We start from the raw sequence: 113,191 nt of genomic DNA, 5'->3' as shown, positions 1-113,191 counted from the left end.
AGGCGCAGATGGTTGTTCGGACCGTAAACGTCGATGTGCTCCTGCCAGTTCTTGGCGAAAGCGGCCATGAGGGCTTCGAAATAGTCCTTGCCGCCAACTTCGCGCATGAACTTGGTCGAGAAGTTGCAATGCATGCCGGAGCCGTTCCAGTCGGTATCGCCGAGCGGCTTGCAATGGAATTCAACGTCGATGCCGTACTGTTCGCAAAGACGCAGCAGCAGGTAACGGGCGATCCAGATCTGGTCGGCGGCGCGCTTGGAGCCCTTGCCGAATACCTGGAATTCCCACTGGCCCTTGGCCACTTCGGCGTTGATGCCTTCATGGTTGATGCCGGCTTCGAGGCAGAGATCGAGGTGTTCTTCAACGATTTCGCGGGCAACCGAGCCGACGTTCTTGAAGCCGACGCCGGTGTAATACGGACCCTGCGGAGCGGGGTAGCCCTGTTCCGGGAAGCCGAGCGGGCGGCCGTCCTGGTAGAAGAAATATTCCTGTTCGAAACCGAACCATGCGTCTTCGTCTTCGAGGATCGTGGCGCGGCTGTTGGAAGCGTGAGGGGTAACGCCATCGGGCATCATGACTTCGCACATGACGAGCGCGCCGTTGGTGCGGGCCGGATCCGGGTAGATCGCAACGGGCTTCAGCACGCAATCCGACGAGTGGCCTTCGGCCTGCTGGGTGGAGGAGCCGTCAAAACCCCAAAGCGGCAGCTGCTCGAGTGTGGGGAATTCATCGAATTCCTTGATCTGTGTCTTGCCGCGCAGGTTTGCGACCGGCTTGTATCCGTCCAGCCAGATGTACTCGAGTTTGAACTTAGTCATTACGAACCTCTCATAGGTAACAATGCGAAGCCTTGAGGCTTGCCGTGGCTTTTGCCACCGGAAGCACATTCGCGTTCAAGGGCTGACCCCTTAGATGCATGCCGCGTGCCAGATTGGCGATATCGGCCGATTTTTTCGAAAAATCTTTCAGGGGCCTTGGCGCGCCGGGGCTGCAATATCGGCGACGCCCGCTTCTGTTGCACTGCGGCAGGCAAATTCACCCCTCATGTTTCATCATTGAATCCTGATAGATAGCCGGCATCCTCAGCTGAAATGCCCTGCTGCGATGCAATGATTTCGATTGCGCGCGACGGATTGGCATTTGCCCCAAAAACTGGCGCTTTCGGAATGGTTTTTCTTGCTGATTGACCGTTTAATGCCTATATTTTTCGCAACGTGATTTTTTTTTAATCAAACGGAGCGAATCCAGTCTTTGCGGGTTTGCTCCAGACCTAAATGTTTCGATGCAAACAAAGTGAGATGGTCGATATGGCAACTGGCTTTCATCGCGAGACGGCAACGATCTTTCAATTCCCGGTTGGCGGGCGTGCGGGCGTTTCCAAGTTCCGCAATAGCGGGCTGAGCGAGCTTGAGCGTGAGGCAAAGGAGCCGCACGTGGATTTCGGCTCCTGGTATCATGACGACGCGATCCGTGACGAAGAGCGGGACGGCAAGCCGCATTCGTGATCTGAGACGTTGCCGCGTCTTCTTCTCCCTGCAGGGGAGAAAATGGCGCGGATGGTCGGATAGAGGGCTAGCTTTCCGTATTTCTCGACCGTTACCCTCTCATTCCGCTGCCGCAGACTTACTCTCGGCGGGGAAGAAACAAGTGGAGGCGTCCCGCTGCACATGGGCACTTCTGCCCGGGAGTTAACTTCCCCACACATCCCTATGCAGCTTTCGCCACCCCGCCTACGTCAATTGACGTATACGGTTTCGCATCCGCGAGATCGATAGTCCCTCCCAGCAGCGGCCGCAGATGCCGCTGAGCCTCCACGAGAGGCCAACAAGGAGAGGGGTTCTTCCGATGATGTTCCGCAAGACGCTTAGTGCTGCGCTGCTTGGCGCTATCCTGTCCACCACCGCCTTCCATGGCGCTTTTGCCGCAGACGACACCATCAAGGTCGGCGTGCTGCATTCGCTGTCCGGCACCATGGCGATTTCAGAGACGACGCTGAAGGATGCCATGCTGATGCTCATCGACGAGCAGAACAAGAAGGGCGGCGTTCTCGGCAAGAAGCTCGAAGCCGTCGTGGTCGATCCGGCCTCCGACTGGCCGCTGTTTGCCGAAAAGGCCCGCCAGCTGATTTCGCAGGACAAGGTCGCCGCCGTGTTCGGCTGCTGGACCTCGTCGTCGCGTAAATCCGTTCTGCCTGTTTTCGAAGAGCTGAACTCGATCCTGTTCTACCCGGTTCAGTACGAGGGTGAAGAATCCTCGCGCAACATCTTCTACACCGGTGCCGCACCGAACCAGCAGGCCATTCCGGCTGTCGATTATCTCGCCAGCACCGAAGGTGTGGAGCGCTGGGTTCTGGCCGGCACGGACTATGTCTATCCGCAGACTACAAACAAGATCCTGAAGGCCTACCTGATGTCGAAGGGCGTCAAGGAAGAGGACATCATGATCAACTACACGCCGTTCGGCCATTCCGACTGGCAGACGATCGTGTCCGACATCAAGAAATTCGGCTCGGCCGGCAAGAAGACCGCCGTGGTTTCCACCATCAATGGTGACGCCAACGTGCCCTTCTACAAGGAACTGGCCAACCAGGGCGTCAAGGCCGAGGATATCCCGGTCGTCGCCTTCTCGGTGGGCGAAGAGGAACTCGCCGGTCTCGACACAGCCCCGCTCGTCGGCCACCTTGCCGCCTGGAATTACTTCCAGTCCGTCGATGCACCCATCAATGCCGAGTTCATCAAGACCTGGCATGCATTCACCAAGAACGACAAGCGCGTGACCAACGACCCGATGGAAGCCGCCTATATCGGCTTCAACGCCTGGGTAAAGGCCGTCGAATCCGCCGGCACCACCGATACGGACAAGGTGCTCGACTCGATTATCGGCGTCTCCGTGCCGAACCTTTCGGGCGGTTACTCGACCGTGATGCCGAACCACCACATCACCAAGCCGGTGCTGATCGGTGAAATCCAGGCTGACGGGCAGTTCGAAATCGTGCAGCAGACCCCGCAGGTCGTGGGGGATGAATGGTCGGATTACCTGCCGGACTCGAAGGATCTGATCTCGGATTGGCGCAAGCCGATGTCGTGCGGCAACTTCAATGTGGCCAGTGGAAAGTGCGGCGGCAAGGGTAGCTGATAGCGGGGTTGGTGCCGCCTCCTCTCTTGGGGGCGGTGCTTCAATAATTGAAAACTGAACAAGCATGCCCCCCTCTGCCCTGCCGGGCATCTCCCCCACAGGTGGGGAGATCGACTCGTGGCGAGGCCCCGCATTTCTCGTCGGTCGCGATGGAGCGACGTAGGTGCACCTTGCCGATCTCCCTCCTTGTGGGGAGATGCCCGGCAGGGCAGAGGGGGGTAAGCCGCATACTCATCGCCAGATAAAATACACGGCCGCCCTAAGGACCCCCGACATGACGATCCGATCTTTTCTCGGAGCCATCTTCCTCTGGTTCACCATGGGGATCGCAGCCCACGCCGTCGCGCAAAGCGACCCAAAGGCGCTGATCGACCAGCTCGGCACGGCTGATTTCAAGCAGGCCGAAACATTGATCGGGCAGATCGCCGCAACCGGCGATGCGCGTGTCGTTCCGGCGCTGGAGGCTTTTGCGGCGGGCGATCTCTACGTGCGCAAATCCGACAATCTCGTCTTCATGACCAAGCCCGCCGGTTCCGATTTCACGCTGATCGACCCGCTGACGGGTGAAAGCGCCGGCTCGGCGCCGAAGGCGACCGTTACCAAGATCAGGGTGAACAATAATCTACGCCGTGTCATCCGCGCCGCGATGGGCGGGCTGACGCTGCTCAGCCCGGAAAAATCCGTGCGGCTTTCGGCGGCTGACGCGGTCCTGAAAGCGCCGAGCGCTGAAAATCTCGAATTGCTGGAAGCGGCCATATCAAAGGAAACCGATAATGAGGTGCGGACCCGGATGGAGGAGGCGCGGGCTGTCTCGCTGCTCTCCTCCGACCGCCCCCTCGAGGTGAAGAAAGAAGCGATCGCCACCATCAAGAAGCTCGGTGGGCGCGATGCGATCAGCATTCTGATGGCGGCGACGCCCTCGGTCGATCCGAGCCTGAAGCCGGATGTGGACGAGGCGATTTCCAGCATCGAAAGCGCGCTTGCTTTCTGGGATTACGCACAGAATGTCTGGTACGGCCTGTCGCTCGGCTCTGTGCTGCTGCTCGCCGCCATCGGCCTTGCCATCACCTTTGGCGTGATGGGTATCATCAACATGGCGCATGGTGAAATGGTGATGATCGGCGCTTATTCCACCTTCATGGTGCAGGAGTTGATCCGCAGTCATTTCCCCGGCCTGTTCGACTGGTCATTGGCGATTGCCCTGCCGGCCGCTTTTCTGGTCACGGCCTGCGTCGGCCTCGTCATGGAGCGCGGCGTCATCCGCTATCTTTACGGGCGGCCGCTGGAAACCCTGCTCGCCACCTGGGGCATCTCGCTGATCCTGCAACAGGGCGTGCGCTCCATCTTCGGCCCCACCAACCGGGAAGTCGGCAGCCCGAGCTGGATGTCCGGCTCCTTCAGCGTCGGTTATCTCAATTTCACCTGGAACCGGGTGTGGATCGTCTGCTTCTCGCTGTCGGTGTTTTTTGCGCTGCTGGTGCTGCTTAAGCGCTCCGCCTTCGGGTTGCAGATGCGCGCCGTGACCCAGAACCGCCGCATGGCTTCTTCCATGGGCATTCGCACCCCCTGGGTGGATGCCTTCACCTTCGCGCTCGGTTCAGGCGTTGCCGGTCTTGCCGGCGTGGCGCTGTCGCAGATCGACAATGTCTCGCCCAATCTCGGCCAGAGCTACATCATCGACAGTTTCATGGTGGTGGTGTTCGGCGGTGTCGGCAATCTCTGGGGAACGCTGGTAGGTGCCCTGTCGCTCGGCGTGCTCAACAAGTTCCTCGAGCCGACGGTGGGGGCCGTGCTTGGCAAGATCCTCGTGCTCGTCCTCATCATCCTGTTCATCCAGAAGCGGCCGCGTGGTCTCTTCGCACTCAAGGGAAGGGCGATCGAAGCATGATTACCGGCTTCCTCCTGCGCGCGCTCGATCGCCGCATTTCCATCGCCATCGGCATTATTCTAGCCATTGCCGTGCTGGTGCCCGCCTCAAACCTGCTTTTGCCGGAGGGCAGCGCGTTCCGCATCCCGACCTATATCATGTCGATGCTGGGCAAATATTTGGCCTATGCGTTACTGGCGCTGGCGCTTGATCTGGTCTGGGGTTATTGCGGCATCCTCTCGCTTGGCCACGCCGCCTTCTTCGCGCTCGGCGGTTATGCCATGGGCATGTATCTGATGCGGCAGATCGGCACGCGCGGCGTTTATGGCCATCCTGTGCTGCCTGACTTCATGGTGTTCCTCAACTGGAAGGAATTGCCGTGGTTCTGGCAAGGCTTCGACATGTTCTGGTTTGCGGCGCTGATGGTGCTTGTGGTGCCAGGGCTGCTGGCCTTCGTGTTTGGCTGGTTCGCCTTCCGCTCGCGCGTCAACGGCGTTTATCTCTCGATCATCACCCAGGCCATGACCTATGCCCTGCTGCTTGCCTTCTTCCGCAACGACATGGGTTTCGGCGGCAATAACGGCCTCACCGATTTCAAGGATATTCTCGGTTTTTCGGTGCAGGCGGATGGCACGCGCGCCGTGCTGTTTGCCATCACGGCCGTGATGCTGGCGCTTTCGCTGCTCATCGCATCCGGCATCGTCAATTCCAAATTTGGCAAGGTGCTGGTCGGCGTGCGCGATGCCGAGAGCCGGGTGCGCTTCCTCGGTTTCCGGGTGGAAAACATCAAGCTTTTCACCTTCGTTGTCTCGGCGATGATGGCGGGTATTGCCGGTGCGCTGTTCGTGCCGCAGGTGGGCATCATCAACCCCGGCGAATTTTCTCCCGCCAACTCCATCGAGGTGGTGGTGTGGACGGCAGTCGGCGGGCGCGGCACGCTGATCGGGCCGATCATCGGCGCGCTGCTGGTCAATGGCGGCAAGAGCTATTTCACCGGCGCTTTCCCTGAATTCTGGTTGTTTGCGCTGGGTGGGCTGTTCATCGCGGTGACGCTGTTCTTCCCCAAGGGCATCGTCGGCACAATCCAGCATTATCTGGCCGGGCGGCGTGAGAAGCGTGTCGCGCGGGCGGCGGCGGCCAAGCAGCCGGGCAACGACAGTGCGGCAACGGCAGCGCAACAGGCGGCGGAGTAAGCCCATGAACACGGTTTCCGAAAACAGAACCAAAAGCCTGCTTTATCTCGATGGCGTTTCCGTCTCCTTCGATGGGTTCAGAGCGCTGAACTCCCTCTCCTTCGTGGTCGAGCCGGGCGAGCTTCGCGCCATCATCGGCCCGAATGGCGCGGGCAAGACGACAATGATGGACATCATCACCGGCAAGACCCGGCCGGATACCGGCACGGTGCTGTTCGAGGATAGTATCGATCTCACCAAAAAGGACGAGGCGGATATTGCCCAGCTGGGCATCGGCCGGAAATTCCAGAAGCCGACGGTGTTCGAAAGCCATACCGTCTGGGACAATCTGGAACTGGCACTGAACCGCAAGCGCGGTGTCTTCGCCACGCTGTTCTACCGGCTGACGCAGGAGGACAAGGCACGCATCGAGGAAATCCTCGCCACCGTGCGGCTTGGCCACCGTCGCGGCGATCTCGCGGCCAATCTTTCGCACGGTCAGAAACAATGGCTTGAGATCGGCATGCTTCTGGCGCAGGAGCCGAAGCTGCTGCTGGTGGATGAGCCGGTGGCGGGCATGACGGATGCGGAGACAGCTGAAACCGCCGTGCTTTTGAAGGAAATCGCCAAGACCCGTTCAGTGGTGGTGGTGGAGCACGACATGGGCTTCATCCGCGAACTGGGCGTGAAGGTGACGTGTCTCGCCGAAGGTTCGGTGCTGGCGGAAGGGTCGATTGATTTCGTGTCGAGCGATCCGAAGGTGATCGAGAATTATCTGGGGCGGTGATGGTGGTGTTTGCGGTTTTACCCCCTCTGCCCTGCCGGGCATCTCCCCCTCAAGGGGGGAGATCGGCAAGTCGCTAACACCCTGCCCAATAAGCGAGCGGGTGCGGCATCTGATCTCCCTCCTTGAGGGGGAGATGCCCGGCAGGGCAGAGGGGGGTAACGCCCCCCACCGAAGCATCAATGGAGTAACACCATGCTGAACGTCGAAAACATCAACCTTCACTACGGCGCGGCGCAAGCCCTGCGCGGCGTGTCGCTGAAAGCGGAGATGGGCAAGATCACCTGCGTCCTCGGCCGCAATGGCGTGGGCAAAAGCTCGCTATTGCGCGCCGTCACGGGTCAGCAGCCCACCAGTGCCGGCTCGATCAGCTTTGATGGTGCGCCGCTTGACGGGCTGGCGCCCTATCACCGGGCCAAGCGCGGTGTCGGCTATGTGCCGCAGGGCCGTGAAATCTTTCCGCTGCTTAGCGTTCAGGAGAACCTTGAAAGCGGTTATGCGCCGCTGCCGCGCAAGGAGCGTTTCATTCCCGACGATATTTTCAGCCTGTTTCCGGTGCTGCAATCGATGCTGGGCAGGCGCGGTGGCGATTTGTCCGGGGGACAGCAGCAGCAACTCGCCATCGGCCGGGCGCTGGTGACGCGGCCGAAAATCCTCGTTCTCGATGAGCCGACCGAGGGCATCCAGCCGTCGATCATCAAGGATATCGGCCGGGCGATCAAATATCTGCGCGATTCCACCGGCATGGCGATCCTGCTGGTCGAACAATATCTGGATTTCTGCCGTGAGCTTGCCGACTATGTCTACATCATGGACCGCGGTGAGATCGTGCATGAAGGGCTCGCCGAGACGCTGGATACGCCCGAAGCGCGGCGTCATCTGACAGTATAATCGGAGAGTAAAAGCGCTGCGCGCCGATCACGGCGTGCAAACGGCCGATTAATATTTTGAAAGCCTATGCGCCTCTGCATGGCTTTTATGCGCAATTTTAGCATTTCGTTGAATAAAAGCCTGTGATATTGGCAGCGCATATGCTGCATGCGAGACACAGGAAAAGTCTATTCGCACGCCGCGACAGTTGATCCCTTACATTCCATGCACCTCCGACGTATCGTCGGAGACATAGTGCCAATAAAGGCGTGTCAATGCATCAAGACTTTGCAACTGGCCGGGCTGCCCGGCTGTTCCGCTCCGCCCGCACCCTGGTTCTCGGCCTTGCGATGTGCGCGAGCGCCGGCGTCGCAGCGTCGGCATCGACTTGCGGCCAGCTTCCCGGACCTGGCATGGAGCCGGGCCGGCATGATTTTTCCATTCTCTCCAACGGTGAGAAACGCGACGGCGTCTATTTTGTTCCATCGGCCTATGATGGAAAAAAGCCGCTGCCGGTCGTCTTTGATTTCCATGGCTCCAACAGCAACCCGCATGGGCAGCTGAACCGCAGCGGCTGGGACAAGCTTGCCGAGCGCGACGGCCTGATGGTCGTGGCGCTGGCCGGTAGCCTCAATGGCGAATTGCCCGGCACCCATGCCTGGAACGTTCCCGGTGTCACCAAACGTCCGGGCGGGCTGGATGAAGTCGGCTTCATCCGCGATGCCATCACCATGGTGAAGGGCAAGTTCTGCGTGGATGAGGAGCGCTTTTACGGTTCCGGTTATTCCGGCGGCGGGCGCATGCTGTCGCAATTCATCTGCAGCGGCAACGCGGATTTTAACGCTGCCGGTTTCGTCGCTTCGCTCCGCGCCGGTTATCCGCTGGAGACCGAAGGCAAGTGGGGCCCCGATGCGGCAAGCTGCCAGCCGGCGCGGCCAATGTCGATCATCGCCTTTGCCGGGTTGAAGGACCCCGCCAATCCCTATCAGGGCGGCGGCAAGTCCTATTGGCAATATAGCGGCGAAACGGCGCTGAAGCGTTGGGCTGAGATGGACGGCTGCAAGGGCGGCGCAAAAACCAAGCCGGGTGAGAGTTTTACCGTTAATTCCTATGACGTCTGTAAGGCTGGCGCGCGTATTCAGTCCTATGTCATCGAGAACTGGGACCATGCCTGGCCGCGCGCCACCATGAAGGCGGAAGTGCTGGCCGCGAGCGCCGTCGTCACCCGCAAGCCGGGCGGCGAGCAGACGCCGAAGGCTGAACCTGCCGTGGAGCGCAAGACGCCCACAGGCGAAGTGACGCGCACAGTTGATGCGGCCGAAAGAATGTGGGATTTCTTCCGCAACACGGAAGGACAGATGGTGGTGGACGCCGTCGTCAAGAAGGATTGCGGCACCAAGGCCAATTCCGCTTCCGCAAGCGCTTCGGAGACCGCGTGCAGTCAGAACAGCAAGCCATCGGCGCTTCCGGTTGTGAAGACGCTCAACAACCTGTCCCGCAGCAGCGCGCCCGTGGCAGAGGACGCATTGTAACCAAGGCGGTTGAAGGGCGCAGCCGGCTGGACGAGTTGTTCCAGGAAGGCTGTGCCAAAATCCGCCTGCCGGACACGTTTTCGAACGAAGCCGAGGCCATTCTCATCAATTCCTCCGGCGGGCTCACCGGCGGAGACGAGATCGAATGGCATGCGGTCGCCGGTGCCGGCACCTCGCTTGTCGTGACCACGCAGGCCTGCGAAAAGGTCTACAAGGCATCATCAGGCACAGCCACGGTCACCGCCCGCATTTCCGCCGGGCCGGGCGCGAAACTGCACTGGTTGCCGCAGGAAACCATCCTCTTCGATCGGGCATCGCTCACCCGCCGGCTGGAAGCCGATCTCGACCAATCCTCCGAATTCATCGCTGTCGAAGCCGTGCTGCTTGGCCGAAAGGCCATGGGTGAGGCGATGACACACGGGCTTTTCCGTGACCGCTGGCGCATTCGCCACGGGGGCAGGCTGGTGCATGCGGAAGAATTGCTGCTTGAGGGCGAGGTGGCGGAGTTGACCGCGAAACCGGCGGTTCTGGCCGGGCAGGTCGCCTTTGCCACGCTGCTTTACATCGGGCCTCTCTCCGAGGCGCTTCTGCCTAAAATCCGGGCTATTGCCGGTGAAAGCGGCGGGGCCAGCGAATGGCAGGGCAAGCTTGTCGTGCGTGTGTCCGCGGCGGACGGTTTCTCGCTGAGAAAATTGCTTTTTCCGATCATTTCGCTCTTGCGAAACGGCGCGCCAGTGCCGAAAGTCTGGAATCTGTAAACCCTTCGGATCGTCGGCAACCGGCGTCCTTCGGGGTCTGTCAAATGTCGGATCTGATCTCCCGCAAACCTGCTTTGCGGAGCAGATGCCAAGCTGCGGGACGACGATGAATCTTAGCCCAAGAGAAAAAGACAAGCTGCTGATTTCCATGGCCGCCATGGTGGCGCGCCGCCGACTGGAGCGCGGCGTGAAGCTCAACTATCCCGAAGCGATTGCGCTGATTAGCGATTTCGTCGTCGAGGGCGCCCGGGACGGTCGCGCCGTTGCCGACCTGATGGAGGCCGGTGCGCATGTGATTTCACGCGATCAGGTGATGGAAGGCATTGCCGAAATGATCCATGATGTGCAGGTGGAAGCGACCTTCCCTGATGGCACCAAGCTGGTGACCGTTCACGAACCGATCCGCTGAGGGGGACGATATGGCGCTGGAGCTTCGGCCCAATTGCGAATGCTGCGACCGCGATCTTGCGCCCGATAGCCGGGATGCGATGATCTGCTCGTTCGAATGCACCTTTTGCGCCGATTGTGCGAGCGACGTGCTTCACGGTGCCTGCCCGAATTGCGGCGGCGAACTGGTCCGCAGGCCGGTCCGTCCGGCGGCAAAACTCGTTAACAACCCAGCGTCGACACGGCGCGTCCTGAAGGCCGAAGGCTGCGCAGCCGCGACTGCCGCCTGAGACAGAAATTAAGGGGAGCCCCATGAAACCAGGCGAAATCATTGCCGCAGAAGGCACCATCGAACTTAATGCCGGCCAGCCGACGGTGACGATCGAGGTGGCCAATTCGGGCGACCGGCCGGTGCAGGTGGGCAGCCACTATCATTTCTTCGAGACCAATGCCGGTCTCCTCTTCGATCGTGACAAGGTGCGCGGCATGCGTCTCGATATTCCCGCCGGCACGGCGGTGCGTTTCGAGCCCGGCCAGAAGCGGGAAGTGACGCTGGTGCCGCTATCCGGCAAGCGCGAGGTTTATGGGTTTCGTCAACAGGTCATGGGGAGGTTATGAAATGGCGACGGCGCATTATCATGGAAGCTGCCAGTGCGGCAGCGTCAGCTTCGAGGTCGATGCCGATCTCGATCATACCGTCATCTGCAATTGTTCGCGCTGCAAGCGTCTTGGCTCCACGCTCGCCTTTGCGCCGCGGGAGAAATTCACCCTGCTTTCCGGCGAGGACAAGCTGAGCGAATATCTCTTCAACAAGCACAAGATCCATCATTTTTTCTGCTCCACCTGCGGCATTGAAAGCTTTGCTTATGCCGATGGGCCTGACGGCACGCCGATGGTGGCGGTCAATGCCAATTGTCTTGATGGTGTCGATCCGCGGGCGCTGAAATCGCAGGCTTTCGATGGCGCGGCGGCCTGAGAGATGGCGATGAACCCGAAAAACTTCCGCTTGGCGGCCGCGGCGCTGCTGTTTCTGACAGCCGGCGCGGCAGGCCCGGCGTTTGCCGACGACGCGCCCGATTGCAAGGCGCCGCAGACGCAGGCGGATATGACCATCTGCGCCGGCAAGGACCATGAAAAGGCCGACAAGGCGCTAGACGCCGCGTATCAGAAGCTTCGCAAGCAGCTTGCCGAGCGCGACAAGACGGCCGATGCAAGCAGCAAGGGTGCGACCGATGCGCTGGTGACGGCCCAGCGCGCATGGGTGACTTTTCGTGACGCCAATTGCGCTCTCGCCGGTTTTCAGGCGCGTGGCGGCACGATGGAGCCGATGCTGATCGCCTCCTGCCTCGCCGATATGAGCAGCAAGCGCGCCGACGAATTGCGCCAGCTCTCGGAAGGTTTCTGAACGGCATGGGGCGGCGGATCATGATTGTTGGAAACGGGGAACTGCCGCCGGGTGTGGCTGGTTTCATCGATCTTTCCGACATCGTCATCCGTTTCAATGATTGCCGGTCGCTGGGTGCCGGTGGCAGGCGCACGGATGTGGTGGCCGTCTGCAATACCGGGCGGCCGGGCCACGAGATGACGCAAGGCCGTGACTGGCGCGAAAGCGACGGTGTGCGGCAGGCCTCCGCCCTATGGTCGGTGCGCGATCCCGCCAAGTTTTCAGAAATGGAGCCGGGCATCCGCGCGCGCTGGCCGGAGCTAACCGATTTCTGCGTCGATTATACCGCCGGTTTTGCGGCAATCGCCGCAGAAACCAGCAAAAGCCATATCGTCATTCCACGCGACGTGCATGAGCGCCTTGATAAGGCGCTCGCGGCTCATGCGCCAGCGCCCTATGTCTGCCCCAGCACCGGCCTTGTTGCCATTGCCCATGTTCTCGAGAGTGTGAGCGGTGATGGTGATGAGGTGGCGATTGCCGGTTTCAGCCACCAGGGCTGGAGCGGCCATCCCTTTGCTGCCGAACAACAACTGGTCGATACCCTCTCAAACGAGGGCCGGCTGGCACGAATTTCTCCCACATCGATTTTCTCCGCGTCCCAAGGAGCCTGAACCCATGCCTTACAAGATTTCCCGCGCCGCTTATGCCGGCATGTTCGGCCCGACCGTTGGCGACAAGGTGCGGCTTGCCGATACCGAACTCTTCATCGAGATCGAGAAGGACCACACGACCTATGGCGAGGAAGTGAAATTCGGCGGCGGCAAGGTCATTCGCGACGGCATGGGCCAGAGCCAGGCAACGCGGGCCGAAGGGGCTGTCGATACCGTCATCACCAATGCCGTCATCGTCGACCACAGCGGCATCTACAAGGCGGATGTGGGCCTGAAGAACGGCCGCATCCACGCCATCGGCAAGGCTGGCAACCCGGATACGCAGCCGGGTGTGACGATCATCGTCGGCCCCTCGACGGAGGCAATTGCCGGTGAAGGCAAGATACTAACCGCCGGCGGCATGGATGCGCATATCCATTACATCTGCCCGCAGCAGATCGAGGAAGCGCTGATGAGCGGTGTGACCTGCATGCTGGGCGGCGGTTCCGGCCCCGCGCACGGCACGCTTGCCACCACCTGCACCGGCGCGTGGCACATCGAGCGCATGATCGAAAGCTTCGACGCTTTCCCGATGAACCTCGCACTCGCGGGTAAAGGCAATGCCTCGCTGCCGGCACCGCTGGAAGAAATGATCCTTGCCGGCGCTTCCTCGCTGAAGCTGCATGAGGACTGGGGCACGACACCCGCCGCCATCGACAATTGCCTGACGGTGGCCGACGAATATGATGTGCAGGTGATGATCCACACCGACACGCTGAATGAAAGCGGTTTCGTCGAAGACACCGTCGCCGCCATCCGGGGCCGCACCATCCATGCCTTCCACACCGAAGGTGCGGGTGGCGGGCACGCGCCTGATATCATCAAGGTCTGCGGCAACCCGAACGTCATTCCGTCCTCCACCAACCCGACGCGGCCCTATACCGTCAATACACTTGCCGAACATCTGGACATGCTGATGGTGTGTCATCACCTGTCGCCGTCCATTCCTGAGGATATTGCCTTTGCCGAAAGCCGCATCCGCAAGGAAACCATTGCGGCGGAGGATATTCTCCACGATATCGGCGCGTTTTCGATCATCTCGTCGGACAGCCAGGCCATGGGCCGCGTGGGCGAAGTGGCGATCCGCACCTGGCAGACCGCCGACAAGATGAAGCGCCAGCGCGGCCGTCTGAAGGAGGAGACGGGCGAAAACGACAATTTCCGGGTGCGCCGTTACATCGCCAAATATACCATCAACCCGGCCATTGCCCAGGGTGTCAGCCATGAGATCGGCTCCGTCGAAGTCGGCAAGCGCGCCGATCTTGTCTTGTGGAACCCGGCCTTTTTCGGCGTGAAGCCGGAAATGGTACTGCTTGGCGGTTCGATTGCGGCAGCCCCGATGGGCGATCCGAATGCCTCCATTCCCACACCGCAGCCGATGCATTATCGGCCGATGTTTGCCGCCTATGGCAAGCTGCGCACCAATTCCTCGGTCACTTTCGTGTCGCAGGCGTCGCTGGATGGTGGCCTTGCCCAGCGCCTCGGCGTTGCCAAGAAGCTGCTGGCGGTGAAGAATGTGCGTGGCGGCATTTCCAAGGCGTCGATGATCCACAATTCGCTCACCCCGCATATCGAGGTCGATCCCGAGACCTATGAGGTGCGGGCGGATGGCGAGTTGCTGACCTGTGAACCGGCCACCGTGCTGCCAATGGCGCAGCGTTATTTCCTGTTTTAACGGACGTCGCGTTGAGAACTGTCCTCAGATGGATCGGCGGCGGCTTGCTGCTGGTGGTCCTCCTTCTCGTGCTCGGCACCGTGGTGCCGCGCCCTTTTTTCGCCGATGAGGCAAATGACGCGAAGGAGCGCGAAATCCTGCTGTTGTCGAACCCGATCCATACGGACATCGCCCTGCCTGTCGATGACGATCTGCGGCGGGTCTTTGCCGAATTGCAGGAGGGCGGCATTGCGGTCAATCATCCGGCGGCTGCCACTCTGGTGTTCGGCTGGGGCGGCCGGTCGTTTTACATCCAGACGCCCACCTGGGCCGATCTGAAACCGATGCCGGTATTGCGCTCGTTCACGCTCGACAGTTCCGTCATGCATGTGGATGTGACCGGGGATTTTCCCGCCGATCTGGCTGGGGTAAAGCGCCTTCGCATTTCCGAAGCGGGGTATCAGCGCCTTATCGCGGGCATCAGTGCAAGTTTTGTCAGGCAGGACGGCAGGGTTCAGCTGGTTCCCGGTGTCGCCTACGGTCTGACCGATGCGTTTTTCGAGGCGAATGGCTGGTTCAATGCGCTGGCCGGCTGCAACACCTGGTCAGCTGCCATGTTGCGGCAGGCTGGTATCCGAACGGGCTGGTGGACACCCTTGCCACCGCTGTTGCGCTGGTCGGTAGACCTGCACAATTGATCCCCAATTCCGTGCGGCCATTTCGCGTATTTGGCGGCTGAAATCCTTTTTTTATGCTGCACTGCAATGCATCTTGCGCTATGGAAACGATAAAAGAATTCCGCGCGGATCGATCCCAAGCGAGCCGCGTAAAATGCCAGAACAGGAGACAAGACATGCTCGGCAAAAAAGTGCCCGCCGTAACTTTCCGCACGCGCGTTCGTGACGAGGCCGTTGGCGGCCCGAACCCCTTCCGTTGGCAGGACATGACCTCCGACGACTATTTCAAGGGCAAAAAGGTCGTGCTGTTTTCGCTGCCCGGCGCGTTCACCCCGACCTGCTCGACCTACCAGCTGCCAGACTTCGAAAAGCTGGCGCCCGAATTCCGCGCGCTCGGCGTCGATGAAATCTATTGCCTGTCGGTCAACGACGCCTTCGTGATGAATGCCTGGGCAAAAGGTCAGAACCTCGAAAACGTCAAGGTCATTCCTGATGGTTCGGGCGAGTTCACCCGCAAGATGGGCATGCTGGTCGCCAAGGACAATCTCGGTTTCGGCATGCGCTCCTGGCGTTACGCCGCCGTCATCAATGACGGTCTGGTGGAGCAGTGGTTCGAGGAAGAAGGTTATTCCGACAATTGCGAATCCGACCCTTATGGCGTTTCTTCGCCGCAGAACATTCTGGAAAGCCTGAAAAGCCGCGCTGCGGCCTGATCTCGGTTTTCGTTTCTGGTGAAAGCCCGGCAGCAATGCCGGGTCACCTCTGGCCGCTGAGGCCGAAAACCTCTCCTCCGTCATGCTCGGGCCTGTCCCGAGCATCTGCAACGGGTTGATTTTACGATAGGTGGTTGGTTCCTCGGGACAAGCCCGAGGATGACGTCGCGTTGGAGGGAGCGTCCCTAATAATACGCATCCTTTCCGGTACTCTGCCGGATTTTTATATGCAGCGAGAATGCGCATCCGCCTTGAAATCCCTCCGCCTATCCGTCAAAAATCGTCTTCCCAAGACTGTTTCTGAAACGGATCATCCCATGCTGCGCGTCACCTCCTATCACCCCGCCGGAACCCCCGGCGATGAACCCTCCGGTTATGTCACGCTGGCACATGACCAGCGGCATCTGCGCCGTAAGCTGCTGCATTTGCAGAACGACGAGATGGTGATGCTGGACCTGAAGGAAGCCGTCCTGTTTGCCCATGGCGATCTGCTGGTGGTGGAGAACGGCGATCTGATCGAGGTCCGCGCGGCGGATGAAAAGCTGTTTGAAATCAGAGCCAAGGATCGGCTTCACCTGATCGAGCTTGCCTGGCATCTGGGCAACCGGCATCTTTCGGCACAGATCGAGGAGGAGCGTATTCTCATCCTGCGCGACCATGTCATTCGCGCCATGCTGGAAGGTCTCGGCGCCACCGTGCGGGATGTGGAAGAACCTTTCCAGCCGGCACGCGGCGCCTATCACGCCCATGGCGGCCATTCCCATGGCCATGATCACGGGCATGGCCACCACCATCATGACCACGGCTGAGGCGTGAGCGCGGAAAGCGGCGTTGCCGCGCTGCTGCGGCTGATGGCCTGGCTGTCGCCGGCCTTTCCGGTTGGCGGTTTTTCCTATTCCGGCGGCCTGGAAAAGGCGGTTGAGGACACGCGCGTGCGCGATGCCGCCGGCTTGGGTGGCTGGGTGGAAACGCTGCTGCGCCATGGCAGCCTGTGGAATGATGCGGTGTTTCTGGCGCATGCCTGGCGAAGCTCGCAGGATACCACGGCGCTCAGCGAAACGGCCAATCTCGGCCGCGCGCTGGCCGGTTCGGCGGAACGTTATCGTGAGACCGTGCTTCTCGGTGATGCCTTCATTGCCGCTGCCGGCGCATGGCCGCATGCAGTTCTGGAGCTATTGCCGAAGGAGGCTCCGTATCCCGTCGCCATAGGCGCTGTGGCGGCCGGACATGGAGTGCCATTGCGCGAGACGCTTGCCGCCTTTCTGCATGCCGGTGTTTCGCAGATCGTTTCGGCCGGCATCCGTCTTGGCGTCGCCGGGCAAAAGGATGGCGTCGCCATTCTCGCCGCAAGCGAGGCGGTGATCGCGGAGATTGCGGCGCGGGCGGCGTTATCAACACTCGATGATCTCGGCAGCGCCACCGTTATCGCCGATACGGCGGCGATGCGTCATGAAACCCAGGGCACGCGGCTTTTCCGCTCCTGAGGAGGCAGCATTACAATCGATGGAGCGAGCGGGTGCCACGCGTTTCTTCTCCCCGCCGGGGAGAAGTCCGCGGCAGTGGGATGAGGAGGCGAGGGTAGAGATATCAAGAGAGCTTGCCCCCTCATCCGACCCTTCGGGCCACCTTCTCGCCGGCGGGGAGAAGAAACTTGCGGCATGGTTCTTGCTTGCTCTTGAAGCGTCGGTCCAAGGCTTTACGGTAAAAGATACCAAAGCATAGTGAAGGGAACAGAGTGATGAAATCGGGTAATGGTCCGTTGCGTGTCGGCATTGGCGGGCCCGTAGGTTCCGGCAAGACGGCGTTGACGGAAAAGCTCTGCAAGGCAATGAGTGGCGATTATTCCGTCGCCGTCGTCACCAATGATATCTATACCAAGGAAGATGCCGAGGCGTTGGTGCGCATGCAGGCGTTGCCATCCGAGCGTATCGTCGGTGTGGAGACAGGCGGTTGCCCGCATACCGCCATCCGCGAGGATGCGACGATCAATCTGCAGGCGATTGCCGGGCTTAATGCGCGGTTTCCCGATCTCGACGTGGTCTTCATCGAATCAGGCGGCGATAATCTTGCCGCGACCTTTTCGCCTGATCTTGCCGATATCACAATCTATGTGATCTCCGTCTGCCAGGGCGAGGAAATTCCGCGCAAGGGCGGGCCGGGCATCACCCGCTCCGACCTGCTGGTCATCAACAAGAAGGATCTCGCGCCTTATGTCGGTGCCGATCTGACCGTGATGGACAGCGATGCGACGCGGATGCGCAACGCCATGCCGTTCGTTTTTACCGATATGAAACGGGGCGATGGCGTCGATCGTATCGTCGGTTTCCTGAAAGAGCAGGGTGGTCTCTGAGCCATGAATGCAGCGCTGCGTTTTGGCCCCTATGCCGTGTCCCGGTTCGTTGATGGTGTCTACAAGGCACCTGTCGGTCATCTCATCCACCGGCAGGGCGCGGTGGCGCTGGCTGTGGTTGTTGCCGGGCTCGAGGGCGAGACGGTGGATGTGGATGTCAATTGTTTTGCGCTGTCGGGGCCCGATGGTGTGTGGCTGATCGATGCCGGTTGCGGCACGGCCTGGGGCGCTGCCTATGGCCATGCCCGCGCGGCGATGATGGCCGCCGGAATTCAGCCTGATGATGTCAGCCGTGTCATCCTCACCCATATTCACGGTGACCACGCGCTGGGCCTCATCGATGGCGACCGGCCCTATTTTCCCAATGCGGAGATATGGGTGCCCGAGGCCGATCTTGCCTTCTTCACCAATGCCGATGCCCGCAAGACATTGCCGCCGGCCCGGCAGGGTGGTTTCGATCTTGCCGCGCGGCTGCTCGATATCTGCGGCGCCACGTTGCGGCCGATCCCCACGGGAACGGTTGCCGAGGATATCGAGGCGATCGCCATGCCCGGTCATACGCCCGGACATGTGGGTTATCTCATCGGCAGTGGCGATGCGCGGCTGTTATTGTGGGGTGATGTGCTGCATGTCAGTAAATTGCAGGCGGCCGATCCTGAAATCGCTTTCGTTTACGATATCGATTCCGAGCTTGCCTATGCCACCCGTCTTGCGGCGCTGGCTGAAGCCGCCGATCATGGCTGGCTGGTTTCCGGCGGTCATCTCGGTGGTTTTTTCCACATCGAACGGCGGGGAGACAGCTTCCGCTTCGTGCCGCAGCCGGGCTGATTTCCGTTTTCAGTCATGCAGAAGGGCGGCATGCCGGTTGGCATACCGCCCTTCATCCTCTCCCGGTGTTTTCAGATCTGCTTTAATGCCGCGACGTCATTAACCTGCACGATGCGGCCGCGCACCGTGACGCCTGACTTCTTCAGTGCCGAGAAGGCGCGCGACAGGGCTTCCGGGGCAAGGCCGAGCTTGCCGGCAAGCAGGCTCTTCTGGAAGGGCAGCCGCAGCGAAAAGGATGTCGCATCGCGCGGGCCCTGGTTGATGAGGTAATGGGCGACGCGTTGCGGTGCCGTCTGCAGCCGGTCGTTGGCGATGCAGTCCATGGTCGCCAGCAGGCTGTTGGAAAGGCAGCGCATGACGGCCTTGGCGATTGCCGGCTCCTGATCGATCAGGGTTCGGATTCTTGCCAGCTCGAAACGCGCCACTGTGCAGCTTTCAGCCGCCTGCGCGCTGTAACGATAGGTATCGCTACCGAAGATCAGGCATTCGTTGAAGGTGTCGCCCGGGCCGCTGACGCGCACATCCGCCTCACGCCCGTGCCGGTCCAGCCGATAAAGCCTGATATAACCCGATAGCACGCAATAAAAATGCTGCGCCGTTTCGCCTTCCTTGAAGAGGACGTGGCGGGCGTTGACATTAGTGATGGTCGCAGCCTCCATCATCTTCAGCGCGGCCGCGTCGTCGGCAACCCCGATCAGGGGTGCACGCAGCAGAATGTTCCTGTCCCTGTTGCTCAGCTTCACGGTCTTGTTCACGTCCATTCGGCTCCCGCTCAAACCTTTTGCCGGGCTGTCCGAAGCGATACGAAACCGGGGAAGTTCCTTCTCCCTCACGCCTATCTGCAAAGAACTCATCGCATTTTTCCTCGACCGGCAATTCCCGATGCGAGGGAGACTAGCAGTTCACCTGAAAAGCGAATTGATTTCGATCAAACAGGATTGCGGTCGTTATGTTGGGGGTGCGAGCGAGGGTGGCGAGACCGTGCATGCTCCGGAGCGCGAGGGGGGATGTGGAGCGCGCGAGGGCGGCATGGTTCTTCTCCCCGCCGGTGCGCCATAAGCAAGTCAAAATAAAAACGCCGGGCACGAGGCCCGGCGTTTCAATCTTCATATTTGCAACTTTCACTCCGCAGCAAGTGGTGGCAGCCGCAATATATTGCTGCCCTTGTCGCTGGCTTTGTCGCCGGTGCCCTTTTCCATGCTGGCCACCCGCGCCTCCAGCGAGGAGAGCGCCAGGCTGTTTTCGTGGGCGATCTCCGAGAGTTTCTCGTTGGAGAGGGCCTCCTCCTCCACTTCCTTCTTGCCAACGAAGCGGCCGAAGAGGTGGGCGAGCAGGCGTGACACGTCGTCCATGATCAGGAAGAAGGCCGGCACCACGATAAGGGAAAGCACCGTCGAGACGATGATGCCGCCGATGACAGCAATCGCCATCGGTGCACGGAACGAGCCGCCTTCGCCGACGCCGAGCGCCGAGGGCAGCATGCCTGCCGACATGGCGATGGAGGTCATGATGATCGGGCGGGCGCGCTTGCGGCCTGCCTCCACCATGGCATGCACCCGTTCCATGCCGTGACGGCGCATTTCGATGGCGAAGTCCACCAGCAGAATGGCGTTTTTCGTCACGATGCCCATCAGCATCAGAATGCCGATGAGGACGGGCATGGACAGCGCGTTCTGCGTGATGATGAGCGCGACTGCCACGCCACCGATCGCAAGCGGCAGCGAGAACAGGATGGTGAAGGGCTGGATGACATCCTTGAACAGCAGGATGAGCACCACCAGCACCAGCATCAGGCCAAGCAGCATGGCGTTGACGAAGCCCTGCTGCATTTCGCCCTGCACCTTGGCGTCACCGCTTTCGGCAAGGCGGACGCTTGCCGGAAGCTTGGTCTCTGCCACGATGCGCTTGAACTCGGCCGTCGAGGTATCGAGCGCCGTGCCGAAAGGCACGTCAGAGCCGATGGAGACGACGCGGTTGCGGTCGTTGCGCTTGATCGAGCTTGGACCTTCGGAATAGTCGATGTCGGCAACGCTGTAGAGCGGCACCAGCGACCCCGAGGCGGTCTTGATCTTCAGCGCGCGGATGGTGGCGAGATCGCGGCGGGTATCGAGCGATGCCTGCACGCGGATCGGGATCTGCCGGTCGTCCAGCGAGATTTTCGTCAGCTGCGCGTCAATATCGCCGATGGTGGCGACACGCACGGTTTGCGAAATCTGCTGCGGCGTGATGCCGAGGCGGGCGATTTCATCCTTGCGCGGGCGGATCTGTAGTTCGGGACGGGGCAGAGCACCTTCCGAGCTGACATTGGCAAGGATGGGCGAGGCGCGCAGGCGGCTTTCGAGAATGCCGACGGCGTCGCTCAGGTCCTTCTCGTTCTTCGAGAGGAAGTTGAAGGAGAGCTCGCGTTCCGCGCGGTCGTTCAGCTTGATGATGCGCACATCGGGGATGCCGCGCACCTGCGCGAATATATCCCGCTCCACATCCCATTGCGGACGCGTGCGGCCCTTTTCCTCCACCTTCGGCAGATACTGGCCGATGAGCGGAATAGAGCCGAGACCCTTATTGACCACCAGCTTGAGCAGTGAATGGTCGATATGCTGGAGGAGAACGTTGACGGTAGCGCGGCGCAGCTCCAGGTCACCCTTGGGCGAGGCACCGCCGAGGATGAAGACGCTTTCCACGCCGTTGATGTCACGCAGGGCATGATAGATCTGCGTCGTCGTCCGGTCTGTTTCGTCAAGCGTCGCATTGGGCGGCAGTTCCACCGACAGCGTGACGCGAGAGGCGTCATCCGGCGGCAGGAAGCTGCCGGGCACCTGGGCCAGAAGCATGACGGAGGCGACGAGGAAGGCAATCGCGCCGACCAGCGTTAGATACCGCGCCCACCATTTGCGGGTGGTGGCGCTGACCATGCGCGTATAGGCCTTCATCAACCGGCCGTCATTGTCGTGGTGGTCGTCCATCGCATCTTCGGCGCGCATCAGATAGGCCGCCATCAACGGCGTGATGAGACGGGCGACGGCGAGCGAGAAGAACACCGAGAAGGCGACGGTGAGGCCGAACTGGATGAAGTATTGTCCGGGAATGCCGGGCATGAACGAGACGGGCACGAAGACCGCGATGATGGTGAAGCTGGTGGCGATGACAGCGAGGCCGATTTCGTCGGCCGCTTCCAGTGCCGCGCGATAGGGCGTCTTGCCCATCTTGATGTGGCGGGCAATGTTCTCGATTTCCACGATGGCGTCATCCACGAGAATACCCGTGGCGAGCGTGAGCGCGAGGAAGCTGACGAGGTTGAGCGAGAAGCCCATGATATCCATGATCCAGAAAGTCGGGATCGCGGAGAGCGGCAGCGCCACGGCGGCAATCAGGGTTGCGCGCCAGTTGCGGAGGAAGAGCAGGACCACGATGACGGCGAGGATCGCGCCTTCGATCAGCGTATCGAGCGCTGCCTTGTAGTTGCCATAGGTGAAATAGACGGCGTCGTCGACCATCTGAATCGAGACATCAGGGTTGTTTTTGCGCACCTGATCCAGGCTTGCCGCCACGGTTTCGGCGACCGAGACCTCGCTCGCGCCCTTGGAGCGGAAGACCGCGAAGGTGACGGCGGGGTTGCCGTTGAAACGCGAGAAGGACTTCTGTTCCTGATAGGTGTCGGTGACCGTGCCGAGCTCGGAAAGCTTGACGAAACGGCCGTTGGAAAGCGCAATCGTGGTGTTGGCAAGCTGGCTCACATCGCGTGTGTCGCCGAGCGTGCGGATCGTCTGTTCGTTGCCGCCCACCTGGCCACGGCCGGAACCGAGATCGACGTTGGTGCCGCGCAGTTGGCTGTTCACCTCGGTGGCGGTGATGCCATAGGCGTCGAGCTTTTCGGGGCTGAGCGACACGCGCACTTCGCGGTCGGCGCCACCGTAACGGTCGACCTTGCCGATGCCGGACTGGCCCTGCAGCGAACGCTTGATCGTGTCATCCACGAACCAGGACAGTTCTTCCAGCGTCATGTTCGGCGAGGAGACGGCAAAGGTCTGGATCGCCTGTCCCTCGACGTCGATCTTGCTGACGACGGGCACTTCGATATCGGCGGGCAGATCGCTGCGGATCTTGTCGATGGCGTCCTTGGTGTCCTGAACCGCCTCTTCCGTCGGCTTTTCAATGCGGAAGACGACTGTCGTCGTCGATTGGCCATCGACCACGGTGGACTGGATTTCATCGACGCCGCTGATGGCGGCGACGGCATCCTCGATCTCCTTCGTCACCTGCATTTCCAGTTCGGACGGCGAAGCGCCGCTCTGGGTCACGGTGACGGCAACGACGGGAACGTCGATGTTTGGAAAACGGGTGATCGGCAGGGTATTGAACGCCTGCATACCGAGGATCATCAAAAGCGCGAAGCCGAGCAGCGGCGCAATCGGGTTACGGATTGACCATGCGGAAAAGTTCATTTCATTCCCTCAGTCAGTTGGACGCAGCCGTCTGGGCTTCCACCGGGTTTATCCGGTCACCATCACGCACGAATGCTCCAGCCTTCTCGACAACCTTGTCTCCAGCGGCAAGACCGCTGACAATCTCGATGAAACCACTGTCTTCTATGCCGGTCTCGATCTTCACCTGCTTGACGACGTCGCCTTCCACCTTGCGGGTGGTCGAGCCTTCACGCCCGGAGGTGACGGCCGAAAGCGGCAAAGCGAGCGCATTCGTCTCTTCGACGATGATCGCCGCGCTGGCATACATGCCGGAGCGCGCCGGGCTGTTTTCGGGCAGCACCACATGCACGGAACCGAGGCGCGTCGTCGGATCGACGGTGGGCGAGACGAGGCGCACCTTGCCCTCTATTTTCTCAGCTCCGCCTGCAACCGTCAAATAGGCTTTCTGGCCGATCTTCACCTTCTGGATATCGGTCTCGGACAGATCGGCGACGAGTTCGATCGCGCCATCCTTGATGACGGTGAAAAGCGGATTGCCGGCACCGCTGGCAATCGCGCCGACCTTCGCATTCTTGGCTGAAACGATGCCGGCAACCGGGGTTTTCACGCCCGTGCGCGTCAGCTTCAGATCGATATCGGCAATCTGCGCATCAACCACCTTGATGTCGGCTTCGCCGGCGGAAACGGCCTGGCGGGCGGCGTTGAGTTTGGCGGCGGCCACTTCGGCCTGCGCCTGGGTCTGTTCTACCTGCGAGACGGAGCCGGAGCCGCTCTGGCCGAGCTTTGCGGCGCGGTCGCGCTGGCGGTTCGCGTCATTGGCGCTCGCCTCCGCTTCCAGGACCTGTGCCTTGGCCTGCGCGACGGCCGCCTGCGCCTTGGCCTTGTTGGCCTCAAGCTGGCTTTTCTGAAGGATCAGACTGTCCGAGGAGAGGACGGCAAGGATCGCATTTGCTTCGACCCTGTCACCGATATCGACGTTCAGCGTATCGATCGACAGGCCGTCGACCAGCGGCTGGACATAGATTTCATCAACCGGACGGATGGTGCCCGTCGCGATGACGCGGTCGACGAGATCGCGTTTTGCGGCATGCGCAACGATGATGGAAGGCAGGTTCTGCTGTTTGACCGGTGCCTGCGCCTCTCCCTCGGCGGCTGCGGACAAGGGGAGCGCCGCTGCGGAAAGAAGAAAGAAAACAAAGCGGTTAAACGTGACTTTATGCTGCATGTGTCTTGGCTCGCGCAATATCCGCTCACATGTCCTGCAGGCTCGGGGCCGTGTCTCAAAAGGTCATGCGATGGCGAATGTGAAACAAGGGATCACAATACTTCCTTTTCGATCCTCCCGATTCAAACGCCCCTCAACGCGAATCTCAAGCACCTTTGCCTTGTGCTTTTTTTACAAGATCAAATCTGGCAGTCTTGTGGGCGGGACTGTAATTGTTGTTGTCGTACAAATCAATCCGCATAGCCGCTATGCTTGATATACATTTTTGTATAGCCGCAGATGTTGCAATTCGTCAGATGGGTTACCAATGAAATAGGCGACGTGCTGATGCCTTCGCACTATCGGCGCAGTTTGCACAAGTGGCGTATTCTGGCAAAGCCCCAAAAGAAGAGCGTCGTCAGATGGGAAATCGAGTTGAGCCAACCTCGCCGACGTCATCCTCGGGCTTGTCCCGAGGATCTGCAACGTTGTGATTTTGTTGACGTGGTTAGATCCTTGGGACAGGCCCGAGGATGACGTCGGGAGAATTGGCACTCTTCATGCGAGTCATAAACCAGAACGCGCGGACCTCCCGCGCGCTCCATTATTCGGACGTCACTTCGCCTACTTCAGCGCCGCGTCAGTGATTTCGGTCGTATAGGCGCCTGCCGGCTCCTTGGTGATCACAGGATCGGAGCCGCCGCCGAGCAGGGTTTTTACCGTACGCTCGTAATCGGCCTTGTCGAGTGCGCCCTTCGAGCCGGCGGTGAGCTTGGCGACTTCGCCCATCATGCGCTTCTGGTGCTTTTCGGTCTGGGCGCCGGAGGCGTCGTTTTCGAGAACGATACCGGCGGCATCGTCAGGGTGTTCTTCGGCCCACTTCCAGCCCTTCATGGAAGCGCGGACGAATTTGACCATGTCTTCCCTAAATTTGGCGTCCTTGAGCTTGTCTTCCAGAACATAGAGCCCGTCTTCCAGCGTCGCCACGCCTTCGGCCTCATATTTGAAGGTAACGAGTTCTTCCGGCTTGATGCCGGCATCGATGACCTGCCAATATTCATTATAGGTCATGGTGGAAATGCAGGCGGCCTGTTTCTGCAACAGCGGATCGACGTTGAAGCCCTGTTTCAGAACGGTAACGCCATCCGCGCCGCCGGTGGTCGGGATTTTCAGGTGCGCCATCCACGACAGGAACGGATATTCATTGCCGAAGAACCAGACGCCGAGTGTCTTGCCCTTGAAATCTTCCGGCTTGGTGATGCCGGTTTCCTTGAGGCAGGTCAGCATCATACCTGACGATTTGAACGGCTGGGCGATGTTGACGAGCGGCACGCCCTTTTCGCGCGTCGCAAGGGCAGACGGCATCCAGTCGACGATCACATCCGCGCCACCGCCGGCCAGAACCTGTGCGGGGGCAATATCCGGGCCGCCGGGCTTGATATCGACATCAAGGCCTTCGGCTTCATAAAAGCCCTTGTCCTTGGCGACATAATAACCGGCGAACTGCGCCTGGGTCACCCATTTCAGCTGCAGGGTGATCTTGTCGGCGGCTTGAGCCCCGAATGCGGTCAGGACTGACGCGCCGGCAAGAAGCATGGATGCAAGTTTCATTTTCATCGCTGTTCCCTTTTTCGTTATTTACGTTCGTCCCCCACGGACGGACGGATGCCAGAAGGTGACGGCACGCTCTGCGAGCGCCACCAGACCGTAAAAGCCCGAACCTGCAAGCGCCGCCACGGCGATCTCGGCCCAGACCATATCGACATTGCTGCGGCCCATTTCCGCCGAGATGCGGAAGCCCATGCCGACGATGGGCGTGCCGAAGAATTCCGCGACGATGGCGCCGATCAAGGCGAGCGTGGAATTGATCTTCAGCGCGTTGAAGATGAAGGGCCAAGCGGCGGGCAGGCGCAGTTTCAGCAATGTCTGCCCCCAGCCGGCGGCATAGGTGCGCATCAGGTCGCGCTCCATGTGGCTGGAAGCGGCAAGCCCCTGCACCGTGTTCACCAGCATCGGGAAAAACGTCATGATGACGACGACAGCGACTTTCGATTGCCAGTCGAAACCGAACCACATGACCATGATCGGCGCGATGCCGACCACCGGAAGGGCGGAGACGAAATTGCCGATGGGCAGAAGTCCGCGCTGGAGGAAGGGCGAACGGTCGATGAGGATGGCGACGAGGAAACCGAGGCCGCAGCCGAGCACATAGCCCGTCAGCACCGATTTGAGGAAAGTCTGGCGGAAATCCGCCCAGAGGATCGGCAGCGAGCCGACTAGACGGGCGAGGATGGCGCTGGGGGCCGGCAGCAGGATGGGCGGAACGGAAAAACCACGCACGATGCCTTCCCAGAGAGCCAGAAGGGCAAGGCCGAAGAGAAGGGGCACGGCGATGCGGCCGATGCGCTGTGCCGAGGAAGAGGTGAAATTGCGCCGCACCAGCCATTCGTTGAAGGTCCAGGCGGCAAGCCAGAACAGGATCGCGCCGATAAACCAGGAGGGGTTCGTCATGGCCGTGCTCCCATTCTCTTGAGGACGGCGGCGTGGGCAATGCCGATGATCGACACCAGCAGCGCCGCAACACCGGCGGCCATGAATAGGGCCGCCCATATCTGCACCGTCTGGCCGTAATAGGAGCCGGAGAGCAGCCGTGCGCCAAGACCCGCGACGGCCCCTGTCGGCAATTCACCGACTATGGCGCCGACCAGCGCGATGGCAATGGCGATCTTCAGCGAGGTGAAAAGATAAGGCAGGGCGGAGGGCCAGCGCAGCTTCCAGAAGATCTGCGCCGATGAGGCATTATAGGTGTGCATCAGATCGAGCTGGAGGGTTTCGGGGCTTCTGAGGCCCTTCACCATGCCGACGACGATGGGGAAGAAGGAGAGATAGGTGGAGATCAGCGCTTTCGGCAGCAGCCCGGAAATGCCGATGGAGTTCAAAACGACGATGATCATCGGCGCGATGGCGAGAATGGGGATCGTCTGGCTGGCGATGATCCACGGCATGACGGAGCGATCCATGGCGCGGTTGTGGATGATGGCGACGGCAAGCAGGATGCCGAGAACGGCGCCGATGGCGAAACCGAGCAGGGTGGCCGAAAGCGTGATGCCGGCGTGATAGATCAGGCTGCGCTTGGAGGTGATGGCCTTGTTGACAGTGGTGTCCCACAGTTCCGCAACGATCTGATGTGGGGCGGGGAGGACCGGGCGCTCCTGCGCGAAGGTCTGCGGCAGGAGTTCGAAGAAGCTCGGCGTTTGGCCGGCGCGGGTGGCCTGGTCGCGGGCGAAGGGCATGTTGAGATAGATGACGGCGAGGTGCCAGAGGATGAGAATGGCGAGGAGGACGGTGAGGATGGGGAGGATGCGGTGGCGGAGGAGGGTCATGGTGTTTCGCTCCGACACTTGCTCTGTGGGTGGGGTTTACGCTCACTCCGGGGGTGCCGTTTACCCCCCTCTGTCCTGCCGGACATCTCCCCCTCAAGGGGGGAGATCGATATGCCGTCCCGTTTTGCCCCTCTCATTGTTTGCGAATGAAGCGGTGGTAGCGCCGCTTGCCGATCTCCCCCCTTGAGGGGGAGATGCCCGGCAGGGCTGAGGGGGGTAATGCCTGCCGCAACGGCTTCGGTTCCAACCTCACCCCTCATAGCCATGCCCCGCCTTCAACCCTTCGCGCACGCGGTGCGCAATCGCCAGAAACTCCGGCGTCTCCCGGATTTCCAGTGGCCTTTCCCGCGGCAGGGTGGATTCGATCACATCGGTCACTCGTCCAGGCCGCGGCGACATGACGACGATCCTGGTCGAGAGATAGACCGCTTCGGGAATGGAATGAGTGACGAAACAGATGGTCTTGCCGGTCGTATCCCAGAGTTTCAGCAGCTGCTCGTTCAGATGATCGCGGACAATCTCGTCCAGCGCCCCGAAGGGCTCGTCCATCAACAGCAGGTCGGCATCGAAGGCGAGCGCGCGGGCGATGGAGGCGCGCTGCTGCATGCCGCCGGAAAGCTGCCAGGGATATTTCTTGCCGAAACCGTTGAGGTTGACGAGATCCATCGTGCGGTCGATGCGCTCGCGCTGTTCGGCTCTGCTGTAACCCATGATTTCAAGCGGCAGGGCGATATTCTTTTCGATACTGCGCCACGGGTAAAGTGCGGCGGCCTGAAAGACATAACCGTAGGACCGGTCCTTGCGGGCGTTTTCCGGCGTCGTGCCGTTGACGGTGATTTCGCCTGACGTGTGTTTTTCAAGATCGGCTATGACCCGCAGGAAGGTGGTCTTGCCGCAGCCGGAAGGACCGATGAAGGAGACGAAATCGCCCTTTTTCACGTCCAGATCGACATTAGACAAGGCGTGGACCGGGCCATCCCCCGTTTCGAAGGTGAGGCCCAGTTTTCTGGCGGAAACGACGGAATAGGGGGAGGCCTGGTTCATCTTGGCTGATTGTCGCTTTCCGTAAGTGCCGCGCGCGCCAGCGGCAGCATCTGGGTTTCCGTCAGTCTGGCAATCATCACGCCGGGGTGGTGGTCGAGGTCGAGCCAGCGCACTTCCTCGATTTCCGCCTGCGGCACGACCTCGGCATGAAGTCTGGCGCTGAAGGCATGGGCGACGACATCGGCGCCGGGCTCATTGGCGGCTTCCTCGCGAAAGATGCCCTCATAACGAACGGCATTTTTCGGCAGCGTCAGGCCGATTTCCTCGGCCAGTTCGCGGTGCAGCGCCTGCTCCGGCGTTTCGCCCGGATCGATCTTGCCACCCGGCTGCATGAACTGCGTGGCGCCGCGCTTGCGCACCACAAGCATCTGCCGTCGTTCGTTGAGGAGAATGGCGGCGGCGATGAGGATTTCGCGTTTCGGCTCGCTGCTCATGGTCACACGCCCGATGCCGGAATGCCTGTGCGTTCCACCTTGCGCGGCGAAACGAGTTCCTTCCAGGTGGAAAGCGCCCGGCTGACGGCGGGATAGGGATCGCGGGCCACGAATTGGCCATGGCCTTCCTGTGTTTCGATGGTGCCTTCCTCGACACTGACGAGGCCGCGCGACAGGGTGTAGCGAGGCAGGCCCTTCACCTTCTGCCCTTCGAACACGTTGTAATCGATGGCCGATTGCTGGCTTGCGGCGCTGATGGTCTTTTCCAGCGCCGGGTCCCAGACGACGATATCGGCATCGCTGCCGACGAGGATCGCGCCCTTTCTCGGATAGATGTTGAGGATCTTCGCAATATTGGTGGAGGTGACGGCGACAAATTCATTCCTCGTTAGCCGGCCGGTCGCCACGCCATGGGTCCAGAGCAGCGGCATGCGATCTTCCAGCCCGCCGGTGCCGTTGGGAATCTTGCGGAAATCACCAAGGCCGAAGCGTTTCTGCTCGGTGGTAAAGGCGCAATGGTCGGTCGCCACACATTGCAGCGAGCCGGAGGCGAGACCCGCCCAGAGACTGTCTTGGTGTTGCCGGTTGCGGAAGGGTGGCGACATGACCCGGCGCGCGGCATGATCCCAGTCGGGATTGGCATATTCGCTTTCATCGAGGATCAGGTGCTGGATCAGCGGTTCGCCATAGACCCGCATGCCATTCTGGCGGGCGCGGCGGATGGCTTCATGCGCCTGCTCGCAGGATGTGTGGACGACATAAAGCGGGGCACCGGCCATATCGGCGATGATGATGGCGCGGTTGGTGGCCTCGCCCTCCACGGAGGGCGGTCGGGAATAGGCATGCGCTTCCGGCCCGACATTGCCCTCGGCCATCAGCTTTTCCTGCATCTGCGCGACGATATCGCCGTTTTCCGCATGCACGAAGGGAATGGCGCCCAGTTCCGCGCAACGTGAGAAGGAGGCGAACATCTCGTCGTCATTCACCATCAGCGCGCCCTTGTAGGCCATGAAGTGCTTGAACGAGTTGATGCCTTTTTCCTGAACCACCGTCTTCATCTCGTTAAAGACCTGCTCGCCCCACCAGGTAACGGCCATGTGGAAGGAATAATCGCAATTGGCGCGCGTCGCCTTGTTGTCCCATCTCTGCAGGGCATCGAGAAGCGACTGGCCGGGATCGGGCAGGCAAAAATCCACCACCATGGTCGTGCCGCCGGCAAGGGCGGCGCGCGTGCCGCTCTCGAAATCATCTGCGGAGTAGGTGCCCATGAAGGGCATTTCCAGATGCACATGCGGATCGATGCCACCGGGCATGACGTAACATCCCGTGGCATCGAGGATCGTGCCGCCGGTCAGATCAGGGCCGATCTCGGTGATCGTACCGCCCTCAATCTTCACATCGGCCTTGTAGGTGAGGTCGGCGGTGACGATGGTGCCGTTTTTGATGATGGTGGCGGTCATTGCACGATCTCCGCAGTCTCCAGCACCGCATGCAGCAGCACGTCGCAGCCAGCTTTTGCCCATTCCGGCGAAATCTCTTCCGCCTCGTTGTGGGATAGCCCGTCCACGCATGGGCAGAAGATCATGGTCGACGGAGCGACCCTTGCCGTCCAGCAGGCATCGTGGCCGGCGCCGGAGATGATGTCCATGTGGCTGTAACCCAGTCTTTCGGCGGCAGAGCGAACGCGCCCGACCAGCACCGGATCGAAGGTGACGGGATCGAAATGGCCGATGGCTTCGATCGAGCAGCCGACGCCGAGTTCTTCAGCGATAACAGGCACCTCGCGTTCGAAGATGGCGCGCATGTTGTCGAGTTTCGCCTGCGAAGGGGTTCTGAGGTCGATGGTGAAAACCACCTTGCCGGGCAGCACATTGCGGGAATTGGGCGTGAAGATCATCTGGCCGACGCCGGCCACAGCGCCCGGCTGGTGGGCCATCGCCACTTCCTGCACCTTTTCAAGAATGCGGGCGGCGGCGAGGCCGGCATTGACGCGCATGGCCATCGGCGTCGAGCCGGTATGGGCTTCCTTGCCGGTTAGCGTCACTTCCAGCCACCACAAGCCCTGACCATGGGTAACGACGCCGATCTGCTTGCCTTCTGCCTCGAGGATCGGCCCCTGCTCGATATGATATTCGAAATAGGCGTGCATCCTGCGGGCGCCCACCTCTTCTTCGCCCAGCCAGCCAATTCGCTTCAGTTCCTCGCCATAGGTCTTGCCGTCGGTATCGGTGCGGCTATAGGCGTAATCGAGATCGTGAATGCCGGCGAAGACGCCGGAGGCCAGCATGGCCGGGGCAAAGCGCGCGCCTTCCTCATTGGACCAGTTGGTGATGGTGATCGGGTGTTTCGTCTTTATGTTGAGATCGTTCAGGCTGCGGACGACTTCCAGTCCAGCCAGCACACCAAGCACGCCATCGAACTTGCCGCCGGTCGGCTGGGTGTCGAGATGGCTGCCGATATAGACCGGCAGCGCGTCCGGGTCCTCGCCGGGGCGGGTGGCGAACATCGTGCCCATGCGGTCGACGCCCATCGTCAGGCCGGCCGCTTCGCACCAGCTCTTGAACAGGCTGCGGCCTTCCGCATCTTCATCCGTCAGCGTGCGGCGATTATTGCCGCCGGCTATGCCGGGGCCGATTTTCGCCATGTCCATCAGACTGTCCCACAGACGGTCGCCATTGACCGTCAAGTTTTTACCCGCCGCCATGAAATGTCGTCCTCACCAGTTTTGTTTTTATCGAAGCAAAGCTTGTGCCGTTCCCATTTTTGCCGGCTAAGATAACAGTCATTGCCTAAAGATGGCGATGGTGGATAAATTGACCGGCTGGTAAACATTGCAAATTCGCGATGGCGTCAGCAAGAGATTTTCGTGACGAATCGCACTAATTTTGCCTAAACTGTACGCGCAGATTATTTTTTAAGCATACTGTAACGGCAATTGCACTGAAAAGAAACAGAGAGCAGAGAATGGCCATACCGCGAGCAGCGAAAACCCAGAAACGAACCCGCATTCAGGAAGAGAAGCAGGAAACGATTCTCGAGGCCGCGCTCAGTGTGTTTTCCACCAATGGCTTCCGTGGTTCCACGATCGACCAGATTGCCGAGGCGGCCGGCATGTCGAAACCGAACGTGCTTTATTATTTCCGTACCAAGGAAGCGATGCATCGCGCCCTGATCGAACGGGTGCTGGACACCTGGCTCGATCCGCTGCGCGCCTTTGACGCCGAAGGCAATCCCGAAAGCGAGATCCGCTCCTATATTCGCCGCAAGCTGGAAATGTCGCGCGATTTTCCGCGCGAAAGCCGGCTCTTCGCCAATGAAATCCTGCAGGGTGCGCCGCATATCGAGGATGAACTGAAAGGCCCGCTCAAACAACTGGTGGATGAAAAGGCCGAGGTGATCCGCGCCTGGATCAAGGCGGGGCGGATGGCCAAATGCGACCCCTATCATCTGATCTTCTCGATCTGGTCGACCACCCAGCATTATGCGGATTTCGACGTGCAGGTGCGCGCCGTGCTGGGTGACAGACACGGTGGCGACGGTCGTTTCGAGGATGCGGCCCGGCATCTGGAGCAGCTTTTCATGGGCGGATTGCGCATCAGCGGCTGAAAGCCAGGGCTCTCACGAACAGGTGATCGATTCTTTCCGCAGAAACATGAGGAAAATTATCACCTTTATACTTTACTCCAAAACTCATCTTTATTATGGTGCCGGCATCCCGCTTATGGGGCCCGAAGATCGGGGCATGAAAAATCAACCGGCAGGTGAGGGAATGGCACGCAAGGAAAAGAAGAAAGCCGAACGCGGCGGCAAGCAGGGCAAGGGCGCGCCTCAACCTGAAAAGGACGTGGCCGAACAGCAGCTTTCCGGTCCGAAGAGCTTTCTTTACGTTGGCGGCCGTGACTGTCAGGTTGCCCATCTTCGCCAGATCGCCAGCAATTTCGGCGCCGAACTGATCCACCACGATGGCGGCCTGCGTGAGGCGGTCTCGCGTATCGATACCGTGCTTCCCTCGGTCGACTGCGTTTTCTGCCCGATCGACTGTATCAGCCACGATGCGTGTCTGCGGGTGAAGTCGGGTTGCAAGAAATTCGGCAAGACGTTCATTCCGCTGCGCAATGGCAGCAAATCCAGTCTGGAGCGGGCGCTGCAGACGATGAATGAACGGACCCCCACCGATGAGCGTGTAGTGGCCCCCTAAATCTCCGGACACGATCTCCCACTTGTTAAGTGTTAGGAGTAATGTGCCCATTATGACCAGTCACATACCTAAGATAGAAGTGCTGTCCGGCCCTGAGCGCCGCCGTCGCTGGTCGACAGCGGAGAAGCTCGCGATAGTCCAGGAGACCTACGAGCCTGACGTCACGGTTAGCATCGTTGCTCGACGGCATGGCATTCAGCCGAACCAGTTGTTCGCCTGGCGTAAATTGGCGGCGCAAGGTGCGCTGACGGCGACGGCATCGCAGGAAGAGGTCGTCCCGGCATCCGAATACAGAGCGCTTCAGAACCAGGTAAAAGAACTGCAGCGCCTCCTCGGCAAAAAGACGATGGAAGGCGAAATCCTCAAGGAAGCGCTTGAGATAGCATCAGGGTCAAAAAAACACCTGTTGCGCTCGCTCTCGTTGCCGAAGGACGGTTCGCGATGACGGCGGTGTGCGAGACCCTGGGTGTCGCCCGATCCAACATAGCGGAACGTGTGAGGCAACGTCCTTCTCGAGCCAGAGGGCGGCCGCCGCTCGCTGATCAGAAACTGTTGGAAGAGATCAAGTCGATCATCGATGACATGCCGACCTACGGATACCGCCGGGTTCACGCGATCCTGCGCCGTAAAGCCCGCAGCGAAAACCGTCCATGGCCAAATGCCAAACGCGTCTACCGGGTGATGAAGGTCCACGGCATGCTTCTTCAGCGCCACACCGGTGCAAGTGACACTCGTCGCCACGATGGCCGTGTCGCCGTCGAGCAATCCAATCTGCGCTGGTGTTCAGACGGGTTTGAAATCGGCTGCGAAAACAAGGAGAAGGTGCGCGTTGCTTTCGCTCTCGATTGCTGTGATCGCGAGGCCATCGCCCATGTCGCGACAACCGGGGGCATCAAGAGCGAGGACGTCCAGGACCTTGTCATCACGGCTGTTGAGAACCGTTTCGGTCTCATCAACACCCTTCCAAAGCCAATCGAATGGCTGACGGACAACGGCTCCTGCTTCATCGCAAAGGACACCAGATCGCTGCTCATCGATATCGGCATGGAGCCGTGTTCAACGCCCGTTCGAAGCCCCCAATCCAACGGAATGGCCGAAGCCTTCGTCAAAACCTTCAAGCGCGATTACGTCTCGGTGAACCCCTTGCCGGACGCCATGACCGTCATCGCGCAACTGCCCTCATGGTTCGAACACTACAACACCCTTCACCCGCATAAGGCATTGGGTTATTGCTCGCCTCGTGAGTTCTTAAACCGTCAAACCGAAACCTGATCCTGTCCGGTTTTTAAGGGGCAACTCCAGAGCGACGAACGCAATAATGTCAGGGATTTAGAGCCGGCGGCAGACGAAGCCTGCCGCGTGGAACTGCACAAGATGGCCGAACAGGCTGCCGATCCGGCCCTGACGGAAATGTATGAAATCGTCGGCGAACGTCAAAGGCGCAACCGCGCCGCGACCGCCGGCGGCAACGTCGCGATCTTTCCCCATCTGCGCACCCGCCAGCCCGGCGAAACGCCGCCCTTCGCTCTCGGCGAGGCGGCGGAAAAGGGCCGCAACATCCTGCCGTTTCGCTGGACGCGGCGGCGTTAAGGCCGATCAGAGCCTTTGGGCTTCAGGAACGCGCCGGCGCAGAGCACCAGCCATCCGCCGATCATGCCGAGCCCGCCTATGGGGGCTGCGTAGGGGAACAGGCTGTGGCCGGAAAAATGCCTGACGACGAGATCACCAATAAAAACCGCCGTTCCGAGGCCGAGGATCAGGCCCGCCGGAATGGCCGTTCTGATGCGGTCCGCGCCGATATTGAGCGCCACCAGCACTGGCGCATGCGCCAGCGCCATGGCCGAGGCATTGCCCAGCATATAGGTTTCGCCGGTATGGGTGGCGGCGGCGGCAAGCATGACACCGGCAGCGCCCAAAAGGCCGCCCAGTAACAGAATGAAGGCGCGCAGTCTCGCGTGGGTCATGGATTATCCGCTTCCTGGTTCTGCATGTGAAAAGCCAGCCGCTCCACCGGCGCCCAGATGATCTCGCGCAGCTTCGCGTTCTCGATCGTCTCATCCATGGCGCGGCGGAAGCACAGCAGCCATTCGTCTCGCTCGGCCGGGCCGATGGGGGCGACGAAATGGCGGCGGCGCAGCATCGGGTGCCCGTGTTTTTCGACATAGACGGGCGGTCCGCCAAGATATCCCGTCAGATAGTCGTAAAACTTCGCCTCGCTGCCGGAAAGATCGGCAGGGTGGATGGCGCGGCAGCGCGCGGCCTCGGGCAGGGTGGCCATCAATTCATAAAAGCGCCGGGTGAGCGCCCTGACGGTCGCATCGCCACCGATCGCTTCATAAAGGGTAACGGTCTCGCCGCTCATCGTCGCCTCCTTGGACCCTGCGGTCCTTATCGCTTTCCGGGGCAGCGAGTGCAACAGGGAAAGGCGGGATGCGACATTTGGGACATCGGTCCCGACTGCTGAAGCGCGTCATTCCTGTTTCAGACCGGAATGACGCGCAGGCGGCATCTACACTCAGCCAAAATTCCGGATGAGCTCGAGCCCCTTGTGCAACAGCGTTTCGGCTTCGTCCTGGTTGGCGGCCTCGACGTAGCAGCGCATTTCCGGGGCGTTGCCGGAAGGGCGGAAATGGATGGTGCTGCCGTCGGCCAATGCCACGCGCAGGCCGTCAATGTCGCTCAAATCCTTCACCGCGCCAACGGGGGCGAGGAAGGCGTCGAGGTTGTCGCGGGAGGCGCGCAGATGCGTCATCAGGGCGGCGCTTTTTTCCTGGGCGAAATTTTCCAGGCGGTCGGCGGCGGCGACCGGCAGCCTGTAGGCGCCGGCGATCTCCGATAGCGGTTTTTTCTGCTCGGCCGAGAGAAGCAACACGGCGAGGATGGGCAGGAAGCTGTCACGCGTCGGCAGTGGCGAAAGCGGTCTGCCGTTGAGCGTAAAGGCGGAGGCCGTCAGCAGGCCGCCATTGGCCTCGAAACCCATGACGCCGTTTTTTCCCTCGGCGAGAGCCTGCGCCATGCCGGCGATCACGAAGGGTGAGCCGACCTTGGTGCGGATGACTTCGAAGGAGCCGCTCGCCTCGATACCCGAATTGGACGTGACCGGGGTGACGACGACGCCGGCATCGAGGAAATTGGCGGTGATGAGGCCGATCAGGTCACCGCGCAGCGGCACGCCGTTTTCATCGGTCAGCAAAGGACGGTCGCCATCGCCATCGGCGGAAACGATGGCGTCGAGGCCATGCTCTGGCGACCATTTTTTGAGAAGTGCCAGCGTTTCCGGCGAAACTGCCTCGGTATCCACGGGGATAAAGCTTTCGGAGCGACCAAGCGGCACGACGTCGGCGCCATAGTGCGCGAGGACGTCGACAAAGAGATCGCGCGCCACCGTGCTATGCTGGTAGACGCCGATCCTGAGGCCGGAAAGCGCCTTTTCCGGCAGGAGAGCGATGTTGCGTTCGTAGAAAAGTTCGGCAGCGATGGCGGAATGGTCCTCGGCGGTGGCCGCCTCGTCGCTTATGCCTTCGGCTTCGATTTCGGCTGCAAGGGCTGCGATCGCGGTTTCGTCCTGCTTGTCGATTTCGCCGTCCGGGCGGTAGAATTTGATGCCGTTGCGGTCTGCCGGGATATGCGAGCCGGTAATCATCAGCGCGCCTGCCTTCAGCGACAGGCCGTAAAGTGCCAGTGCCGGGGTCGGCACCGTGCCGCAATCGAGCGGATTGAGGCCGGCTTTTTTCAGCGCGGCGATGCAGGTGGCGGAGACATCCGGGCTCGAGTCGCGAAAATCGCGGCCGACGAGAATGGGATCACCCGCCTTTGCCTGGCCCGATGTGAGAAGGTGCCTTGCAAATGCCGTAGCGTAGACGGCGGAGGCTTTTCCCTTCAGATCGACGGAGAGGCCGCGAAGGCCGCTCGTTCCGAATTTCAGGCTCATTCCAAACTCCGTTTCCATAAAATCTTTGAGGGGCAAAGGGATAATGAAAAAATATAACGGTTGAAAGAACCGTATCGATCCATTGGAGTCAATCATCGCTTTCATGGCGGCCGCGAATAGGCGATGATGGCGGGAATGATGCGGGTAACCTAAAATTCACCCGTCATATTTAAACTTGTCCGTCAATAGCGGCTCTGGCGACGATGGGAATACTGTGTTGCCGGCCTTTTTTGTGGTTCGTTCGAGTTGGATTGGCTGATGTACAGGCTTCAAAAGGCGGGACATAAGCAGGCACGTCCGCTCGATGAAAAAACGGCGCCCGCCGCCAGAACCCATGGTTCCCTGCTGGACGATCTGGTGGATGAGGACGAGGTTTTCGAGCGCACGGTGCTGAAAGAGCATCTCGAGCCGAAACCGGCGCCGGCCGCTGCCGAGCCGGTCCCGGTCGAGACGCGGGTGAGGGCGGCTTCACCTGGTGGAGGCTTTGCCTCCATGCTGCCCGGCCTCAAATATATCGACAGGATCGGCGTGGACGACGTGCTCGTCTGGCTGCGCAAGGGTATTGTCTGGATCGTGCTGGCGATCGTTCTCTGCGTTGGCGGCGCGCTCACTTATGCCTCCATGACGCCGCCGCGCTACAAGGCCTATACGGATATCGTCGTTAATCCCTCCAATCTGAACGTCGTCAATGACGGGGTGTTTTCGCCCAACCAGCAACGCGACACGCAGATTCTCGAGGTGGAAAGCAAGCTGCGCACCATCACCTCGCGCAATGTGCTGGCGCGGGTGGTGGATGAGCTGAAGCTCGACCAGGACCCCGAATTCGTCAGCCCGCCGCCGCTTGCCCGGCTGAAGGCCATGTTTTCATCAAAGCCTGATGATGGCGACAACCGCGTCGGCGCGCTTCGCTCGCTCGGCGACCGGGTGACGGCGGAACGTGATCCGCGCTCCTTCGTGGTCACGCTTTCGGTCTGGACCAATGATGCCGAAAAATCGGTGGCGGTTTCGAAGGCCATCGTGAAGTCCTTCGAAAGCGAGCTGTTCCAGACAAACTCCGACAGCAGCCAGCGCGTCGTCGACGATCTCAAGAAGCGGCTCGAGGAAATGCGCGAGAATGTGACCATCGCCGAAAAGCGCGTGGCCGATTTCCGCCGCGAGAACGGTTTGCAGGAAAATAATGGCCAGCTCGTCAGCAATCTCGCCTCTGGCGAATTGAATGCGCAGGTGCTTGCGACCCAGCAGCGGCTTATCCAGGAGGAATCCCGCCTGAAGCAGATGGAGGCGGCGATCGCCCAGAACCGCACGCAGAGCGACGCCATCTTCGACAGCCAGACGATGAACACCATCCGCGCCCAATATAGCACGCTGCAACAGCAGATCGGCGCGATGACGTTGACCTATGGCGCGCGCCATCCGCGTCTCGCAACCGCCGGCGCGGAGCGGGCGATGCTGGAACGTGGCATGGCGGACGAGGCGCGGCGCATTCTCCAGGCGGCCAAGATCAATGTCGCCGAAGCGCGTTCCTCACTTGATGCGCTTAGATTGAAGGCTGTGGCGGAGCGCGCCAATGTGCTCACGGACAATGATGCGCAGGTGCGGCTGCGCGATCTCGATCGCGACGCCCGCTCGGCGGCGGCGATCTATGAGACTTACCTCACCCGCTCGCGCCAGCTTGCCGAACAGCAGTCGATCGATTCCACCAATGTGCGGGTGATTTCGCAGCCGGTCGCACCCAATTCCAGAAGCTGGCCGCCGGGCAAGCTGACCTTCCTGATTGCCGGCGGCATGGGTGGTCTGTTCCTCGGTCTGGCGATCGCCGTGGCGCTCGGTCTCTGGGGGTATTTGCGGCGGGACGATCATGCGGAAGCAGCGGCGCGTTATGCCTGATCCGGGAGCGCCTGCTTTCCGCGCTTATTCTTCCGAGATAAGGCCGTCATAGACCTCGAGCAGGGCGGCGGCGATGGCTGCGCCCAGCGCATTGCCGGCATCGCGAATGCCGGTCTCGTCGCCGTCGCGCACCGAAATGGCCAGATCGGAGGCTTCGTTGGCGACGATCTCCTTTGCCCGTTCTATCGCCCAGAGGCCGAAATCGCCGCGATTGTCGATCGAGATTGTTTCCATGGCGAAGACCTTTCCGAGATTTGATGTCGTGGTCCCTTACCCCATCGGCGGGAAAACAGGAATAGGCGCGGCAGGAGTGGCGCACAACTTTCAGGCGTGTAAAATGCCTGCGGCATGTGGGGATTTATAAAAATATTAATGATAGTTCTTCGTAGTGTTTGAAGCCTTATACCCTAAGCATAAACGTGAATATAACAATGAAACGATGCCTATCTTGGACACCGGACAGATCATGACAGGGAGAGAGATGCCGGATGCGGAAGGGCCGGGCCAGGTCTGGCCGGTTATTCCCCTTGCGGCACTGCCCATCACTGACGCGACCATCGATGAAACGGCGCGGGATTTCATCCTGCGTGCGACGACAGAGCGCGTGGCCGGTGCAAGACCGTTTTATTCGACATCGGCGAATGGCCAGGTCATTGCGCTCTGCCATCACGACCGGGAATTCGACGCCATGCTGCGGCAGGCGGACCAGATTCACGCCGATGGCATGTCGCTGGTGATCTTCTCCCGCAAATTCTGCCGGCAGGCGCTGAGGGAACGGGTCGCGACGACGGACCTGGTTCATGCGGTGGCCAAGCGCGCCGAAGAAACGGGCAGTCGGTTTTATTTCCTCGGCGGTTCGGAAGAGGTGAACCGCGCGGCGGTCGAAGAAATGCAGAGGCTTTATCCGCGCCTGGTATTTTCGGGACGGCGCAACGGTTATTTCAGCCGGGCCGAGGAAGACGCGGTCCTTGCCGATATCACTACTTCGAAAACGGATATTCTCTGGGTCGGCTTTGGTATTCCGCTGGAGCAGCGTTTCGTTTCGCGCAATCTTGACAGGCTTTCCGGCATCGCCGTGATCAAGACCTGCGGCGGCCTTTTCGACTTCCTCGCCGGCCGGAACAGCCGCGCGCCGCAATGGATGCAGGATATGGGGCTGGAATGGCTCTACCGGGCGATGCTTGAGCCGAAGCGTCTGGGAAAACGGTATCTGCTGACCAATCCGATCGCGATATATTCGCTGCTGAAGTATCGCTTCGGGGCGTCCGGTCAGGGCCGGTAAAGCTGCGGCAAGCCTCTTCCGCGGCAAGCATATCGCATTGCGTCAATTACATCAGGTTTCCCTAACGTATTGAGCCAAAGGGCTTTGCCGCTGAAATTCGTTGCAACTGCGAAGGACCGCGCTACACTGTAGCAATATTACAAATTTATTCGAATCAGAGATATTTTGGGGACACCCATGGTGATTACGTCCATTTCTCTTTTCATATATGGAATTGGCACCGCCACCTCTCTCGCCATGACCTATATTGAAGGTGCCCGCCGCGACAAGAACTGGGATTTTTACCGGGTGACCGGCATTGTCCTTTGTTTCTTCTGGCCGCTGCTGGTGCCGCTCCTCGTCCTCGCGACGGCTTTTTCGTCGTTCGGCTTGCAGAAACGACGCCTGAACATGTTGTCGTTCGGCAGGGAAAAGACCCTCAGCTAAACCAGCGGGGCGAACGATCGGGGTTCAGGTCTTCTTTGCTGGCGCCTTGTAGGGCGTGAGCGTAATGCCGAGGCTTGCCATCACCCGGCCGATGGACATCAGCGGCGGATGTGTGGCGGGCAGCAGTGCGCCGGTTTTCAGCCCGGTGGAAATGGCGCGCACCAGAGACAGGCACAGGCTGACGGCATTTTTGGCCGCGAGCAGCAGCCCACCCTTCAGGCCGGGGCGGCGGGCGCGGTCGATGCTGTAATTGATGATGCCGGTGCGGAGCGAGCGCTCCATGATCCAGCGCGGTGTCATGCGGCTTTCCGGCACATATTCGATGATGAGAGCGCGCGCATTCCAGGCAAACTTAAAGCCAGCCTTGCGGCAGCGGGTGAAGAAATCCATGTCGCCGCCGCCGAGGAAGTTGAACTGCACGTCGAATTCCGGTTTCGGCAGGGTTTCGAACACCCGTCGCGAGATCAGGCAATTGCCCGATCCGTGGATTTGCTCGACAAGGCCGGTCGGTGCTTCGATGGAGCCGAACAGCGGATGCGACAGGACCGCCTTCGAAGCCGGTGCGTCGAATTCGCGGTTGACAGGTCCGCCGACGATATCGACGCCGAAGGATTTTGCCGCCGACACCATTTCGGCAAGCCACTGCGGGGAGGCGGCCTCGTCGTCATCGATCATCAGGAACCACTCAGCCGAAGGATAAGTCTGCCGGGCGGTGCGGAATGCCGTGTTGATGGCGTAACAATTGCCCTGCGTCGGCTCCACCAGTGCCTGACCGACCATGCCGTTTTGTGCGAAAAAGGCGCGCGCAACGGCGAGGCCCTGCTGGCCTGCGCCGTCATTATCGACCACGACGACGGCGAAGGGAAAATCGACCTTCTGGGCTGCGAGCGATGCAAGTGTCTTTTGCAGGCCTTCCGGCCGGCGGAAACTCGGAATGCACACCACCGCTTCCGGCATGATCTCGGGCATGGAAACTCCTAAATTCCGGCCAGTGCGGCGGCGGAAAAGACCACGGCCCTCAGGCTCTGGCGCGGGCGGTTGAGGATGGTATCGGCAAGCGCCGAAAAAGCCTCGCGGTAGCGGCGGGCGCGGAAGGCCTGCGCCACGGTATAGGCATTCATGTGGTTTTCGGACCGGTGGCGCAGCCGCCGCAGTTCCTGCGGGGAAATGGCGGCGACGATGGCGGGATCGGAAAACACGGCTTCGATGGCCGGCTCGCAGTCGCGAAAGGTCAAGAGCCTGTTCATCATCACGCTCGTCCTGTGCACCCGGTAATCGAGCACATGGCAGCCGGGCAGATAGACGAAACGGCCCGCGGCGGCCAGCCGGCACCAGCCATACCAGTCTTCCGCATAACGTAACGTCTCGTCGAAACCGCCGAAATCCTGGAAGATGCGGGTTCTGACCAGCATGATGCCGCCATTGACGATGAAGTTTCCGCCGAGCAGCGACTGGAGAATGAAACCGTCAGGCTTTTCCCGGCGGCGAATGAGGTTGCGCCGGCCGATCTTTGTTCCGTTTTCGTCGATACGCTCGTAATCGCCATAGACGGCGACGACGTCAGGGCCGGAGATGCCGGCGCAGAGTGCTGTTATCGCACCTGGTTTCAGCCGGTCGTCGGCATCGAGAAACATCGTCCATTCGCCGCGCGCCTGCGACAGGCCGAAATTTCGCACGGCGGAAACGCCCTGTCTTCCCTGCGGCCGGGCCAGTAGTTTGACGCGGGGATCGGAAAACCCTTCCACCTTTTGCGCGGTGGCGTCGGTGGAGCCGTCATCAACGACAAGCACTTCGCGGATGGTCTCGCCCTGCAGCAACACGCTTTCGATCGCTTCCACGATGTAACGCTCGCCATTGCGAACGGGAATGACAATCGAGACGGAGACCAAGCTTTTTAACTCCATGAGGGGCGGGCCAAGCATTCTCACAGTGAAGTTACTACCGCATTAAGCGGGCCTCACCAATTACGACGTGGTATAGCGTCAGTTAACCTTGCAAATCTTTAATATCCTTTTGGCATGGTTGAAATGTTATGTTTTGAGAATAAGAGCGCGATGCATCCCTTCGGATGATGCGCTGGGGTTGTGGAGGCGGGTTGATGCGGATCGGGCGGCGGAATTTTCTGGGTGGTGCGGCAAGCGCTGGCCTGTTGCATGCCGTGGCCGGGCCGGCCTTTGCCGCGCAGAAGAAGGCTGCGATCAAAACCGCCCCCTATGGCGCCGCCATCTACCTGCCGGATCTTACCGCTGACAGCCGCATCGGCGAGGCGGTGGTGAAATATTGCTCGCGCATTACCCCCGTCACCGAAATGAAATGGGAGGTGATGCGGCCTTCGGCAGAGGTTTTCGATTTCGCCGCTGCAGATGCACTCGCCAATTTCGCGCGCCAGCACAAGCTTTCCATGCATGGCCATCCGCTGATCTGGTATGCCTCCAACGCGCCGTGGCTTGCCAGTGTCGGCGGCGCGAAGGTCGAGAAGCTGATGGAAACCCATATCGTCACCGTGATGGAGCGATATAAGGATGTGATCCACAGCTGGGATGTCGTCAATGAACCGATCCCCGACGTGCCTGGCAATGTGCGTGCACGGCGCGACGCCTGGTATTACGGCGCCGGGCCTGACGCCATCAAGAAGGCTTTCGACATCGCCCATGCGGTCGATCCGAAGGCGCAGCTCGTTCTCAACGAATATGACGTGGAATTTGCTGTCGAGAAATCGCCAGCCAAACGTGCGGCCTTCCGCAATCTCATCCTCGAGCTGCTCGAAAAGGGCGCGCCGATCAACGCCGTCGGCCTGCAGGGGCATTTGCGTGGCGGCTGGCCGATCGCCAAGGACGAGCTGGCGGCCTTCACGACGGAAATGCGCAGTTACGGTCTTGCCGTCATGGTGACGGAGCTTGACGTGATGGACCAGACGCTGCCTACACCGGAGGCCGAGCGTGATATGCTGATCACCGGCCAAGTCCGCGAGTTTCTCGAGGCCGCTTCTGCAGGCGGGCCGCTTTCTTCCATCACGACATGGGGCATTTCGGATCAATACAGCTGGATCCGCTGGGCCTATCCACGCCGGGACGGCACCGCCAACCGGCCGCTGCCGCTCGACTGGAGTTTCAACGAAAAACCCATGATGGCCGTCATCAATGAATTGCGGAACCGTGGTGCATGACTATGAATGCTGAAATGCCGCTTCCTCCCGTACAAAAGGCGCTGCAAATCAACCTCCATCCTTTCGATGCTCCGCATGCGGCCCTTACCCTGCCGCATCAACTGAGGGTCTGGGGAGGGCAGGTGGACCGTATTCTTCTGACGGTCGATACGGGGCAGGTGGGGGCCGGCCGATACAAGGGTAATGGTTTCGATTCAGCGCGCCAGCGTCTTTTCGATATGCTGGATGAAATGCAGATCAACTATCCGCATCTCTATGTGGATATCGTCGATTACAGCGATGCGGCGCGCAGCGCGGTGACGCAGACCTTCTTTTCACGCTCGCCGATTCCCTATCCCGCCAAGGCTTTCGACGGCGGGCCGTTCCATGTCTATTTTTACGGGCTGAAACGCGCCAATGCCCGATATGTGCTGCATATGGACAGCGACATGATGTTCGGCGGCGGCAGCCCGAGCTGGTTCAGCGAGGCGGTTGCGCTGCAGAAGGCCAATCCGGATGCGCTGTGCATCACGCCCTTTTCCGGGCCGCCGACGGTGCGCGGCGATCTCGATATTTCCCGCCATGTCGGCATGCCCGGGGTGAAGAATATCCCTGCGCCGCGCAAGCTGCCGTCGCGCATCCCCACCTGGCGTTTCGCCACCGTTTCCACGCGGCTTTTCATGATCGACATGGAGCGTTTCGCCAAGCGGATCGGCTCGCTGGAACTGCTGCGGCCGGATGTCAAGCGGCGGATCCGCTCCCTTGCCTATAACCAGCAGCCGGTCTCCATGCCCGCCGAGGAAGTGCTGAGCACCAACATGATGCGCAGCGGCGTCCACCGGCTCGATTTTCTCGGCACGGGCAAGGGCATGTATTCGCTGCATCCGCCCTATCGTTCGCCGGAATTCTACGCGGCGCTCGCCTCGATCGTCGAGCGCATCGAAAAGGGCGATATTCCCGAAGGTCAGCTCGGCGATTTCGATATCAACGGATCGATGGTGGACTGGGGAAGCGCGCTCGCGGCCAAGACGCGCTCCAAACGCTACGCAAAAGCATTGCGCCATCTCATAACGGCCAATGTCGGGCGTTTTACCAAGGCTTGAGGACGTCGCGCCTGTTCCGGTGCGGTGTCGGGCAGTGACCTTAATAGTCGGTGATGAGCTTGCTCCAGCTTTCCGAGCACAACCCGCCAATATAGATATCCCCGGCCAGCGCCTTTTCCCTCAGAGCGTCATCGCGGGTGGCCATGCAGAAATAGCCGTCATGGCGAAAGCTCATATGGTTCTGGCGATAAAGCGCGTTTATGAGAAAGGGCTGTGACATGCCGGTGATGTGGGCATAATTCTCGTCATCGAAATGGCAGAACAGGGTGTTGAGAACTTCATTTTCGCGACCGGCGTCGCAGACGAGATTGAGCACATAGGCCGTCCGTCCCCGCTGGCCGAAAAACAGCGCGGCGCCCATGACATGGCCTTCGGCATTCTCGATCACCAGGCTTTTCAGTTCGCCGAGGCTTTCATTGGCCCGGCTCATCTCCACCAGCCAATGGAACTCCTCGTGGGACCATTCCGGGCGAATGGAAAACCGTTCGATCTTTGCGAGCGCTTCGCGGCGGAAGGTTTCGCAATCCACGGTTCTCACCCTGGCGCCGGCGACCTCATGCGGCCTTAAACCCTTCTTCCAGCGTCGGAGGATTCCATCCACGAAGCCAAGCGCCGTCAGGGCAAGCGTGGTTTTGGCCAGCTTCGAACGGCGGGGCATGCGCAGAGCGATCGTGCAGAAGGGCTTCAGCGCCTTGTGCCATTGCAGGCTTTCGATCGGCAGCATATTGCCGCCGATCGCCACCCAGTGATCGGCGCTGACGGGGGAGGCCGTATCCGAGAACAACAGGTCGTGTTTTGATGCCCGCATGCCGCGCGAGAGGCGCGCTGCTCCGAGCGCACCAAGTTTGCCGTCCGATGCGAAGGCGCACAGCAGCCTCGCGGTAATGGTTTTTCCATGCACGACAAAACGCATGGGTATGGCGAGGACGACGCTCGTGACCCTTTCGCCAGTGTCGTAGACGACGCTGCCGTTTTCCGGGCTGAAGACGGGACTGCCGAAGAACAGGCTTTCGATATAGGAGCGGAAGTTGAAGTTGCGCTCCTGCCCGGTTTTCTTGAAGGCGCTGTTGAGCACGGCCTCGACGGCGGGAAGGTCATCCCTGCGCATGGGGCGAATACCGGTTGCGCTCAGCTGAGCCGGGCATTGTGTCGACTGATCGCTGTTGCCATTGCCACTATGGGTGTGCATCTGAACGTCCACCGCCGGCCTCCAGCTTTTTGCGCATTTACGAAATCAACCATAGGCAGCGTATATTTGAACTTCTTAATATAGATATAAAACCCGTGAAACGAGCCGACCGCGAAGCGCTGTGAGAAAATAAAATGCCATTGTCTCAGTCTGTTACGGGATATTTTCCGCCGTTCGGTAGGTTAACAAATTATATTTGAACGAGCAACCAACAGGTGAAATATGGTACAGATTTGATCGACGTTTCCGTGGTTTTGAAGTGGATTTTTCGGGAATGAAGTTTCCAGTCTTCGCTGCCGATCTTGATTGCTTGCAGCGGCGAATAATCGCTGTGCAATTTCCCGTACGTCACGAATAACTGAAAAATGGGATTGTGCGGGAGGTCGATATTCCCGGCTATTCGAAGCAGGCGTTTCAATGCCGGCGGCTTCCTGCAATGTGTCGCGCCCTGAACCGGGACGGTCCTCCGGCGCTCCTTGCGCGACAGGATTCGCCGTTAGTCCGCCCCAGATGAATTTTGAAATGATTTTTCGTGGCAAATATGTAAAAGAGCCGATTGTTGCGCGCGTTTGCATCAATTTTCGCTAAACATGCGCGGCTCAAGTCTTTGTTATTGTGCATGTCTCAGCGCGAAGCCCCGGCTCTTGGCGTGGTCGGCACAAAAAAACGGATCGGCAAGGTCAATAGATGACAGATAAAGGCGCCTGTGCGCTCGAGGCGGATGACATCCACAAGAGCTTCGGCACGCATGAAGTATTGAAGGGCGTTTCGCTGAAGGCCCGCAAGGGCGATGTCATATCGATCATCGGCTCGTCCGGTTCCGGCAAGAGCACCTTCCTGCGCTGCATCAACTTTCTCGAAACGCCGGATCGCGGCCGGGTCATCGTCAATGGCGAAGAGATCGCCACGAAGGCCGGCAGGGACGGCAAGGCCGTGCCGAAAAGCTGGCGGCAGGTGGAAAAGCTGCGCACCGGGCTTGGCATGGTGTTCCAGAATTTCAATCTCTGGGCCCATCGCACCGTTCTCGAAAACGTCATAGAGGCGCCCGTTCATGTTCTGGGCGTCAGGCGGCATGAAGCGGTCGAAAAGGCCGAAGCCCTGCTGAACAAGGTCGGTCTCTATGACAAGAAAAACGCCTATCCGGCCTTTCTGTCCGGCGGGCAGCAGCAGCGCGCCGCCATTGCGCGCGCGCTCTGCATGGAACCGGCAGTGATGCTGTTCGACGAACCCACCTCGGCGCTTGACCCGGAACTGGTGGGCGAAGTGCTGAAGGTCATCCGCGATCTGGCCGAGGAAGGCCGCACCATGCTGCTCGTCACCCACGAAATGCGCTTTGCGCGTGATGTTTCCTCGGAAGTCGTGTTTCTGCATCAGGGCCGGGTGGAGGAAGCGGGGCCGCCGGCGCAGGTGTTCGGCAATCCGTTGAGCGTCCGTTGCAGGGAATTTACCGGCGCGTTGGCGTAATGGCCGTTTCGCTTCGCCGTTTGTTTTAACAGGAGAGACTTAAAATGAAATTCTTCGCCACGCTGCTTGCCGGAACGGCATTTGCGGTTTCCGCCTTCACCGCCAGCGCCGATGTCCGCTTCGGCATCATGAACGAATCCTACCCGCCCTTCTTTGCCAAGGATGCCAGCGGCAAGTGGCAGGGCTGGGAAATCGATCTCATGGACGCCGTCTGCGCGGAAATGAAGGAAAAGTGCTCGATCGTCGAGCTTTCCTGGGATGGCCTCATCCCGGCGCTGCAGACGAAGAAGTTCGATGTCATCTGGTCGTCCATGTCCAACACGCAGGAGCGCGAGAAGGTCATCGATTTCACCAACAAATATTACAACACGCCAAGCAAGCTGATCGGCGCCAAGGGTGAAAAGCCGGGTGCGGCACCGGAAGATGTCAAGGGCAAGACCATCGGCATTCAGGTCGCGACCATCCAGTCCGAATATTACAAGAAATATTTCGCCGCTGTTGCTGACGAAAAGACCTACCAGACGCTGGACGAGGCGTTTCAAGATCTGGCCGCCGGCCGTATCGATTATGTCTTCGGCGACTCGCTCGTTCTCGATGCCTTCGTCAAGAGCGATGCCGGCAAGGATTGCTGCGCCGACATGGGCAATGTGGCGGACGACAAGGAAATCATGGGTCTTGGCGTTTCCGGCGGCCTGCGCAAGGACGACACCGAACTCAAGAACAAGCTGAATGCTGCTCTCGCTGCCGTGCGCGCCAGCGGGAAGTATGACGAGATCACCAAGAAATACTTCAGCTTCGATATCTACGGTAACTAATTTCTCCTGACCGGTCACATCAATGGCAAGCCTTGAAACCACGCTGCAACTGCTGTCACCCTATCCTCCGGGATGGGGCGGCACCCTTTTGAAGGGTGCGGCGTCGACGCTTGCCATTTCCGCCGGTGCCTATCTGATTGGTATCGTTATCGGGCTTGCCGGCGCGCTCGGCAAGCTTTCCGGCAACAGGCCGCTTGGCCTGTTGCTCAATCTCTACACGACGGCGATCCGCGCGGTTCCCGAACTGATCCTCATCGTCGGGCTTTATTATGCCGGCACCGACGGGCTGAACCGGCTGCTGTTGCTCGCCGGCATGCCGCCTCTGGAGGTTAATGGTTTCGTTGCCGCCGTCGCGGTTCTGGGGTTCGTGCAGGGCGCCTATATGACCGAGGTGCTGCGCGGCGCGATCCTTGCCGTGCCGAACGGCCAGATCGAGGCGGCGCGGGCCTTCGGCATGTCGCCGTTCCTGCGTTTCCGCCGTGTGGTCCTACCAGCCCTGCTGCCGAATGCACTGCCGGGCCTTGCCAATCTCTGGCTTGCGGTGACCAAGGACAGCGCGCTGGTGGCCGTGGTCGGTTATCAGGAACTGGCGCTGGCGACGCGCCTGGCGGGGGCCAGCACCAAGCAATATTTCCTGTTCTTTCTTGCGGCGGCGTTTCTGTATCTTGCCATCACGCTCGTCTCCAACCTCGTCTTTTCACTGCTGGAACGCCGGGTGCGGCGCGGCCAACCGGCATTGGCCTGAGGGGAACGGCATGGATTTTTCATGGGTCGCCAAATATTGGCCGCTGCTTCTCTCCGGTGCCTGGCAGACGCTGGCGCTGCTCGTCATCTCCGTCAGCATCGGTTTCGTGCTGGCTATCGGGCTTGCCTTCGCGCAGGTCAGCGGCGGACGGGTGACGAAAATTCTGGCGCGCGCCTATTGCACCTTCTTCCGCGGCACGCCGCTTTTGATCCAGCTCTGGCTGCTTTATTATGGCGTCGGTTCGTTTCTGCCGATGATCCCCGGCCTGCGCCAAAGTTTCATGTGGCCGGTGCTGCGCGAGGGCTTTTTCTTCGCCGCCGTCAGCTTCACGCTGAATTACGCGGCCTATGAGGCCGAGGTGCTGCGCGGCGCGCTGCTGGCCGTGCCGAAGGGCGAACTGGAGGCGGGCCGGGCTTTCGGCATGGGCCGCTTCACCCTCATTCGCCGCATCTGGTTACCGCGCGCGATCCGCATCGCGCTGCCGACCATAGCCGGGGAGGTGGTGATGCAGCTGAAAGCGACGCCGCTTGCTTTTACGGTCACTGTGATGGACCTCTACGCCGTCGCCTACAAGGTGCGGCAGGATACGCTACTTGTCTATGAGCCGCTGATCGTCGTTACCGTCTTTTATCTCATTCTCACCGCCATCATTGCCCGCTGTTTCGGCCTTGTCGAACGGCAGGTGCCGGTCCGGCGGTAAAACCGTTCAAGGAGTATGAACATGGGCACTATCCGTATCCTCGACGGCGGCATGAGCCGCGAATTGCAGCGGCTCGGCGCCGAGCTGAAACAGCCGGAATGGTCGGCACTGGCGCTGATCAATGCGCCTGACATCGTGCGGCAGGTGCATGCGGAATTCATCGAGGCCGGTGCCGATGTCGTCACCACCAATTCCTATGCGCTGGTGCCGTTCCACATCGGCGAGGAGCGCTTTCAGAAGGATGGCGCGTCGCTGATCGCCCTTTCCGGCCAGCTGGCGCGTGAGGCGGCGGATGCTTCCGGCCGCAAGGTGCTGGTGGCCGGCTCGCTGCCGCCGATCTTCGGCTCCTACGAACCACAGAATTTCGACGCCACCCGGGTGCAGGACTATCTCAAGGTACTGGTCGACAATCTCGCGCCTTCTGTCGATGTCTGGCTCGGCGAAACGCTGAGCCTGATCGCCGAGGGCGAAGCGGTGCGTGAGGCCGTTGCCGCAACGGATAAGCCGTTCTGGATTTCCTTCACGCTGAACGACGACGCGACTGCGGTCGCCGGTGGCGAACCCGCGCTACGGTCAGGTGAACCGGTAAAGGCTGCCGCCGAATGGGCGGCGCAATCGGGTGCCGCCGCCCTGCTGTTCAACTGCAGCAAGCCGGAAATCATGAAAGCCGCCGTCGAAACCGCATCTGCCGTGTTCGCAGACAAGGGCGTATCGCTGGAAATCGGCGTTTATGCCAATGCCTTCGAAGGTGAACAGGGCGATTCCGCCGCCAATGAAGGCCTGCACGGCACCCGCACCGACCTGACTGACGATGTTTATTCGCGTTTCGCCTGCTCCTGGGCGGATGCCGGCGCAACCATGATCGGCGGCTGCTGCGGTATCGGTGCTGCCCATATCCACACGGTAGCGACGGCATTGCGGCGCGCGGCTGCCTGACGCGGCCGGCATGTTGACGCCACTATTGGAAATGAATGCGGCAGGCTGAAAGGCCTGCCGCTTTTTTGTCCGCGGCTATTGACCTCAACTATGGTTGAGGAATTATCAAAGCATGGAACACTATCGAAGGACGTTCCATGACCGAGAATTCCCCGGCGCTGAAGCTGACGCTGCTGTTCGTCGCCACGCTCACCATCATGGCCGGAACCACGGTCGCGCCCTCGTTGCCCGCCATAGAACAGAGCTTCCTGTCGACACCTGATGTTGAGATCATGAGCCGCATGGTGCTGACATTGCCGTCAGTGTTCGTGGCGCTATGCGCGCCCGTCGCCGGCGTGCTGGCGGACCGTTTTGGCCGCAAGCGGCTGCTGCTCGGCGCGATCCTGCTTTACAGCCTGTCCGGCATATCCGGCCTTTTTGCCGACAGTCTGGCTGGCCTGCTCGTCGGCCGCGCCTTTCTGGGTCTGGCGATCGGTGGCATCATGACTATCGGCACGGCGCTGGTGGGCGATTATTTCGAGGGGCCGGCGCGGGAGCGTTATCTTGGCCTTCAACAGGCCTTCACCCAGCTGGGTGGCGTCGTTTTCGTGGTGGCGGGTGGATGGCTCGCGGATATCCACTGGCGCGCGCCTTTTGCTGTTTATGCCGTGGCGTTGCTCATCCTGCCGGCGGCCCTGTTTTTCCTGAGGGAACCGGCAAGAAACAGCAGCCGCGCCACGCAGAATGGCGAGCAGGGCCTTGCGGTCAACTGGTTGCCGGTGGCCGTGCTGGCCATGGCGGTTTTTCTCGTCAATGCCCTGTTTTACACCATTCCCTCGCAATTGCCGTTCTTCCTGCGCGAGTTCGGGGTGCTTTCCGGAAGCGTTGCAGGCTATGCCATCGGCATCTTCAATCTGGCAGGCGCGCTGATGGCGCTCAGCTTCGGGCGGTTGCGTGCCAGGATTGGCGTGACCGTCATTCTGGCGGCTGGACTGGTGCTGATGGCTACGGGCTTTGCGCTGCTTGCCACGGCAGGCGGTCTGTCCTCCATGCTGTCGGCGCTGGCCGTGGTGGGGGCTGGCCTTGGCGCCGTGATGCCGTCCATCATGTCCACGACGATCATGCTTGCGCCGCAACGGTTGCGCGGGCGTATCGCCGGCATCGTCACGGCATCGATGTTTCTCGGGCATTTCATATCGCCGCTCGTAAGCCAGCCCTGGATCGCCAGGTTCGGTTTTGCCACGACCTATCGTGATATCGCCTTGGTCTTCGCCGTCATGGCCGGACTTGCCGCCATCACCACGATCTTCCAGCGCCGCACCGGCATACGGAAAGCGCAGCCTATAACCCGGGGCGGGTGAGGCACAGAGTGGGGTGGAGGCTGCCGCTGATACCGCCACAAACCGTTCGGGCTGGTGTTGAAGCACTCCGCCGAGCTTCTGCAGTTCTTCATGTCGCAGGCCAGGTGACATAAAGGAATTGTAAAGTTTTAAAGTATAATTGTTTTATAGTTAAACAAATAAAAGAGTATTATAAAGTACTGTTTTTCATTCTTCTTTCAGTCGTTGTTCGGCTTTTCCGCCTGTTGCGGGAAAAGCCGGACCACCGGAACAGGGGCCTGTTGAAATTTCAGGAGCAGGTATCACCTGTTGCAGGCAGATGCATGATGCAGGTTGCGACCAGAGCCGATGATGCCGCTGATGAGGCCTCGATGATGAAGGCTTTCGACGTGCAATGTCATTTTTGCCGAACACCTCCGGCACGGGAAAGGAGCGGCGTCCATTTCAGGAGCTTCCCGTGTCCTTTTTTAAAAATGCCAGCATCCGTACCAAAATCCTGTCGCTCATTTTGCCGCTCTGCATCGTCGGTCTTGGCGCCGCCGCATTCATGGCCACACGCTATAAGGAATCCGATGCACTCTATTCCGAATTCATCGGCAGCGACAATGCTGCGTTGGTCGAGCTTGCGCGGGCAAACCGCAATCTCATCGGCCTTGCTTATGGCGCGTATCAGGTCATGGCCTATGACGCGAATGCTGCGGAAATCAACGTCGCCAGGCAGGCCTACATCGCCAGCAAACGCGAGCTTCTCGAGCGGCTCGGCAACGTCAAGGCCGTGTTTCCCGAGGAGCGCGCTGCCGTCGACGTCTTGATTGCGCAATCCCAGTCCATCGCGGAAATCACCGATAAGGCCGTCGAGCTTGGAATGGCGAACAAGAACGCGGAATCTGCCGTGCAACTCGTCAAGGCGGACGCCTCCATTCAGATCATGTCGGCCACCATAACGACATTGCTGGACAAGCTTGCCAAAGGGGTGGCTAGTGGCAGCGATGATCTGAGTGACCAAACCAATTCGACGATCCTCACCTCGCTCGTCGTGGTGGGTGTTGTCTTTGCAGTTGGCATCATCCTGACACTGTTTGTGGCGTCACGTGGCATCACCACACCGATTGCCCGGTTGCGCGAGCGCATGGTGTCGCTTGCCGGTGGCGAGACGGCGGCTGAGATCGACGGCGTGGAGCGGAAGGACGAAGTTGGCCAGATGGCGGTCGCGGTTCAGGTGTTCCGCGAGAATGCGATCGAGCGCATCCGTCTCGAGCAGGAAACCGAAGTCAATCGGTCAATGTCGGAGAAAGACCGCATCGAGCGCGAGCAGCAGAAGGCAAGGGAAGCCGCGGACGTCAAGTTTGCCGTCGACAATCTGGCGGCCGGTCTTTCGAAGCTTTCGGACGGCGATGTTTCCTATCGCATCGACCAGCCGTTCACGGCAACGCTCGACGGCGTGCGCAACGACTTCAACATGTCGGCCGAAAAGCTGCAATCGGCCTTGACCCGGGTTGCCCAGAATGCCGGTGGTATCGGGGCGGGTGCAAACGAGATCAAGTCGGCTGCCGATGACCTGGCCAAGCGCACCGAACAGCAGGCTGCTGCCGTGGAAGAAACTGCCGCAGCTCTGGAGCAAATCACCACGACGGTGCGGGACTCCACCAAACGTGCACAGGAGGCGGGCCAGATCGTCAGCCGCGCCAAGGCGGGTGCCGAACAATCCGGCGAAGTGGTGCGCCGCGCCGTGATCGCGATGGAGCAGATTTCCAAATCCGCCAACGAGATCAGCAACATCATCGGCGTGATCGATGAGATCGCCTTCCAGACCAATCTTCTGGCGTTGAATGCCGGTGTCGAGGCAGCAAGGGCGGGCGAGGCGGGCAAGGGTTTTGCCGTCGTCGCACAGGAAGTGCGCGAGCTTGCGCAACGGTCCGCCAGTGCGGCCAAGGAGATCAAGGCATTGATCACCACCTCGAACGATCAGGTGCAGCAAGGCGTGCAGCTGGTGGGCGACACCGGCAAGGCGCTGGCGACGATCGTCTCGGAAGTGCAGGAAATCAACCGGCACGTCGTTTCCATCGTGGAATCCGCGCAGGAACAGTCTTCCGGCCTGCAGCAGATCAATACTGCTGTGAACCAGATGGATCAGGACACGCAGAAGAATGCGGCCATGGTGGAAGAGACCAATGCCGCAAGCCATAGCCTCGCCAAGGAAGTGGCATCGCTCAACCAGCTGCTTTCGCAGTTCAGACTGGCTGAGGGTGCCTATCAACAGAAGAGCCAGCCGGCTCCGGTGCGCAGCGCCGCCGGCAGCGACAGATCGGTGGCATCTCCCGTGCGGGCGCTTGGCCGCAAGCTTGCTTCGGCATTCTCGGGCAATGCGGCGCTGGATACATCGAAGGGTGACTGGCAGGAGTTCTGATCGCCTCTTGTCGTTCGGGCGGTTATCCGCCCGATGACGGCAGACCGGTGGTTTCGTCCGCCGGCAGGCTTGGAGACATACCGCGCAGGTTTTATTCCTGCGCGGTATTTATGGGCACCATCGATTCGGGATCGTTGGTCTCCGGTACGCTTCAAAATGGATGAGGATCATGTTCGAGAGATTGTCCAGCGGCTTGCGTTTCCTCTCACGCGGTACAGCCATCATCGCCGCGACCCAGATAGTGGGCGCAAACTCTAACCCGGCGCTGGCTTTCGACGCGGAATCCCGTGCCTTATGGGGTGCCTCGGCGATGGCGGAGGCGGATTATCACCGCAACAACCCCTGTGCGCAGTGGACGGTTGACGAACAGGCGGTCAAGAAAGTCATCGCCTGGAGCGGTCGAACGCTCGCGCAACTGCGTGCATCCGATGATTATCGGGAACAGCGGGAAGCCATAAAGGGTGTGGTTCAGCAATATGGTATCGACATGGCCTGTGATGCGGGTGGTGCCAATTTCGCTGTCGGCGACCATGATTATGGCGTTCTGCGCCATGTCGGCTGGTGAGCCGACGTCATGAGGCCCCCGACAAATCCTTAAGTCAACGCATCGATACGGCCTGGTCCTGCCGGCGCGGCCTGCCGCCATAGCCACGTCTGAAAAGCCTGATCAGCGGTTTCTCGAACAGGAAATGCGCAGAGATCGACACGGCCACTGCAACGATGATGATGACGGTTCCTGCGAGAAATCCGGGCGCCAGTATCTTGTGGACGATCGAGATCACCAGGCCGTGCAGAAGATAAAGGGCGTAGGACGAATCCCCGACAATCTCGACGGGTTTCAGCAAGCGTCTGGGCCATAATCCGCCGTTCTCGAGCCATACGCATCCGGCCACGAGGAAAAAGGCAGGCACGCCCCAGGTCATCAGGCGCAACATTCCGGATTGCTCGCTTATCAGAGCCGCCGCAACGAAACCGGTCATTGATATGACAAGCGCGGCGATACCCGCCTGCACGCCCTGGAACATGAAACGCGACAGCAGCAGTCCGCCCAGAAACTCCAGCAAGAGCGGCGAGGTCCAGGTTTGCATGAAGGGGGATTGCGAAGGAAAAACCTGCCCCGCCAAGGCCATGACGGACAGGATGCCGACCGTTACCGCCAGCGGCGCGCGCAGGGCAAGTCCAAGCGCGAAGACAATATAGAAGAACATTTCCATATTGAGGGTCCAGCCCACGACCAGGAGCGGAACCACTTCGCCGCTGTCGCCAGCATATGGAATGAAAAGCAGCGATTTCCATAGATGTTCGAGGGTGAAGGTAAAGGTGGAAAAAACGCCCGCCATCGCCCCGACGCACATCAACAGGGTCACGGCCCAGTACAGGGGCACAATGCGGACCAGCCTGTGGTATAAAAATGCTCCCGGCCCCGCTGTCGTCGCGAACGATCCCATGATGAGGCCGGAGATGACAAAAAAGACATCCACGCCAGCGGCGCCAATCGTGAACGGTTCGCCAATTATATGAAACAGCAGCACCGAAAACGCCGCGAGCGCCCTCAGAAACTGGATGGAATAAACCTTTTGCATCGACACCCCTGAGAATCTCAACCGTTCACGTTCCTTGCCTCAAAAACGAGGCAGCGGTTCGCACCCCATCGAAAAGTCACCGCATTATCCTCATCCGATGCTTGCAAGAATTGATGGTGTATATGTTCAAAAAATACTTAAAATCTGAAGAACCCGGCGACCGGAATTATTCTTTCTTGACGCGGCGGTTGTGCGCGCAATCGGGTAACCATCCTGATCAAGGGCGCTGTGTACCACGGCGAGCTCATCTTTGGCAGCGTTGGGGCACTCGGCCCGGTCTGCCCGTCCGGATGTCTCGCACCATATGCCCATCCGTCGCCGTGTCTGAAAATCTGCTATTCCTCCGTGTATTATGAATAACTAAAAAATAGGGTTTTGGCGGGATATTCATGTTACCGGATGAAGCATCGGATATGATGTGGGCCGCATGGAAAAAGGCAGAGAAGACCCCATTATGGATGCAGCGCACGAAGAACAGGCGCGTGGATATTGGCGGAATACACTGTTTTATGTGACGTTCCTCTATTTCACGGTCGGCTTCTCGCCCTATGTTTCGCTTTCCTCGACCTATGAGGGATCCGCCATGGCGGCCGGGTCCAACCTGCTTAATCAGCTCATCGCGATCATCCTGCTTTTCAGCTTCGTGGCATTCATGGCGAAGGAGCGTTCGTTTTCCCTGATTTTCACGCCGCGCCTGTTGATGGCAGCGATTTTCGGCTGGTTTGTCTTCACCTCGATCGTGGGGGAGGCGCCGATGTTTTCGATCAGGCGGCTTGTGATGTGCGCCATCATCTGCGTGCTTGCCGGTGGCTTTCTGCAATTGCCGCGCACGGAACGGCAATTCACCACGCTGCTTGCCGGCTGCGTGATGATTATCCTGTTCCTGTGTTATTTCGGTGTCATCGTGCTGCCATCGCGGTCTATCCACCAGGCGAGCGACGCACTGGAGCCGCTTCTGGCGGGTAACTGGCGCGGGGTTTTTCAGCACAAGAACGAGGCCGCCTCGGTCATGGCGGTGCTGATCATCTTGGCGATCTATCTCTGCCGTCGCTGGTCGTTTATCGGCGGCTTGCTGGTGCTGCTGTTATCGCTGATCTTTCTGGTCAAGTCAGGTGGCAAGACGGTGCTTGGCCTGATGCCGATCGTCGTTTCCGCGGGCTGGTTCATCGTGCGCTGGCCCAGCTGGCGATATACCGTCGTGGCCTCGCTTCTATTGGTCTTCACCGTCGTGACCGTGGGCACCACGGTCGATCCGGTGTTTGCGCAGATGCTGACGCGGATGGGTGTCGACGCCAGTTTTACGGGCAGAACCGATATCTGGACCGTCGCCATCGATTATATCCGCCAAAGTCCTATCCTCGGATACGGATATCAGGCCTTCTGGCGCAGCGACACCCTGATGTCGAGCTTCACCGAGAACAATAGCTGGGCGACGACCGCGCCGGCTTCCCACAGTGGCTATTTCGACCTGTTGCTTGCGGGCGGCATACCCGGACTTGTTCTGGTGCTGATGTGGATATGTCTATTGCCGCTCCATTATCTCGGCAAAATGGACAGCGCCACACGGAACAGCCCGCTGACGCGCCTCTATGTCGGTGTCTGGCTTTATGTGCTGCTCTACGGCTTTCTGGAAACCCTGTTCCTGCTCAGCTCCGGTTTCGTCTGGTTTTTCCTGCTGGTGGCAGTGATGGGCCTGCATCTGCAGGCGAATGCCAGCCTTGTGGAAGATGAGGCCGAACCGGAGCCTGCCCGAACCGGCAAAGATGCGGGAAGGGTGAAGATACCGCATCCGGGATTGCCGGTTGTTCGAAAAAGAAAGCTTCTGGCTGCGCAGCCGACGCCAAGCGTAGAGTCCGATTGAAGATATGTTGAGCGAAATCCGGCAGTTGTGATTTCATCTTGTTTGTCTGGGACGAGCGAAGGTCGATAGAGCCTGACATATTTCACCCGTCGGCAAGATGCCGGGGTGGAAGCGGTAATCAGAAATTGATGGCGCACCCGACAGGAAACGCCAACATGTCCCGTAAGTGGCCGAAATTTATCGCCAATTAGACAAGCCTTTGGAGCCGTGTGTACCACTTAGAGGGGTTATGAGCAAGTAGTCTACGGTGTATCTGATACAGCTTCTGTTCGCCCCCCAACACCAAAGATTAAGTGATGCCAAACTGGGAAGCTACCACGTTGGAGAATTTCCCGTAAAATGCGAGTGGTGAAAGCATGTGCGTCAAGCGAAAGGAAGTCGCTTTCGTTCTTGAGCCGCCCGCTATGAGCTGCGACAGAACGGTGCCCGTAGATTTTCTTCGCTTTTTCGAAGACCTGGCTTCGCTCTTCTGGATTTTTTCCAAGAAGCCAAGCTGCTCGGGATGAAAGTTTGTAGGTGATCTCACCGCTACCGCCGCCGCCGTTCTCGTGCATCAGGGCAATTTCTAGTGCCATCCCAAGGTCAAGCGCTTTATCCACATTCGATGACAGACCTCTCGCTTTGCCGAGACGGTCTATCGCGACGTGAAGCGCAGCGGGGGCATTGAAGTCCTCCAGTAATCTCAAATTTTCGCGAACTGCGTCGATGTTTGGCGTTTCAGATTGGAAGCCTGCTGACTCAAGGAAGCCGCCATACGACCTATCAGCATCCATTATGTGGTCTGTGGCTGCACGGCAGTAGGTGAAAGGCATGCCAACAGTGCCGCTGGTCGAGAGAATTATCGCACGCTGTATCTCAAGTCTTTTGTTGGCACGCCTCATGTTGGAAGTCCCGAACCGATCTTTGGACATATCAACCCCGGATGGCTGGTAGTCCGGGTCAATCACCATGTTATGACGGAAGTGATGGACGAGAGCGCAGGAGTTGGGAGTACGAAATACAGCTCCGGCATCATCAAAAAGCAGTATTTTTCTGGCGTCAGACGGAAGCTTATCGTGGGGCCAAAGTTCGTAGCCTTCTGTGATTTTTACGATGTCATCGACCTCGATGCCGGACACCTTACTTATCTCTAATGCGTCATATCCGTTTTCGGCATACTGGTTGTGGGCAGTCTCGATAATTGAAGATGGCGCGATGCCAGCTAGGAGTTGGCGTGCGACCCATTGCAGTGCGGTGCCTTGTCGGAGACTTCCTGATCCAGAAGGCGTCCATAACGTGCTCTCATTCAAACGAGAAAAAGGATGGAAGCCGTATAGACGCGCTTCTAGCATCACGCTCCTGTGGAAGTCTTCGAAGAATACGGCTGCACGGGAATTTGTATGCGAAGGCGGCGGTGGAGTGATCGCTAGCTCAATCTTAGCCAGAAAAAGAACTTCTTCCAACGTGAGTTTTCGAGAATGATCGTATGCAAGCGTATGGATTTCGAGCAGGCGATTGTCGTTACCGTCCAGCATTATGTCTCTTCCCTCCATCGATTTGCGAGCCCTCTCCTGACCTCCTCACCAGAGGTAACATCTAAAGAATCAAGCGCCTGCCAATTCCCTGAACACCTAATGGTTGAGCATGCGCGTGCGGGTGGGTTGTGGTCAACCTCTTTCACCAGCGTGTGGAGATGACAAAGGCGTTTCTACTTCTCGGTGGATGCATAGGCTATCTGAGGTAGAATGCTAATAGCCCGAGTCGCGTTAGGGGAATTACACAAAGCATGGATTACGAGCTCATTACGGATGACGATTACGAGACCCTTCCTTCAGAGCCTGAGAAAAGATTCACGGCTATAGAAAGGATTTGCCGCAAGAACATGTTGGCGATTATCTCGAATGAGACAAGCCAGCCGTTCGACAGCCTTGTGCGGACCCAATATATGACGATCGTCACAGCCAGCGCTGAGGAACTCGGGATTGCGGGCATCCGGTACATCAACGAGTACCAAACAGTTGAGCAGGACCTCAATGAATTCTTTCGGCTGGTCACGGGGGTCACAGCAAAGATTAGGCTTCGGAATTCCTCAAGTCGTGATGCGCTTTCCGTTCGGCTCGCCAGCAAAACAAAAGGTCTCATTGAGAATGAACTGACGAAGCTTCGAGCATCGGTGGAAGAGAGCAACCTCTCGGACGACAAGAAGGAGCGCCTGCTTGGAAAGATTGGTGAGTTCCGCACAGAGCTTCATAAAGAGCGTTTGCGGTTCGGCGTTTCACTGTCAGTTCTGGCGTCTATCGGGGCCATGGTGGGCGGCACAACAGCCTTTTTAGCTGAAGCACCCGAGGCAATTGCGACAATTACCCACCTCATCGGCGTCGATAAGCAGAGAGAAGACGAGGAGATACTACGGCTGGAAGGTCCCACGAAACCTAGGCTGCTTGCTCCGCCGCCGTCTACTACAAAACGGTCTTGGGATGCGCTTGATGACGACATTCCATTCTAGCGAATAGTCTTTGCCATTTTGGAAAGCGGGGCCCCCTTAGCAGCAATTACGGAGCAACTCGTTTGGACGCCAAGACCTTTTTCGACACTGTGACGCGGCCCAATATTACGGCGTTTATCCAAAACGATGGGGATTACCGTCTCGCCGTCAATGCGGCACTCAGCCTCGATTCAGCCTACGGCATAATCTTTGAGGAGCTGCGGGAAAAGAATCACTCACTCCTTGGTAAGCTTGGCTGCAAACAAAAGGAACTGAAGGACAACCATTTTAAAGACCACGTTGCGGCCTTGTGCCCAGAGTTCGAAATTTTGAGGGATGCAGCGTATTCGTTGAAACACGGCAAGTTATCGGCCCGCAGGGCTCGCATGGTGTATTCTGCGCAAGATGTCTCAAGTGAGGCTCTCGTGTGCGGGCTGCTTTCCTGCGGAGACCGTCTAGGTGCCACATCTGTTTTCATATCTTTAGCGGGCGGTGAGCTTGAACGGGCTTGGCCCCTTTTTCGCCGCGCTGAGCTTTTCACAGATGAGCCCCCCGGGGACTTGGGATTAGGCCCCCTCGCGTGTCCCGTTCCAGAATATCATGCGGCCACCCCTACGTAATAGTTTTCAACACCTTATTGGTGCCGTCGATGATATCTCGGATGTTGTCGCTTGTCGGCTCTGACTTCTTGTTGTGGTCACATAGGTTCCTTATGTCTGCCAGAAACCCCACATGCCTCCACTGTGCGACGTCTATAACCCCGTTTGCTTTAAGTAATTCATTCAAATCGGCAATGCCGGGGTGCTTCTTGCTGATGGTGATCTGGTGATTGTCACAAACCTGACCAAGATGCTTTTCGAGCACCACCCCAGCAACTGCCCCGGCAGCCCGCAGGAAGCCGCTCTTGTGGAGTTCCTGGGCAGCGCCAATCTCTGAGTCCAAGAGGTCCGCCTGAACCAGCTGTTTGATTTCGAAAAGTGAGCTTTCGAAGCGTCTTTTGGCGGCCATCAAGATGTTTAGCTGCTGCTGATATTGGGGGACCGCCGCCGTGCCGTCCACTATCACATCGCCGTGCCGTGTTACGCGAAGGCCTTGCAGATAATCCTGTATGACGTAATTGCCATACGTGATGTCCCGCCGCCCCTTAGGCTTCTCATACATACCGATGAAGTCCTTCGCTCTATCCGGGATGAGTTGACGAACGAGTGCTAGGCTTTCGGTGTACCACGCCTCATATTGGTTACTAAAGACGAGATTGGACTGGATAATTTGTTGAACGCGTTCGTCAGATACTCCAGCCTTTTTGAGTATCTCAGTTAACTTTGTGCCGCCATGAAGGGCTTTGATTAGTGCGAATTGCAGACTTTCACCAAGTTCGGTGAGCGCATCCAGGTCTTTGTGGAACCGGTCAATATTCCTCAAGTTGATTTCCCTCTATTGGTTGGGGTAGTGCGGAGCTAATCCATCGAATAGAAAGCCTTAGGCGGAGACCCAATGCATCCCTCAAGCTGCTCTTTTGTGTCGTCGGGATAACCATTGAAGCCGTAGTATTGTCGGAAGCTCCCGGAAGCACTGAGAGCCGCAAGCCCCATTTTGCCGCAGCCTGTGTAACAGTCGTCAAAGGCGTTCTCGACTTCGCCCAAGTCCTGAACCCAGAAGTTCAAGCCCGAGTTGATACTCTCCGCATCTGAACTGCCCCCCATTTCGACCGGACAGTCGGCATAAGCAGAAAGGCTCAAGCACAGGCTTGAGGACAGGCTTATGTCTAACGACTATCGACACGTTGAATTACTGACGGGTGATGTTCGCCGCAGGCGGTGGACAACCGAGCAAAAGCTGACAATCATTGAGCAGAGTTTCGAACCCGGCGAGACGGTATCTTCGACCGCTCGCCGTCATGGCGTCGCGCCCAATTTGCTTTATCGGTGGCGCAGACTCTTGAGCGAGGGAGGTGCTGCAGCCGTGGATTCTGACGAGCCGGTTGTCGGGAATTCGGAAGTGAAGAAACTGGAGGATCGCGTCCGGGAGTTGGAGCGCATGCTCGGTCGCAAGACGATGGAGGTCGAAATCCTCCGCGAAGCCCTTTCCAAAGCGGACTCAAAAAAACGGATATCGCGGCCGATCTTGTTGCCGAAGGACGGTTCGCGATGAAGGCCGTCGCAGACACGCTAGGCGTTTCCCGTTCCAACCTCATCGAGCGGCTGAAAGGCAAAACAAAGCCGCGTGGGCCATACCACAAGGTCGAGGATGCAGAGCTTCTGCCCGCCATTCGCAGGCTGGTTGATCAAAGGCCGACTTATGGCTATCGGCGGATCGCCGCGCTCCTCAATCGCGAAAGGCGAGCCGCCGATAAGCCTGTCGTCAACGCCAAACGGGTTCATCGCATCATGGGTAACCACGCAATGCTGCTGGAGAAGCATACCGCCGTTCGCAAGGGCCGCATCCATGACGGCAAGGTCATGGTCATGCGCTCAAACCTGCGCTGGTGCTCGGATGGTCTGGAGTTCACCTGCTGGAATGGAGAGGTCATTCGTCTCGCCTTCATCATCGACGCCTTCGACCGCGAGATCATCGCCTGGACGGCGGTTGCCAATGCAGGCATTTCCGGCTCAGACGTGCGCGACATGATGTTGGAGGCGGTCGAGAAACGCTTCCATGCAACCCGAGCCCCGCATGCTATCGAGCATCTCTCTGACAATGGCTCGGCTTATACCGCGCGGGACACGAGGCTGTTTGCGCAAGCACTCAATCTGACGCCCTGCTTCACGCCGGTCGCCAGCCCGCAGTCGAACGGCATGTCGGAAGCCTTCGTCAAAACCCTGAAGCGAGATTACGTCCGCATCTCGGCACTACCGGACGCCGAAACGGCGCTCCGTCTCATCGACGGATGGATCGAGGACTACAATGAAATCCATCCCCATTCCGCTCTCAAGATGGCTTCCCCTCGGCAGTTCATCAGGGCTAAATCAATCTAGCCGACTTGTCCGGTGAAACGGGGGGCACTCCAGCATCCGCCTTCAGACGAAACGCCGTGTCCAAGATTTGAGGGTTTACATTCCGCCAGCCTTCAGGGTCATCTGGGAAGTCTGGAAAGGGTGGCAAATAGCAGTGAAGTCTTCCAACGCTGCCCTTAGATGACATGTAGTTCTTTGTGTCCTGCATATGCGATAGGCAGCCCCGTGCGTACCCCTCTAGTTGAACTGCAAGGCGGAACGCGAGGAATGCCCCGTGGTTTCGGCCAGTTTTCATAAATTGAAAAAGCGAGATGCCGCCCTCCACAATTGCTGTCCCTACGCCAGCGCCAAGCATCACCTTCAGAATATCCGACCAGTCCATACCTGCCGCTCACCATCAACTAAGCTTCTGGGTCCACCACCCGCACAGTGCAGTACAGACCACATTTCCCCCGCGACTAAAATAGGGGTCAGACATGTGAGAGGTAATACGTGACAGCGGCGGCGGGCGTTTCCCCCCGGTGGCCCTAGGGGGTCCCTCAAAGCGGCGGAGCATCCCACCCCCTGTCCCGTCTCGGCAACGTGGGCTGCGCTGGCGGAGACGCATAGGTTTGCTCGGTGGCTGTCAACAGGTCCTCATAACGCTTGATGATCGCCTCCGTATGCGGACGCAACATGGATGCCGAAGACCTCCACTCATGCAGCTTCCTCAACACCTGCTCCCAGTCTGCCCAGCTGCTGCCGTTCTCTATGGTGGGCTTGTAGTTCTCAGCCATATGGTAGAGTTGCCTAGACTGCTCCAGCATCGTGGTCAGCGTGGTGGTGCAGCTGGCGTGCAGCTCTGGTTGATCCGGGTAGAGGACTTGAAGCCGGAGCATAATGCCGGGCATGGCCATTGCCACCATGTTGCCAGCCTGAGCGGCCTCTACGGCTACCTCAGAGACAAGGCGATAGGCTTCTATCTTTCGGTCACTGGCTTTGTTGGCCCGTTCCCTCTGGATGCCCAGCGCTGCCAAGATGATTGATAGAAAGTCCATCGGGCACCTCTTGTTACTTCAGCTCACCGATAACGTCTTCTGCCTCGCATTTTGCATGAGCCTTGGCGTCCTCCGCAAAGCGTATTGCCTCATTCGCAGCCTCAACCGCCTCGTTGGCGAAGGTTCGGAGCTTGCTGACATACTCCTCTATCTCGCTCTGATACCTGGAGATTTCCCAATCCGAGCAGGTATGTGTGCGGGAAAACTTGTAGCCGGAGAGACAGAATGGTGCCGATGGACGGTGATAACTGCCGGGCGCATCGGGGAGCGTAACGTCCCCGCTTGGCGAAGAACAAAACGCCGATGCCGATGATGGCAATGCGGTAAAAAGTATAAGCCCAATGAGCCGCCCCGCGATAACCCCTCCGTGTTTCCGTGTGGGCACCATACTCAAGGTTGATATCGCTGGGAAGTCATTGCGTCCGACCCCAACCGTCAGCTTTAACTGCGAAACGGAACCGATGACGGCGTTATTTCCACGTCCTCATAACCGCACGCTCTCAACTTTTGACGCAAAGAACGGTTGGCTCTTTCAAAGTCAACGCCGGGCCCGACAATAATCTCACGGATGGGCAGGCGCTCTGGTTTGTTGTCTCCTAAAATTGGATTGAAGCTTAGTGGGATGTAGGGAACAATTTCGTTGCCTCGTGCTCTAAACTTGACAGGAGCCTCGTACACCAATGGTGCTCTATTCTCGGAGCGCAGCGCGACGATGCGGCTCTCTTGTTCTTCCTTGTACGCGTCATCTTTGAACGAGTGAGATATCATCCTTATCGTTGTTGCCCATTCCTCAGCGAGCTCATCGCGCCATTCTTCCCAAGCTTCTTCGAATATGGCCATTAGGTCGTAGGAAACTTTTTCGAGCTTTACCCGCCCGTAGTCCACCGTAACGAACTTGGCTATTTGCGGGTGTGGGCTGGCTCCTGACATCCTGAAGCCAACAGAATATCCTGCCCCAAAGGACCCATACCCACGCCACTGGCTCAGCAGGTCTCCACTACGGCAAAAGCTTACACTAAATACTGAATGAACCTCACGGGGAGTAGCCAGATTTTTCTTGATTGTGTTCACAATCTCCTGCCGCCGATCACTGCCGGAAATGGACTGGGCGAGAAACGCAAGCATCCCATCAATAGCAAACACACTCTCGGATGGATCGTTTAGGTGCCGTATGTCAGTAGCCCAAAGCGTATTGCTGTCGAGTATGCCCAGTAGTCCCGATGCATTGGTATAGTGATAGTGCAACCCATCATCATTCAAGACGTAGGACGGCACGTTGTGATGCTTCGCGAGGTAAGCGTAAAGGGCCATGAAGTGCGGGCACTTAATAGCTTCCTCTCTTGACCCCCAAGATGTCATGCTTTCGTGTTCCATCATATTTCTCCCCACTTGTACGGGATAGCAGCTTATAAGCTCTTGTCCCTAACGGTAAGGTCCATGACGGGGAACCTCGCTTATAACATCCACAACCAACGTTGACATTAGATATAGCCTCCGTTTAGACTCCTCCCATCGCAGGAGGCGCTGCAATGAAGCGATACGTTGTCTACACGCGGGTAAGTACTGCTGACCAAGGCAAGAGTGGTCTGGGCCTTGAGGCACAAGAGCGGGACATTGAGCTCTTTCTTTCAACCTACCACAGCGACGAGACCCCCTATGAGCCCCTTGCGGAGTTCCGTGATGTCCAGTCCGGTAAGGATGACGACAGGCCCGAGCTTGCAAAAGCCTTGACGCTCGCCCGTAAGGAGAAAGCTGAGTTGCTGGTGGCGAAGCTGGACCGCCTCAGCCGTGATGTTGCATTCATCGCCCAGACCATGAAGCAGGCCACTATCCGGGTAGCCTCCATGCCCCACGCCGATAACTTCCAGCTTCACATTTACGCTGCCCTTGCTGAGCAGGAGCGGGAATTCATCTCCAAACGCACAAAGGCGGCACTTAAGGTTGCCAGCGATCATGGCGTGAAGCTGGGCGGTCTGAGAGACAAGACGATGCAGCGGAATGTTGCCATTCAGGCCAAGGCCAACAGGGAGGCCAAAAAGCTCATCAAGTTGATTGGCCCAATGCGGCAGGGCGGCAAGTCTCTGGGCGCTATCGCTGAGGCGCTGAATGGGATGAGCGTGCCTACATCAAGGGGAGGCTCCTGGACCGCCATGCAGGTTAGCCGCGTGCTGGACCGTGCGGCGGCCTAATGGGCTTCAAAGCGTTTTGAGCTTAGCTCCACCCTAATCCCTCATCAAAGCCAACATTGGTTTTCGCAAAGCGGTAGCCCTTCCACATAAATTTAGCCGCACCGACAACGCCGAATTTGGGGACCACTTGCATCAATAGCTGTTCGGGTGTCGCGATGGTCACTGACGTTTTAATCTTTGAGAGACCCACCACTTTCTTTAGCTTGTAGTCCATAGTCAAAAAGTAATCAATTTGAGCGATTTCGGCGCACCAAATGTGATAGGCATCAAGGGCTTGGTTCAGGTTTAGTGGCTTGTCATTACCTTGAAACGCCCCCGTTAACTTTGAAAGCTCTTTGTAGCGCGGGTGGTTGATGCTGCTAACGAAGTCAAGAGAATGCTGCTTGAACTTCTTGTCCCCACCAAGGATGGTGCGGCTGGGTCGCGGAACCGGATCGGAGACCCAATCAACGGGACATCCAAAGAAGTGCCCCGAGGCGCTGGCCATTCCGGGCAAACCCCAAGTTTCCAAGTTAACTTCGCTATGTATGTGGAAGCTTAGCCAATTTGAAATCCCTGCGTAGGCAAGCATACTTAGAAGCAAGGCATCTCGCCTCTGGCCATCATTCTTTATCTTGTTGATCTCGTTTATCGTATATGGTTCATGTACGACCGTCTCAAATGTAGTATGGCCCCAGTTCACAGTGTGTTTCGCAGGGCGGTACACGTGTTTCTTTATCGCAGAGAACTTGAAAATATTTGTGTCAACAAAGACGCTGGCTACAGGTTTCGTTCTGCTCATTGCTTTCCACTGCGATGTTTAAGGGTATTCGGGTCAAGGCCTAAGAACGTGCTGGGAGCCCCACTTCAGGTGGTAACAGCCTGGTCCTCACGTGGCCACCAGAAAGGTGGGTCGTTGTCATCCGGCAAGGGGGCCCACCAGTTTCCAACAAGCCACCCCGGCAGCGCCCGCTTCGATAGAGGCTTTAGGCCAAGAAGCTGCGAGGAGCAGTAGTAGTCAGCGAGCTTGAGGCAATCCGCGTCCTTGACGTTTTCACCATCTGGGTGGGCCTTCAGGATGACAAATGCCTGGGGGCGGGCAAAGAGGTGTCGAGCTTCCTGCATCAACCGTAGCCCCAGCTCCTGACCACGATATGCCGGTTCTACCCAAAGCTTCTCCAGCAATATGACTTGATCGATTATGCCGAAGTCAATGTGTGGCAGTTGCTTCTTAATCAACGCCCTCCGCTTGCGCATGATGCCGTGGGCTTGCAGGCAGTGCTGGCTCCTCTCATCGTATACATCAAAGTCCGCATACCGGGCATTTCAAGGCTATAGTGCACAAAGCCCTTGAGGCTCGCCACGTTGGTCTCCACCTCCCCACTCTCGGTATCTTCAATCCGATTGCAGAAGACCTTGAAGTCCAAGACTTCCCCGCTGCTCTCTCGACGGGTCACCCTCGCGGAAAGCATGTGGTAAGTGTGGTCATTCTCTTTGGTAGGGGAAAGTTGACTGGCGCTGTCCATTTCTGTCCTCTGTGCACATCCGCATCCCTGTTTGGGGCCGTTTGTTCCCAATATGTTCTTGGCGCAAAGAGAGAGTCAATATCTATGGTTGAGAGCGTGCCCTGCGGCGGGCGTGTGCTAGGCCGTGAGGCGGCTTGAGAACCATTGCCTTAGTACCGGATAACGACTCCCTCCGCACCGGATAGAAGCCCGTCAATTTGAAACCCAGCGCTCGGCCCTCAAGCCGGGCGTTTTGCATTTCTTATTAGTGAGAAGGAGCATTCACGTAGTTGCGGAAAGAAGCGTTCCTACATTGATGACAAAAAGCATTCCCTTAGTGATGCCCAAGAGCGTCAAAAGCATTCCCTCCGTGACGACCAGACGAGCGAAAAGGAATTCGCGTAGTAACGTACAAGAAGCTCCCATTTCGCTTCTCCGCTTTGAAGCTAACTAGCACCCCTAATCCCCATCACTTCACCGCCCTAAGTGCCTCCATAACGGAGCGAGAAATCCCCGTGGTTCCGTGATGTCATCGGTCAGCCGGAACTCGGTGACCCGCCACTAGCCACCCCCAAGCCAACCCTAATCAGCCCACCTTACGCCGCAGCCGCAGCGTGAGCAGGCAGCTCATTGTCTATCGCCAACGAAAGGAAATTCAATGGACCCCGTACTCCTCCGCCAAATCCTTGAAAACTCGGAGCCATCATCACAAAACGCAAACCCAAACAGAGCCCCTCAAGCCACGCAAGAAGGAGCCCCCACGCCCGACGAGGAGCCGGGCCTAGAGGTAGACCCTGAAGCCGCTCAGAACCTCATGGGGTCCATTCAGGCTGGCATTGAGGGAGCCCGTGCGGGAACCCAAGGTGCCTCTGCCGGTGAAATCATTGGGGCTGCTTTTGGTGGCCCCGGTCTCACCCGTGATGGCTCTGAGGTCACCAAAGAGGACAGGCTCCTTGATGGTGTAGCCACAGGTGGCGCTATCGCTACGGGTGGCATGAAGGCAGTCTTTGAGACAAAGGACTTTCTGTTTGGCGACACGCCACCCGAGGAGCAGAGCGCTTTCCGCCGCAGCGTAGAGCAGCTTGATGCCGACATGAAGGAAGCTTCCCCCATCCTCGGGGGTCTCTCCTCAGGCGTTGGCCAATTCGCCGTAGCCATGATTGGCATCGGAAAGCTCGGCAAGGTGGCCCAGGCGCTGCCCAAAGTTGGCGAGGCGCTCACAGCAGGCAAGACCGCAGTGGAAGGCGTAAAGGGTGGCGCTGTTGCCCTTGAGTCTGGCAAGGCGGCACTCGCTGGAGCCATCGCATTCGATCCGCATGAGGCCCGCCTCAGCAACCTGCTTCAGGACACCCCGCTGGCCAACCCCGTAACGGCATGGCTTGCAGCCGACCCTAACGATAGTGCCGCATGGGGCCGTGTGAAAAGCGCCATGGAAAGCATCGGGCTGGATGCGGCTATCATCGGCTCCCTCAAGCTGGGTGGAACCGTATGGAAGAAGCTTAAGGCCGGAGACACGGCGGGGGCATCAAGGACCATCACGGACTTTGAGGCCCGGCGTGAAGGAGAGCTTGATGGAACAAGCGAAGTTGAGCCAATTGGAGAAGGACCTGACGCTATTCCTTCAGGTGATGCAGGTGCCGAGGCTTCTCCCGTGGCAGCAGGACCTGTTGATGTTCCTACTTCAGAAGCCACGCCGTCAGCCGGTAACGTGCCGGAAGCACAAGATAACCTCCCCGGAATACGCAATGATGGCGCGGCCCGGTTTCAAACGCGCATCACGGTTGATCCCAGTGAGGGTAGGAGTTTCGTTGACGAGTTGATTGATGCTGCCGACAAGGCAACCGAGGATTGGGACCTGACGCGGCGATACGGCAATTGGGAAGGGGTCAACAATGCCGGGCACTCACTAAACAAGGATTTAGGGGAGAGGTTCTACTCGCAGTTCAAGAGCGACAGGGATGTTCAGGACGGCATGCGTTTGCTTGTTGCTCGTAAAGCTGAAGAGCTTGAGGCATCGGGCTGGGGAAATACGGTCACGGACGCCCAATTCCAAAAGCAGGTAGCTGACTTTGCCGCCATGGCAGAGACAGACCCCCAAGAAATGCTTGGCTCACTCCAGCAGGCCGCAAACCATTCCATGGATATGCCTGCCACAATGGTGGTCTACGGTTCGATGACTTCCAAGATTTTTGCCGATGCGACGCGGTTAGGCTGGCGGATGCATCTGGGTGATTATAGTGAGTTTGGAAGCAAGGAGGCCATGGAACAGGCGATTGCCAAGCGGTTTTCGCTGGCCCTTACGATGCTTAATGACGTAAAGGCGATGCGGGCGAGCGCGGGCCGTCAACTGCGGGCGCTGCGGGGGCAACCTTTTGATCCTCGCCTATTCGAGGGTGTTTCCAAGGAGCGCTTCTATCAGCTCATTGCAGAAAGTGGTGGCGATCCAAGCAAAATTAAGTACCTCGCTGACCCCGATCTTTATACTAAGCTTTTAGACACGGCCAACTACCTCCGTATCAACAGCCTCATCTCCGGCTGGACCACGCAGGCAATCAACGTCATGTCCAACGGCTACATGCTGGGCGTCAGGCCGCTGGAGCGTATCCTTGGGGCTGTGCCTAGAGCCGCCCTCGGCGATGATGCAGCCAAGTCCCTCGTCAGGGAGAACCTCCGGCAGTACGGCTATATGGGCTCGGCTGTGTGGGATGGCTTCAAGAATGCCTCTAAGGCGTTCCTCCAGAATGAGAGCGTGCTACGTCCTCACACCTCGGAAGCATATGCCGGTCAGAGCTGGCAGGTTCCTGGCTCGCAGGCGTTCAACGGGCAGTACTTCAAGCCGTGGGATAGTGTCCCGAACCTCATCTATAACGCCCTTTCTGTCCCCATCTCGGTAGCCAGTGTGCCAAGCCGCACGCTCGGCTCTGTGGATGAGCTCATGAAGCAGATCGTTTACAGGTCCAAGCTCATGGCCCGTGCCCATACGGAGGGCGTGGAGAGTGCCCTTGATGCCGGGCTCAGCGGTAAAGCCGCCACGGACTACGTGCAGGCATTCGTGAAGGAGAAGGTTGATAAGGCATTCGATGCGCAGGGCCGGGGGCTTGAGCCTGAAGCTTTGCGTGAGGCCAACATCGCCACCTTCCAGCAGGACCTACTGCCGGGCACATTGGGCAGAGGTGTTCAGACCTTTGTGGCAAACGAGAAGACCAAGATGGTTCGCCTCATCCTGCCATTCGTCAAGACCCCCACCAATGTTCTGCGTTACGGGTGGAAGATGACGCCCGGCCTCAATGTCCTTCAAGGTGAGTACCGTGCCATGCTGTCCGGTAAGATGGGCAGGGAGGCGCAGGCTCAGGCAGTCGGACAGATGAGCATGGGGGCTCTGTTCATGGGAGCCGCTGCGTATCTTGGTCAGGATCGCGTCACCAGTGGTGGGCCTACGGACCCCAAGGTGAAGGAGCAGCTTCTGGCTACCGGCTGGAGGCCGTACTCGGTTGTGATGACCAATGAGGATGGCTCCAAGCGCTACGTTCCGTTCAACCGCATGGACCCTATTGCCCTGCCGTTTGGTATCATCGCGGATATCCAGGATGCTATCCATGTGCTGGGCGATGGCTATGAGGAAAACCCGGAAGTCATGCAGGCTATCGGGGCGCTGGGCGTATCACTCGCAAAGCAGTTTACCTCACGCACATACCTCCTCAGCCTTAACCAGGCGCTGGAGGCGTTGAGCCAGCCCGACCGGAATGGCGAAGCGTTCTTCGGGAACATGGCCGCAAGCCTCATTCCCTTCAGCTCGGCTACTCGCCAGACCTCCACGGACCCCTTCATGCGTGATGCTCGCAGCATTGCGGACAAGATGGTGCAGGCTATCCCCGGCATGAGCCAGACGCTTGCCCCCAAGTACAATTGGCTGGGCCAGCCTGTAGTTAACCGGCAGGGCCTCTGGACGGACGACAATGGGACCGTTGTGGACCGTGAGGTGCAGCGGCTTAGTCTTCTGCTTGAGGGGTCTGTCATAGCTGCGCCAAGCCCTTTGTGGAACAAGGTGGACCTCAGGGACATCCAGCTGGTAAACGGCGAGAATGCCTATGTGGCGTACCAGAAGCTGGCCGGTAAGCCAGCCCCCGGTGCCAAGTCTCTCAGGGAGCAGGTAGCCACCCGGATACGTTCGGAAGCCTACCAGCGTGCACCTGACGGCGATGTAGGCACCAAGGGCACCAAGCTGTGGCTCCTCAATCAGATCGTCAACAAGTACCGCGAAGCAGCCGGTAAGCGCATCCGTGCGGACAAGAACGTGCGGGATGCCCTCATGAGGGCTCAGCGCAAAGTGGTGGACCACTACGCCCACCTCCGGCAGGAGCCAGCAGAAGAGCAGAAGGAGGGGCTTCAGGCCGTGCTTGATGCCTTCGGGGCTGGTGACAAGTGATAGTAGGAGCGGGATTGAATTATGAGTAACGAGTTTAAACTCTATGTTTCTGCTGCCGGGCGACACCCCGGCGGCGGTTTCTCCCAGTATGTAACGGCTTCCTCTCTTCAGGATGCAGCTGAGCAGGAGGTCTGGTGCGATTACGCGGAAGCCCCGAAGCTGGAAGACGGTACGCAACCGCAAGGCATCTACACAGCAATCCGCACGGCCCTACTTCACGTCCCGGATGGCCGCTGTGTGCTCATCTTTGCACCTCAGAGCTTTGTGGCGGCGATTTTCTCCGTGTCACGCGAAGAGCGGCGGGCGGCACGCTATCGCGGTTCCAACAAGAAGCCGCGCCCGAATGCGGACCTATTGCGAGACATTGACGACGAAACCGAGCGGCGGGGCATTACGCTATGCTCCCGCGAGCCTGACCTCCACAGTGAGTTTAATATGCTTGACGTGGTGCGGGCGGTAGCAACCGAGCGGCTGGAAGCAGCGAGCCACGCCGCAGACGCCAAGTTTGAGAGCTAAGCTACGGTGCACAAGAAGGAACACAAAGGGGCGGCAGGGGAAAACTTTGCCGTCCAAGATACTGACGAGCTGGACACCCTCCATTTTGATCCTTGGTTGACGTGCAAGGGCGAGGCTCTGCGGCGGCTTGCTGATGACGTCTTTGAGGCGTTGCCACCACCAGCGATAACCCCCGGCAGGAAGCCCCGCGCCGATGCAGAACAGCGCCGCCGCCGTTGTGTCTCAAGCGTGATAGCCAATGTGGCCTCGATGGTGTTGAGCCCTGCAAGCCATGACGCGCTGGCCACGCCACTCCGTAAGCCCACCAGCACGCGCACCCGCTATGACTATTCGGGCTATAGCGTTCAGGTGCTTTCAGCCACCGTCACGGCGATGCGCAAGGCGGGCTTCTTGGTGGTCATCAAGGGTGTCAGGCGGCAACACAGGACGCGCATTTTGCCAAGCTCAGTGCTTTCCGCGATGTTAAGCCGTGCGGATATCGGGCTTGAAGACGTGGGACGTGACGGCGGCGGTGAAACAATTATCCTCAGGGTGAAGCGTCCACCACGTTATGCTGAGCCGGATGGCCCAGAAGAGGAGGCCACCCCAGTAGAACAAGAGGCGGATGGGCTGGGGTGGGTTAACTATGAGGACACAGCGCATACTGTGTATCTGCGCGACCAAATGGAAACCATCAACGAGGCCCTTAACCGGCTTGCCGATGTTCGGTTTGACGGAAAATCTATTCTCCCGGTTCACCTTGTCCGCATCTTCACTACGATGTCTGCGGGAGGGCCGCACGGGTTTAACCTGCACGGGAGGCTCTATAGGGGCGGCTTCTGGTTGACGCTTCCCAAAGAGAAACGGCACCTGATAACAATCAATGGCGAACAGATTGCTGACCTTGATTTCAGCAGCATGTTTTTCCGGCTGGCATATCTACAGCAGGGCATCACTCCCCCTGAAGGTGACCTCTACGCCATCCCCGGACTGGAAGGCCATAGGCAGGCCGTCAAGCAGCTCGTTGCCTCCCTCTTCGCTCGTGCAGGGCCCGCCGTGCGGATGCCCAGGCAGGTGCGTAAGGAGATGCCCAAGGGCTGGACCATGCCGCGTTTTGTGAAGGCAATGGCCGTCAAACACCCTGCTATCGCGCCGCTGTTCGGCACGGGCAAGTGGTTCTCCTTCGCTTACACGGAGAGCCAAATCATGGTGGACGTTTTACTGGCCCTTGTGGCCTTGGGAGTTCCGGCGCTGCCAATGCACGATGGTCTTATGGTGGGAAAGAGCCACGGCGCTCTGGCTGCTCAGGTAATGCGAGAAGTCAGCCTCAAGCATCTTGGTGTTGAGCTGCCAGTGTCCGAAAAGCCACTTAGTGTTGCTGAATGAAATAACTGCCTCTGTATGCCTTAGGAGTTGGCTTGAGGTAGTTGCTTGAGGTTTTTCCTTTGCAGGTACAGACCACCACTGCTGTAGCTTGCAGCCGGTAGCTTAAAGCCCGGCCTCATGCCCTCCCTTTATGCCAACCCTATGGTCTGCTGTCTAATACGCCTACTTGATGCCACCACATAGCAGGGCAAACAGCAGGCCATACGCCACCCATCACCGACAAGCCCAGCATGTCCAGCTAGAAGGAAGGCATAGAGGTAGGGCATGCGGGTACACCCCGATGAAGGGTATTAGCAATGAGAAGGAGCAGGGCGCAGGGATACCATCATGCCTTACCCGTTGAGGATACCATAGGGATATCTGGTGGGTCTATCCTTTGGCAGCGAGCCTAACGCCCGGCTGGCCGTGGTTGAGAAACTCAATGCCCTCAGCCTCCAGCACACGCATCACGGATTGTATCTTATCGAGGCCACTTGTCAGGACCTCAGAGCCCCGCTTCTCCATTGCCACGATGGTGTTCTTGTTGAGCCCAGCCTTTGCGGCCAGCGTCACCTGGTCCATCCCGGCCAACGCTCGGGCGGCTTTAAGTTGATTCCCTGTAGTAAGCACTGTGTCCCCTCAAAACTATCTAACTAGGATTTTTCACATTCCGCACTTGACGGCAAGCGCGAACCATAAGATTACTCCAATAGGATTAAATCCTAGTTAAGAGGACATTATGGTTAGCCAAGCAGCTCGAAAGTTACCCACGCCATCCTTAAATCCTAATGGACTGCCGGAAAAATACGCCATGATCTGCGACGGAGAATGCATGCTTCCAATCTTCGAGCATGGCCAGAAGCTCGTCTTCTCCAAGTCGGCACCCTTACAGCCCGGCCAGCCGGTGCTCCTTTTCAGGAAGCCTGAGGCCACCCCTCCGGGCGAAAACCCGATGCTCTTCAAACAGCTCGTCTCCGGCCCATCCAAAGCATACTGGGAAGCGGGACGCCCAGCCATGCGCGGGAATGTCCGGCCCGTGGTCACAGTGAGGATGCTCAATCCGCCCCGCACACTGTTCTTTCCAGCAGATGACCTCCTCGGCGTCCATAGCTGCACAGGGGTCTTGCCTATGCCGATGCTGGAGGGCTGACCCAAATGCCCCGAACTATCACATCCAGCTTCAAGACCACCGAAACGCTCTTCACCCTAAGCCCGCTTCCCGCACGGAAGGGTCTGCCTGCGGGCTGGTTCCTGCGTATGCCCATCGGTCTCCAGCATGTTTCCGTAGAGCTGCATACCTTGCGGCCCGGCTTGCTGGGTGCCTATCGCATCAGGATGTCACGCCGCCTGCCGGTAGACGAATGGGAGGCCGCTGCGGTTGATGCATTGGGAGACCTTGCGGCTTTCGCTGTGATTGAGCTGAGTGACATCACGGAGAGCCAGGCCGGGCTCCTGGCATCGGCGTTTCATATGGTGTGGGCAGGAGGTGAGCTCAATACGCTGGTGCCGGAGCTGAGGCGGCTCTACATCACCACGGAAGACCAAGCGGCTTTGCGGTGGGTTATGCCTAAGGGTATGGCTCGCTAGGGGCCATCCTCAAACAGCAGGTGCCCATGGGTCTCCATGACCTCTTGCACGCGGGCGTATATGTGGTGGATGACTTCAGGTGAGAGCGGTGTGTCTTCCTGCCCGCCTATATCGTCCAAAAGCCCGAAGCGTGCGGCATATCTTTTTGCTCTCCTAAGACGGCTGTAACTGGCTGGGTCTTTGAACACTCCGCCCTTTCCCGCCACGCTCAATTTCGCAGGCAGCAGGCCCTTGGCCTCCCAACGTGTCAACGCTTGCTGTGGCTGTGCGAATGCCCACCAGAGCTCAGAGTCCGCTGGCGAAGCAAAAGCCGCATCGTACTGCCGTTTAGGGTCCAGCGCGGCCAGCGTATCGAAGAACGTAAAGATGGTCAGGAAGCCCACGCGTTCTGGCTGATACTTGATGGTCAGCATGGCGTTATCCGCAGCCTCATCTAGCCCATACCTTCCGAGCAATAAATGCCTTTCGGCAACGGATTGCCGCCAGTCAATCGCACCGTCCACCACGTTGCCCCACCCCGGCTTAGCCCGCTCTGCGGAGCGCTCATAGTCGTGCATATTGCCGCAGTGACAGTAAGGCAGCTCGGTGAGTTCCTTGGCTATTTCCTGCCGTTCGTGGTCAAGGAGCACAATCGCTGCCTGCCTCTCGCTTATCTCTTCCTGCGAGAACGCCCTAATCATTGGCCGGGCATCCGGCTGGCACAATAATAATCGCTGTCATGCACCAAGCAGCCGCTCAGTGCATTTTCAAGAGCCCGCTGCCAGTTGGCCTCATGTTGCTCCCACAGCAAAATACTGAGAATGATCAGAGGGCCGAACATCCAGTTCATGAAAAAGTTATTGGGGTACATGGACCTCGTTCCTTTGCGATGAAATAGGAATGACCTGAGTACGTTAAAGTTAGTCTTCTGATGCGAGCCATAAGAGCTTGGGCAATAGTCACTAGTTTTCACGGCATCGATTAGAAAAGCCGCTTGTTTCACCTCTTGCCTATCACTTGCAGGCTCAACTTTAGTGTGTCACGTTTAAGAGGAACAACCTCAAATAAGATGGTCTAAGATTGATTGATCCCGGCTTCTCACTCGAAGAAATCCACGAGATGTTGGACGCTATTGAACGGAGCCTTAGTAGGCTAAAAGCCGCAAATCTTCACAACAAGCTTATGCCAATGACCTACATCCCTGAGGCATACTCGGTTCACGTGGACTTGGACCTGAGCGGGGTTCTTCCCAGCATCGGCCTGAACCAGTCTGTGGCGAATAAGCTCAAAAACATCGACGCCAAGCTTAGGGCCCCTGTGATGATCGCCGCTCTGTCGAGGACGCGAAGCTATCTCCGTATGCTGGAAAGCGAATTTGGCGGCGACGGAACGCGGCCTGACCACGCCGACCAAGATCGCGTAATTCAAGAAACACTAGATGCAAATCCTCCTCCACCAATTCAAATTTGGACCGAGCAATGGGTCTACGTGAAGCAAGGATCACGTGCGAAACAGCTTATCAGCGATGTAGCTGAACTGCTTGATGAGGCGATCCTTCTCGCCAAAACTACGAACCTGCCCGAGGATCAAGCGGCGTTGACTGATATCGAGCGTGCTCAGTTGGTCGCCATCTTGGAGACAACCCTTGCCGTCCTTAAGGCTCCAATGCTTGAGCCGGGACTCTTGAAGAAGGCCGCGCGTGTTGCCAAAGAAATTGCCGAAAAGACGGCCAGAAAGAAAGTGGAAGAGGGGCTTGGAGTGGGGCTCAGTTACGCGGCAAAGAAGCTTTGGGAGCTCATTGCGAGCTTGCTATAAATAGCAGTATCTAAGCGGGCCGATCCATGAAGATGTTTAGCCACATCACGCCTTCCGCCGCCTTGCTTTGCCAACTGGCTCCCACTCCAACAGCGACAAGACAGCTTCAGGCGCTACAATCTTCGTTACAGCATCGCCAAGGGCAGGAAGCCCAAAGCCATCCCCATAGTCCCGCCCAACGCTGCCGCTGCCGACATGCCCCGTGAGAGCGTCGTGTACTTCTTCTGTCAGCCCAGCATTGCGCCCCAGCCGCTTGAAGGTATGGCGGAAGGAATGAAACACTTTGCTCGGCTCCGTGATGCCGATTGTTTCCCTGAGGTATCGATTGAACCATTTTGACCATGCGGTGGACCTGTATTTGGGGTCTGCGGAGGAGAGCTCCGGCCACAGGCTGCTAGTGCTTTTAGCCCCGGCCTTAAGCAGGACCTCACTATACCGCAGCAAGCCAAGGCGAATAAGCTCACCATGCAGGGGGACCTTACGGCGGGAGCTAACGGTCTTGACCGAGCGGTCCCCATCAGTGTCAATGTCAATGATCCATATGCCCGTTTCCGGGTCTTGCCTAACGTCCGCCAAACGCAACTGCGCGATTTCGTTGAGGCGGGCTCCAGTGAGCAAAGACACTAGTGGCATCCAATAAGCCGCTTCTCCTCGGCCACCAATCGGCCTAGACCCCGATGCATAAATTGGGGACGTGAAGATGGCCTTGAGGTCAGCCTCAGAGAAGGGCTTGCGGCGGTTCGGATCATTCCGCTTGTCGACGGTGATGGATAGCTTGGAGAAGGGGTTAGTGAAACCCTTGATGCGGTCCATGTAGCCGTCCCGCTCCGCAGTGCTGACCAGCGCTACCAGGAGATTGAGGTACTTGTTGACCGTGGCTGCGTGGAGAGGCTCGCTGTCTTTGCTTGCCGTTGATTCGATAAGCTGGCGGAAAGACATTTTCCTCTGTGATCCCTTGAGGCGGGTCGGCAGTGCGGCCAAGGCGTTGCGGAAATCGCGGGCTTTCTCCTTGGTGATGTCAGCAAGGTGCAAATCGCCATGCCATTCGGTGAAGTAGCGGGCCACACGCTCAGCTTCTCGCACGGTGCTGTGAGAGGGCTTCTTGCCACCACGGGCCGCGCTCCCGGCTTTCCATTGGGCCAGCGCTTCAGATAGCTTTGGGCCTTTCTCGGAAGGCTTGGCCTCCGCAGGTGTCGGCACAACGAGACCCACTTGTCGCTGCTTTGTCGCTTGATAGCCGCTCACGTAACCTCGGAGGATCGCAAGCCCTGCCTCTTGGTAGAAGTCAGAGGAGGGGTCTATCGGCAAGCGGTTGGCTGTGAGGTAAGCATGGAGTTCGGTCTGGACGATGGATATATCATACCTCGCTAAGGCTCCTTGATAGTCGGCCAGCCACATGTCTATCTCTTCGCCGTGAACAAAGAGGTGGCTGCTTTCCATCCCCATGCCGGTGAAGCGGATGCGCTCTAGGTCAGGCCATTGCTGCCGCTCTTCCGGTTTCTGGAGATGCCTGCGTAAGTCACCCTGTCTGCGCGTCTCCTCGTCGCCCGCCAAAATCTTGCGAAAGGCCCATGCTTCTATGATGGAAACTTCTGGCAACGGTTGAGGGGAGAGCTTTGCGGCGGGGCCTTGAGCAATAAGCAGGACGGCTTTCTCAAAAAGGTCCGCTGCCTTGAGCGCTTCCGCAAGGTCTCTGCGTTTCGCTGCTTTAGGGTCATTGGTGCCGAGAGACACGGTAAGCTCAAGCTTGAAGCGCCCTGTATCGGGATTAACCAACTCGGGGACGTGTTGCTTGGCGTGCTCGGGTGCAGGCTTTCCTGCTAGTTCCTTTGGGAGGCGCTTTCGAAATTCGTAGATGCCGGAGCTTCGCCGCTGCATGTAGGTGATTCCTGCCATCAAGTGTGCAACCCCTGTGAGATAGCGTTGTGTACCAGACGGCTATCCCTAAGGTCCTGAAACCCTAGATGTTTTGGCGTTTCAATGCACTAGGAAATTGATGGCGCACCCGACAGGATTCGAACCTGTGACCTTTGGAATCGGAATCCAACACTCTATCCAGCTGAGCTACGGGTGCAGCGGTCACGCTTGAATCGCGTGCAGCGGTTGGTTCATACCCCAGCTTTGTTTTTGCATCAATGTCTAAAAATCAAAGATTTGCGAAACCTTGCCTGTTTTCGGGTGGGGGCGGTTGTGGCGGCCTCGTGTGGGGTGGATCGCCGGCTTGTATGTGGCAATGCGGGCCATCCGTCGTCGATGTATTGCTTTTTTAACGGAATCAATTTTCTCTTATAAGTAGTATCTTATTGCCTGACCCGCCCGTTGTTTTGCCCCTTTTGCGAAGAGGCGACCGGATTGCGGCAATGCCCTTAAAGCCGGGTGCGGGAGGCGATTTTATCCCCTTGTAATTCACGGGTAAATAGTCATACTTTTCTTGTTTGTCGGGTGTCGAGTTTGGGTTCCGGTTTGCATAGACGGCGTTTAACTCTCAAATTATTATACAATATTAGTATCATCTACATTTATTTGGGATACAGTTTCGCAGCGTTGTCGGTTATAACTTCGACAAGGTAAGGGAACGAATCAGGCGGGGGATCGGATGGCTTTGCGACTGGCACATAGCAACGGGCCGCGGACGGAAAAGAGCGAAAGCGGCAGCGCGGAAGCCGCGCATAATACGGCAATCGACTATGGGTTGCTGACGACTGCGATCAGCTATCATTTGCGGCACTCGCAACTTGCCGTGGCAAACGGTTTTGCCGATGTGCTGGCCGAGCAGGGTTTGCGGCCGGCTGATTTTTCCGTTCTCGTCATCGTCGGCGGTAATCCGGGCCTGAAACAGAGCGATGTAGCAGAAGCGCTCGGCATTCAGCGCGCTAATTTCGTCGCGATCGTCGACAGCATGGAAGAGAAGGGGCTGCTCGTCCGCCGCAAGTCGGAAGAGGACAGGCGCGTTCATTTCCTCGACATGACGGAAGAAGGCAGCAGCCTGCTCGACCGGCTTTCCAATACATGGCGGGACCGCGAGGAAAAGCTGATTGACAGGATCGGCGGCAAGAAGGCCCGCGACCAGCTTCTGGCCCTGCTGGGACGCCTGCGCGACTGAAAATCGAAGAGGCTGACGGCAATCGAAGATCCTCGCGTCCGCAAGATGGGCGTGCAGCGTCCATGGTGCCGTTTTCCCATCGTCCGCGGCTGCGGTGACTATCTCCCGTTCCTGTTTTCACGGCAGTCTGATTGGCGGCGGGCTGAATTGCGTTGCAATTTGCCTGTGAAACCGCCAAGACGCATGGATATCTTCGCGCCCTGCGGCACGAAGCCGCGACCATGCGATCGACTGGAAAGGCCAGAGACCGGAACGCCATGCTGAATATCGATACGAGTCACCCGCTTTATCGCCCGCTATGGGTCCGGTTGCTCATCGTCGGCTTTTGCGCCGCATGGGCCGTCATCGAATTCGTCAATCGCGAGTTTTTCTGGGGAACCATCGTCGGTGGCGTCGGCGCTTATGCGGCCTATGAATTGCTGCTGAAGTTCAAACCTGCGAGTAACGCCGCTGTGTCCAAGGATGGAGCAGAGGAGCCTGCCACCGAAAGCGCGCCCACTGACAAGAACGATGCGGGCTGAAGCGGCCTCTATCTTCGGTTTGAAGCATTTCCCGTATTAATCTCACCGCCCGTTTTCAGCGGAAATGCTCGCGGGTCCGCAGCATGCGAAGCGCCTGGTCGATCAGCAGATTCGCGGCCGTCATGCGCAGGGTGGCATTGTGCCGGAATTGCGGTTTCACCCGGTCGGGATGATTGAGCCGTGCGAAAGCCCGGCGTTTTTCCGCAAGGGTTGCGACTGTATCGGTTTCCTGGATCGCCAGTTCCGCGGACACATCGGCAAGCGCGGTTTTTTCGAGATGGGCCGGCATCGGTTCCGGTTCGGGCTCTGGTTGAGGCTCCGGCGGTGGCGCAGGATCGGCCAGGAAGGCGAGATAGGCATCAAGATTGCCGTTTGCCGGCTGCGGCGCTTCTATATGGGTATCGACCACGAAACCCGAGCTGAAACCGGCAATGCGGTGGCCGGCCGGCGGTGAAGGCTCCGTGCCTTCTTCTTCTTTCTCCTGTTTCAGTCTTTCGACGACCGACTGGAAGACGGATTGTCCGAAGAGCATGCGGCTGTTCCCTGCGCCGGCCTCAATGATCCGGCTTCTATAAAGGATGAAGGTGGAGTCGGGCTTGCCGTCGTCAGGTGTTGGTCAACTTACGGCTTTCATCCAGCACCAGATCATAAAGCAGGCGGGCGCTGGGCGGCAGGACCCGGCCTTTGGTGGTAATAATGCTGTAAGGCTTGACCACGAGTTCGAAATCCGTCGACAAAATGCGGGTTCGGCCGATATCTGCCTGCTGCCCCGCAACAAATTCGGCCATGTCCTGCGCGATGGGGGCGATGGCATTGGTATTGCAGACGAGGGCAAGGGTGAGCACCACGGATGGCGTGTTGATGACGTTGCGCGGCATGGCGACGCCATGGGTGAGGAAGACATCCTCCATCGTTCTGCGCAAAAGCGCGCCGGGTGGCTGGAAGACCCAGTCGTAACCGGAGAGATCCTGCAGGGTCACGGGCTCGCCGCGCATCAGCGGGTGGCCTTCGCGCACCACCAGACAGGCGCGCTCTATGCCGATTTCGTGGATGGAGAAGAGGCCGGGATCGAAGTCATCGGGAATGCGGCCGATGATGAAATCGTGACGCGCCGCCAGCAGTTCCCGGGCCAGCACGTTGCTGCTCTCCACCTGCACGTTGATTTCGATGCCGGGATAGGTGTCCATGGCGCGCCTGATGGCGGGAACGACGAGGCTGATCGCCGGGGCGGTGACGGCGCCGATATAGACCGAACCGCCGCTGCCCGACTTCATCTGGTTGAGTTCACGGCTCGCTTCGCGCAGTTCCAGCAATATGGTGCGCGCCCGACGCGCCAGCGCCTCGCCGAATTTCGTCAGCACCACGCCGCGCGAGGCTCTCTGACAAAGCGGTGATTTGACGATTGCTTCCATTTCCGAGAGCATGCGCGAGGCTGCCGGCTGCGTCATGTTCATGGCTGCCGCGGCGGCGCTGACCTGTCCGTGCTCCTCGATCATCACGAGCATGCGCAGGTGGCTCATCTTTAATCCGGCCCGCAGCAGAGGGTTGTCTTCAAAGACGAAAAGAGCCTCTGTTGTTTGCGCCTGCTCATACACTTTTTGGTTGCTCATCCGTGGTTTTATACCCCTCATCGGTTTTTGTATCGATTTAATATATCATAATTGATATATGGAAACCGATATATTCTATTTGACAGTTATATGGATTCAGAACAATTTGCGGAATGCCGGGGAGGAGCGGCAGCTGTTTCATTTCGCAACTGCGAAATGGAGCAAGCGCAGGGCGGCTCCTTACTTGTGACGGCATGAATTTCATGGTGCACCGCAGCATGCGGGCTCCAGAGAAGGGCTCAAGGGAGAGAGTTAATGAAGTCCATTATTTCGCTGATGGCAGCTTGTGCCATCGGTGCTGCGTCCTTCGCAGCGCCGGCTTTCGCACAGGACAAGGGTTCTGTCGGTATCGCGATGCCGACCAAGTCGTCCGCACGCTGGATCGACGACGGCAACAACATCGTGAAGCAGCTGCAGGAAGCCGGTTACAAGACCGACCTGCAATATGCTGACGACGATATTCCGAACCAGCTGTCCCAGATCGAAAACATGGTCACCAAGGGCGTCAAGGTCCTCGTGATCGCGTCGATCGACGGCACGACGCTGTCGGACGTTCTGAAGCAGGCCGGCGAGCAGGGCATCAAGGTCATCGCTTATGACCGCCTCATCCGCAACAGCGGCGACGTCAGCTACTACGCAACCTTCGACAACTTCCAGGTTGGCGTTCTGCAGGCAACTTCGATCACCGACAAGCTCGGCCTGAAGGATGGCAAGGGTCCGTTCAACATCGAACTCTTCGGCGGTTCGCCTGACGATAACAACGCCTTCTTCTTCTATGATGGCGCGATGTCGGTTCTGAAGCCTTACATCGACAGCGGCAAGCTGGTCGTGAAGTCCGGTCAGATGGGCATGGACAAGGTCGGCACGCTGCGTTGGGATCCGGCAACGGCCCAGGCTCGTATGGATAACCTCCTGTCGGCTTATTACACCGACGCCAAGGTTGACGCCGTTCTGTCGCCTTACGATGGTCTTTCCATCGGCATCATCTCCTCGCTGAAGGGCGTTGGTTATGGCACGAAGGACCAGCCGCTGCCGGTCGTTTCCGGTCAGGACGCTGAAGTTCCTTCCGTCAAGTCGATCATTGCCGGCGAGCAGTACTCCACCATCTTCAAGGACACCCGCGAACTCGCCAAGGTGACCGTGAACATGGTCAACGCTGTCATGGAAGGCAAGGAACCGGAAGTGAACGACACCAAGACCTATGAAAATGGCGTCAAGGTTGTTCCGTCCTACCTGCTGAAGCCGGTTGCAGTGACCAAGGAGAACTACAAGCAGGTTCTCGTTGACGGCGGTTACTACAAGGAAGACCAGCTGAAATAAGCTGAAGACACATGCGGGGATGGCTTGGCGTCATCCCCGTTTTTCCATAAAAATAAAAACGCCGGAATTAATCGGGCGCTGGATTGCGATATGGCCAATACCATTCTCGAAATGCGGAACATCACCAAGACGTTTCCGGGCGTGAAAGCGCTTGAGAACGTCAACCTCAAGGTGAAAGAGGGTGAGATCCACGCACTCGTCGGTGAGAACGGCGCGGGGAAGTCGACCTTGATGAAGGTCCTTTCCGGTGTTTACCCCGCCGGCACCTATGAGGGCGAAATCCATTATGAAGGCGCAGTCAGGAATTTCCGCGCCATCAACGACAGTGAAGATATTGGTATCATCATCATTCACCAGGAGCTTGCACTCGTGCCGCTCCTGTCGATTGCGGAAAACATCTTCCTTGGCAACGAAGTCGCTTCGAACGGCGTCATCAGCTGGCAGCAGACCTTCAACCGTACCCGCGAACTCCTGAAGAAGGTGGGTCTGAAGGAATCGCCCGAGACGCTGATCACCGATATCGGCGTCGGCAAGCAGCAGCTGGTCGAAATCGCCAAGGCACTGTCGAAGAGCGTGAAGCTGCTCATCCTCGACGAGCCGACGGCTTCGCTCAACGAAAGCGATTCCGAGGCGCTGCTCAATCTCCTGATGGAATTCCGCAATCAGGGCATGACCTCGATCATCATTACCCACAAGCTGAACGAAGTGCGCAAGGTGGCCGACCAGATCACCGTGCTGCGCGACGGCATGACGGTGAAGACGCTCGACTGTCATCAGGAAGAAATCAGCGAGGATGTCATCATCCGCAACATGGTGGGACGCGATCTGGAAGATCGTTATCCGCCGCGTGATGTGCCGATCGGCGAGACCATTCTCGAAGTCAAGAACTGGAACGCCTATCACCAGCAGCATCGCGACCGCCAGGTTCTGCACGACATCAACGTCACCGTCCGCAAGGGCGAAGTCGTCGGAATCGCCGGGCTGATGGGGGCAGGACGCACCGAGTTTGCGATGAGCGTGTTCGGCAAGTCCTATGGCCACAGGATCACCGGCGACGTGCTGATCGACGGCAAGCCTGTCGATGTCAGCACCGTGCGCAAGGCGATCGACGCCGGTCTCGCTTATGTGACCGAAGACCGCAAACATCTCGGGCTCGTGCTTAACGACAACATCCTGCACAATACCACGCTGGCAAATCTCGCCGGCGTTTCGAAGGCCAGCATCATCGACGACATCAAGGAAATGAAGGTGGCGAGCGATTTCCGCACGCGTCTTCGCATTCGGTCATCGGGCATCTTTCAGGAAACGGTCAATCTTTCGGGTGGCAACCAGCAGAAGGTCGTGCTCTCCAAGTGGCTGTTCTCCAACCCTGATGTACTGATCCTCGATGAACCGACACGCGGCATCGACGTTGGCGCAAAATACGAAATCTACACCATCATCAACCAGCTCGCTGCCGATGGTAAAGGCGTTCTGATGATCTCATCGGAAATGCCCGAACTGCTCGGCAATTGCGACCGCATCTACGTCATGAACGAAGGCCGCATCGTCGCTGAATTGCCGAAGGGAGAGGCGAGCCAGGAAAGCATCATGCGCGCTATCATGCGCTCAGGGGAGAAGAACTCATGAGTTCGGCAAACACCACAAACGAAGAAAGCAACGTCATCTCGGTCGGGTCGTATATTCGCTCCAATATCCGCGAATACGGTATGCTGATCGCGCTCGTCGCCATCATGGTTTTCTTCCAGTTCTACACCGGCGGCATTCTGTTCCGCCCTGTGAACCTGACCAACCTCATCCTGCAGAACTCGTTCATCGTCATCATGGCGCTTGGCATGCTGCTCGTCATCGTGGCCGGGCATATCGACCTTTCGGTCGGTTCCATCGTCGCCTTCGTCGGCGCGATTGCGGCGATATTGACCGTGCAATGGGGCATGAACCCGTTTCTGGCGGCGCTGATTTGTCTCGTCATCGGCGGCATCATCGGTGCTGCCCAGGGTTACTGGATCGCCTATCACCGCATTCCGTCGTTCATCGTGACGCTGGCGGGCATGCTGGTGTTCCGCGGCCTGACGCTTTTCGTGCTCGGCGGCAAGAATATCGGCCCGTTCCCGACCGATTTCCAGGTCATCAGCACCGGCTTCCTGCCTGATATCGGCGGCATCGAAGGTCTGAACACCACGTCGATGATCCTGACGGTGCTGATTACCGTCGCGCTGTTCTATCTGGCGTGGCGCCGTCGCGTGGTGAACGTGAAGCATGGCATCGACGTGGAGCCGTTCGGTTTCTTCATCGTGCAGAATCTGCTGATCTCTGGCGCTATCCTGTTCCTGGGTTACCAGCTGTCGACCTATCGTGGCCTGCCGAACGTTCTGATCGTGATGCTGGTTCTGATCGCGCTTTACAGCTTCGTGACGCGCCGTACGACCATCGGCCGTCGCGTTTACGCCATGGGCGGCAATGAGAAGGCGACCAAGCTTTCCGGTATCAACACCGAACGCCTGAGCTTCCTCACCTTCGTCAACATGGGCGTGCTGGCCGGTCTTGCCGGCATGATCATCGCGACCCGCCTCAACTCGGCGACGCCGAAGGCAGGCGTGGGCTTCGAGCTTGACGTGATCGCGGCCTGCTTCATCGGCGGTGCTTCGGCCTCCGGCGGTGTTGGCAAGATCACCGGTGCTGTTATCGGTGCCTTCATCATGGGTGTCATGAACAACGGCATGTCGATCGTCGGTCTCGGCATCGACTTCCAGCAGATGGTCAAGGGCCTCGTGCTGCTCGCCGCCGTATTCTTCGACGTCTACAACAAGAACAAGGGCTGATCGGCCCAACTCCTATCGCAGTCAAAAAAGTGGCCGGTTTCCGGCCACTTTCATAAGATGCAGGTGCAATGCACCGCGTAGAAGAGACAAGGCGCGTTGCGCCGGAGGAAGGAAATCCCGTGCTCATTTCACAGATCAAAGATGCCAGTGGCAACATCACCGTCGCGGTTCGCGAAGACGGCGGGCAGGCGCGCGCCGTCAAGGGTGCAGCCTCGGTTTATGCGCTCGCCATGGAAGCCGCCAATGGCGGCAAGAGCCTTGCCGATGTCGTGTCTGCCCATGGTCTGGGCGACGCCGTCGATCTCGACAAGGCCTATGCCGAAGGCCGTTTCCTGCCGCCGATTACCCATCCCGATCCGGCGCATCTGCATCTGACCGGCACGGGCCTGACCCATCTCGGTTCTGCCGCGACCCGCGACAGCATGCACAAGAAGACCACGGAAGCCGCCGAAGAAAGCCTGACGGATTCCATGAAGATGTTCCGCATGGGTCTAGAAAACGGCAAGCCGAAGGCTGGCGAAAAGGGCGTTCAGCCCGAGTGGTTCTACAAGGGCAACGGCCATGTGGCGGCGGCACCGGGTGCAGCTCTCACCTCGCCATCCTTTGCGCTCGATGGCGGCGAAGAGCCTGAGATGGCGGGCATCTATGTGATTTCCGACAAGGGCGAGGCTGTGCGTATCGGGTTTGCCGTCTCGAACGAGTTTTCCGACCACGTCACCGAGCGGGTCAACTACCTCTACCTCGCCCATTCCAAGCTGCGCCCGGCCAGCTTCGGCCCGGAAATCCGCGTCGGCGCAGCACCGTCGGATATTCGCGGCACCTCGCGCATCCGTCGCGGCGACAAGGTGATCTTCGAAAAGCCGTTCGTTTCGGGTGAGGACAACATGTCCCACACCTTTGCGAACCTCGAATATCACCACTTCAAATATGGCCTGTTCCGCGCGCCTGGTGACGTGCATGTGCACATGTTCGGCACGGCAACGCTCTCCTTCGCGGAAGGCATCAAGCCGGAAGCGGGTGACGTGTTCGAAATCGAGGCAGCCGGTTTCGGCCTGCCGCTGAAGAACCCGCTGGCGGTGGAGTCGGAAGAAGAGATCGTAGTTCGGCAGATCTGATCTGACGGACTGCGTATGACAATGGTCGAGGGTGGGGCGCCCTGCGTCACTCCCCCTCGACGTCATCCTCGGGCTTGTCCCGAGGATCTGCAAGCGATTGATTTTACGCGACGTGGTTAGATCCCCGGGACAAGCCCGAGGATGACGGAGGAGAGGATCGCCGTTTCTTTCTCGACCGTTGTGTGACAGGTGGTCCGGACTTCACTCGAATCCCCACAGCTTGCCTTCCCCGACCTCTACCGAATTCCCTGCGGGATCGCGGATATAGACGGAATAGCTGCCATTCGGCCAGCGATGGTAGTGCTCGACGGGAATCTCATGCGCCTCGAAGCGCGCCTTCCATTTGTCCACTTCCGCTTTGTCGTCAGCGTAGAAACAGAAATGGCCTTGCCCCACCGCCCCATGGCGGGGAATGGGGTTATTGGCGTCTGCCCGGCTTGATTCCTGCGGATCGAAGAGCAGCAGCATCTGCCGGCCACATTTGAAGAAAACCAGCTGGCCGGGCAGTTTCAGCACCATTTCAAGCCCGAACACGTCCCGGTAAAATGCCTCGGCGGCGTCCAGATCATCCGCATAGAGCGCGGTTTCCATAATGGCGGATGGTGGTTTCATCATCGTCCTCTTCCCATGATGATAAGTTTTCGAGTGCCGCCCGACATCCATATGCCATGGTCACGGCGATTAGAACATTGGTGGTGGCTGTTTCTCCGGTGTTGCAGATCGGCTATGGAATTGGGGCACCTCTCGATACAGATGGCTGATGAAAGACGGAGTTCAAGGTGGATGAAACAACTATAAGGCGGCTGACGGAGGAGGATGTGGACATCTTCCGCGCGATGCGGCTCGAAGCTCTCCGGACCGAACCTGCGGCCTATGCGAGCACGGCAGCCGACTGGGAGAAGCTGTCGGCAGACGAATGGCGGACGCGGCTGACCCAGAATAATGTGTTCGCGGCGTTCTGGAATGATGCGCCCGTGGGGATCATGGGATTGATGCGCCAGGGTTCGAGCAAGATGGCTCACAGGGCGACGCTGATCATGGTTTACGTGCGGGCCGAAGCACGGGGAACCGGCATTGCCCGTGCGCTTCTGGAGGCCGTGAAGTCTTTTGCAGGCGACAACGGCATCCGCCAGATCGAGCTTGCAGTGAGCGCTGAAAACCCCGCCGCTGCCAGCTTTTATAAACGGGCAGGTTTTTCGCAGATAGGATGCGTGCCGGGCGGGATTTTGCACGAGGGCCGGGAAATCGACGATATCATGATGGCCTGTCGTGTGGATGCCGAAGGCAAAGAATAGGAATAGGAAGCAGCCGGTAACATCGCGCGGTCCTGCCCGCCGGATCGGCGGCCTGGGCGGCCCGGCAGGTGTTTCGCGGGTGTGCTGCCGCTCAGATATTCGTGCTGAAAGTCAGCACCGTCAGATCATGTTTGCCGACGCCGCGTTCCAGAACGGTCCAGCCGCAATTGATGTAATAGGTTTCGAGATCGCGCTGGCAGCAGAGATAGCTGGTCTCATGACCGAGTTCGGCGGCCCTTTGCGTTGCGGCCTGCATCAGGGCGCGGGCAACGCCTGAGCGCCGCCTGCCTTCTTCTACCCAGAGAGCGGCAACCCATGGCAAATATTGCGGGCGCTCCTCCAGATCGCAATGGATGAGGAAGGCGGAGCCGACATAGTCATCGCCATCATGGGCGACGAAGCCGGTGGGCAGCTTATGGGGGTTGGTCATGTCCTGCAGGTGCTCGGCGACGTCCCCGACCTTGAGGCCGCTATCCTGCCACCATGCCGTCCAGACGCGCTCCGCGATGGTGGGGCCATGGGACTGGCAGTCGCGATAGTCGGAAATCCTGTACAAAACCCTCTCCCGTCCAGCCTGCCACGAGCGGGTTTAGGCTGGAGCATGCATGCAAATCGATGCCGCGATTTAAACGGTCGAGAGGTGCTTTCGCAACCGCCAACTTGCCGCGCCGGGTCAGGCTTTCGTGGCCGTCACATGCAGCCAGTCGGTGGGAAGCTTGTCATAACCGCTGCCCTGCCGGGCTTCGATCTCCACCTCCGTCCAGGCGAATTGCCCGTAGGTTTCCTCAAGCCAGGCTTTGGAAGGATAGTTGTAATAACGGCCGAAGGTGTCGCGGCCTTCCGCTTCTCCCGCCTTGAAGCTCGCATAAAAAACGCCGCCCGGTTTGAGCGCCGTGTGGATGCGGCCGATAATGCCCGGCAGGGCAGGGCGGGGCACATGCAGCAGGCAGGCATTGGCCCATACGGCATCATAAAGCGCCGCGTCTTCAATATTCTCGAACAGCAATGTTCTGACGGGAATGCCGAGCCGGGCTTGCGCTGCCTTTGCGATGTCAGGCGTTCCATCGGTGGGGTGAACATCGAAACCGGCGGACAGCATGTATTCGCTGTCCTGTCCGCCGCCGCATCCCAATTCTAGGATTTTCGCGCCGGGTCGCAGTCGCGCCAGGAATGTCTCCAGATGCGGGCGGTCCGGGGCCTGCCCCCGTGACGTATAGGCCGTGGCATGGCCGCTATAAAAGCCGATCGTCTCGTCGTCCCTAGCGGTCATGTCTCAACTCTGCGACTGGCTCTGGCTCTGTGACTGCTGCACGGTGACCGATACATTCAGGGTTTCACCGGCCGGGCCGATGCGCATGCCTGATATCGGCGCGCAATCGCGGTAGCAGAGGCCGGATGAGATGCGCACGTAACGGTCATCGGGGCAGATATTGTTGGCGGCGTCGAAGCCGACCCAGCCCAGCCCCTGAAGATGCACCTCGGCCCAGGCGTGGGTGGCCGTCTGTTCCGCCACGTCTTCCATCATCAGATAACCGGAAACATAACGGGCGGGCAGGCCCATCAGCCGGGCGGCGGAAATCAGGATATGAGCATGATCCTGACAGACGCCCTTGCCGGCTTCCAATGCCAGTTCGGCCGTGGTTTCGGTGTCGGTCGAACCCGGCACGTATTCCACCTTGCTGTTGATCTTCTCCATAAGGTCGTGCAGACGCTCAAGCTCGGTGTCGCCCGTGCTGACCTTCACCAGTTCGCGCACCAGTTTGCCCGGCTTGGTCAGCGGCGTCTCGCGCAGGAACAGCCATAGCGGCGCATTGCCAATATGAGGGCCGACCATGCCGGCCTTGTCCTCGGTGGTGACGAGGCCGCTCGCCACGACCTTGACCTTGCGTTGCGGGCCTTCCGTTTCCACCAGCGCGACCCGGTTGCCGAAATGGTCGTCATAGGTCACCTCGACGGTGGCGCCATCGACCGAGACATCCCAGTCCTCCACCGTCTGGCACGGGCCGGTCTGTGGCGTCAGGCGCAGCCGTTGCAACGCGTAGGGCATCGGCTCGTCATAGACATATTCGGTCGTATGGGTGATTTTCAGACGCATAAGCTGTCCCCGTCCACGCGCTTATAGATAAAAGCGGTAGCCTTCCATGATTTCCTGCCCCAGCTGGCCGTTCCGGTTGACGAATCTCTCCAGAAACTCGTGCAGACCTTCATCCATGACACGGGCGATGGTCGTCTTGCGCAGGCTGTCGCGGATGCTTTCCGCCGTCTCATGCGCCTTGTGCCTTTCGCCGTAATCCTCGGCGATGTAATTGAGGTTGCTGGCGATCTTCTCGTAACAATAGGCAAGCGAGCGCGGCATGCGGCCGTTGAGAATGAGGAAGTCGGCAATGTTGGCCGGCTTGTATTCCGCATCATAGACCCAGCCATAGGAGCGGTGCGCCGAGACCGAGCGCAGGATGGATTCCCATTGCGCATTGTCGAGCGAGGAGCCCACATGCGCCACGGCCGGCAGCAGCACGTAATATTTGACGTCGAGGATGCGGGCCGTGTTGTCGGCCCGCTCGATGAAGGTGCCGATGCGGGAGAAATTATAGAGATCGTTGCGCAGCATCGAACCGTGGAAAGCGCCGCGCACCAGACCGGCGCGATGTTTGATGACATCGATGGTCTGCGGCAGCTCGGCGTGGCTGAGCTTGCGGCCGAGGATGTTCTTCAGCTCGATCCAGAATTCGTTGGTGGCTTCCCATGTCTCGCGCGTCAGCGCCGTGCGCACCATGCGGGCATTGTTGCGGCCCGCCTCGATGCAGGACATGACGCTGGAAGGGTTTGCCTTGTCCCGCAGGAGATAATCTATCGCATTGGCCGCCGTCACTTTTTCGCGCGTTTCGAGGAATTCCTCGTGCACACCGGCGCTCTGCAACACACCGTCCCAGTCCTCATCGCCGCTGCCACTGCGCGTCAGTGAAACGCGCAGGCCAGCATCGATCAGCCGGGCGATGTTTTCAGCGCGCTCTATATACCGGAACATCCAGTAGAGCCCGTTTGCCGTTCTGCCCAGCATGGCTTAATCCTCCAGTACCCATGTATCCTTGGTGCCGCCGCCCTGGCTGGAATTGACCACCAGCGAACCCTGCTTGAGGGCCACGCGGGTCAGGCCGCCGGGGATGATCTTCACCTTGTCCGACACCAGCACATAGGGACGCAGATCGACATGGCGCGGCGCGATGCCGTTCTTGACCATGATCGGCACGGTGGAGAGCGACAGCGTCGGCTGCGCGATGTAGTTGGAGGGGCGGGCTTTCAGCTTTTCGGCAAACAGCGCCCGTTCCTTCTTCGACGCGGTGGGGCCGACCAGCATGCCGTAACCGCCCGAACCGTGGACTTCCTTGACGACCAGTTCGGCAAGGTTGTCGAGCACATATTTCAGGCTGTCCGGCTCCGAACAGCGCCAGGTGGGCACGTTTTCGAGAAGCGGCTTGCGACCGGTATAGAATTCGACGATCTCAGGCATGTAGGAATAGATTGCCTTGTCGTCGGAAATGCCGGTGCCGGGGGCATTGGCGATGGTGATGTTGCCGGCGCGATAAACATCCATGATGCCGGGCACGCCAAGTGCCGAATCCGACCGGAAGGTCAAGGGATCAAGGAAGTCGTCATCGACGCGGCGGTAGAGCACGTCGATCGCCTCGTAACCGCGCGTGGTGCGCATCTTGACCTTGCCGTCCATGACGCGCAGGTCCGACCCTTCCACCAGCTCCACGCCCATCATGTCGGCGAGGAAGGAATGTTCGTAATAGGCGGAATTGTAGATGCCGGGGGTAAGGATGGCGACGCGCGGCTTGTCGGTGCAGCCGGGCGGTGCCAGCGAGGCGAGCGACTGGCGCAGCTGATAGGGGTAATCCTCGACCCGCCGCACCTTGTTCTCATGGAAGAGTTCCGGGAACATCTGCATCATCGTCTCGCGGTTTTCCAGCATGTAGCTGACACCGGATGGCGTGCGGGCATTGTCTTCCAGGACGTAGAACTGGTCTTCGCCGGTGCGGACGATATCCGTGCCGACAATGTGGGTGTAAACGCCGCCGGGCGGCGTGAAGCCGATCATTTCCGGCAGGAATGCGACATTCTTCTCGATGATCTCCCGGGGAATGCGGCCGGCGCGGATGATTTCCTGCTTGTGGTAGATGTCGTCAAGGAAAGCGTTGAGGGCGAGAACGCGCTGTTCGATACCCTGGGCCAGTTTGCGCCACTCACGCCCGGAGATGATGCGCGGAATAATATCGAAGGGGATCAGTTTTTCTGAACTGTCGGCGTGGCCGTAGACCGCGAAAGTAATGCCGGTTTTTCGAAAGATGTTTTCCGCGTCTTTTGACTTCTGGATCAGGTGCGCCCTGTCCTGCCGGCTGTACCATTCGTTATAGTTTTCATATGGGCTTCGCGGCGCGTTGTCCGCATTTATCATTTCGTCAAATGCCAACTTCGATGTCCCCTTTTTTGCCATATGAATACAACGAGAAATGCAATGCAAGAACTATGCGGAGGCCTCCGTGAAGATTTTTTACCGCCCTAGAGTTTTAAAAAAGAAGCGTTTTTTCGGTGTTTGCTTATAAATGCAGCACGGGTAGATTGGTTGCGCGCTGTAGCGGGATCGAAGCGAGCGATCGGCCTGTGTGCAGCGTGGGCGAACGCACAAATTTTACTCGTTCGCTTTCGGTTGAAAGATCGCGGATTTCGCATCAGAAAATCTGAAAGATGTGATCACAAAAACACCTTTGACCTTTCATGGCGAGGGGGATAGCGCCTTGCTGACCGGCCCTGATCATTTGCCGGTTCGCGCCTGGCCGCAGAAAGAACAATTCGCCGCATCGCGCCCGTCGGGAGCAATAGCCCGTGGCATTGTCGTGCGGCACAGGAGATGCTCAATGTCGCTCGACCGTCTGGCTCCGGCCATCTTCGTCTTTCTCTGGTCGACCGGCTGGGTCACTGCCAAATATGCCGTCTATTATACCGGGCCGCTGACCTTCCTTTGTCTGCGTTATCTGCTGGCTGGCCTGCTATTATGGGCGATCTGCCGGTTTTCCGGCATTTCGTGGCCGAAGCAGCGTGCCGATGTCCTGCGGGCGATCCTCTCCGGTGTGTTTCTGCATGGCATTTATCTCGGCATGATCTGGTGGGCAATCGGGCAGGGCGTGCCTGCCGCGATCGGCGGCATCATCGCCGGCCTGCAGCCGCTGATGACGGCGGTGGCCGCCCGCTTCATGATTGGGGAGAGAATTTCGCCACTGCAGCGCGCGGGTCTCCTGCTCGGTTTTGCCGGCATCGCCATTGCCGTGCTGCCGAAGGTGATGGCTACCGGTGCGCTTGGCATGTCGGTGCCGCTTTATGCCGTGGCGGTGAATGTGCTGGGCATGGTGTCGGTGACCTATGGCACGCTCTACCAGAAGAAATATGTCCATGGCGGAAACATCATGGCCGTGGCGACATTGCAATATGTCGGCGCGCTGCTGGTCACCGTTCCCTTCGCGCTTTTGCTGGAAGATGGGCATGTGGACTGGAGCCTCGGGCTCGCCGCCACGCTTGGCTGGTCCGTGGGTGCGATTTCCATCGGTGCGGTGGCGCTGCTTCTTTATCTGATCCGGCGCGGGCAGGTCTCACGCGCTGCCTCGCTGATCTATCTGGTGCCGCCGCTGGCCGCCGTGGAAGCCGCCGTGCTTTTCGGGGAAACCCTGACGCCGGCCATGATCGCCGGCACGGTTCTGGCGGTGACGGGGGTTTATCTCGCCAATCGCAAACCTGCGGCGTCGGTTGCGGTACGTTAATTACTGCAACCTCATATTAGAGATTTGTTAACCATAAAATTATACCTCTCGTTAATCACATGATTTGGCGGGGGTTATATGTCTATTTCACGTCGTGGTGTTCTGTTCGGACTGCCGCTGTTTCTGGCTGGCTGCGCGCACACCGGTATTGGCGAGCAGAGGCTCAATTATGCGGCAAAACCGGAAGAGAAGTTTCCGCTTCCCGCCATGCATCTCGATAAGGTCAAGCCGGAACTGCGCCGGCAGGAGGTCACCTATGACACCAGCCATCCCGCCGGAACGGTGGTGGTGGATACACCGGCGCGGCGGCTGTATTATGTTATGGGCGAGGGTCGCGCCATGCGTTACGGCGTCGGCGTCGGCCGGCAGGGGCTTGCGCTGAAGGGCGATGCCTATATCGGCCGCAAGTCCGAATGGCCTTCCTGGACGCCGACCGCAAACATGATGCGCCGTGATCCGCGTAATCTGAAATTCGCCGGCGGCATGCCTGGTGGCCCCAACAACCCGCTCGGCGCACGGGCGCTTTATCTTTATCGCGGCGGCAACGACACCATGTTCCGTCTGCACGGAACCAACCAGCCGCAATCCATCGGCCACGCCATGTCGAGCGGCTGCATCCGCATGCTGAACCACGACATCATCGATCTTTACAGCCGCGTGCCTGTCGGCTCCAGGGTCGTGGTGCTGCAAGCCTGACGGGGAGGCGGATTTTTCCGCCTTTGCCACGCGAAAAAATGCCTGTATCCTTGGGTTGATTTTTTCCACATAAGTCTGGTTTTATGGTGGAAAATCAACCATGTGTAGAATGACTCCCTTTATGTATTTAAGGGATTTCTGCTATATCGGAAATGTGATTTTCGGTGTTCGAGACGTGTATCCATAAAGGCATGATTGCGCTGTATCGAGCGTCGCACCACTTCAACGGGGACACATGAACATGGCAATTCTAGACAATCTCTCCCGCTATCGCCCGCAGGCACTCGGGGCGCTGCGGATCATGACGGCGCTGCTTTTCATTTCGCACGGAACGCAGAAGCTGTTCGGTTTCCCGGCATCGCAGATGGACGGCTCCCTGCCGACGATGCTGCTGGTGGCGGCACTTCTGGAAGCCGTTGGCGGCCTTCTCGTGCTGGTCGGCCTGTTCACACGCCCGGTCGCCTTCATCCTGTCCGGCCAGATGGCTGTCGCTTATTTCATGGCGCACGGGCCGAAGAGCTTCTTCCCGGCCCTGAATGGTGGTGATGCTGCCATCCTGTTCTGCTTCATCTTTCTGTATCTGGTGTTTGCCGGTGCGGGCGCTTTCTCGGTGGATGAACGCCGGGCCTGATCGCCCGCCGTCATCACCGATCTTTATTGAGGCCCCGCATGGCTGGAACCATGCGGGGCCTCATTGTATTGATGCGGCGGAAACTTCGGTCTTCACCGAAGCATAGATGCTTGGTTTCGGGTTAGGAACGGTTCATCCTGAACGCAGCTGGAAAATTGATCCGTGACCCCTCAGAACACCATCGCCCGTGAGTTGCTATTTCTCGCCCTGCTGTCCACGCTGTGGGCCGCGTCCTACACGTTCATCAAGATCGGGGTGGAGACCATTCCGCCCTTGACCTTCATTGCAGCAAGAACCCTTATTGCCGGTCTCCTGCTCTTGGTGGTCATCCGGCTGCGCGGGCTGCGGTTGCCGCGCGATCCCGCAACGTGGCGGCTTTTCTTCGTTCAGGCCTGCATCAACAGCGTGTTACCTTTCACGCTGATCGCCTGGGCGGAACAGAGCATCGATGCCGGGCTTGCCGTCATTCTTAATGCGACGACACCGATCTTCACCTTCCTTCTCACCGCGCTCGTCATCCGGCATGAGGCGGTGAGCGGGCGCAAGCTGTTCGGCACGATTGCCGGCATGGCGGGTGTTTGCCTCATCATCGGCGTGGAAGCGCTTGGTGGGGCAGGGGATGCGATATGGAGCCAGCTTGCGGTGCTGACGGCGGCATTTTCCTATGCCTGCGCTGCCATTTTCAGCAAAAACTTCAAGGGCCTCGATCCTGTCATGCCTGCCGCCGGCTCGTTGATCTGCGGCGCGGTACTGTTGTTGCCGGTCAGCCTGATCGTTGACCGGCCCTGGACATTGTCGCCTTCGGCGGCGTCGTTAACGGCACTTGTGTGCCTCAGCGTCTTTTCCACCGCGCTTGCCTTCATGATCTATTTCCGGCTGATGCAAACGCTGGGCTCGGTGGGCACCACCTCGCAGGCCTATCTCCGGGTGCCGGTCGGGGTCGCCATCGGCATGGTGTTTCTGGGGGAAGTGCCGACGTCAGCCATGTGGGTGGGGCTGGTCTGCGTGATCGCAGGCGTGCTGGCCATGACCTTGCCGTCAAGACGTCGACCGGCGACGCAGGGCGGTTGAAGACAAAGAAAAACCCCGCGGGCGGATTGCCTGCGGGGCTTTGATTGGCGAGCGCGGCAATGCCGAGCGTCCGCGACCCTGGCTTAACAGTTAGCGGTTACGGCCGCGATTGCCGTTGCCGGAAGCACGCTTTTCCTGGCCGTTGCCGCCAGCAGGTGCGTGGCGGTTGGCGCCGCTGCCGCCTGGCTTGCGGGCGGGGCGGCGCTGCTTGCGCGGGCCGGCCGGACGGCCTGCGTCGCCTTCAGCCTGCTTAACGCGCTTGAAGTCGGAGGTTACTTCCAGATCGTTGTCCGCATCACGCGGCGCGTGGTTGCGGGACGGGCGGGATTCGCCGTTGTGACGTCCACCTTCACGCGGGCCGCGCGGCTGGCCGCCATTGTTGTTGCGACCGCCACGGTTGTTATTGGGGCGTGTCGGGCTTGCAAGACCAGCCGGACGTTCGCCAGACGCAACCGGGATATCGATCTTCATCAGCTTTTCGATATCGTGCAGCAGGCGGGTTTCGTCCGGAGCGCAGAAAGCGATGGCGATGCCGTCGCGGCCGGCGCGGGCGGTACGGCCGATGCGGTGAACGTAAGCATCCGGCACTTCCGGCAGGTCGTAGTTGAAGACGTGCGTTACGGCCGGGATATCGATGCCGCGGGCAGCGACGTCGGTCGCGACCAGAACCTTGATCTCACCATCCTTGAAGCCCTTCAGTGCCCGCTCGCGCTGGCCCTGGCTCTTGTTGCCGTGAATGGAGGCGACCTTGAAGCCGATATGTTCGAGATGCTTGTAAAGCTTCTCCGCGCCGTGCTTGGTGCGCAGAAACACGATGGAGCGGCCATCCGGGTTCTCGTTGAGCGACTTCTTCAAAAGATCGGTCTTGTCGTTCTTGCCGGCGACGAAATGCACGTACTGCTCGACCTTGTCGGCAGCCTTGCCCGGAGGTGTCACCTCGACCTTGATCGGGTCGGTCAGGAAGTTGCTGGCAAGCTCGGAAATGGCCTTCGGCATGGTGGCCGAAAACAGCAGCGTCTGGCGCTTGGGCGGAACCATGCGGGAAATCTTGCGCAGATCATGGATGAAGCCGAGATCGAGCATCTGGTCGGCTTCGTCGAGAACGAGATACGTCACCTTCGAGAGCGAGATGGCGTTGCGGGCGATGAGGTCCAGCAGGCGGCCGGGGGTCGCCACGAGGATGTCAGTGCCCTTTTCGAGCTGAAGCTGCTGCTTGTTGATCGACGCGCCGCCAACAACCTGGTTGATGCGCAACGGCGTCTTCTTCACGAAGGAACGCAGGTTGTCGCCGATCTGGTTCACCAGTTCGCGGGTCGGTGCAAGGATCAGCGTGCGGGTGGTGCGATTTGCCGGACGATCCGCCTGCTTCATCAGCATTTCGATGATCGGCAGCCCGAAAGCGGCCGTCTTGCCGGTGCCGGTCTGTGCGAGGCCGATCAGGTCACGGCCTTCGAGCAGCAGCGGAATGGCTTTCGCCTGAATGGGGGTAGGGGTCGTATAGCCAAGCTGGGTAACACTGGCCACAATCTTTTCGGAGAGGCCGAGTTCGCTAAAACTGGTCAATATATATTGCCTTTCGGGGCGCCAAAACAAACTCATCCGGAGCAGTGCTGCTGTCCGGTGGCTTCGGCGTCAAGAACCCCGCGTGAATTGGGAACTTGTGGGTTGGAATAACTTTCTGCGCATCAGTGCGGCAATTGCCGTCTTCTGTATTCGTTGCGCTTTTCCTACATGCGGTCCAAGGGGGTCTTGGTTCATACGCTGCAGCTCACGCGGCTGCCGAAGGTGAAAGCTTGACGGGGATGTGGGCGTTTTGTGCGTCAAAGTCAAGCGATAGTTTTGTAACGATGCCGCCCGACAGCGCATGGCAGCCATGCGCATCGGTTGCCGGCTATCACCGGAACGTGGGTCCAAAGGCGAAGAATTATGGTTAAAAAAGGGTAACGCGACCTGCGGATACATAGCAAAGATCGATTTTCTCACATAACGTTTTTTACGACGGCATCCGGAAATATTTGATTCGACAGGGATGGACTGCCGAGGTGTGGAGTATCGATTGACCGAAGGCTGCGGGTTGCTGGAAAAAGCATGCAGGGCCGTTGCCGCCCTGGAGCTGCCCGCGTGCATCAAGGACGGCGAGCTGCGTTATGTCGTGGTCAACGAGGCCTATGGCCGGGTCATGGGTCGCGCGCCTTCGGCATTCGAGGGCCAGACCAGTCTTTCACTCTCCGGCGATATCCGCGATGCCGAGCGGGAAGATCGCGAGCGACGGTCTCTGGTTTTCGCAACGGACGAGGCAATCGCCTGCCATGCCGCGCTTTCCGCGCAATCGCATATGCTTCGCTGCGAACGCTTTATCGGCGATGACGGCAGCCTTTTCCTGTTCGAAGTGTTCGAGGAGATGCCGTCGGCTGTTTCGCGCAAGTCCGCGGCGGTGGGCGGCGCATCGGATATTTTGTTCAGCAGCGGCGTCATGGATTTCATCGATGCCGGCATCGTCGTTTATGACCGGGATAATCAGCTGGTCTATTGTAACGCGCGGTTCGCAGAGTTTTACAGCGATCTCGACATCGAGCTGAAACCCGGCATCCGCCTCGAAGCATTGATGAAAACGCTATATTCTTCGAGCGTATATCGTTGTGCGGAGAATGACGGTCCGTCTTTTGAAGACTGGATGCAGAAGCAGTTGCATGATTTTTCTCTGCCCTATCTCGAAAGGGTGGAGCAGTTCGCCGATGGCCGCTGGGTGCGCATGGTCAATAAGCGCCTGGAAAACGGCGTGCTTGTCGGGCTCAGGGTAGATGTGACCGAGTTCAAGGCGCATGAGACGCTTTTAAGCACACAGATTCGCGAGACATGGCTGCTGCGTGCTGCCCTCGAGCAATTGCCGGTCGGGGTGTTTTTGAGGGATCAGGACAGGCGGCTGACCTATGCCAACGCCGCCTATAACACGTTCCTCGGCGGCAATCTTGCCGACCATATCGGCAAGACCGAAACGGAAATGTTTCCGCAGAACGGCCCGCGGTTCCGGCAGGAAAACGAACGGATTTTGCAGACCGGAGAGGCGATCGAACGGACGGGAAACATGCCCTGGCGCGACGGTGGGGCGGTCCCCGTCATCACCCGCCTCGGCCGGGTCGCGACACCCGACGATGAATATTATCTGGTGGGTTCGGTCACCGACGTCAGCCTGTTGCAGGACCGGGAAAAGGCGCTGATCGCCGCGCAGGCCGAGGCCGAGGCGTTGCACCGGCAGCTCCAGGCGGTTCTCCGCGCCCTGCCCGTGGGCGTGCTTCTGCTCAACGCCGATCTCGTCATCGAATATGTCAATCCGTTCTTCTACCAGGTCTGGGGTGAGATCGGCGGCGAGAAGTCGCTTGTCGGCAAGAGCTATCGCGAATTCATGGAGATGAATTTCGACAGCGGCCTTTATGACTATGGCGACAGACCTTTTGATGACGTCTATGAGGAGCGGGTGCAGCGGCTTCTGAAAGCGGACGCCTTCGCCCCCCGCGAGGTGCGCAGCAAAAGCGGCAAGGTCACCGTGATCTCGAAAACCCGTCTCGAAGGCGGGAAGATCCTCAGCACCTATGCCGATGTGACCGATGTGCGCATGCGCGACGCCGAGATCAGCAAGGCCAAGGCGGAACTGGAACGCGTCGGCGAATATATGCAGGGCGCCACACGCGCCATGGCGCAGGGGCTGGTACTGGTCGAGCAGGGCACGATCATCATGTCCAACGAGGCGATGGCGAGGATGTTCGATGTGCCGCTGCATCTCCTGGAAAAGGGCCGCAACTGGGCCGGCTTCTTTGCCCATTGCGCGGGGCGCGGCGATTTCGGCACGGCCGCGGAGGCTGGCGAGACGCTGCGGATCTGGAGAGAGAATATCGCGGCCAACAGGCCGTTTTCCTGGCTTGTCCACGTTGCCGGCAAAAGCTGGCTCAACCTGGAGGCCACCAACAGTTCCGGCAATTACTGGCTGATCATCGTCACAGATGTGACCGAGATGAAGGTGCGCGAGGAGGAGTTGCAGCGGCTGCTTTCGCGTGCGGAGGCCGCGGACAGGGCCAAATCGGAATTTCTGGCCAATATGAGCCATGAAATCCGCACGCCGATGAACGGCGTGCTTGGCATGGCGGAGCTTCTGGCCAAGTCCAAGCTCGACACGCGCCAGAAGACCTTTACCGACATCATCGTCAAGTCAGGCAATGCGCTGTTGACGATCATCAACGACATTCTCGATTTCTCCAAGATCGAGGCGGGGCAGATGAAGCTGCGCAGCGTGCCTTTTGATCCCGCTGAGGCAGTGGAGGATGTGGTCTCGCTCCTGTCCTCGGCGGCGCTGGAAAAGGACATCGAGCTGATCGTTCGCATTGATGCCTCGGTGTCCGGCAAGGTCATCGGCGATGCCGGCCGGTTCCGCCAGATCGTCACCAATATCGTCGGAAATGCCGTCAAGTTCACCGAAACCGGGCATGTGCTGGTCGAGCTTTCGGCGCAGTCGGCGGAGGCGTCGGAAAGCATTTTTTCACTGCGTGTCGAAGACAGCGGCATCGGCATTCCGGTCGACAAGCTGGAAACGATCTTTGACAAGTTCAGCCAGGTCGATGGTTCCGCGACACGGCGGCACGAGGGAACGGGGCTGGGCCTAGCGATCACGGTAGGCCTCGTCGGCCTGTTCGACGGCAAGATCAATGTCGTCAGCGAGGTCGGCAGGGGCTCGGCCTTCGAGGTCGATATTCCGTTTCAGGTGATGGAGCGACGGCGGGACGTGCCGCTGCTTTCCGTGGCGATCGATGATATCCGGGTGCTTGTCATCGACGATAATGACGTCAACCGCCGCATCCTGACCGAGCAGCTTCGCAGCTGGGGTATAGATGGCCACGCGGTGGAGAATGGGCCTTCCGGCATCGCCGTGTTGCAGGAAGCGGCGTCTCTCGGCTTTGCCATCGACGCCATCATCCTCGATTATCATATGCCTGTCATGAACGGGCTCGACGTGGTGGAGCGTATCCGGGCTGATAAGCGCTTTGACGATATTGCCATTGTTTTCCTGACCTCGATGGATGTGGTGGGCGACGAGACGCTGTTTACCGATCTCAGCGTGCAGGCGCATCTGATGAAACCGGCGCGGGCCCGGCTGCTGCGCTCCACCCTGTTCGACGTGGTGCGCGATGTGCGGCTGAAGCGCATCCGTCAACATCCGCTTGCGCAGGGGACGGGTGGAGAGAAAGCCCGGCCGGAAAGCCGGCCCGCCGAAAAGAAGCAACGAGCTGAGGCTCCGGCCACGGTTCCCGAACGTAGCCGGCCGTGCCTTCTCGATGTGCTGGTGGCCGAGGATAACGACGTCAACCAGATTGTTTTCAGCCAGATCTTGCAGCAGGCAGGCCTGCGCTTCCTGATCGTCGGTAATGGCAAGAGGGCCGTTCAGGCATGGGAGGAGTATAATCCCGCCCTCATTCTGATGGATGTATCCATGCCTGTCATGAACGGGCACCAGGCGACACAGGCCATTCGCGCTGCCGAGCAGGCGGCCGGTGATAGCCGGCATGTGCCTGTCATCGGCGTCACCGCCCATACGCAGGAGGCGGACCGGGAGCGCTGCCTGGAGGCGGGCATGGATGATTATCTGTCGAAGCCGATCAGCCCCGAAAGCCTCGAAGATAAGATCGCGCAATGGCTGGGCGAGAACGTGCTGCGGCGGGATGCTCCGGGCGTGTGAATATCCGGCGTCATTTTCTGAATTGCGTCAGGCCGAGGGTTTGGTGCCGCAGAGCATTTCCCGCTTTCCGGCAAATCCCTTTCTGCGCTCCAGGTTAAAACCGGCTGCGATGAGATTGCGGCGGACGAAGCCGGCGGCGGCGTAAGTGGCGAATCTGCCCCCCGCTGCCGTTTTCGCAAACAGCGCCTGCATGATCTCCAGCGACCACATGTCCGGGTTGCGCGCCGGCGCGAAGCCATCGAGAAACCAGGCGTCGAAACTCAGATCGCTGCCGGAAATGCCGGCAAGCGCTTCACCGCAGACCACCGTGAGGCGCGTTGCATCGTCCAGTTCGATCTCTACCCGGCCCTGCGGCTCGGCGGGCCAGCGGGCGACAAGCGCCTTGTGCTCAGCATCCACTTCCGGCCAGCGGGAAAGCGCCCGGTCGATCTCGTCCGCTTGCATCGGGTAAAGTTCGAAGGAGACGAAATGCAGCGTGGAGCGGCCGTTGCGGACCTCTTTCCATTGCCGCCAGGTCTCGCAGAGATTGAGGCCGGTGCCAAAGCCCAGTTCGCCGATGCGGAAAACACCGTCCCGTTCGAGCCAGCGTTGCGGCAACCCGTTTCCGGACAGGAAGACATGGCCGCATTCCAGCCTGCCATCCGTCTGGCAATAAAAATGATCGTCAAAGGCCAGCGAATAGGGCATATCCCCGTCACGCCAGTCGAGCGCCGTCTGGTTTTGCCCGGTTGCCGAGCCGGTCTCGGCGCCAGTCTCTCTGCCAGTTTCTCTGATAGTGTCGTTGGAATTTTTCATGGCTAAAGCCGATAATCCCGCTTTCGAACAGGGTCAATCACCAAGAATGCGTTTGCCGGGTTCCGTGCCGCTCCTCATCGTCGGCGGCGGCATCATGGGTCTGTGGGCGGCGGTGAAGGCGGAACGGCTCGGCATCGATACCCTCCTGGTGGAGGCGGGTCGTCTTGGTGGCGGCGCGAGCGGCGGGCTTCTGGGCGCCTTGATGCCGCATATGCCGGACCGCTGGTCGGACAAGAAGCAGTTTCAGTTCGATGCTCTTGTCGCGCTGGAAGCGGAGATCGCGGGCTTGGAGGCAGAGACCGGGCTTTCCGGCGGTTATCGCCGCTGCGGACGGATCATTCCACTGCCCAAGCCGCATCTGCGCGGCATCGCCGAGCGACACGAGCGGGATACGGCGGAAAACTGGCGATCGGGTGAACGCCGGTTCCATTGGCATGTGGGAGAGAGGCCATCGGTTGCGGGTTGGGTGGATGATGCGGCGGGCGAGGCTGGTTTCGTCTTCGACACGCTGGCGGCAAGGGTCTCGCCGCGCGCCTTGATCGCGCTGCTCTCGGCTTTTCTCCGCAAGGCGCGGCATGTGCAGGTGGCGGAAGGCTGCCGGGTCGTTTTCCTTGATGCGGATGCCGGGCGGGCGGTATTGTCTTCGGGAGACGAGATAAGTTTCGGCCATGTCGTGGTCGCCAATGGTCATGAGTCCTTTCCCCTGATCCGTGACGCTCTCGGGCTGGAAGCGGGAGTTGCGCTGGGGCAGGCGGTAAAGGGGCAGGCGGCGCTTCTGGACGCTGCCGCTGATCCGGCCATGCCGGTCGTGTTCCTCAACGGTCTTTATATCGTGCCGCATGAGGATGGCACCGTCGCGATCGGCAGTACCAGCGAAGATTGTTTTTCCGAGCCGTTCAGTACCGATGAGAAGCTCGAAAAACTGCTTGTCGACGCCTGCGCCGTCGTGCCTTCGCTTGCCGGCGCGCCGGTGCTCGAACGCTGGGCCGGGCTGCGCCCGAAGGCGGTGGGGAGAGACCCGATGGTGGGGGCGATGGCCGGCACGGCGAAACTCGTTGCGCTCTCCGGTGGTTTCAAAGTGAGCTTCGGGCTCGCGCATTTTCTTGCCGATGCGGCATTAGAAACTGTTTGCGGTCACACGCCTATCATCCCCTCGGGCTTTCGCCTTCAAGAACACGTGAGTATTGCCGTCCCGGACTTTAGAAAGTTCTGATTGGACCACTTACGTCGTTAATCTGTCACGCAAATCACTTATCTGCTGGCCTGCAAAGAGGCCGGTTTGTCCGCATTTGCGGCGAGGTGACAGCGCATGCGATACGCCATTCATTTCACGCCTTCCCCCAATGACCCGCTGACGCAGGCTGCCGCCGCGTGGCTGGGGCGCGATGTCTATTCCGGTCATGCGGTGGAGCCGCCGGGCACGATCGATCTCGGCATGCAGGAGATTTCCTACCACACGGCCCTGCCGCGCCGGTACGGTTTCCACGGCACCATCAAAGCGCCTTTCCGCCTCGCCGAGGGCCAGTCCGAAGCGGCGTTGCTGCGCGACCTGATGTATTTTTCCGGCAGGCAGGATCCCTTCACGCTGCCGCAACTGGTGGTGGCAAGACAGGAGAATGTCTTCAGCCTCGTTCCCGAGCGTCCCTGCGAAGTACTGCATTTCTTTGCCGCTCGCGTGGTGCAGGAATTCGACCATTACCGCGCACCGCTCTCCGAGGCGGAAATCGAGCGTGCCGATCCGGATCGGCTATCGGCCTCGCAGCTCACCAATCTGCATCGCTGGGGTAGCCCGCATGTCATGGATGAATTCCGTTTCCAGATGTCGCTGACGGGCGGTGTGGACCCTTCCAGCAGCCAGAGGATCGAGCGGGCCGTGCGCAAGGTGTTCGAGCCGCTCTTGACCCGGACATTGCAATTTTCCAGCCTCGCGCTTTTCATCGAGGATGAGCCCGGTGCGCCTTTCCGCGTGCATTCGCTGCATCCCATGGGCCGCGTTTCAGCCCGCAAGATTGCCTGAAGCACGCCTGCTGATAATCGTATACAAAAAAGCATCGGAATGTCGGCAAGATTGTCTCGACATTCCGGATGCGGATGTTACCGTTCGGCATCGCATATCCGAAGCGTGCCGCGTTTGCCTGTCCGGCCCGGCAAGGTTCGGAGGTTTATCTTATCTCCCGCAACCGGCTTTCGCCCTGGGAGAGATGTTCGGGGTGGCTGAATGATTTCCGAAAATTACTCCCGCAATCTGGTGGGCTATGGCCGCAACGCTCCTGATCCGAAATGGCCGGGCGGGGCGCGCATCGCCGTACAATTCGTCATCAATTACGAGGAGGGCGGCGAAAGCTGCATTCTCGACAATGACAAGGCGTCGGAATCGCTGCTGTCGGAAATCGTCGGCGCCCAGCCGTGGCCCGGCCAGCGCAACCTGAACATGGAATCGATCTACGAATATGGCTCGCGTGCTGGCTTCTGGCGGCTGTGGCGTATGTTCACCGGGCTTGGCGTTACCACCACCGTTTACGGTGTGACCGCCGCGATGGCTCGCAACCCCGAGGCCGTTGCCGCCATGAAGGAAGCGGGCTGGGAAATCGCCAGCCACGGTTATCGCTGGCTGGAATACAAGGACTTTTCTGAGGAGGAAGAGCGCAAGCACATCGTCGAAGCGGTGCGCCTGCATACCGAACTGACGGGCGAGCGGCCCTACGGCATGTATCAGGGCAAGCCATCCGACAATACGCTGCGCCTCGTCATGGAGGAGGGCGGGTTCCTTTATTCATCCGATTCCTATGCCGACGATCTGCCCTATTGGGTGAAGGGGACGAGCGATGAGCCGTTCCTGATCATTCCCTATACGCTCGATACCAACGACATGCGTTTTGCCACGCCGCAGGGTTTCAATTCCGGCGACCAGTTCTTCACTTATCTGAAGGATGCCTTCGACGTGCTTTACCAGGAGGGTGTCGAAGGTGCGCCGAAGATGATGAGCATCGGCCTGCACTGCCGTCTCGTCGGCCGGCCGGGCCGGACCGCGGCGCTGCGCCGTTTCATCGAATATGTGCTTGGTCACGAGAAGGTGTGGATTCCGCAGCGCCTCGAGATCGCCCGCCACTGGCATGAACACCACAAGCCGGAGACGCCTTGATGGTGACGCGCGAGGAATTTGTCGCCCGCTTCGGTGGCGTGTTCGAACATTCGCCCTTCATTGCCGAACGGGCCTATGATGCTGGTGGCGCAGGCCTGGAACTGACGGCGAAGGCGGTTCACGGGGCCCTTTGCGCGCAGTTCCGGGTGGCTTCCGAGGCGGAAAGGCTCGGCGTTTTGCGGGCGCATCCCGATCTGGCCGGCAAGCTGGCGATTGCCGACGAACTGACCGCCGACAGCCGCAACGAACAGGCCGGTGCCGGGCTCGATCGGCTTTCGCCGCAGCAACATGCACGGTTCACCCAACTGAACAGCGCCTATACCGAAAAATTCGGTTTTCCCTTCATCATCGCGGTCAAGGGGCTGAACAGGCACGATATTCTCTCCGCCTTCGAGACCCGCATCGACAACGACGCGGCGCAGGAATTCGCAACCGCAACGGCGCAGGTGGAAAAGATCGTCTGGCTGCGTCTTGCCTCTATGCTGCCGGAAGGCTGAATTGGCGAGTGCAGGCCGTTCTGCTAGGATCGCGCCGTCTGGAGATAAAGATCATGCGACCGTCCGAGGTGCTGGAAAAGAACAGGGAGGCGATCCGCGAAGCGACGAAGCGCTTCAACGCGGCAAACCCGCGTGTTTTCGGCTCCGTGGCCCGCGGCGAGGACCGGCCGGACAGCGATCTCGATATCCTCGTGGATGCCCTGCCGGGCACGACATTGTTCGACCTTGGCGGTTTGCTGGAGGAATTGACGGATATTATGCGGGGTACGGAAATTCACCTGCTGACGCCGGGCGATTTTCCGGAGCGTGTCCGTGTGAAGGTGCTGCAGGAAGCGAAGCCTGTATGAGCGTCGAGCGGCTGAACGTTTATCTTCAGGACATCCGGCAGGTTGCTTCGGAAACCATTGACTTCGTTCAACGGAACACAAAAGACGAATTTTGGGCTGATCTCGTCCGTCAACGGGCGGTGGCGATGAACCTTCTGATTATTGGCGAGACGACGGCTCGGATCATGGAAGAGTTCCCGGCTTTCGTGGCGGATTTTCCTGATATTCCGTGGGTCAAGATGCGCGGCATGCGGAACAGGATCGCACATGGTTACATGAGCATCAATCTGGAAACGGTCTGGGATACGACCCAGACGGCGATACCCGACCTTCTGGACAAACTCTCTCTTCTGCACAATTGGCATGCCCAAGGTGAATGACATTTGACTGATTTTCTCGAGATACGGCCTCTCACCAAACAGGCGTTCACACCCTTCGGTGATGTGATTGAAACGACACCCTCTTCCATGCGCCACATCAATGGTGGCCAGACCGAGCGGCATCATGCGCTTGCAGCGCCCGAAGCTGCGGGCGAGGGGGCGCGCATCATTCTCAATATCTTCCGGGGCCAGCCACGCTTCTTTCCGCACAAGATCGAGATGATGGAGCGGCATCCGCTCGGCAGCCAGAGTTTTTCGCCGCTCTCCGGCCGGCCTTTCCTCGTTGTCGTTGCGGAAGATGACGGCGGCCGGCCCGCCCGGCCGCAGGTGTTTCTGGCGCGGGGTGATCAGGGCGTGAATTACCGCCGCAATATCTGGCATTATCCGCTGATGCCGCTGCAGGCGGTTTCGGATTTTCTGGTTGCCGATCGCGAGGGGCCGGGTAACAATCTGGAAGAGTATTTTTTCGATGAGCCCTTCATGATCGCGGAGCCCAGCCTATGACCGGTTTGACCACTCATGTCCTCGATGCCGCGCATGGGGTGCCCGCTGAGGGGCTGACGATCGAGCTTTACCGGCTCTCCGGTGATCGCCGCGAGAAGATCAAGACGATGAAAACCAATAGCGATGGCCGGGTCGATGGCGGGCCGCTACTTGTCGGCGACAGTTTCAAGGCTGGCGAATATGAGCTGGTTTTCCATGCCGGCGATTATCTGCGCGGCAGGGGCGTTCAACTGGCGGAACCGGCCTTTCTCGACATCATCCCCATCCGCTTCGGCATTGCCGATGAAAGCGGCCACTATCATGTGCCGCTTCTGCTTTCGCCCTATAGCTATTCCACCTATCGAGGAAGCTGATAGCCATGATCTTTGCCGCGATTGCCGATATTCACGGAAACTGCGCAGCACTCGAAGCCGTGCTGGAGGATATTGCGAAGCTGGGCATCAAGGACATCGTCAATCTCGGCGATTGTTTCAGTGGCCCGCTGGAGGCAGGTTTCACCGGCGACGTCTTGGTTGGCAACTGGATACCCAGCATTCGCGGCAATCATGACCGGGAGCTGATCGAGCGGGCGCCGCAGAATATGGGTAGTTGGGAGAAGCCGGCCCATGCGCAGCTCACCGCAGCACATCTGGACTGGCTGCATACGTTACCCTTCAGCATGGTATTCAGGGATGTCGCCTATTGCTGCCACGGTTCGCCGCTCGGCGATCTCGACTACTGGCTGGAAACACTGTCGCCGGAAGGCGTGCTGAAACTGCGGCCGCTCGCCGAGATCGAGGAGAGGGCGGAAGGCATCACCCAGCCGCTGATGCTGTGTGGCCACACGCATATTCCCCGCGCGGTGCAGCTTTCCGATGGCCGGCTGATCGTCAATCCCGGCAGCGTCGGATGCCCCGGCTGGAAGGACGACACACCTTTCGACCACCATGTCGAGGCCGGTCATGCGCTCGCCACCTATGCCGTGCTGGAAGAGACGGGGCGTGGCTGGCAGGTCTATTTCCGGAATATCCGCTACGATAATCTGGCCATGTCTGAAATGGCGCGGGTCAACGGGATTCCCTATCTCGCAGACGCGCTGACGAACGGGTGGCTCAAGCGCTGAATCACCCCTCGCTGGTCATCACCACGCAGGCATAGGATTGCGCCTTCAGTTCCTTGCAGGCGGATACGGCCGAAGACTGGTCTTCGAAGCCGGTGAAGCGGGCGCGGTAAAGCGTTGCCGATCCGCTTTGCACGGCCTCGGTGTAGGGAGCGATCCCGGTATAGCTGCCGATATTGGAGCGGGCATTGGCAAGCAGGGAGCGGGCGGCGGCTTCGCTGTCGGTCGCGGCGATCTGCACCTCCCAGCGGCTTCTCTCGCCGGTCGTAGCGGCGGCGGGAGCAGGTCTCGGAATGGCGGAGACCTGCATCATGTCGGCCATCTGGCTATTGGCGGTGGCAATCTGCATGGCGACCGGGTCGGCGCGGCGTTCGGCGAACATCGGTAGTGGCACGGACTTGGGGGGCACGGAAGCAGGCGGCAAGGCGGCGGCCACATCGAAGGTGCGGCTGACATTGGCGCTGGCCACGAGCTGTTCGGTGTTGCGGCTTCTGGATGCCTGCGGCACGGCCTTGTCGAGAAGGGCTGCCATCTGGGCGTCACGGCTGCGGGCGGTCTTGCCACCCAGCACGACGCCGACGACGCGGCGGCCATTGTGGTTGATGGCGCTGACGAGGTTGAAGCCGGAGGCATTGGTGTAGCCAGTCTTGATGCCGTCCATGCCCTGATATCGATACATCAGATTGTTATGGCCGCGGATGCGTTTTCCCCGGAAACTGAAGGATTCCATGGCGAAGAGGCCGTATTCTTTGGGGAAGTCCCGCTGCAGCGCCAGGCCGAGCCTGGCCATGTCGCGCGCCGTCGTCACCTGGGATTTGCTGGGCAGGCCGGAGGCATTGCGGAACACCGTCTTCGACATGCCGAGCTGGCGTGCCTTGCGGGTCATCATTTCCGCGAACCGTGCCTCGGAGCCGCCGAGGTGATCGCCCATACCTTCCGCCATGTCATTGGCAGATTTGACGATCATGCCATAAACGGCTTCGCGCACCGTGAAGGTCTGGCCCTGACGCACATAAAGCTTGGAGGGGATCACCGATGCGCCGTTTTTGGACATGGTGATCTTCTGGTCCCAGCGAAGCCGGCCGGCGTGCAGCGCTTCGAAGGTCATGTAAAGCGTCATCATCTTGGTGAGCGAGGCGGGGTGGTTCAGCACATCGGCATTGCGGGCGGCCAGCACCTTACCGGTATTGGCATCCATGATGAAGTGGGCGTAGCCGGCCTGGGCCGGCGATGCCTGCAAGGAGAGGATCGCGCAAAAGAAGGTGAGCGCGAAGACCCATGCACCCGCCATTCCCCGTTTGACCATTCCCGACATAATCCACCCCTTTTGTTCGACCGCCACGATGGACGGAATTTTACTGACACTTTCCGGCAACAAAACCGCTAAAACTTTAGAGATCGCTTTCATGCTTAATTAAGTATGAATTTCAACCCGATGGCTGCCCCCACAATTTCCTTGTAAAGAAACCAACCATCCGGTATGTTTAGCCGCATGACAAACGCTCATGAACGCAAGAAGCAGCCCGAGATCGTGCGCCGCAATCTTCTCGATTGCGCGGCGAAACTTGCTGCTGAGCAGGGTGTTGCGGCGCTTTCCGTGCAGGCGGTGGCCGATGCGGCGGGGGTAACGAAGGGTGGACTGTTTCACCACTTCTCGTCCAAGCAGGTGCTGCTGGAAGCGGTCATGGCGGACCTTCTTTCGGCGCTGGACGCGGAAATCGATGTGCTCGTCTCACAGGATTGTGAAGCTTTTGGGCGCTTCACGCGGGCCTATGTGAACGCTGTTTTTGCCGATCGCGACCGGGAATCGGGCAGGCAATGGGCCGCGCTGTCGGTATCTATGATCGGAGAACCGTCGCTTCGGCGCATGTGGACGGGCTGGCTGGAGGGACGTCTTGCCCGTCATAAAGACACCGATGACGGGGTGGTACTGGAACTGGTGCGGCTTGCGGCAGACGGCATCTGGTTTGCCGATCTTCTGGCCGATAACGGCATGGCGGGTGGCGACAGGGCGGCTCTCAGGGCCCGGATGATCGCGCAGACAAAGAAGGAAGCGGGACGATGAATGCGGCTGTTTTGACCTATGGGGCGCTTGTCGCAGCCATCGTCTGCGAGGTTATCGCGACCTCTTTCCTGCAGCAGTCGCAGCAGTTCACCCGGCTGCTGCCGACCGTGCTGATGGCGTTGTTTTACGGTGCTGCCTTTTATCTGCTGTCGTTCACGTTGCGCGCGCTGCCGGTGGGGGTGGCCTATGCGATCTGGAGCGGGCTCGGTATCGTGCTGATTTCAGGGATTGGCTATTTCGTGTTTCGCCAGACGCTGGATCTGGCTGCTGTCATCGGTCTAGGTTTCATCATCACCGGCGTGGTGATCGTGAATGTGTTTTCGAAGACGGTGGGGCACTAGGCTCTCTTGTCTTCATTCCTGTGCTTGTCACAGGAATCCAGCCGACGCGCGTCGGCGCGACGGAAAGACTCCTTTCAGCCCAAGGACTTGGGCTGGCTGGATCCCTGTGACAGGCACAGGGATGAGGGAGGCAGCGCAGGGCGGGACTTTATGGCGCATCGGCTCTGAGGCCCTGCCCATCTACTCCACGTCACCATCAAGCCAGAATGCTGCGGTCCACATCC

The 113,191-nt window shown here is 59.0% G+C and carries 111 protein-coding genes, 1 tRNA gene and 1 pseudogene (2 of these 113 only partly in view); 71 read left to right on the top strand and 42 right to left on the bottom strand.

The features are described from left to right. Positions 1-818 carry the 5' portion of a glutamine synthetase beta-grasp domain-containing protein gene (locus GSF67_RS11280; protein ID WP_006314990.1) on the bottom strand. 217 nt of this gene lie to the left of the window's left edge, so only the first 818 of its 1,035 coding nucleotides appear in the window; it begins with the start codon at positions 816-818; the stop codon falls past the left edge of the window. A 480-nt stretch (positions 819-1,298) separates the two neighbouring features. Between GSF67_RS11280 and GSF67_RS11275 the strand changes: the two genes are divergently transcribed. The 21 genes from GSF67_RS11275 to GSF67_RS11175 all read left to right on the top strand — a co-directional run bounded on the left by GSF67_RS11275 (position 1,299) and on the right by GSF67_RS11175 (position 18,821). After that, positions 1,299-1,505 carry a DUF2735 domain-containing protein gene (locus GSF67_RS11275; RefSeq protein ID WP_006314993.1) on the top strand — a complete coding sequence of 69 codons (207 nt, stop codon included), beginning with the start codon at positions 1,299-1,301 and terminating at the stop codon, positions 1,503-1,505. A gap of 340 nt (positions 1,506-1,845) precedes the next feature. Further along, on the top strand, positions 1,846-3,135 hold the full coding sequence (gene urtA / locus GSF67_RS11270; RefSeq protein ID WP_006314994.1) for an urea ABC transporter substrate-binding protein: 1,290 nt from the start codon (positions 1,846-1,848) through the stop codon (positions 3,133-3,135). 274 nt (positions 3,136-3,409) lie between these two features. Beyond that, positions 3,410-5,023, top strand: coding sequence for an urea ABC transporter permease subunit UrtB (urtB, locus tag GSF67_RS11265; RefSeq protein WP_006314995.1), 1,614 nt, complete (start codon positions 3,410-3,412; stop codon positions 5,021-5,023). Next, positions 5,020-6,195, top strand: coding sequence for an urea ABC transporter permease subunit UrtC (gene urtC, locus GSF67_RS11260; RefSeq protein ID WP_006314996.1), 1,176 nt, complete (start codon positions 5,020-5,022; stop codon positions 6,193-6,195). The genes urtB and urtC overlap by 4 nt, the downstream gene beginning before the upstream one ends. 4 nt (positions 6,196-6,199) lie before the next feature. Beyond that, entirely contained in the window at positions 6,200-6,961 is a 762-nt protein-coding gene (gene urtD, locus GSF67_RS11255; RefSeq protein WP_006314997.1) for an urea ABC transporter ATP-binding protein UrtD, read from the top strand. 192 nt (positions 6,962-7,153) lie between these two features. Continuing rightward, positions 7,154-7,849, top strand: coding sequence for an urea ABC transporter ATP-binding subunit UrtE (gene urtE / locus GSF67_RS11250; RefSeq protein WP_006314998.1), 696 nt, complete (start codon positions 7,154-7,156; stop codon positions 7,847-7,849). 254 nt (positions 7,850-8,103) lie between these two features. Continuing rightward, the gene (locus GSF67_RS11245) at positions 8,104-9,360 is read left to right on the top strand and encodes a PHB depolymerase family esterase (protein ID WP_006314999.1); all 1,257 of its coding nucleotides are present in this window, start codon (positions 8,104-8,106) and stop codon (positions 9,358-9,360) included. Continuing rightward, complete coding sequence (locus GSF67_RS11240; protein ID WP_176072035.1) at positions 9,285-10,118, top strand: urease accessory protein UreD; 834 nt, start codon at positions 9,285-9,287, stop codon at positions 10,116-10,118. The genes GSF67_RS11245 and GSF67_RS11240 overlap by 76 nt, the downstream gene beginning before the upstream one ends. 106 nt (positions 10,119-10,224) lie before the next feature. Continuing rightward, positions 10,225-10,527: an urease subunit gamma gene (locus GSF67_RS11235; protein ID WP_006315002.1), complete on the top strand. Its 303-nt coding sequence runs from the start codon at positions 10,225-10,227 to the stop codon at positions 10,525-10,527. Between the two features lie 10 nt (positions 10,528-10,537). Then, complete coding sequence (locus tag GSF67_RS11230; protein ID WP_006315003.1) at positions 10,538-10,795, top strand: DUF1272 domain-containing protein; 258 nt, start codon at positions 10,538-10,540, stop codon at positions 10,793-10,795. Positions 10,796-10,817: 22 nt separating this feature from the next. Further along, the gene (locus GSF67_RS11225) at positions 10,818-11,123 is read left to right on the top strand and encodes an urease subunit beta (RefSeq protein ID WP_006315004.1); all 306 of its coding nucleotides are present in this window, start codon (positions 10,818-10,820) and stop codon (positions 11,121-11,123) included. 1 nt (position 11,124) lies between these two features. Beyond that, positions 11,125-11,481, top strand: a complete 357-nt coding sequence (locus tag GSF67_RS11220) for a GFA family protein (protein ID WP_010972298.1) — start codon at positions 11,125-11,127, stop codon at positions 11,479-11,481. A 9-nt stretch (positions 11,482-11,490) separates the two neighbouring features. Beyond that, on the top strand, positions 11,491-11,910 hold the full coding sequence (locus GSF67_RS11215) for a lysozyme inhibitor LprI family protein (RefSeq protein ID WP_006315006.1): 420 nt from the start codon (positions 11,491-11,493) through the stop codon (positions 11,908-11,910). Between the two features lie 5 nt (positions 11,911-11,915). Further along, on the top strand, positions 11,916-12,560 hold the full coding sequence (locus tag GSF67_RS11210; RefSeq protein ID WP_006315007.1) for a hypothetical protein: 645 nt from the start codon (positions 11,916-11,918) through the stop codon (positions 12,558-12,560). 4 nt (positions 12,561-12,564) lie between these two features. Next, the gene (ureC, locus tag GSF67_RS11205; protein WP_006315008.1) at positions 12,565-14,274 is read left to right on the top strand and encodes an urease subunit alpha; all 1,710 of its coding nucleotides are present in this window, start codon (positions 12,565-12,567) and stop codon (positions 14,272-14,274) included. Positions 14,275-14,285: 11 nt separating this feature from the next. Further along, a complete protein-coding gene (locus GSF67_RS11200) occupies positions 14,286-14,951 on the top strand; it encodes a TIGR02117 family protein (RefSeq protein WP_035216199.1) in 666 nt (221 codons plus the stop codon). Positions 14,952-15,106: 155 nt separating this feature from the next. Next, positions 15,107-15,643 carry a peroxiredoxin gene (locus GSF67_RS11195; protein ID WP_006315010.1) on the top strand — a complete coding sequence of 179 codons (537 nt, stop codon included), beginning with the start codon at positions 15,107-15,109 and terminating at the stop codon, positions 15,641-15,643. 317 nt (positions 15,644-15,960) lie between these two features. Further along, positions 15,961-16,452, top strand: coding sequence for an urease accessory protein UreE (gene ureE, locus GSF67_RS11190; protein WP_035216201.1), 492 nt, complete (start codon positions 15,961-15,963; stop codon positions 16,450-16,452). Positions 16,453-16,455: 3 nt separating this feature from the next. Next, complete coding sequence (locus GSF67_RS11185) at positions 16,456-17,127, top strand: urease accessory protein UreF (protein WP_006315012.1); 672 nt, start codon at positions 16,456-16,458, stop codon at positions 17,125-17,127. A 254-nt stretch (positions 17,128-17,381) separates the two neighbouring features. Beyond that, on the top strand, positions 17,382-17,993 hold the full coding sequence (gene ureG, locus GSF67_RS11180) for an urease accessory protein UreG (RefSeq protein ID WP_006315013.1): 612 nt from the start codon (positions 17,382-17,384) through the stop codon (positions 17,991-17,993). A 3-nt stretch (positions 17,994-17,996) separates the two neighbouring features. Next, positions 17,997-18,821: an MBL fold metallo-hydrolase gene (locus GSF67_RS11175; protein ID WP_006315014.1), complete on the top strand. Its 825-nt coding sequence runs from the start codon at positions 17,997-17,999 to the stop codon at positions 18,819-18,821. Positions 18,822-18,892: 71 nt separating this feature from the next. Here GSF67_RS11175 and GSF67_RS11170 read toward each other — a convergent pair whose 3' ends face one another. The 10 genes from GSF67_RS11170 to GSF67_RS11125 all read right to left on the bottom strand — a co-directional run bounded on the left by GSF67_RS11170 (position 18,893) and on the right by GSF67_RS11125 (position 32,014). Then, a complete protein-coding gene (locus tag GSF67_RS11170) occupies positions 18,893-19,582 on the bottom strand; it encodes a Crp/Fnr family transcriptional regulator (RefSeq protein WP_006315015.1) in 690 nt (229 codons plus the stop codon). Positions 19,583-19,942: 360 nt separating this feature from the next. Beyond that, positions 19,943-23,263 carry an efflux RND transporter permease subunit gene (locus GSF67_RS11165; protein WP_006315017.1) on the bottom strand — a complete coding sequence of 1,107 codons (3,321 nt, stop codon included), beginning with the start codon at positions 23,261-23,263 and terminating at the stop codon, positions 19,943-19,945. Positions 23,264-23,276: 13 nt separating this feature from the next. Next, positions 23,277-24,470 (bottom strand): efflux RND transporter periplasmic adaptor subunit, encoded by a 1,194-nt coding sequence (locus tag GSF67_RS11160; protein WP_006315018.1) that lies wholly within the window; start codon positions 24,468-24,470, stop codon positions 23,277-23,279. Between the two features lie 603 nt (positions 24,471-25,073). Further along, a complete protein-coding gene (locus GSF67_RS11155; RefSeq protein ID WP_006315019.1) occupies positions 25,074-26,066 on the bottom strand; it encodes an ABC transporter substrate-binding protein in 993 nt (330 codons plus the stop codon). Positions 26,067-26,087: 21 nt separating this feature from the next. Further along, positions 26,088-26,960 (bottom strand): ABC transporter permease, encoded by an 873-nt coding sequence (locus tag GSF67_RS11150; protein WP_006315020.1) that lies wholly within the window; start codon positions 26,958-26,960, stop codon positions 26,088-26,090. After that, positions 26,957-27,832, bottom strand: coding sequence for an ABC transporter permease (locus tag GSF67_RS11145; protein WP_006315021.1), 876 nt, complete (start codon positions 27,830-27,832; stop codon positions 26,957-26,959). Before GSF67_RS11145 ends, GSF67_RS11150 begins: the two co-directional genes overlap by 4 nt. 249 nt (positions 27,833-28,081) lie before the next feature. Then, entirely contained in the window at positions 28,082-28,876 is a 795-nt protein-coding gene (locus GSF67_RS11140) for an ABC transporter ATP-binding protein (RefSeq protein ID WP_006315022.1), read from the bottom strand. After that, on the bottom strand, positions 28,873-29,316 hold the full coding sequence (locus tag GSF67_RS11135) for an NUDIX domain-containing protein (protein WP_035216206.1): 444 nt from the start codon (positions 29,314-29,316) through the stop codon (positions 28,873-28,875). Before GSF67_RS11135 ends, GSF67_RS11140 begins: the two co-directional genes overlap by 4 nt. Beyond that, positions 29,313-30,770 carry a dihydropyrimidinase gene (hydA, locus tag GSF67_RS11130; RefSeq protein ID WP_006315024.1) on the bottom strand — a complete coding sequence of 486 codons (1,458 nt, stop codon included), beginning with the start codon at positions 30,768-30,770 and terminating at the stop codon, positions 29,313-29,315. Before hydA ends, GSF67_RS11135 begins: the two co-directional genes overlap by 4 nt. Further along, on the bottom strand, positions 30,767-32,014 hold the full coding sequence (locus tag GSF67_RS11125; protein ID WP_006315025.1) for a Zn-dependent hydrolase: 1,248 nt from the start codon (positions 32,012-32,014) through the stop codon (positions 30,767-30,769). The genes hydA and GSF67_RS11125 overlap by 4 nt, the downstream gene beginning before the upstream one ends. 260 nt (positions 32,015-32,274) lie before the next feature. On the opposite strand from GSF67_RS11125, the gene GSF67_RS11120 reads away from it, so the two are divergent. From GSF67_RS11120 to GSF67_RS11105, 4 genes and pseudogenes are all read left to right on the top strand, one after another. Beyond that, on the top strand, positions 32,275-32,916 hold the full coding sequence (locus GSF67_RS11120) for a TetR family transcriptional regulator C-terminal domain-containing protein (RefSeq protein ID WP_006315026.1): 642 nt from the start codon (positions 32,275-32,277) through the stop codon (positions 32,914-32,916). A 265-nt stretch (positions 32,917-33,181) separates the two neighbouring features. Then, a pseudogene (locus GSF67_RS11115) lies at positions 33,182-33,508 on the top strand (DUF2325 domain-containing protein); the annotation flags it as partial. Between the two features lie 52 nt (positions 33,509-33,560). After that, a protein-coding gene (locus tag GSF67_RS11110) for an IS3 family transposase (protein ID WP_085944109.1) occupies positions 33,561-34,780 on the top strand; the annotation gives its coding sequence in 2 pieces (ribosomal slippage) (positions 33,561-33,900 and positions 33,900-34,780; 1,221 coding nt in all). An 87-nt stretch (positions 34,781-34,867) separates the two neighbouring features. Beyond that, entirely contained in the window at positions 34,868-35,098 is a 231-nt protein-coding gene (locus tag GSF67_RS11105) for a hypothetical protein (protein WP_050813477.1), read from the top strand. Here the strand turns inward: GSF67_RS11105 and GSF67_RS11100 are convergent. From GSF67_RS11100 to uppO, 3 genes are all read right to left on the bottom strand, one after another. Continuing rightward, positions 35,095-35,472, bottom strand: coding sequence for a DUF423 domain-containing protein (locus GSF67_RS11100; RefSeq protein WP_006311769.1), 378 nt, complete (start codon positions 35,470-35,472; stop codon positions 35,095-35,097). The genes GSF67_RS11105 and GSF67_RS11100 overlap by 4 nt on opposite strands. Continuing rightward, positions 35,469-35,870: a globin gene (locus tag GSF67_RS11095; protein WP_006311766.1), complete on the bottom strand. Its 402-nt coding sequence runs from the start codon at positions 35,868-35,870 to the stop codon at positions 35,469-35,471. The genes GSF67_RS11100 and GSF67_RS11095 overlap by 4 nt, the downstream gene beginning before the upstream one ends. A 153-nt stretch (positions 35,871-36,023) precedes the next feature. Next, positions 36,024-37,439 (bottom strand): polysaccharide biosynthesis phosphomannomutase UppO, encoded by a 1,416-nt coding sequence (gene uppO, locus GSF67_RS11090; protein ID WP_006311765.1) that lies wholly within the window; start codon positions 37,437-37,439, stop codon positions 36,024-36,026. Positions 37,440-37,697: 258 nt separating this feature from the next. On the opposite strand from uppO, the gene uppM reads away from it, so the two are divergent. Beyond that, on the top strand, positions 37,698-39,326 hold the full coding sequence (gene uppM / locus GSF67_RS11085) for a polysaccharide biosynthesis protein UppM (RefSeq protein ID WP_006311764.1): 1,629 nt from the start codon (positions 37,698-37,700) through the stop codon (positions 39,324-39,326). Between the two features lie 24 nt (positions 39,327-39,350). On the opposite strand, the gene GSF67_RS11080 is transcribed toward uppM, so the two are convergent. Next, on the bottom strand, positions 39,351-39,560 hold the full coding sequence (locus GSF67_RS11080) for a hypothetical protein (protein WP_006311763.1): 210 nt from the start codon (positions 39,558-39,560) through the stop codon (positions 39,351-39,353). 247 nt (positions 39,561-39,807) lie between these two features. Here GSF67_RS11080 and uppL point away from each other — a divergent pair, with 247 nt between their 5' ends. Both uppL and GSF67_RS11070 read left to right on the top strand, forming a co-directional pair. Beyond that, positions 39,808-40,608, top strand: coding sequence for a polysaccharide biosynthesis UDP-hexose transferase UppL (uppL, locus tag GSF67_RS11075; protein WP_006311762.1), 801 nt, complete (start codon positions 39,808-39,810; stop codon positions 40,606-40,608). A 177-nt stretch (positions 40,609-40,785) separates the two neighbouring features. Further along, positions 40,786-41,034 carry a hypothetical protein gene (locus GSF67_RS11070; protein WP_006311761.1) on the top strand — a complete coding sequence of 83 codons (249 nt, stop codon included), beginning with the start codon at positions 40,786-40,788 and terminating at the stop codon, positions 41,032-41,034. A gap of 24 nt (positions 41,035-41,058) precedes the next feature. Here GSF67_RS11070 and uppJ read toward each other — a convergent pair whose 3' ends face one another. Both uppJ and uppH read right to left on the bottom strand, forming a co-directional pair. Beyond that, positions 41,059-42,003 (bottom strand): polysaccharide biosynthesis UDP-hexose transferase UppJ, encoded by a 945-nt coding sequence (uppJ, locus tag GSF67_RS11065; protein ID WP_006311759.1) that lies wholly within the window; start codon positions 42,001-42,003, stop codon positions 41,059-41,061. 8 nt (positions 42,004-42,011) lie between these two features. Next, on the bottom strand, positions 42,012-42,923 hold the full coding sequence (uppH, locus tag GSF67_RS11060; RefSeq protein ID WP_236762278.1) for a polysaccharide biosynthesis endo-1,4-beta-xylanase UppH: 912 nt from the start codon (positions 42,921-42,923) through the stop codon (positions 42,012-42,014). Between the two features lie 209 nt (positions 42,924-43,132). On the opposite strand from uppH, the gene uppI reads away from it, so the two are divergent. Together uppI and uppG are read left to right on the top strand one after the other, a co-directional pair. After that, positions 43,133-44,200 carry a polysaccharide biosynthesis UDP-hexose transferase UppI gene (uppI, locus tag GSF67_RS11055; protein WP_006311757.1) on the top strand — a complete coding sequence of 356 codons (1,068 nt, stop codon included), beginning with the start codon at positions 43,133-43,135 and terminating at the stop codon, positions 44,198-44,200. A 2-nt stretch (positions 44,201-44,202) separates the two neighbouring features. Beyond that, positions 44,203-45,282 (top strand): polysaccharide biosynthesis glycosyltransferase UppG, encoded by a 1,080-nt coding sequence (gene uppG, locus GSF67_RS11050; RefSeq protein WP_035214937.1) that lies wholly within the window; start codon positions 44,203-44,205, stop codon positions 45,280-45,282. 40 nt (positions 45,283-45,322) lie between these two features. On the opposite strand, the gene GSF67_RS11045 is transcribed toward uppG, so the two are convergent. Together GSF67_RS11045 and GSF67_RS11040 are read right to left on the bottom strand one after the other, a co-directional pair. After that, entirely contained in the window at positions 45,323-46,390 is a 1,068-nt protein-coding gene (locus GSF67_RS11045; RefSeq protein WP_035214942.1) for a hypothetical protein, read from the bottom strand. Between the two features lie 263 nt (positions 46,391-46,653). Beyond that, positions 46,654-47,046, bottom strand: a complete 393-nt coding sequence (locus GSF67_RS11040; protein WP_167304520.1) for a hypothetical protein — start codon at positions 47,044-47,046, stop codon at positions 46,654-46,656. Positions 47,047-47,158: 112 nt separating this feature from the next. On the opposite strand from GSF67_RS11040, the gene GSF67_RS11035 reads away from it, so the two are divergent. From GSF67_RS11035 to GSF67_RS11000, 8 genes are all read left to right on the top strand, one after another. Next, positions 47,159-47,935 (top strand): ABC transporter ATP-binding protein, encoded by a 777-nt coding sequence (locus tag GSF67_RS11035; protein ID WP_006311753.1) that lies wholly within the window; start codon positions 47,159-47,161, stop codon positions 47,933-47,935. Between the two features lie 44 nt (positions 47,936-47,979). Further along, positions 47,980-48,750: a transporter substrate-binding domain-containing protein gene (locus GSF67_RS11030; protein WP_006311752.1), complete on the top strand. Its 771-nt coding sequence runs from the start codon at positions 47,980-47,982 to the stop codon at positions 48,748-48,750. 22 nt (positions 48,751-48,772) lie between these two features. Beyond that, entirely contained in the window at positions 48,773-49,495 is a 723-nt protein-coding gene (locus GSF67_RS11025) for an ABC transporter permease (RefSeq protein WP_006311751.1), read from the top strand. A gap of 10 nt (positions 49,496-49,505) precedes the next feature. Continuing rightward, positions 49,506-50,195, top strand: a complete 690-nt coding sequence (locus tag GSF67_RS11020) for an ABC transporter permease (RefSeq protein ID WP_006311750.1) — start codon at positions 49,506-49,508, stop codon at positions 50,193-50,195. A gap of 21 nt (positions 50,196-50,216) precedes the next feature. Beyond that, entirely contained in the window at positions 50,217-51,131 is a 915-nt protein-coding gene (locus tag GSF67_RS11015; RefSeq protein ID WP_006311749.1) for a homocysteine S-methyltransferase family protein, read from the top strand. A 137-nt stretch (positions 51,132-51,268) separates the two neighbouring features. Then, positions 51,269-52,471: an MFS transporter gene (locus GSF67_RS11010; RefSeq protein ID WP_006311748.1), complete on the top strand. Its 1,203-nt coding sequence runs from the start codon at positions 51,269-51,271 to the stop codon at positions 52,469-52,471. 436 nt (positions 52,472-52,907) lie between these two features. After that, positions 52,908-54,857: a methyl-accepting chemotaxis protein gene (locus tag GSF67_RS11005; protein ID WP_035214940.1), complete on the top strand. Its 1,950-nt coding sequence runs from the start codon at positions 52,908-52,910 to the stop codon at positions 54,855-54,857. A gap of 169 nt (positions 54,858-55,026) precedes the next feature. Further along, positions 55,027-55,422: a hypothetical protein gene (locus tag GSF67_RS11000; RefSeq protein WP_006311745.1), complete on the top strand. Its 396-nt coding sequence runs from the start codon at positions 55,027-55,029 to the stop codon at positions 55,420-55,422. Between the two features lie 34 nt (positions 55,423-55,456). On the opposite strand, the gene uppZ is transcribed toward GSF67_RS11000, so the two are convergent. Continuing rightward, positions 55,457-56,440, bottom strand: a complete 984-nt coding sequence (gene uppZ, locus GSF67_RS10995) for a polysaccharide biosynthesis acyltransferase UppZ (protein ID WP_010972254.1) — start codon at positions 56,438-56,440, stop codon at positions 55,457-55,459. A gap of 454 nt (positions 56,441-56,894) precedes the next feature. On the opposite strand from uppZ, the gene uppW reads away from it, so the two are divergent. Then, positions 56,895-58,301: a Wzy-type polysaccharide biosynthesis protein UppW gene (gene uppW / locus GSF67_RS10990; protein ID WP_035214933.1), complete on the top strand. Its 1,407-nt coding sequence runs from the start codon at positions 56,895-56,897 to the stop codon at positions 58,299-58,301. Positions 58,302-58,543: 242 nt separating this feature from the next. Here uppW and GSF67_RS10985 read toward each other — a convergent pair whose 3' ends face one another. Then, entirely contained in the window at positions 58,544-59,815 is a 1,272-nt protein-coding gene (locus tag GSF67_RS10985; protein ID WP_006311742.1) for a HEPN domain-containing protein, read from the bottom strand. Between the two features lie 251 nt (positions 59,816-60,066). Here GSF67_RS10985 and GSF67_RS10980 point away from each other — a divergent pair, with 251 nt between their 5' ends. Together GSF67_RS10980 and GSF67_RS10975 are read left to right on the top strand one after the other, a co-directional pair. Then, complete coding sequence (locus tag GSF67_RS10980) at positions 60,067-60,786, top strand: hypothetical protein (protein WP_006311740.1); 720 nt, start codon at positions 60,067-60,069, stop codon at positions 60,784-60,786. 62 nt (positions 60,787-60,848) lie between these two features. Then, on the top strand, positions 60,849-61,385 hold the full coding sequence (locus tag GSF67_RS10975; RefSeq protein WP_006311739.1) for a hypothetical protein: 537 nt from the start codon (positions 60,849-60,851) through the stop codon (positions 61,383-61,385). On the opposite strand, the gene GSF67_RS10970 is transcribed toward GSF67_RS10975, so the two are convergent. Continuing rightward, a complete protein-coding gene (locus tag GSF67_RS10970) occupies positions 61,378-62,187 on the bottom strand; it encodes a hypothetical protein (RefSeq protein WP_006311738.1) in 810 nt (269 codons plus the stop codon). The genes GSF67_RS10975 and GSF67_RS10970 overlap by 8 nt on opposite strands. 339 nt (positions 62,188-62,526) lie before the next feature. On the opposite strand from GSF67_RS10970, the gene GSF67_RS10965 reads away from it, so the two are divergent. Then, positions 62,527-63,740, top strand: a protein-coding gene (locus tag GSF67_RS10965) for an IS3 family transposase (protein WP_128822099.1) whose coding sequence is annotated in 2 segments (ribosomal slippage) — positions 62,527-62,863 and positions 62,863-63,740 — 1,215 coding nt in all. Because the reading frame shifts where the segments join, the coding sequence is not laid out codon by codon here. A gap of 518 nt (positions 63,741-64,258) precedes the next feature. On the opposite strand, the gene GSF67_RS10960 is transcribed toward GSF67_RS10965, so the two are convergent. Both GSF67_RS10960 and GSF67_RS10955 read right to left on the bottom strand, forming a co-directional pair. After that, positions 64,259-64,756, bottom strand: a complete 498-nt coding sequence (locus tag GSF67_RS10960) for a hypothetical protein (protein WP_006311674.1) — start codon at positions 64,754-64,756, stop codon at positions 64,259-64,261. A 441-nt stretch (positions 64,757-65,197) separates the two neighbouring features. Further along, a complete protein-coding gene (locus GSF67_RS10955; protein WP_128822035.1) occupies positions 65,198-66,133 on the bottom strand; it encodes a DUF2971 domain-containing protein in 936 nt (311 codons plus the stop codon). A 152-nt stretch (positions 66,134-66,285) separates the two neighbouring features. On the opposite strand from GSF67_RS10955, the gene GSF67_RS10950 reads away from it, so the two are divergent. Further along, on the top strand, positions 66,286-66,945 hold the full coding sequence (locus GSF67_RS10950; protein WP_006311677.1) for a recombinase family protein: 660 nt from the start codon (positions 66,286-66,288) through the stop codon (positions 66,943-66,945). A gap of 22 nt (positions 66,946-66,967) precedes the next feature. Here GSF67_RS10950 and GSF67_RS10945 read toward each other — a convergent pair whose 3' ends face one another. Both GSF67_RS10945 and GSF67_RS10940 read right to left on the bottom strand, forming a co-directional pair. Beyond that, positions 66,968-67,726, bottom strand: coding sequence for a hypothetical protein (locus GSF67_RS10945; protein ID WP_006311678.1), 759 nt, complete (start codon positions 67,724-67,726; stop codon positions 66,968-66,970). Positions 67,727-67,791: 65 nt separating this feature from the next. Beyond that, positions 67,792-68,163 carry a GNAT family N-acetyltransferase gene (locus GSF67_RS10940; RefSeq protein ID WP_138921668.1) on the bottom strand — a complete coding sequence of 124 codons (372 nt, stop codon included), beginning with the start codon at positions 68,161-68,163 and terminating at the stop codon, positions 67,792-67,794. Between the two features lie 924 nt (positions 68,164-69,087). Here GSF67_RS10940 and GSF67_RS10935 point away from each other — a divergent pair. From GSF67_RS10935 to GSF67_RS10920, 4 genes are all read left to right on the top strand, one after another. Then, positions 69,088-72,855, top strand: coding sequence for a hypothetical protein (locus GSF67_RS10935; protein WP_006311681.1), 3,768 nt, complete (start codon positions 69,088-69,090; stop codon positions 72,853-72,855). Positions 72,856-72,876: 21 nt separating this feature from the next. Further along, a complete protein-coding gene (locus GSF67_RS10930) occupies positions 72,877-73,371 on the top strand; it encodes a hypothetical protein (protein ID WP_006311682.1) in 495 nt (164 codons plus the stop codon). 6 nt (positions 73,372-73,377) lie between these two features. Then, entirely contained in the window at positions 73,378-74,736 is a 1,359-nt protein-coding gene (locus tag GSF67_RS10925) for a hypothetical protein (protein ID WP_006311683.1), read from the top strand. 1,134 nt (positions 74,737-75,870) lie between these two features. Then, positions 75,871-76,302: a hypothetical protein gene (locus tag GSF67_RS10920; RefSeq protein ID WP_006311686.1), complete on the top strand. Its 432-nt coding sequence runs from the start codon at positions 75,871-75,873 to the stop codon at positions 76,300-76,302. Here the strand turns inward: GSF67_RS10920 and GSF67_RS10915 are convergent. Beyond that, entirely contained in the window at positions 76,299-76,982 is a 684-nt protein-coding gene (locus GSF67_RS10915) for a hypothetical protein (protein ID WP_006311688.1), read from the bottom strand. The two genes, GSF67_RS10920 and GSF67_RS10915, sit on opposite strands and share 4 nt — an antisense overlap. Continuing rightward, positions 76,979-77,152, bottom strand: coding sequence for a hypothetical protein (locus tag GSF67_RS10910; protein WP_006311689.1), 174 nt, complete (start codon positions 77,150-77,152; stop codon positions 76,979-76,981). Before GSF67_RS10910 ends, GSF67_RS10915 begins: the two co-directional genes overlap by 4 nt. Positions 77,153-77,361: 209 nt before the next feature. Here GSF67_RS10910 and GSF67_RS10905 point away from each other — a divergent pair, with 209 nt between their 5' ends. Then, complete coding sequence (locus GSF67_RS10905) at positions 77,362-78,096, top strand: hypothetical protein (RefSeq protein ID WP_244399791.1); 735 nt, start codon at positions 77,362-77,364, stop codon at positions 78,094-78,096. A gap of 45 nt (positions 78,097-78,141) precedes the next feature. Here the strand turns inward: GSF67_RS10905 and GSF67_RS10900 are convergent, their stop codons facing one another. Both GSF67_RS10900 and GSF67_RS10895 read right to left on the bottom strand, forming a co-directional pair. Then, positions 78,142-79,992, bottom strand: a complete 1,851-nt coding sequence (locus GSF67_RS10900) for a site-specific integrase (protein WP_244399793.1) — start codon at positions 79,990-79,992, stop codon at positions 78,142-78,144. Positions 79,993-80,093: 101 nt separating this feature from the next. Continuing rightward, positions 80,094-80,170 (bottom strand) — tRNA-Arg (locus GSF67_RS10895). 522 nt (positions 80,171-80,692) lie between these two features. Here GSF67_RS10895 and GSF67_RS10890 point away from each other — a divergent pair. Next, positions 80,693-81,199, top strand: a complete 507-nt coding sequence (locus tag GSF67_RS10890; protein ID WP_006311692.1) for a MarR family winged helix-turn-helix transcriptional regulator — start codon at positions 80,693-80,695, stop codon at positions 81,197-81,199. Positions 81,200-81,456: 257 nt separating this feature from the next. Next, on the top strand, positions 81,457-81,720 hold the full coding sequence (locus tag GSF67_RS10885; RefSeq protein WP_035214893.1) for a hypothetical protein: 264 nt from the start codon (positions 81,457-81,459) through the stop codon (positions 81,718-81,720). A gap of 55 nt (positions 81,721-81,775) precedes the next feature. Here GSF67_RS10885 and GSF67_RS10880 read toward each other — a convergent pair whose 3' ends face one another. Both GSF67_RS10880 and GSF67_RS10875 read right to left on the bottom strand, forming a co-directional pair. After that, positions 81,776-82,252, bottom strand: a complete 477-nt coding sequence (locus GSF67_RS10880) for a hypothetical protein (protein ID WP_006311695.1) — start codon at positions 82,250-82,252, stop codon at positions 81,776-81,778. Between the two features lie 73 nt (positions 82,253-82,325). After that, positions 82,326-83,330, bottom strand: a complete 1,005-nt coding sequence (locus tag GSF67_RS10875) for a LysR family transcriptional regulator (RefSeq protein WP_006311696.1) — start codon at positions 83,328-83,330, stop codon at positions 82,326-82,328. Between the two features lie 255 nt (positions 83,331-83,585). On the opposite strand from GSF67_RS10875, the gene chvE reads away from it, so the two are divergent. The 4 genes from chvE (at position 83,586) to araD1 (ending at position 88,587) form a co-directional block, all read left to right on the top strand. After that, positions 83,586-84,650, top strand: a complete 1,065-nt coding sequence (gene chvE, locus GSF67_RS10870) for a sugar ABC transporter substrate-binding protein ChvE (RefSeq protein WP_006311697.1) — start codon at positions 83,586-83,588, stop codon at positions 84,648-84,650. Positions 84,651-84,740: 90 nt separating this feature from the next. After that, complete coding sequence (gene gguA / locus GSF67_RS10865) at positions 84,741-86,279, top strand: sugar ABC transporter ATP-binding protein GguA (protein WP_006311698.1); 1,539 nt, start codon at positions 84,741-84,743, stop codon at positions 86,277-86,279. After that, a complete protein-coding gene (gguB, locus tag GSF67_RS10860) occupies positions 86,276-87,472 on the top strand; it encodes a sugar ABC transporter permease GguB (protein ID WP_006311699.1) in 1,197 nt (398 codons plus the stop codon). The genes gguA and gguB overlap by 4 nt, the downstream gene beginning before the upstream one ends. A gap of 119 nt (positions 87,473-87,591) precedes the next feature. Then, positions 87,592-88,587 carry a 2-keto-3-deoxy-L-arabinonate dehydratase AraD1 gene (gene araD1 / locus GSF67_RS10855; protein ID WP_035214911.1) on the top strand — a complete coding sequence of 332 codons (996 nt, stop codon included), beginning with the start codon at positions 87,592-87,594 and terminating at the stop codon, positions 88,585-88,587. A gap of 201 nt (positions 88,588-88,788) precedes the next feature. Here the strand turns inward: araD1 and GSF67_RS10850 are convergent, their stop codons facing one another. Next, positions 88,789-89,199 carry a VOC family protein gene (locus GSF67_RS10850; RefSeq protein ID WP_035214913.1) on the bottom strand — a complete coding sequence of 137 codons (411 nt, stop codon included), beginning with the start codon at positions 89,197-89,199 and terminating at the stop codon, positions 88,789-88,791. Between the two features lie 167 nt (positions 89,200-89,366). On the opposite strand from GSF67_RS10850, the gene GSF67_RS10845 reads away from it, so the two are divergent. Continuing rightward, complete coding sequence (locus GSF67_RS10845; protein ID WP_006311702.1) at positions 89,367-89,882, top strand: GNAT family N-acetyltransferase; 516 nt, start codon at positions 89,367-89,369, stop codon at positions 89,880-89,882. A gap of 91 nt (positions 89,883-89,973) precedes the next feature. Here the strand turns inward: GSF67_RS10845 and GSF67_RS10840 are convergent, their stop codons facing one another. The 5 genes from GSF67_RS10840 to GSF67_RS10820 form a co-directional block, all read right to left on the bottom strand. Further along, complete coding sequence (locus GSF67_RS10840) at positions 89,974-90,438, bottom strand: GNAT family N-acetyltransferase (protein ID WP_006311703.1); 465 nt, start codon at positions 90,436-90,438, stop codon at positions 89,974-89,976. Positions 90,439-90,555: 117 nt separating this feature from the next. Then, entirely contained in the window at positions 90,556-91,152 is a 597-nt protein-coding gene (locus GSF67_RS10835) for a bifunctional 2-polyprenyl-6-hydroxyphenol methylase/3-demethylubiquinol 3-O-methyltransferase UbiG (RefSeq protein WP_006311704.1), read from the bottom strand. A 3-nt stretch (positions 91,153-91,155) separates the two neighbouring features. Then, on the bottom strand, positions 91,156-91,977 hold the full coding sequence (locus GSF67_RS10830; protein ID WP_006311705.1) for a transglutaminase family protein: 822 nt from the start codon (positions 91,975-91,977) through the stop codon (positions 91,156-91,158). Positions 91,978-91,998: 21 nt separating this feature from the next. Then, positions 91,999-92,940, bottom strand: a complete 942-nt coding sequence (locus tag GSF67_RS10825) for an alpha-E domain-containing protein (protein WP_006311706.1) — start codon at positions 92,938-92,940, stop codon at positions 91,999-92,001. A gap of 3 nt (positions 92,941-92,943) precedes the next feature. After that, entirely contained in the window at positions 92,944-94,353 is a 1,410-nt protein-coding gene (locus tag GSF67_RS10820) for a circularly permuted type 2 ATP-grasp protein (RefSeq protein WP_035214895.1), read from the bottom strand. A gap of 445 nt (positions 94,354-94,798) precedes the next feature. Between GSF67_RS10820 and GSF67_RS10815 the strand changes: the two genes are divergently transcribed. The 4 genes from GSF67_RS10815 to GSF67_RS10800 all read left to right on the top strand — a co-directional run bounded on the left by GSF67_RS10815 (position 94,799) and on the right by GSF67_RS10800 (position 98,093). Further along, complete coding sequence (locus GSF67_RS10815) at positions 94,799-95,695, top strand: DMT family transporter (protein WP_006311708.1); 897 nt, start codon at positions 94,799-94,801, stop codon at positions 95,693-95,695. Positions 95,696-95,773: 78 nt separating this feature from the next. Next, complete coding sequence (locus GSF67_RS10810; RefSeq protein ID WP_006311709.1) at positions 95,774-96,391, top strand: L,D-transpeptidase; 618 nt, start codon at positions 95,774-95,776, stop codon at positions 96,389-96,391. A 235-nt stretch (positions 96,392-96,626) separates the two neighbouring features. Then, positions 96,627-97,022 carry a DoxX family protein gene (locus GSF67_RS10805; protein WP_006311710.1) on the top strand — a complete coding sequence of 132 codons (396 nt, stop codon included), beginning with the start codon at positions 96,627-96,629 and terminating at the stop codon, positions 97,020-97,022. 162 nt (positions 97,023-97,184) lie between these two features. Continuing rightward, a complete protein-coding gene (locus GSF67_RS10800; RefSeq protein WP_006311712.1) occupies positions 97,185-98,093 on the top strand; it encodes a DMT family transporter in 909 nt (302 codons plus the stop codon). Positions 98,094-98,183: 90 nt separating this feature from the next. On the opposite strand, the gene GSF67_RS10795 is transcribed toward GSF67_RS10800, so the two are convergent. Then, a complete protein-coding gene (locus GSF67_RS10795) occupies positions 98,184-99,656 on the bottom strand; it encodes a DEAD/DEAH box helicase (protein ID WP_035214898.1) in 1,473 nt (490 codons plus the stop codon). A gap of 466 nt (positions 99,657-100,122) precedes the next feature. Here GSF67_RS10795 and GSF67_RS10790 point away from each other — a divergent pair, with 466 nt between their 5' ends. Further along, a complete protein-coding gene (locus GSF67_RS10790; protein ID WP_035214900.1) occupies positions 100,123-103,818 on the top strand; it encodes a response regulator in 3,696 nt (1,231 codons plus the stop codon). A 27-nt stretch (positions 103,819-103,845) separates the two neighbouring features. Here GSF67_RS10790 and mnmD read toward each other — a convergent pair whose 3' ends face one another. Continuing rightward, a complete protein-coding gene (gene mnmD / locus GSF67_RS10785) occupies positions 103,846-104,613 on the bottom strand; it encodes a tRNA (5-methylaminomethyl-2-thiouridine)(34)-methyltransferase MnmD (RefSeq protein WP_006311716.1) in 768 nt (255 codons plus the stop codon). Between mnmD and GSF67_RS10780 the strand changes: the two genes are divergently transcribed. The 9 genes from GSF67_RS10780 to GSF67_RS10740 all read left to right on the top strand — a co-directional run bounded on the left by GSF67_RS10780 (position 104,612) and on the right by GSF67_RS10740 (position 110,564). Then, entirely contained in the window at positions 104,612-105,826 is a 1,215-nt protein-coding gene (locus GSF67_RS10780; RefSeq protein ID WP_006311715.1) for an FAD-binding oxidoreductase, read from the top strand. The genes mnmD and GSF67_RS10780 overlap by 2 nt on opposite strands. 96 nt (positions 105,827-105,922) lie before the next feature. Next, complete coding sequence (locus tag GSF67_RS10775; protein WP_006311717.1) at positions 105,923-106,630, top strand: DUF1045 domain-containing protein; 708 nt, start codon at positions 105,923-105,925, stop codon at positions 106,628-106,630. A 201-nt stretch (positions 106,631-106,831) separates the two neighbouring features. Next, positions 106,832-107,755, top strand: a complete 924-nt coding sequence (gene puuE / locus GSF67_RS10770; protein ID WP_006311718.1) for an allantoinase PuuE — start codon at positions 106,832-106,834, stop codon at positions 107,753-107,755. Beyond that, entirely contained in the window at positions 107,755-108,252 is a 498-nt protein-coding gene (uraD, locus tag GSF67_RS10765; RefSeq protein WP_006311719.1) for a 2-oxo-4-hydroxy-4-carboxy-5-ureidoimidazoline decarboxylase, read from the top strand. The genes puuE and uraD overlap by 1 nt, the downstream gene beginning before the upstream one ends. A 53-nt stretch (positions 108,253-108,305) precedes the next feature. Next, positions 108,306-108,599 carry a nucleotidyltransferase family protein gene (locus tag GSF67_RS10760; RefSeq protein ID WP_010972233.1) on the top strand — a complete coding sequence of 98 codons (294 nt, stop codon included), beginning with the start codon at positions 108,306-108,308 and terminating at the stop codon, positions 108,597-108,599. After that, complete coding sequence (locus GSF67_RS10755) at positions 108,596-108,958, top strand: DUF86 domain-containing protein (RefSeq protein WP_006311721.1); 363 nt, start codon at positions 108,596-108,598, stop codon at positions 108,956-108,958. The genes GSF67_RS10760 and GSF67_RS10755 overlap by 4 nt, the downstream gene beginning before the upstream one ends. A 3-nt stretch (positions 108,959-108,961) precedes the next feature. After that, complete coding sequence (locus tag GSF67_RS10750) at positions 108,962-109,462, top strand: ureidoglycolate lyase (RefSeq protein WP_006311722.1); 501 nt, start codon at positions 108,962-108,964, stop codon at positions 109,460-109,462. Continuing rightward, positions 109,459-109,815, top strand: a complete 357-nt coding sequence (uraH, locus tag GSF67_RS10745) for a hydroxyisourate hydrolase (RefSeq protein ID WP_006311723.1) — start codon at positions 109,459-109,461, stop codon at positions 109,813-109,815. Before GSF67_RS10750 ends, uraH begins: the two co-directional genes overlap by 4 nt. A gap of 5 nt (positions 109,816-109,820) precedes the next feature. Further along, positions 109,821-110,564, top strand: coding sequence for a metallophosphoesterase (locus tag GSF67_RS10740; protein WP_006311724.1), 744 nt, complete (start codon positions 109,821-109,823; stop codon positions 110,562-110,564). Position 110,565: 1 nt separating this feature from the next. Here GSF67_RS10740 and GSF67_RS10735 read toward each other — a convergent pair whose 3' ends face one another. Then, positions 110,566-111,852, bottom strand: coding sequence for a D-alanyl-D-alanine carboxypeptidase (locus GSF67_RS10735; RefSeq protein ID WP_035214902.1), 1,287 nt, complete (start codon positions 111,850-111,852; stop codon positions 110,566-110,568). Positions 111,853-112,041: 189 nt separating this feature from the next. Between GSF67_RS10735 and GSF67_RS10730 the strand changes: the two genes are divergently transcribed. Then, positions 112,042-112,626, top strand: a complete 585-nt coding sequence (locus GSF67_RS10730) for a TetR/AcrR family transcriptional regulator (RefSeq protein WP_006311726.1) — start codon at positions 112,042-112,044, stop codon at positions 112,624-112,626. Then, positions 112,623-112,967, top strand: coding sequence for a multidrug efflux SMR transporter (locus tag GSF67_RS10725; RefSeq protein WP_006311727.1), 345 nt, complete (start codon positions 112,623-112,625; stop codon positions 112,965-112,967). The genes GSF67_RS10730 and GSF67_RS10725 overlap by 4 nt, the downstream gene beginning before the upstream one ends. 196 nt (positions 112,968-113,163) lie before the next feature. On the opposite strand, the gene GSF67_RS10720 is transcribed toward GSF67_RS10725, so the two are convergent. Continuing rightward, a protein-coding gene (locus GSF67_RS10720; protein ID WP_006311728.1) for an alpha-hydroxy acid oxidase crosses the window boundary here: on the bottom strand, positions 113,164-113,191 show its final stretch. The gene runs 1,106 nt beyond the window's last position; the window shows 28 of its 1,134 coding nt (coding positions 1,107-1,134); its start codon lies beyond the right edge, outside the window; it ends in the stop codon at positions 113,164-113,166.

The organism is Agrobacterium sp. CGMCC 11546 (assembly GCF_013365515.1).
GTDB classification, from domain to species: Bacteria; Pseudomonadota; Alphaproteobacteria; order Rhizobiales; family Rhizobiaceae; genus Agrobacterium; species Agrobacterium fabrum.
Note: the sequence above shows the minus strand (reverse complement) of the source record. Positions and strands in the feature narration are given on the sequence as shown.

Excerpts from the sequence above, each read along its gene's own strand:
- GSF67_RS11275 (WP_006314993.1), top strand. The coding sequence starts at position 1,299 with ATGGTCGATATGGCAACTGGCTTTCATCGCGAGACGGCAACGATCTTT.
- urtA (WP_006314994.1), top strand. The coding sequence starts at position 1,846 with ATGATGTTCCGCAAGACGCTTAGTGCTGCGCTGCTTGGCGCTATCCTG.
- urtB (WP_006314995.1), top strand. The coding sequence starts at position 3,410 with ATGACGATCCGATCTTTTCTCGGAGCCATCTTCCTCTGGTTCACCATG.
- urtC (WP_006314996.1), top strand. The coding sequence starts at position 5,020 with ATGATTACCGGCTTCCTCCTGCGCGCGCTCGATCGCCGCATTTCCATC.
- urtD (WP_006314997.1), top strand. The coding sequence starts at position 6,200 with ATGAACACGGTTTCCGAAAACAGAACCAAAAGCCTGCTTTATCTCGAT.
- urtE (WP_006314998.1), top strand. The coding sequence starts at position 7,154 with ATGCTGAACGTCGAAAACATCAACCTTCACTACGGCGCGGCGCAAGCC.
- GSF67_RS11245 (WP_006314999.1), top strand. The coding sequence starts at position 8,104 with ATGCATCAAGACTTTGCAACTGGCCGGGCTGCCCGGCTGTTCCGCTCC.
- GSF67_RS11235 (WP_006315002.1), top strand. The coding sequence starts at position 10,225 with ATGAATCTTAGCCCAAGAGAAAAAGACAAGCTGCTGATTTCCATGGCC.
- GSF67_RS11230 (WP_006315003.1), top strand. The coding sequence starts at position 10,538 with ATGGCGCTGGAGCTTCGGCCCAATTGCGAATGCTGCGACCGCGATCTT.
- GSF67_RS11225 (WP_006315004.1), top strand. The coding sequence starts at position 10,818 with ATGAAACCAGGCGAAATCATTGCCGCAGAAGGCACCATCGAACTTAAT.
- GSF67_RS11220 (WP_010972298.1), top strand. The coding sequence starts at position 11,125 with ATGGCGACGGCGCATTATCATGGAAGCTGCCAGTGCGGCAGCGTCAGC.
- GSF67_RS11215 (WP_006315006.1), top strand. The coding sequence starts at position 11,491 with ATGAACCCGAAAAACTTCCGCTTGGCGGCCGCGGCGCTGCTGTTTCTG.
- GSF67_RS11210 (WP_006315007.1), top strand. The coding sequence starts at position 11,916 with ATGGGGCGGCGGATCATGATTGTTGGAAACGGGGAACTGCCGCCGGGT.
- ureC (WP_006315008.1), top strand. The coding sequence starts at position 12,565 with ATGCCTTACAAGATTTCCCGCGCCGCTTATGCCGGCATGTTCGGCCCG.
- GSF67_RS11195 (WP_006315010.1), top strand. The coding sequence starts at position 15,107 with ATGCTCGGCAAAAAAGTGCCCGCCGTAACTTTCCGCACGCGCGTTCGT.
- ureE (WP_035216201.1), top strand. The coding sequence starts at position 15,961 with ATGCTGCGCGTCACCTCCTATCACCCCGCCGGAACCCCCGGCGATGAA.
- ureG (WP_006315013.1), top strand. The coding sequence starts at position 17,382 with ATGAAATCGGGTAATGGTCCGTTGCGTGTCGGCATTGGCGGGCCCGTA.
- GSF67_RS11175 (WP_006315014.1), top strand. The coding sequence starts at position 17,997 with ATGAATGCAGCGCTGCGTTTTGGCCCCTATGCCGTGTCCCGGTTCGTT.
- GSF67_RS11170 (WP_006315015.1), bottom strand. The coding sequence starts at position 19,582 with ATGGACGTGAACAAGACCGTGAAGCTGAGCAACAGGGACAGGAACATT.
- GSF67_RS11165 (WP_006315017.1), bottom strand. The coding sequence starts at position 23,263 with ATGAACTTTTCCGCATGGTCAATCCGTAACCCGATTGCGCCGCTGCTC.
- GSF67_RS11160 (WP_006315018.1), bottom strand. The coding sequence starts at position 24,470 with ATGCAGCATAAAGTCACGTTTAACCGCTTTGTTTTCTTTCTTCTTTCC.
- GSF67_RS11155 (WP_006315019.1), bottom strand. The coding sequence starts at position 26,066 with ATGAAAATGAAACTTGCATCCATGCTTCTTGCCGGCGCGTCAGTCCTG.
- GSF67_RS11150 (WP_006315020.1), bottom strand. The coding sequence starts at position 26,960 with ATGACGAACCCCTCCTGGTTTATCGGCGCGATCCTGTTCTGGCTTGCC.
- GSF67_RS11145 (WP_006315021.1), bottom strand. The coding sequence starts at position 27,832 with ATGACCCTCCTCCGCCACCGCATCCTCCCCATCCTCACCGTCCTCCTC.
- GSF67_RS11140 (WP_006315022.1), bottom strand. The coding sequence starts at position 28,876 with ATGAACCAGGCCTCCCCCTATTCCGTCGTTTCCGCCAGAAAACTGGGC.
- hydA (WP_006315024.1), bottom strand. The coding sequence starts at position 30,770 with ATGACCGCCACCATCATCAAAAACGGCACCATCGTCACCGCCGACCTC.
- GSF67_RS11125 (WP_006315025.1), bottom strand. The coding sequence starts at position 32,014 with ATGGCGGCGGGTAAAAACTTGACGGTCAATGGCGACCGTCTGTGGGAC.
- GSF67_RS11120 (WP_006315026.1), top strand. The coding sequence starts at position 32,275 with ATGGCCATACCGCGAGCAGCGAAAACCCAGAAACGAACCCGCATTCAG.
- GSF67_RS11100 (WP_006311769.1), bottom strand. The coding sequence starts at position 35,472 with ATGACCCACGCGAGACTGCGCGCCTTCATTCTGTTACTGGGCGGCCTT.
- GSF67_RS11095 (WP_006311766.1), bottom strand. The coding sequence starts at position 35,870 with ATGAGCGGCGAGACCGTTACCCTTTATGAAGCGATCGGTGGCGATGCG.
- uppO (WP_006311765.1), bottom strand. The coding sequence starts at position 37,439 with ATGAGCCTGAAATTCGGAACGAGCGGCCTTCGCGGCCTCTCCGTCGAT.
- uppM (WP_006311764.1), top strand. The coding sequence starts at position 37,698 with ATGTACAGGCTTCAAAAGGCGGGACATAAGCAGGCACGTCCGCTCGAT.
- GSF67_RS11080 (WP_006311763.1), bottom strand. The coding sequence starts at position 39,560 with ATGGAAACAATCTCGATCGACAATCGCGGCGATTTCGGCCTCTGGGCG.
- uppL (WP_006311762.1), top strand. The coding sequence starts at position 39,808 with ATGCCGGATGCGGAAGGGCCGGGCCAGGTCTGGCCGGTTATTCCCCTT.
- GSF67_RS11070 (WP_006311761.1), top strand. The coding sequence starts at position 40,786 with ATGGTGATTACGTCCATTTCTCTTTTCATATATGGAATTGGCACCGCC.
- uppJ (WP_006311759.1), bottom strand. The coding sequence starts at position 42,003 with ATGCCCGAGATCATGCCGGAAGCGGTGGTGTGCATTCCGAGTTTCCGC.
- uppI (WP_006311757.1), top strand. The coding sequence starts at position 43,133 with ATGCGGATCGGGCGGCGGAATTTTCTGGGTGGTGCGGCAAGCGCTGGC.
- uppG (WP_035214937.1), top strand. The coding sequence starts at position 44,203 with ATGAATGCTGAAATGCCGCTTCCTCCCGTACAAAAGGCGCTGCAAATC.
- GSF67_RS11045 (WP_035214942.1), bottom strand. The coding sequence starts at position 46,390 with ATGCGCAGGGATGACCTTCCCGCCGTCGAGGCCGTGCTCAACAGCGCC.
- GSF67_RS11040 (WP_167304520.1), bottom strand. The coding sequence starts at position 47,046 with ATGCAAACGCGCGCAACAATCGGCTCTTTTACATATTTGCCACGAAAA.
- GSF67_RS11035 (WP_006311753.1), top strand. The coding sequence starts at position 47,159 with ATGACAGATAAAGGCGCCTGTGCGCTCGAGGCGGATGACATCCACAAG.
- GSF67_RS11030 (WP_006311752.1), top strand. The coding sequence starts at position 47,980 with ATGAAATTCTTCGCCACGCTGCTTGCCGGAACGGCATTTGCGGTTTCC.
- GSF67_RS11025 (WP_006311751.1), top strand. The coding sequence starts at position 48,773 with ATGGCAAGCCTTGAAACCACGCTGCAACTGCTGTCACCCTATCCTCCG.
- GSF67_RS11020 (WP_006311750.1), top strand. The coding sequence starts at position 49,506 with ATGGATTTTTCATGGGTCGCCAAATATTGGCCGCTGCTTCTCTCCGGT.
- GSF67_RS11015 (WP_006311749.1), top strand. The coding sequence starts at position 50,217 with ATGGGCACTATCCGTATCCTCGACGGCGGCATGAGCCGCGAATTGCAG.
- GSF67_RS11010 (WP_006311748.1), top strand. The coding sequence starts at position 51,269 with ATGACCGAGAATTCCCCGGCGCTGAAGCTGACGCTGCTGTTCGTCGCC.
- GSF67_RS11000 (WP_006311745.1), top strand. The coding sequence starts at position 55,027 with ATGTTCGAGAGATTGTCCAGCGGCTTGCGTTTCCTCTCACGCGGTACA.
- uppZ (WP_010972254.1), bottom strand. The coding sequence starts at position 56,440 with ATGCAAAAGGTTTATTCCATCCAGTTTCTGAGGGCGCTCGCGGCGTTT.
- uppW (WP_035214933.1), top strand. The coding sequence starts at position 56,895 with ATGGATGCAGCGCACGAAGAACAGGCGCGTGGATATTGGCGGAATACA.
- GSF67_RS10985 (WP_006311742.1), bottom strand. The coding sequence starts at position 59,815 with ATGCTGGACGGTAACGACAATCGCCTGCTCGAAATCCATACGCTTGCA.
- GSF67_RS10980 (WP_006311740.1), top strand. The coding sequence starts at position 60,067 with ATGGATTACGAGCTCATTACGGATGACGATTACGAGACCCTTCCTTCA.
- GSF67_RS10960 (WP_006311674.1), bottom strand. The coding sequence starts at position 64,756 with ATGGACTTTCTATCAATCATCTTGGCAGCGCTGGGCATCCAGAGGGAA.
- GSF67_RS10955 (WP_128822035.1), bottom strand. The coding sequence starts at position 66,133 with ATGATGGAACACGAAAGCATGACATCTTGGGGGTCAAGAGAGGAAGCT.
- GSF67_RS10950 (WP_006311677.1), top strand. The coding sequence starts at position 66,286 with ATGAAGCGATACGTTGTCTACACGCGGGTAAGTACTGCTGACCAAGGC.
- GSF67_RS10945 (WP_006311678.1), bottom strand. The coding sequence starts at position 67,726 with ATGAGCAGAACGAAACCTGTAGCCAGCGTCTTTGTTGACACAAATATT.
- GSF67_RS10935 (WP_006311681.1), top strand. The coding sequence starts at position 69,088 with ATGGACCCCGTACTCCTCCGCCAAATCCTTGAAAACTCGGAGCCATCA.
- GSF67_RS10930 (WP_006311682.1), top strand. The coding sequence starts at position 72,877 with ATGAGTAACGAGTTTAAACTCTATGTTTCTGCTGCCGGGCGACACCCC.
- GSF67_RS10920 (WP_006311686.1), top strand. The coding sequence starts at position 75,871 with ATGCCCCGAACTATCACATCCAGCTTCAAGACCACCGAAACGCTCTTC.
- GSF67_RS10915 (WP_006311688.1), bottom strand. The coding sequence starts at position 76,982 with ATGATTAGGGCGTTCTCGCAGGAAGAGATAAGCGAGAGGCAGGCAGCG.
- GSF67_RS10910 (WP_006311689.1), bottom strand. The coding sequence starts at position 77,152 with ATGTACCCCAATAACTTTTTCATGAACTGGATGTTCGGCCCTCTGATC.
- GSF67_RS10900 (WP_244399793.1), bottom strand. The coding sequence starts at position 79,992 with ATGGCAGGAATCACCTACATGCAGCGGCGAAGCTCCGGCATCTACGAA.
- GSF67_RS10890 (WP_006311692.1), top strand. The coding sequence starts at position 80,693 with ATGGCTTTGCGACTGGCACATAGCAACGGGCCGCGGACGGAAAAGAGC.
- GSF67_RS10885 (WP_035214893.1), top strand. The coding sequence starts at position 81,457 with ATGCTGAATATCGATACGAGTCACCCGCTTTATCGCCCGCTATGGGTC.
- GSF67_RS10880 (WP_006311695.1), bottom strand. The coding sequence starts at position 82,252 with ATGCTCTTCGGACAATCCGTCTTCCAGTCGGTCGTCGAAAGACTGAAA.
- GSF67_RS10875 (WP_006311696.1), bottom strand. The coding sequence starts at position 83,330 with ATGAGCAACCAAAAAGTGTATGAGCAGGCGCAAACAACAGAGGCTCTT.
- chvE (WP_006311697.1), top strand. The coding sequence starts at position 83,586 with ATGAAGTCCATTATTTCGCTGATGGCAGCTTGTGCCATCGGTGCTGCG.
- gguA (WP_006311698.1), top strand. The coding sequence starts at position 84,741 with ATGGCCAATACCATTCTCGAAATGCGGAACATCACCAAGACGTTTCCG.
- gguB (WP_006311699.1), top strand. The coding sequence starts at position 86,276 with ATGAGTTCGGCAAACACCACAAACGAAGAAAGCAACGTCATCTCGGTC.
- GSF67_RS10850 (WP_035214913.1), bottom strand. The coding sequence starts at position 89,199 with ATGAAACCACCATCCGCCATTATGGAAACCGCGCTCTATGCGGATGAT.
- GSF67_RS10835 (WP_006311704.1), bottom strand. The coding sequence starts at position 91,152 with ATGACCGCTAGGGACGACGAGACGATCGGCTTTTATAGCGGCCATGCC.
- GSF67_RS10830 (WP_006311705.1), bottom strand. The coding sequence starts at position 91,977 with ATGCGTCTGAAAATCACCCATACGACCGAATATGTCTATGACGAGCCG.
- GSF67_RS10825 (WP_006311706.1), bottom strand. The coding sequence starts at position 92,940 with ATGCTGGGCAGAACGGCAAACGGGCTCTACTGGATGTTCCGGTATATA.
- GSF67_RS10815 (WP_006311708.1), top strand. The coding sequence starts at position 94,799 with ATGTCGCTCGACCGTCTGGCTCCGGCCATCTTCGTCTTTCTCTGGTCG.
- GSF67_RS10810 (WP_006311709.1), top strand. The coding sequence starts at position 95,774 with ATGTCTATTTCACGTCGTGGTGTTCTGTTCGGACTGCCGCTGTTTCTG.
- GSF67_RS10805 (WP_006311710.1), top strand. The coding sequence starts at position 96,627 with ATGAACATGGCAATTCTAGACAATCTCTCCCGCTATCGCCCGCAGGCA.
- GSF67_RS10790 (WP_035214900.1), top strand. The coding sequence starts at position 100,123 with ATGGACTGCCGAGGTGTGGAGTATCGATTGACCGAAGGCTGCGGGTTG.
- GSF67_RS10780 (WP_006311715.1), top strand. The coding sequence starts at position 104,612 with ATGGCTAAAGCCGATAATCCCGCTTTCGAACAGGGTCAATCACCAAGA.
- mnmD (WP_006311716.1), bottom strand. The coding sequence starts at position 104,613 with ATGAAAAATTCCAACGACACTATCAGAGAAACTGGCAGAGAGACTGGC.
- GSF67_RS10775 (WP_006311717.1), top strand. The coding sequence starts at position 105,923 with ATGCGATACGCCATTCATTTCACGCCTTCCCCCAATGACCCGCTGACG.
- puuE (WP_006311718.1), top strand. The coding sequence starts at position 106,832 with ATGATTTCCGAAAATTACTCCCGCAATCTGGTGGGCTATGGCCGCAAC.
- uraD (WP_006311719.1), top strand. The coding sequence starts at position 107,755 with ATGGTGACGCGCGAGGAATTTGTCGCCCGCTTCGGTGGCGTGTTCGAA.
- GSF67_RS10760 (WP_010972233.1), top strand. The coding sequence starts at position 108,306 with ATGCGACCGTCCGAGGTGCTGGAAAAGAACAGGGAGGCGATCCGCGAA.
- GSF67_RS10755 (WP_006311721.1), top strand. The coding sequence starts at position 108,596 with ATGAGCGTCGAGCGGCTGAACGTTTATCTTCAGGACATCCGGCAGGTT.
- uraH (WP_006311723.1), top strand. The coding sequence starts at position 109,459 with ATGACCGGTTTGACCACTCATGTCCTCGATGCCGCGCATGGGGTGCCC.
- GSF67_RS10740 (WP_006311724.1), top strand. The coding sequence starts at position 109,821 with ATGATCTTTGCCGCGATTGCCGATATTCACGGAAACTGCGCAGCACTC.
- GSF67_RS10735 (WP_035214902.1), bottom strand. The coding sequence starts at position 111,852 with ATGGCGGGTGCATGGGTCTTCGCGCTCACCTTCTTTTGCGCGATCCTC.
- GSF67_RS10730 (WP_006311726.1), top strand. The coding sequence starts at position 112,042 with ATGTTTAGCCGCATGACAAACGCTCATGAACGCAAGAAGCAGCCCGAG.
- GSF67_RS10725 (WP_006311727.1), top strand. The coding sequence starts at position 112,623 with ATGAATGCGGCTGTTTTGACCTATGGGGCGCTTGTCGCAGCCATCGTC.